The organism is Candidatus Symbiopectobacterium sp. NZEC127, from assembly GCF_025962675.1.
Lineage (GTDB): Bacteria > Pseudomonadota > Gammaproteobacteria > Enterobacterales > Enterobacteriaceae > Symbiopectobacterium.
The window spans coordinates 57,672-173,014 of sequence record NZ_JAGFPG010000006.1 but is presented as its reverse complement, the minus strand read 5'-3'; the positions used below and the strand labels follow the sequence as shown (position 1 = coordinate 173,014).

Genomic DNA, 115,343 nt, shown 5'->3' with positions numbered 1-115,343 from the left:
TCTTCATGCTCCGCATTCAGGTAGAGATCCTTAAGCATCGCCCGCTCCTCCATGTGCAAAGCGAACGGATCGTTGCGCGCAGCCGGTTGGTTATGGCAGCGGGAATAGAACTCGCTCACGCCGCGCCGCTCGGCATTTTCCTTACCGTAGAACCGCAGATCGCCCTGGGCGAAGACGAACTCCGGCACCGAGTCGAGCCAGAAATTGACTAAATCGAAATGGTGGGTGGATTTATGGACCAGCAGCCCGCCGCTGTTGCGCTTGTCGCGGTGCCAACGGCGGAAATAATCAGCGCCGTGTTGGGTATTAAGCAGCCACTCGAAATGCACCGAGAAGACGTCACCGACCGTACCGTTGAGAATGAGTTCACGCAGCTTGCTGTGATGCGGCGCATAGCGATAGTTGAACGTTACCCGCAGATCGCGACCGGTACGTTCTACCGCGTCAACGATCGCCAGACAGCGTTCTTCATCGATGGTCATTGGCTTTTCCGTGATGACATCACAGCCCAACTCCATGGCGCGGATGATGTAGCGATCGTGCGTGCGATCCACGCTGGTGACGATCACGATGTCAGGACGGTGCTGCGCGATCATCGTCTCGAAATCCGCCGCTTTCCAGGTCGCCACCTTCGCATGACCCCACTTCTCCAGATTGCGATTGGCATAATCCATACGCGTCTGGTTCGTATCACAGAGCGCCACCAGACGCGCTGACTGCCGATAGGTGGTCGCAATCGCCTCCAGATACATCCCCGAACGGCCACCGGTGCCAACCAGTGCATAAGTCTTCATCTTCATCTCCCTTTTCCTACCCTCATTGACTACACCGGGATGAACCCACCTGCGATTGACTCCCCCTCCCCCCCGTTCTACTATCCGCATGCTGGTATCAGCGAGCAGGACGCGTGCAGGAGATTCGCCATGGGTAACCCGGTACCGCTGTTATTTCTCGAGGTAAACACCCCTGCCATCTGGCAGTGGGAGACGTTTACCGACGTCATGCGCCATCTCAAAACGTTCCAGTTCAATGGGCTGATCCTGCATCAGCAAACGCTGTTCGCGCTGTTGGCCAAACCCTCACCGCGGTGCCCACCCGCCACGGTGGAACATTTGCTGCTCGCTCGCAGTAATGCCCTGCACTATCTGCAAAACGTGGCGCGGTATTGCGAACAGAACCATATTCAACTGTGGCTTCAGGGCGAGGCGACGCCAGACTGCCACGACCTGCACCGTAAATTTCCCGAGTTCTTTCTTTCCCAAGACCCACAAAACGACGCGGCGTTTCTTAACCTGTTTTTCGGCGAAACCCTGCCGGAAATCCTGAGCCATTTACCCACCGTGCGCGGCCTGCGCCTTTCGCTCACCACACCTACCGTGCACCAGACGGAGTGGGAATCAGCGCTGCAACGCCTCTACCAGGGCCTGCGTTTACGCGGCTGTCAGTTGGTACTGCGCGACTATCAGGACAAAGCGTGGCCCCGCCAGCAGTTAAAGATGGCGTTGGATGTGTTGCCTGATGATGTACGCGCTTCCGTAAAAGCGACGGAGCTGGACTATCGTCCCGGATTTGCCAACAATCCCACCCTTACTCGCCTGAGTGGCTCCCGTAAGTGGGTGGAATTCGATCTGTGGGGCATCGAATACGGCTGGACGCTGCTCCCCTGTTGCCTGTTAGACGAACTGCAAAAACGTCTTCACTGGGCCTCCCAAACGCTCGGCGACGAACTTGAGGCGATCACTGCACGCCTCAGTTGGGAATGGCTGCCAAACAATGCGCTACTGGGCTCAGTCAACGAGCTGAATCTGTACGGTCTCTCGCGTCTGATCCGCGCACCGTCGGTTGCACCGCAAGCGCTGTTTACCGAGTGGCTGGAAACCTACTCTCTGCGTCCTCTGTCACAGCAAGAGATTGACGATCTGTTTGCCATCTATACCTCCAGCCACGACTGGATGTGTAAAACGCCCAGCTTGCTGGGGCGACTGCTGCAACGTCATAGCCGCCCCCCGCATGACTTTGAGCAGGCGCTACAACTGCTGCATATGGACACCCGCAGCGCCAATTGGTCTCAGGCTTTTCAGCCACTGATGCCAGCGGATGATGAGGCCGTCGGTGAGCAGCAAATGCAGCTCATCATCCTGGAAAAACAGAAATCTCGTTTTCTGGCGGAATACCTGCGCGCTCAGGTGGACAAAAAATTACCCGCCATGCCGCTCACTGACGCCTTTAAACACACGCTCACCGCTAGCTGGGAACGCGCCTTCTGGTATACCCGCGCTTACAGCCACATTACCCATGCTTTTGCGCTCCGCTTGTGGATCCACAAATACGGCAATAATCCCGAAAAACACGAACAACTGCGGCAAGCGTTACACACGCTGCGTCACTTCATCACCGAGCTGGAAACCTGGTTTTCTTCGGCAGGCACACAGCACCCTTACACCTTTCACCTACTGCTCGACCCACAGCGCCTGCTTCATTTAGCAGCCAGTCTGGACTGCGACATCACCGCGCCTTGACCGTGAAATGAGCATAAGCAATTCCCTACCGGTAAAACACACAGGAACCCGACGCTCAGCATCAGGGGCGTGACTTATTGGGATAAAGTGTGCAATCACTCACATAATCAACGTTTTGTGTGTGATGACAGTCACAGGTGGGTAGCGTGGAAATGTGACAGCGGTCATTTGTTGACCAGCATGTAGTAACGAAAAAGAGCAAACGAAAAAGGGCACCCGTGGGTGCCCTTTTGAAGAGGAATACAACAATCAGTGCATTACTTGCTGTTCTTGTCCTGCAACTGTTCAAGGCCTTCCATTTGCGGCAAACCGGTCGCCGCCGAGGAGGAGAGCAGCCCGGTCTCAACGTAGTTGAACAGTTTTTCACGCGTATCAATGATATCCAGATTACGCATCGTCAACTGACCAATACGGTCATCCGGCGAGAACACGGAGTCGCCTTTTTCCATCGTCAGACGTTCCGGCTTGTAGGTCAGGTTATTCGACACCGTATTCAGGATGGAGTAGTCATTGCCGCGACGCAGTTCCAGCGTCACTTCACCCGTGACGGCACTGGCCACCCAGCGTTGCAACCCATCACGCAGCATTAGCGCTTGCGGATCGAACCAACGACCCTGATACAGCAGACGGCCCAACTGGCGACCGTGCGCATGGTATTGCTCAATGGTGTCTTCGTTGTGAATACCGGTAACCAAACGTTCGTAGGCAATGTGCAGCAGCGCCATGCCGGGGGCTTCATAAATGCCACGGCTCTTCGCTTCGATAATACGGTTTTCGATCTGGTCGCTCATGCCCAAACCGTGACGACCGCCAATGCGGTTGGCTTCCAGCATCAGTTCCACATCATCAGCAAAGGTTTTGCCGTTCAGCGCCACCGGATAGCCGCGTTCAAAACGTACCGTGATTTCTTCTGCCGCAATCTTGACGTTCTCATCCCAGAACTTGACGCCCATGATCGGGTTAACGATCTTCACGCTGGAGTTCAGGAATTCCAAATCTTTCGCTTCGTGCGTTGCGCCCAGCATGTTGGAGTCGGTTGAGTAGGCTTTTTCGGCGGACATCTTGTAGTTGAAGCCGGACTGCACCATAAACTCGGACATCTCCTGACGGCCGCCCAGTTCATCGATAAAATCCGTATCCAACCACGGCTTATAGATTTTCAGTTCAGCATTGGTCAGCAGGCCATAGCGATAGAAACGCTCGATATCGTTACCTTTATAAGTGCTGCCGTCACCCCAGATATTCACGCCATCTTCTTTCATGGCCGCGACCAGCATGGTGCCCGTTACCGCACGGCCCAGCGGGGTGGTGTTAAAGTAGGTCAGGCCGCCCGTGGTGTTATGGAAAGCGCCACACTGAATAGCGGCAATGCCTTCGGCAACCAGCTGCTTGCGGCAGTCGATAAGACGGGCATTTTCTGCGCCGTACTCCATGGCGCGACGAGGGATCTCTTCATAGTCATCCTCATCCGGTTGTCCCAGGTTTGCGGTGTAAGCATAAGGAACCGCCCCTTTTTTACGCATCCACAGCAGTGCTGCACTGGTATCCAGGCCTCCGGAGAACGCAATGCCAATACGTTGACCTGCCGGAAGGTGCTTGAGAATCGTCGTCATAAAATAAATCCCTGCTCGATAGACTTATGGAGAGAAGCTTAACAGCCACACCACGATATGTTACGCCATGCATTGATGAGAAAAAATCAGATCGTTATGCGCGTGGCGGCACGCTCATGTACCGATACTGTTCGTCATCCAACAAATGCATATTTATGCAAAATAAGTGAGTTATAATTTAAACATCTTTTTGCCGCGACAGGAAGAGCCGAGTGAGGATTTCTGCAAAAAACCGTCAATCTCGCTACGCTGCCCTCGAATGTAACGGTATCTATGGATTTCTACCACAAAGAATAGGCAATGAAGAACAGCTCGGAGAGGAAACAAACCCAGCAGGCAATTATACCGCCATTTCACTACCAATCCAGCGGCTAAAATCGATTTACGCGACGGGAAACCAAATAATAAAACAATGTTTCATTTGAAGGATAAATCTTTGTTATTCTCGGCGAACTATGGTTTCCCTTGCCTATTTGCTGGAGATGTTATGTCTAAGAAAGTCGCCGTCCTGCTGGCGCCAGGCTTTGAAGAAGCAGAGGCGGTTATGGTGATAGATATCCTACACCGTATGAAGATCGGCGTGAAAATGCTGTCCTGCCAAGACATGCTGGAACTGCGCAGCTACCACAATATCCGCATGTTTGCTGATGCACTGTTGGAAAGAAGCATGGACGAACTGTTCGATGCTGTAGTGATCCCTGGCGGCTTGCAAGGCACGCTGAGTCTGGCAGCGAACCCGCTGGTCACCGAATTTATTCGCCGTCATGACGACGCCGGAAAGCTGATCTGCCCGATTTGTTCTGCGGCAGCGCGCGTGCTGGGCGGCAACAAGCTGCTAAAAGGCCGACGCTATGTCTGCTCCGGCGATCTCTGGAAAGATGTCACGGACGGCGTCTATGTCGATCAAAATGTGGTGGAAGATGGCAACCTGATCAGCGGCAAAGGGTTGGGCGTTGCCTTTGATTTCGCGGGCACCATTGCCTGCCGTTTGACCGGTGATGTTGAAGACACCAACTTCCAGATCGAGCATATCTATTACGATCACTGGCGCGTACCGGCATAAAAACTGCTAGCCCGGCATAATGGATGAGGCCGGGCACTTCACCGATTCACATCTTCACCGAAGCGATCGCGATACTCTTTCGGCGTCAAATCATACTCTTTCCTGAATACCGCATAAAAATAGGGCAGCGACGGGTAACCGCACATCACCGAAATCTCGTTGATCGACAATGAGGTCGACACCAACAGGTTGCGTGCACGCTCGAGTTTTTCCGCATGAATAACACCGTGAATGGTCTGCCCCATTTCATCTTTAAAGCGCTTTTCCAGATTGGAGCGCGACATGCCAACAGCATCCAGCACCTGTTCGACTTTGATACCCTTACAGGCATAGCAACGAATATAGTGCATGGCCTGAATCACTGCCGGATCGTGCACCGAACGGTAATCGGTGGAACTGCGTCCTACCACCCGCACGGGAGGAACCAAAATGCGCTGAAGGGGAATCGCCACCGGATTGTGTAACAACTGATGCAGCAATTTGGCGGCGCGGTAGCCCATCTGCCGTGTACCTTGCGCGACAGAAGAGAGCGCCACCCGAGACAGATAACGCGTCAGCTCTTCATTATCGATACCGATAACACACAGTTTTTCCGGCACTGCGATGTTCAAATATTCGCACACCTGCAACAAATGGCGGGCTCGAGCATCTGTAACGGCGATAATGCCGGTTTGTGGCGGTAAGGCTTGCACCCAGTCGGCCAGGCGATTTTGCGCGTATTGCCAGTTATCCGGCGCGGTTTCCATCCCCTGATACACCACGCCCTGATACTGCTCTGATGCGACCAGTTGACGAAAAGCATACTCACGCTCCTGCGCCCACCCTTTGCCACCCGAAGGCGGCAATCCATAAAAGGCAAAGCGATTAAGCCCTTTCTCTTTCAGATGCATGAACGCACATTGCACCAAGGCATGATTATCGGTCGCGATGTAATGCACAGGCGGATAGTCATCAGGATCGTGATAAGAGCCGCCAACCCCCACCAGTGGCACGCCGACATTCTGCAACGACTGAACAATTTCCCGATCGTCAAAATCGGCAATCACACCATCGCCCAACCAGTCTTTCACATTATCAATACGGCAGCGGAAATCCTCTTCAATAAAAATATCCCAACCGCATTGAGAGGCCTGCAAGTACTCGCCTACGCCCTCCACCACTTGCCGGTCGTAGACTTTATTGGCATTGAACAACAGCGTAATACGGTAGCGCTTTTCAAACATATTCACTGCTCCAGCCGTGGAGATGCCCTTCTCAATAGCACACCCCCACAGTGAGCAAAAATATTTTGCTGATTAATGCGAGCCGCAGCCGGTTTCCTGAAACCCGCTGACATCATGTCATCAGCGACGATCAGCCCTTGCGCTTGGTGGCCGTATCCATCCATACCGCCAACAGCAAAATGCCGCCTTTGACGATGTACTGCCAAAAGGTCGGAACATCCAGCATGCTCATTCCGTTATCTAACGAGGCCATGATAAACGCCCCCATGACCGCTCCGGCCACGCTGCCCACGCCACCGGCCAAACTGGTGCCGCCAATCACGCACGCGGCGATGGCATCCAGCTCGGCAATATTGCCGGCAGACGGTGAGCCAGCCCCCAGACGCGAGCTTAAAATCAACCCGGCTACCGCCACCATCAGTCCGTTGATGGCAAAGACCGCCAGCTTGCTGCGTGCGACATTGATGCCCGACAAGCGAGCCGCCTCGATATTGCCGCCAATCGCATAAATGCGACGCCCAAACGCCGTGCGCGTTGCCATAAAAATCCCGCCCAGCATCAGCAGCGTCAAAATCAGCACCGGCGTTGGCACACCACGATAGTCATTCAGCAGATAAATGGCACCCAGCACCAGCACGGCCATCACTGCCTGACGCCCGATATCACTGGCCGGACGCGTTACGCCGAGCCCCAGATTGGCCCGCTTTTGCCGCCGACGCCATTGCCAGGCAACAAATGTCAGTAGCCCTGCCACCCCAAGCGTAAACCCCACGCCCGCTGGCAGATAGCTTTGACCAATCTGCGCCATGGCGCTACTGGTTGGAGAAACGGTGGTACCGTTGGTAATGCCGATGAGAATACCGCGAAACGCCAGCATTCCCGCCAAGGTGACAATAAAAGAGGGCACTTTACGGTACGCCACCCACCAGCCGTTCCAGGCACCCAACAGCAGCCCCAGAAACAGTGTCACCACAATCGTCAGCGGCAGAGGCCATCCGAACCACACGTCAAAGATGGCGGCCAACCCTCCCAGCAACCCCATCATGGAGCCCACCGAAAGATCAATCTCGGCCGAGACGATGACAAACACCATACCGACCGCCAGAATGCCGGTGATGGCCGTCTGGCGCAGCAGGTTAGAGACATTACGCGCGCTGAGATAAGAGCCATCGGTCATCAACGTGAAAAACAGCATAATCGCGATGATGGCGGCAATCATCACAAACACCTGAAGATTCACCTGCTTGAACCAGCGCACGGCCTCACCCGCTTGTGCCGGTTGTTTGGGTGCCAGAGTATCGGCAGAGGCATTAGACGGTGGCGTTTTCAACATGTTGTTCACTCCTCAGCGCGGCTTCCATAACCTGCTCTTGTGTCAAATCGCGATTAACCAAATCCGCTTTTATGCGACCTTCATGCATCACCAGGATACGATCGCTCAGCCCCAGCACCTCGGGCAGCTCGGATGAAATGACGATAATCGCCATTCCCTCTTTGGCTAACTGATTAATAAGTTTATATATTTCATATTTGGCACCGATATCGATACCGCGCGTAGGCTCATCGAGGATCAAAATATCGGGGTTTAGCAACAGGCATTTTGCCAACACCGCTTTTTGCTGATTCCCGCCGCTCAGGCGGGCAATGGCTAAATCCTGGCTGGCCGTTTTTACTTTCAGATGGGCAATCGAATGGCGAATCACATCCTGCTCGCGCGCGTCATCCAGTGAAGAAAACAGTCCGGAAAAACGATCGAGCGCTGCCAGCGTGATGTTTTGCGCCACGCTCATCACCGGAACAATGCCATCCTTTTTGCGATCCTCCGGCACCATCGCGATACCCAGCGCCATCGCCTGCTGACAGTCATTGATCACCACCGGCTGCCCCTTCAGCACAATCTCGCCCTGCCAGGGTCCACGGTAAGCACCAAACAGGCATTGCACCGTTTCGCTCCGGCCGGAGCCAACCAGTCCCGCCACGCCCAGAATTTCACCCCGACGCAGCGCGAAGGAAACATCATTGACGCGACGAATATGGCGATTAACCGGATGCCAGGCCGTCAGGTGCTCGACGCGCAGGATCTCCTCACCAATGTCATGGGCCTCAGAAGGGTAAAGTTCGGTTAGCTCACGCCCCACCATCATGGCGATGATCTGATCTTCGCTAAGCGAGCTGGCAGGGTGGGTGCCAATGTGCTTGCCATCGCGAATCACGCAGATGATGTCCGAAATGGCTTTGACTTCATTCAGCTTGTGGGAAATGTAGATACAGGCGATACCGTGATTGCGCAAATCACGAATGATATCCAGCAAAATCGCGGTTTCGCGCTCAGTCAGTGAGGCGGTGGGTTCATCCAACACCAGCAACCGCACCTGTTTGTTGAGCGCCTTGGCAATCTCCACCAGTTGTTGCTGGCCCAGGCCAAGTTCACCGACTCGGGTATGAGGATCGACTTCAAGTTTGACGCGCGCCAGCATGGTTTGGCAGCGTAAATACATCGCGTCACTGTCCAATACGCCGCGTGTCGTCCACTCATTGCCCAGGAAGACGTTCTCCAACACGCTCATCTCTTTGACCAGCGCCAGTTCCTGATGAATGATGGCGATACCCTTCTGCTCGGTCTCACGAATATGGTTGGCATGCAGCGGATCGCCAGCGAAGACGATATCTCCGTCATAGCTGCCGAAGGGATAAATGGCACACAGCACTTTCATCAGCGTCGATTTGCCCGAACCATTCTCGCCGCACAGCGATAATACTTGTCCGGCTTCGAGCGCCAGGCTGACGTTATCCACCGCCTTTACGCTGCCAAATACCTTGGTGATGTTTTTCATTTCCAACAAGAACGGCATTCTCGCCTCCATCGTTCACTCGCCGCACACCCGATAACGCAGCCAACCCAAGCCCCGGCGTCAGAAGACGCCGGGGCCAGTGACTCACTTCAGATCTGCGGCTTTATGGAACCCATCGGCAATCACGGTGGTTTCAATGTTGGATTTATCGACCGGCACCGGTTCTAACAAATACGACGGCACCGCTTTCAGTCCATTCTCCAGAGAAGCGTTGGATTTGGGGGCTTTACCTGCCCCTAATGCGACGGCAATATCAGCGGCTTCCGTCGCCAGTTTGGTGATCGGCTTGTACACTGTCATGGTTTGCGTGCCAGCAATAATGCGTTTTATCGCTGCCAAATCCGCATCCTGCCCGGAAATCGCCACCTTGCCCGCCAAACCTTGTGCGGCCAGTGCCTGAATCGCACCGCCCGCCGTGGCATCATTGGAGGCGACGACAGCCTGAATATTGTTATTGTTCGCCGTTAGCGCATTTTCCATAATTTTCAAGGCATTTTCTGGCAACCAGGCATCGACCCATTGATCGCCAACGACTTTTATTTTTCCGGCGTCAATCAAGGGTTTTAATATGTTCATTTGCCCTTTACGGAACAATTTTGCATTATTGTCCACCGGCGAACCGCCCATCAGGAAATAATTTCCTTGTGGCACTTTGTCAATCAGGTATTTTGCCTGTAACTCCCCTACTTTTTCATTATCAAACGAGATATAAAAATCCACATCCGCGTTGTTGATCATGCGGTCATAGGCTAACACCTTGATACCTTCGCGTTTTGCTTCTGCAATCACATTGCTAAGTACCTGACCGTTATATGGAATAATAACCAGGACATCAACACCACGATTTATCATGTTTTCTATTTGAGAAATCTGGGTTTCCTCATTGCCGTTCGAGGACTGAACGAACACCGTTGCCCCTTGCGCTTGCGCCTTGGCAACAAAGAGATCGCGATCTTTCTGCCAGCGTTCCAAACGCAAGTCATCGATTGCCATACCAATTTTTACCTCTTTGGCAAATCCGGCATGGCTTATTAACGCAAGTGCGGCACAGGCTGACAGTAAAAAGTGTTTAACTTTCATCATGAGTACCTTTCTTTTTTAACGTTTAACGTGCAGGAAAGAAACGCTACCAAGCAGAAAAAGTGTTGCTGGTAACTGGCGCAGCTTCAATTACAGATTTTCACCAAGCAATTATGTTTTTTGGTTTAATCGTAATTTTATGAAGCCGGTCATATTTTATTGTTATCGTCCTCAACCTTTCCTCATTATTCATGAATGCGCATTCAGAATATTTTTCTCCGTTATTTTTGCGATCGACTGCACACTTAATAATTATCTGAACGCAAGAGTGAAATAACATAATTGAGCAAACGGCTATCCCCTCCGAAGATGAATAAAAATGACCGCTTATCCGCTGAATGACTTTCTTGAGGAGTTCTCCATGCCAACCTATTTTGAACAAATTGAACGTGTTCGTTATGAAGGCCGCGGCACGACAAATCCCTTCGCTTTCCGCCATTACAACCCCGATCAGGAAATTTTGGGGAAACGGATGTCAGAGCATCTGCGTTTCGCCGTCGCCTACTGGCACACCTTCTGCTGGAACGGTGCCGATATGTTTGGCGTCGGCTCGTTTGAGCGCCCCTGGCAAGCGTCAGGGGATCCCCTGGGATTGGCAAAGCAAAAAGCGGATATTGCGTTTGAGTTCTTCCAAAAACTCAACGTGCCTTACTACTGCTTCCACGATGTGGATATCGCACCAGAAGGCAGCTCATTGAATGACTATCTCTATAATTTCCAAACTATTGTCGACAAATTTGCCGAAAAGCAGCAGCAAACGGGAGTAAAACTGCTCTGGGGAACCGCCAACTGCTTTACACACCCTCGCTATGCTGCCGGTGCCGCCACCAACCCGGACCCTGAAATTTTTGCCTGGGCCGCTACCCAGGTCTTTTCTGCCATGAATGCCACTCAGAAGCTCGGGGGAGAAAACTACGTGCTATGGGGCGGGCGCGAAGGGTATGAAACCTTGCTCAATACCGATTTGCGTCAGGAACGGGAACAGATCGGCCGCTTTATGCAGATGGTGGTCGAGCATAAGCATAAAATCGGTTTTCAGGGCACGCTGCTTATCGAACCGAAACCGCAGGAACCCACCAAGCATCAGTACGATTACGATGTGGCAACCGTGTATGGTTTCCTGAAACAGTTCGGTTTAGAGAAAGAGATCAAGGTTAATATTGAAGCAAATCACGCGACGCTGGCAGGGCACACGTTCCACCATGAAATCGCCACCGCCATCGCGCTGGGGATTTTTGGTTCGGTCGATGCCAACCGTGGCGACCCGCAGCTGGGTTGGGATACCGATCAGTTCCCGAACAGCGTGGAAGAGAATGCCTTGATCATGTATGAGATCCTCAAAGCGGGTGGTTTTACCACCGGTGGACTGAATTTTGACGCCAAAGTGCGTCGCCAAAGCACGGACCGCTACGATCTGTTCCACGCCCATATCGGTGCCATGGATACGCTGGCCTTGTCGCTAAAAGTCGCCGCCCGGATGCTGGAAGATGACAAACTGAACCAATGGGTTGCCAAACGCTATGCGGGCTGGAACGGCGAACTCGGACAGCAAATCCTGCAAGGTAAACTGTCCCTTGAACAACTGGCGAAACACGTTCACGCAAAACAGCTCGCCCCGAAACACCAAAGCGGGCATCAGGAGATGTTGGAGAATTTGATCAACGACTACCTCTATCAGTAACGGCCACAAGGCGCCTGTTCCCACGGGTATTGCGCGGGTTCGTGGGAACAGTGCGGTGGGAATTACAGCAGTATAGGCAGATATCTCAACAAGGAACTCACATTATGTATATGGGTATCGATCTCGGCACATCGGGCGTAAAGACCCTCCTGCTGAATGAGGAGGGCAGCGTCATTGCCGCGCAAAGCGCACCGTTAACGGTATCCCGCCCACATCTGCTGTGGTCTGAGCAATCTCCCGAAGCGTGGTGGGAGGCAACCGATGCCACGGTGCAGGCACTGGCAACACAGCACGATTTACATGCCGTTAAGGCTATCGGCCTGACAGGGCAAATGCATGGCGCTACCCTGCTGGATAAACAGCATCGGGTGTTGCGCCCCGCGATGCTGTGGAACGATGGACGCAGTGCCGCCCAGTGCAACACGTTGGAACAACAGGTGCCGGACTCGCGTCAGATTACCGGCAATCTGATGATGCCGGGCTTTACTGCCCCCAAACTGAAATGGGTTCAGGAACACGAGCCCGCGTGTTTTCGACAAATTGACAAGGTTCTGTTACCCAAAGACTACCTGCGCTGGCGTATGACGGGTGAATTTGCCAGCGACATGTCGGATGCCGCCGGTACCCTGTGGCTGGATGTCGGTAAACGGGACTGGAGTGATGCGTTGCTCGCCGCCTGTTCGCTCGATCGCACGGCAATGCCTGGCTTGTTTGAAGGCAATCAGATAACCGGCTACCTTTCTGACGCACTGGCACAGCGTTGGAACATGAATAGCGTCCCGGTGGTTGCCGGTGGCGGCGATAATGCAGCAGGCGCCGTCGGGGTAGGCCTGTGGCAAGCAGGGCAAGCCATGCTGTCACTGGGAACATCCGGCGTCTATTTTGCCGTCAGCGATGGTTTTCTCAGCAACCCGCAGCACGCGGTGCACAGTTTCTGTCATGCCTTGCCGGGCACCTGGCATTTGATGTCGGTGATGTTGAGCGCGGCATCGTGTCTGGATTGGGCCGCCCGGCTGACCCATGCCGAAAGCGTGCCGCAATTACTGGAAGAAGCGGCGCAGGCCGCCGTCAACGTACCGCCCGTCTGGTTCCTCCCCTACCTTTCAGGCGAGCGCACCCCGCACAATAACCCGCAGGCAAAAGGCGCATTTTGGGGGTTAACCCACCAGCATGGCCGGGCAGAGCTGGCGCGCGCCGTGCTGGAAGGCGTTGGGTTCGCGCTTGCCGATGGCATGGACGTGCTGCATATGACCGGACTGCGCCCCACCAGCATCACTTTGATTGGCGGTGGCGCACGCAGCGCGTACTGGCGTCAAATGCTGGCAGATATCAGCGGACAAACGCTGGAATACCGCACCGGCGGCGATGTCGGACCCGCATTGGGGGCGGCACGGCTGGCACAAAGCGCGGTGAATCCCGCTATCTCGCTGGCCGACCTGTTGCCACCGCTGCCCCTGGAACAGGTTCACCAGCCTGATGCCACGCAGCACGCCCGCTATGCGCAGCAACGAGAAACGTTTCGTATGCTCTACCAGCAGTTGCGCCCGTTGATGAGCGATACGAATTAACTGACCCAACGCCGGATGTCGCAACGCTGCACCAGCAGGGAGAGCAACATGCTGCACACCACCGCGCAGAGAAAAACGTAAAAGATATCCAGTATCGGCCAACCGTTCAGGGCCAGATCGCGGGTGCGAATAAAATGAATAATCAGGGCATGAAAGCCGTAAATAGCCAGAGAATGACGGGAGATAAACGAAAATCCGGGCAACGGCGCGCTCAGTACTGATGTTTTGAACAAGATCATCAGACATACCGCCGCAATAAACACCAACGGGTTGGCGTAGAGGTAAAAAGTTTGGGTAAAGTTGTCGTTGGCTAACGTCTGCTGCGAGGTGCCCATCGCAATCAGCAGCACGGAGACGACAAACAACGGTGCCGCTGCCAGGGTGACCCAACGCGCAGGCGTCAACGTCCCCAGTGCACGCCCCACCACCGCATACAGCAGGTAGTAAAACGTGTCGCCCACAATATACAGATTGACCGGTAACAACGGGGTATGCCCTATGGTCAGTTCAGGCGTATTGGGGTTGGCAACAACGGCCAGCATCAGCACCACTACGGCAAGATAACGCCCAGATACCGGGGGAACCCGTATCAGCGGCGATAGCAGATAGATAACCAGAATGGCATAGAAAAACCACAGGTGATAAAAAACCGGCTTTTGCCAGAACAACCGCAGCGCGTTGCCGGCATGAATCGGTGTCAGCAGCGCCATATACGCCAAGGCCACCGCGCTGTAAAACAGCAGACAGAAGCCAATACGCAGCAGGTGCTTTTTTTCTGCCCGGCGTTCGCCAAAAAACAGGTAGCCGGAAATCATAAAGAACAGCGGAACACCCACCCGGCAGGCAGAATTTAGCAGGTTTGCCACATCCCAATGGCGCTCGCCCGGCATGCCTGCCGCCGTAATGTAATAGGTGGTGCTGTGGATCAACACCACCATCAGGCAGGCGACGGCGCGTAGGTTATCCACCCAGCCTAACTTGTCCGACATGAGGCTCCCCTTTTGTTTTGAACAACCTAAGGGTAGCCCCCATCCGGGTATGCCTCAATGGCAGGGTTTCTGGAAATGCGGTTATGCCAGATGCCGCACTCATATCACAACGCTAATGAGTAAACGCGCGATGATTCACCCCACGGGTGATAGCCCTCCCCGGCATAGACGAATCCCGCTTGCTCATAGAATCCCACCAGATCGGTAGACAGATGCAGGTGGGCGAAACCGTGTCTTTTCGCTTCATCGGCGACATGACGAATCAATTGGCGAGCGAGACCACGAGAACGACAGTCAGGTTCTACATAAAGCGCACACAGCCACGGGTAAAGCTCCATTCGACTGATGAAATCATTGGTAATCAGCCCGGCACAGCCAATAATCCGCTCGTCTTCAACCAGCAGATACCATTGCGGCAGCGGATTCTGCGCCGTCAGCGAGCGTTCAATCGCATCCTGATACAACATCATCGTCTCTTCGGATGCCCACTGTTTCTGAAAATAGGCCGTAGCGTCTGCCGCCCAGCGCGGTGTTTCCCGCACAGAAATTATCTTCACACAACGTTCCTTCGTAATAGAACAAAATACAACGCCCGTCGTAGACGGGCGTTTATCCAAGGTAATAGCGGCGATCCGCTTACACGCAACCGCCAGGTTGATAACAACAAACTATCAGAACAACCCAAGCGGTTTGTCGGAGTAACTCACCAACAAGCACTTGGTTTGCTGGTAGTGCTCCAGCATCATCTTATGATTTTCACGGCCAATACCTGACTGTTTATAACCGCCAAAGGCCGCATGTGCCGGATAAGCATGGTAGCAGTTAGTCCATACGCGTCCCGCCTGAATACCGCGGCCCATACGATAGGCGATGTTGCTGTTACGGCTCCACACCCCGGCACCCAATCCATAGTTTGTATCGTTGGCGATCTCCAGCGCATCATCCATGGTTTTGAAGGTGGTGACGGCGAGCACCGGGCCAAAAATTTCCTCCTGGAACACGCGCATGCTGTTCTTACCGAACAACACGGTCGGCTCCAGATAGTAGCCCTGCGTCAATGCGTCCGGCAACGCTTTGCGCCGCCCACCGGTCAGGATCCGTGCGCCTTCCTGCTTACCCACCTCAATGTAATCAAGGATGGTTTTCAACTGGCCTTCCGATACCTGCGCACCCATCATGGTCTGGCTGTCCAATGGGTTACCAATGCGGATGGCTTCAACCCGTTTTATTGCCCGCTCCATAAAGCGGTCGTAGATGGATTCCTGAATCAGTGCCCGGCTTGGGCAGGTACAGACCTCCCCCTGGTTAAAGGCAAACAGCGTGAAGCCTTCCAACACTTTGTCGAAATAGCTGTCTTCTTTTTCCATCACATCAGCAAAAAAGATATTGGGGGATTTCCCACCCAATTCCAGCGTCACGGGCACCACATTGCGCGCCGCATAGCTCATGATTTGCTGCCCGACTTCGGTGGAGCCAGTAAACGCCACTTTCGCGATGCGCGGCGACGTCGCCAGATATTCACCAATCTCACTGCCAGAGCCGTTCACCACATTAACCACGCCCGGCGGCAATAAATCCTGAATCAGTTCCATCAGCATCAGAACCGAGAGCGGCGTCAATTTAGCCGGTTTAAGCACGATGCAGTTACCTGCCGCCAGCGCCGGAGCCATTTTCCAGCAGGCCATCAGCAGGGGGAAATTCCATGGAATAATCTGTCCCACCACGCCCAGCGGTTCGTGAAAATGGTAAGCGACCGTATCCTTGTCGATTTCACTGATCGCCCCTTCCTGCGCACGGGCACAGGCGGCAAAGTAGCGGAAATGGTCGATCGCCAGCGGCACGTCAGCGCCTAAGGTTTCACGAATCGGTTTCCCATTATCCCAGGTTTCCGCATACGCCAGCAGTTCCAGGTTCTCCTCCATGCGATCCGCAATGCGGTTGAGCAGCAAGGCGCGATCCTGCACCGACATCGCGCCCCACTCTGCCTTGGCGTTGTGGGCGGCATCCAGCGCATGATCGACATCACGCATACCGGAACTGGCGACTTCACACAGGGGTTGTCCAGTGACAGGCGTCAGGTTAACGAAATAGTCGCCACTGACCGGAGGCACCCAGGTGCCGCCAATAAAGTTGTCATAGCGTTTTTTCAGATTGAGAGGGTGAGCATAGGTGCCGGGCGCAACCCGGTCTTCAGCGGTGTGATGTGCCATTGCGGTCTCCTGTTCTTAGCCGTAGGGTTACGCGGCCAGGCCGCGATGAAAACAGAGCCAATATGCAAAAAATTGCTAACATCCAGGACGGTCTACCAAGCGTATACACAAATCGGCTTTCCTGCCGCGCTGTTTAGCGACTCTTCGAGGAAACGCACACTTTGCGGTGCCTATCCCCCCTTTTTGTGTCCTGCACCACAGGCAAAACAGCGCGTGCCACGATAAAACTCGCATCACACCCGGTGCGGTGAAATAATGGCTTTCTACTCCAGAATGAATACCTTATGGGGATAACACGTGGAACAAGCGATCCCGGCGCTCAAAGGCGCATGCCAGCGAACGGTACGCCATCAAGGCAGCCTGTCTCAGGCCAAAACTGACTGGCTGGCGGAAGAAGTGCCCGTCGCGTTGGTGTACAACGGCATTTCCCATGTGGTGATGATGGCCACGCCCAACGATCTGGAAGCCTTTGCGTTAGGTTTTTCCCTGTCGGAAGGCATTATCACGTCACCGCAAGAGATTTACGGCATGGACGTGCAGCCGGTCTGCAACGGTATTGAAGTCCAGATAGAGCTCTCCAGCCGCCGTTTTGCCGGGCTAAAAGAGCGCCGCCGCGCCATGAACGGCCGCACCGGCTGCGGCGTGTGCGGTGTCGAACAGTTGGAAGAGATCGGCAAACCGGTCACACCGCTGCCCTTCACGCAAACCTTCTCGCTCAATCACCTGGGTGATGCTCTAAAACAACTGACAGAGGTGCAGCACATCGGCCAGTTGACCGGCTCTACCCATGCGGCAGCCTGGCTTTCCAGCGAAGGGACTATTTTGGGTGGTTGCGAAGATGTTGGCCGCCACGTGGCGCTCGATAAACTGTTAGGCGTGCGCGCAACAAGCCCCTGGCAATCGGGGGCGGTGTTGGTTTCCAGCCGTGCCAGCTATGAGATGGTGCAAAAAGCCGCGATGTGCGGCGTCGAGATTCTGTTTGCCGTCTCGGCGGCCACGTCGCTCGCCATTGATGTCGCTGAGCGTTGCAACCTGACGCTGGCGGGATTTTGCCGCCCAGGTCGGGCAACCATTTATACCCATCCGCAGCGCCTGCACGACAGCACATGAGGCCTGTACGGATAGATTAATCTGTTTTTAGCTTAGGCAACAATGATATAACCGTTTGTTTTCCGGGGGTAAACGTGCGAACTCCGTGTGATGGCGACGCGAATAATCGTTTTCAAGATCATTTAATTAACTATAATGAACCTCATGATTACGCGACGCTAACAAACGGTTGTTTGTTAACCACTACCGCTTGAGGCGTGCCGTACCTGACTATCACGCGCGCGCCACAACCCAGACCAAGCACGCTCGCGATTATTTAGTAGTACAACTATGGAGATGATAAATATGAGTTATTCACTGCCATCCCTGCCTTACGCTTATGACGCGCTGGAACCGCATTTCGACAAACAAACGATGGAAATCCATCACTCCAAACACCACCAGGCTTACGTCAATAACGCTAACGCAGCGCTGGAAAGTCTGCCGGAATTCGCTAGCCTCTCCGCAGAAGAGCTGATCGCCAAACTGGATAAAGTACCCGCCGAGAAAAAAGCGGTACTGCGCAACAACGCCGGCGGCCACGCTAACCACAGCCTGTTCTGGAAAGGCCTGAAACTCGGCACCACGCTGGGTGGCTCCCTGAAAGCGGCTATCGAACGCGATTTCGGCAGCGTTGATACTTTCAAAGAAAAATTTGAGCAAGCGGCTGCAACCCGTTTCGGTTCAGGCTGGGCCTGGCTGGTATTGAAAGAAGACGGTAAACTGGCCGTGGTTTCTACCGCTAACCAGGATAGCCCGCTGATGGGTGAAGCCATTTCCGGCGCTTCCGGTCACCCGATCGTCGCGCTTGACGTGTGGGAACACGCTTACTACCTGAAATATCAAAACCGTCGCCCGGATTACATCAAAGCGTTCTGGAACGTGGTGAACTGGGATGAAGCGGCTGCGCGTTTTGCTGCGGCTAAATAATTTGTCCTGACGACATAAAAAGTGCATAAAACCGAAATAAGATTTTGTTATTTCGGTTTTTTTTGCTTTTTACCCGCTGACTCGATTCATCTTTCTTACATTTAAACAATTAAAAAATTTTTTAAAGGCGCGTTTTTCATTTATGCTGCCGGGGTTAACTCGTCGAAATCATGCTGTATTTTGTGCTGCCTCCTTTGCTGCACACGCTGCCTTGTACCCCGATGATGGCGATTAACACCGCATCAGACGGCAGTCCCTGCTGTCTGAAGTAGGCAGTCTATCCCATCCGGAATTTTACCATGGGAAGGTGAAACGGTTTGTACGGTGCAATACGGTACATAGCCACACGCTGACACGGAGCTTGTCTTTCTTTCCTGACGTGCCTTCAGCCTGACACCCCGGTGTCTGACACCCCACCGCACGGCGCGAGCCGGTGCGCTCCCCGGATAGACGCCATTGTTTGGCTTCACACACAGTGGAAAAATAGAATGGCTATCAAGTTTGAAAACATCACCGTCGGTAAAAAATTAGGGCTGGGGTTCTTTTTGGTGTTGCTGCTAACCGCGCTAATTGCCGGTGCAGGCATTAACTACATTGAGTCGTTACAAGAGAGTATTCAGAAAGTTAATTTAAGTAATCAGATTAATACCGAGGTTAATCAGGCCAAATATTATCGTGCCCGCTTTGGCGCCAACTACGACCTGAACGACATCAAACAAAACAGTATTCATATCGACAACATCAATACGCTGGTCGCCCAGGCCAAGACGCTAAGCTGGTCCACTCAGGACATCAAAACGCTCGATAACATCACGACCACGATAAACAGCTACAAGCAGCAGCGCCAAAACTATCTGGATGCCGTTACCACCAAAGATAAGGTCAGAAAAAGCTGGAGCCTGGACGGCACCGATCAGGCGATGAGCAAGCTTGACGATCAACTGCGCGCGACGGGCGATAGCCAATCACAGCAACTGCTGCTGGCCGATTTTAAAACCAAGCTAATGACAGTGCGTTTCCATCTGAACAATTTACTGCTGGAACGCACCAAGGCAGCAGAAGAAACGCTGACCGACGCCATCAATGACGCACAAACGGCATTGACCTTCCTGAGCCAGAGCCTTTCCGTTGAGCAACGGGAAACGCTGGATCCGGTTCTGAGCACCATGAACCATTATGAGGAGCAGGTGCTCTCTTACATGCCGGCTTACCAGAAGGAGATGGAGAGCGTCACGCAGATGAACGACATCGCCGTAGCGCTAAGCGATCGCATCACCGAACTGCTTAACGCACAGTTGCAGCAAACCGACCACAATGTACGTACCTCAGAAATCCAGTTGACCGTCACGGCCTTGATCACCCTGCTGGCTGGCTTGCTGATCGCCTGGTTTATTTCGCGACAAATCACCGCGCCGCTCACCCATACGCTCACCATCGCCGAACGCATTGCCACGGGGGATCTGACCATGAACATGTCGACCTCGCGCCGTGACGAACTGGGCCAGTTGTTGAACGCCATGGCAAAAATGAACGGCAATCTGCACCAAATGATTGACGATATCCGCGTTGGCGTCGGTCAAATCTCAACAGCCGCCAGCGAGATCGTCGCCGGTAACACCGATCTCTCTTCTCGCACCGAACAGCAGGCGGCAGCCGTGGAACAAACGGCGGCCAGCATGGAGCAACTGACCGCCACCGTGAAGCAAAATGCGGATAATGCCAGCCATGCCAACAAGTTAGTGGTGAATGCCTCGCAAACGGCCAAACAGGGCGGCGAACAGGTAGGCCACGTGGTGCAAACCATGGTGGATATCGAACAAAGCTCCAAGCGCATTGCCGAAATCACCTCGGTTATCAACAGCATTGCCTTCCAGACCAACATTCTGGCGCTGAACGCAGCCGTCGAAGCGGCGCGCGCCGGGGAGCAAGGGCGTGGTTTTGCCGTGGTCGCTGGCGAAGTGCGCAATCTGGCACAGCGCAGCTCGCAAGCCGCTAAAGAGATCGAAGGGCTGATCAGTGAGTCCGTCACGCAAATCAGTCAGGGGGCCAATTTGGTCACCAACGCGGGCAAAACCATGGATAACATCGTGAAATCAGTAACGCAGGTGCACGATATCATGGGCGAAATCGCCACCGCCTCGGAAGAGCAGAGCCGTGGTATTGCGCAGGTCAGCCAGGCGATTGCGGAAATGGATGGCACCACGCAGCAGAACGCCGCGCTGGTAGAGCAATCCGCCGCTGCCGCTAACTCACTGGAAGAACAAACGCAGGTGTTGACGGAAGCAGTATCGGTATTTCGCCTTACGCAAGCCGCAGACAGTGCCACTCCCGCCCTCGGCTATGGCGAACGCCCGGCACAGCTCGATTATCAACGGTAAATACCAGCGATAAGCATCAACCTGATTTCAGGCCGGTTGATGCTTATCGCGTCGTAAAAACAAAACGGGCGGTGCGCTATCACTAACGCACCGCCCGTTGACATTCTGAACCGCAACCCTAAAAGGCTTTCTTAAGACTAACCTGCGAAATTAACGCCGTCAGAGAAAGCACCAGCGTGGAACGCACCACCTGCTGATAACGTTGCTGCTGCATCGGAATCAGCAAAGGATCGGCAGGCTCACCGCCCGTTGGCCGTTCAGGAGGTTGCGGCAACGCGGTAACACAGTGCAACTCGGTAATCGGCCCGAGAATCTCATCATCGGTAAAGCGATAGTCGTTTTCGTCGTGGAATAACTCTTCCCCTAACGCCATCACCAACTCTGCATCTTCATACTCTTTACGGCTGATCATGCCCAGACCGTAAATCAGTTTCAAACGCACCGAGAGATCCCCTAACGGACCGCTGCCGGTCATCAGCGGTTCTACCGCGTATTTCACCGCATAATCGTCTTTACGGAAGATCTGCTGCATGAGAATACTCACGGCTTCCGCCAACAGCTCAACTGCTTTCAGCATAAAGCTGCGCACCGTCTTCGCCGCATTGAGGGATTCCAGCACGCGATTCTCAAAGGCTTGAGTTTCTTCCATCATAACGTCCCTGCCGAACGGCGCGAATTATTGCATGGCGTTATACACACTCACTGCTTGCTCCACAACCTTACTCTGCGCATCCAGACCAGAAATTTGCGCCAACGCAGCCTGAGGCCCCACCTTCTCCAGCAACGTCGCCAGTTCCTGCGCCTGCGGGTCCTGCGCGCTGCGGTAATGCATGGCCGCCGCGATACCGATAATCAGGTTGTCATTGGGCAGTTGGTATTCCAGCGTGCCCAGCAGCGGTTTGATCAGGCGATCGCCTGCGCTGAGTTTACGCAGCGGCTGACGCCCAACGCGCTCCACATCGTCATGCAAATAGGGGTTTTCGAAGCGGCTTAAAATCTTGTTGATGTACGCGGCATGCTTCTCGGCATCAAAACCGTAACGTTTGATCAGCACGGCCCCGCTCTCTTCCATCGCCCCGCGCACCACAGCGCGCACCTCGGTATCCAGAATGGCATCGCGGATCGTCTGATGACGGGCCTGCTGCCCCAGATACGCAGTAATCGCATGACCGGTATTGAGTGTAAACAGCTTACGTTCAACGAATGCCATCAGATTGTCAGTTAATTCCATGCCCGCGATCTGCGGTAAAGGCCCGACGAATTGGGTTTGATCGACAATCCATTCACTGAAGGTTTCTACCGTCACGGCCAAAGGATCGTCCTGGCTCGCTTCTACCGGCGGGACAATGCGGTCTACGGCCGAATCAACAAAACCGACATGCTCGTTGACCCACGCCTGCTCGTTCTCCGGCAGATGCTTCCACACGTGTTGCTTTAACTGCGTGGTGCCGCGCACCATATTTTCGCAAGCGATGATATTCAGTGGACGCGTATTGCCCTGCGCATGGCGCTTCACCAAACCTTGGGCAATGGCACCCGCGATTTTTTCCAGAATTTGCGGCCCGACTGCCGTCGTCACCACATCGGCCTCGGCAATCAGCGCCACAGCCTCCGGGCTTGCGCTGTGCACCGCGCTGACGTTGCTGACCGTTTCCAACTGCGTCTGCTCACCGACCACTTTCACCTGATACTGCTTACGGCTGTTGATGGCATCCAGCAGCGGCTGGTTCACATCGGCAAAGGTGAGTTCAATGTTGGCGTCTGCCAGCAGTTTTCCGATAAACCCGCGTCCGATATTTCCGGCACCAAAATGTAAAGCTTTCATCATGCGTTAACCTTTAAAAACAATGACAAAAAAAGAGGCCGCCCGAAGGCGGCGCTGCCGATGCATCAGGCACTCTTTTTCTCGGAGAGCAGGTCTAGCACGTCCTGCACATCCTGGGTCTGCGCCAAACGGGCAATCACCGTGTCGTCGTCCAGCGCATTGGTCAGGCGGGTGATCACCGCGATATGTTCGTTATTACGCGCCGCGATACCGATCACCAGTTTTGCGACGTCATCCTCATCATCACCGAAGCGCACCCCCTGCGGATATTGGCAGAAGACGATGCCGGTTTTCAGCACGCGATCTTTGGCTTCAATGGTGCCATGCGGCACGGCGACGGATTCGCCCAGATAGGTTGAGGTCAGCTTTTCACGCGCCAGCATCGCATCCACATATTCCGGCTCGACATAGCCACCTTTCACCAGTTGTTCACCGGCAAAGCGAATCGCCTGCTCTTTATCGCTCGCTTGCAGGTTCAGGAACACGTTGGTAGCGCCCAGTTGGAACACGCTTGCGGCTTGCGGCTCAGCCACCGGTGCAGCGGCAACGCTGCCACCCGCAGGCTGAGCGGCTGCCAGACGCGCCACCAGATCGCTGTACAAGTGGCTGTCGAGGAAGTTGGTCAGCGAGATATGCTGCGCTTGCGGCGCATGGCGCAGAGCGCGCTCGGTCAAATCCCGGTGCGTAATCACCAGATCGACATCCTCAGGCAAGCTGTTGATGGCGCTATTGGTAACGGATATTTGCGTCAGCCCGGCGTCCTGCACTTTCTTGCGCAATACCCCTGCGCCCATGGCGCTGGAGCCCATGCCTGCATCACAGGCCACAATGATTTTGCGCACGGTGCTCAGATCGCCACTGATGCCGGTGGGTACTGAACCGCCTTTGGAGGCCGCTTTCATTTCTTGCACACGGCGTGTGGCTTCGTCCAGATCGTCTCCCTCTTTTACCTTGGTGCTTTTCAGCAGGATCGCTGACAGCACAAAGGAGACGGCAAACGCGGCAGCAATCGCCACGATATTGGCAAAATAGGCCCCTTTCGGCGTCATTGCCAACACGGCCAGAATAGAGCCCGGAGAAGCCGGAGCAGCCAGACCGCCGCCCAGCACGGTCAGTGTGAACACCCCGGTCATGCCGCCCAGAATCACCGCAATCAGCAGGCGCGGGTTCATCAGCACGTACGGGAAATAGATTTCGTGGATACCACCCAGGAAGTGGATGATGGCCGCGCCCGGTGCGGACACTTTGGCATTACCGCGACCAAAGAACATGTACGCCATCAGCACACCCATCCCCGGACCGGGATTGGCTTCAATCAGGAAGAAAATCGATTTGCCTGCTTCCGTCGCCTGTTGGATACCCAGCGGCGAGAAGATACCGTGGTTGATGGCGTTGTTCAGGAACAGGATTTTTGCGGGTTCAACGAAGATAGAGGTGAGCGGCAGCAGGTTATTCTGCACCATCAAATCTACGCCCGCAGCCAGACCTTTGGATAAGAACTCCACCAACGGACCAATCGCCAAAAACGCCAGAATAGCCAACAACATGCCAATGATACCGGCAGAGAAGTTGTTCACCAGCATTTCAAAACCGCTTTTGATCTTGCCATCAACGATGCGGTCAAAGCGTTTAATGGTCCATCCGCCCAACGGGCCAACAATCATCGCGCCGAGGAACATCGGCATATCAACACCAACGATCACCCCCATCGTGGTGATGGCACCGACCACACCGCCGCGATCGCCCGCGACCAAACGGCCACCGGTATAACCGATAAGCAGCGGCAGCAGATAGGTGATCATCGGCCCCACCAGCTTGGCAAGCGTCGCATTCGGCAACCAACCGGTTGGGATGAACAACATGGTAATCAGGCCCCAAGCGATAAACGCCCCGATATTGGGCATTACCATGTTGCTCAGGAAGCGGCCAAAATTCTGAACTTTGACCTTGGTATCTGCTGTGAGCATAAAAACACACCCCTATTCAAACGCGCGATCGCAAGCGCGTGTGGTCATTATCGTGAGACGGTGTGACTGCCTTCCGTCGGTAGAGATCGTGCGGACTCTAGCACGTCGGTTTGATACCGCAACCTCACGGCCATATGTGACAGCTGTCACACATAATCCCCACATCATTGCTACATTTTAGTGACTGAGTTCACATAAAATCACTGAATGCGGTCAATTCGGCGCATCATCATCCGCATTAACGGCAGCACAATGTGACCTCAATCACATTACAATGCCGTGATTTTGTTTTGATTGTGTGACTCAAATCACTAAATATCATCACCGCCGTGCGTTATTGCCTTATAGCGATGGTTTCAACAACGGCAGTAGCGGTGGTAATCCGTTCATTAAATCGCGCTGCTGCGTCGCCAGAGGCGTAATCAACGCGTTGTAACGCGCCGCCTGCTGTGCCGTTTCAAACTGCACCTGATTCCCTACAAAAGTGACCTGCTTGCCCTGAGCCTGAAGAAAGTCGCCCACCTGCGCCAACTGCTGGGCCAGCGTGGCAGCGGTCGGCACCACGTTTGCCAATGCCGACGCCGGTTGGCTTACCACCTGCGAGTAAACGCGCTCATACAGCACTTGAATCTCTTGCGGCTGGCTCAGGTTACGCCGGGCTGAATCTGCCTGGGTTTTTGCCGCCTGTACCTGTTGCCCCAGCAGGTTTATCGCGCCGACAGCACTGCGTACGCCGTCACGTTGCGTCAAATAATCCTGCGGCACACGAATCTGAGAAACGTGCTCCAGTAACGGCTTCAAACTCACCGCCATGCTTTGCCGCAACTGCTGGGAAAAAGTGGTTAAAATGGCGTAATCGTTGGCAAAAGGGCCCAACCGTTTTTTCTGATCGTCACTGAGTGCTGGCGGCACGCTGCCCGGTTGCGATGGCACACTTTGCAGTACCGTCATAAACGCCTTGCGCTGATCCGCTTCGCTATCACCGCAGGCCGCCAGTTGCAACACCACCCCCAACGCCAGCACCGGCAATAGCCAGCGCGAGCGCCACCCCATTGTTATCGTCATGCCATACTCCTTATCGCACGTCTTATCCGGTATAGCGGCGGGCGCCATTGCTCCGCCTTATCCCTAAGCATAGTCGAATCAGCGCGATACCCTCGTTTTTCTGCCAAGCTACCGGGATACTCAGGATACGATAGCCAGATAACAGCGCACTGCTGCAACATTGAGCATCTCCCCCATAACGGTGCAACGCCACAGCGCAAAACGCGACTATGGTAGGAATCACTCTATTTCCCTCTGTTTTACGACGATATGCAGCAAAAACATCACTCACAGCTCAGAAATGCAGAGATAAAATCTGCCGTTTTTTGCTATTGCACTGGCGTGATTCTTGCTCAGTGGGTATATCCCATCACGACGCAGGAAAGACAGACGATGACACCCGCATTCCATCTTCGCGATCAAAACCATCTTGGCGATCAAAACGGTTTTCGTTGCGCCTCGCGCATTCAGGAACTGGCGCAACACAGTCAACTGCTGACCGATTGGGCATTGCGCTATGACCAAATCTCTCACGGGCGGTTTGAAGGCAGTCTGAAAGAGGCCTGGCTGGACGGCGTACAGTTCTATCAGGAACAGCTATCACAGTCGGTGTTTCAACGTGGACAGGGCCGAACGGGCACGCTCTGCCTCGGGGTGTTTAACGCGCTGTCGGGAGAAGCGCGCTGGATGGGAAACAGCCTGACGCAGCAGGATATTACCTGGTCCTATGACGGCGGCGAGTTGATGCTGCAAACGCCGGAAACCTCTTCACTATTGGTACTGAGCATTCCTTTGGCGCTGTTATCGGACATCACCGATGAACTGCCGCACCGGGTCTACGCCATCCATCACGATCTCCTTGCCAACCGACTGCGCGAGCATATTCTGGCCATGCTGCACAGCGTGATGGAACACCCGCTGCAATTTGCGCAACGACAGGCGCGGCTGCAATTTCTCAGCGATATCCGCGAACTGGCCTTTGCCTTTTTCACCGCCGTCGGCACGCAGACCATCAGCGTGCGCCCTTCCCTGCAAAAGGCGCAGCGCGTAGTCAGCAAAGCACAGGACGCCCTGATCGCCCATCGCGATCGGCCTCTGACCATGGATGAGCTGTGCCAACTGACCCACACCTCACGGCGCACCCTGCAAAATTGTTTCGAAACCGTCACCGGCCAAAGCCCGGCAGTATTCCTGAAAAACATGCGGCTCAACGGGGTGAAACGCATGCTGGTGATGGAGGGAGAGTACGCACAGATCAGCGAAATCGCTTCCAAGTGGGGCTTCTGGCACCTGTCGCAGTTTACCGCCGACTACAAACGCCTGTTTGGTGAACTGCCCTCGTACACGCGGCGAGCGGTCCATCATTTGATCTGAATGTGATGACTATTCGTCACATTCAGGTTTGCCAGATTTCGATAACGCACACGCCAGAGCCCTTCATAGACTGACCATGAACCATCACGCAGGGGAACGGAACATGGCACAGCACTCTTCATCAGCGCACGCGCTACCCCAGACGGCATTGCCGCAGGGGAACCAGCTCCAGAAAGGCAGCCTTGGCCTTTGGTCGATCATCTTTTTTGTTATTGCCGCCGCATCGCCCTTAACTGGCGTCGTCGGAGGCTTGCCCGTCGCCTTTATGGCAGGCAACGGCGCGGGCGTACCCGGTGTTTATGTCCTGGCGGGCGCACTGCTGCTTATTTTCAGCTTTGGCTTTATCGCCATGAGCCGTTATGTGGTGAACGCTGGCGCTTTCTACGCCTATATCGCACAAGGCCTGGGCACCCACAGCGGCATTGCCGGGCTCGGCATCGCACTGTTGGCCTACACCGCCATTCAGCTTGCCGTTACCGCTATGTTTGGCTTCTTCTTTGCGCAGTTCGTGCAGATGCACACTGGGATCGCAGCGCCCTGGTGGCTGTTCTCGCTGCTGATGCAAGCGGCCGTAGTAGCGCTCGGTATTGCCAAAGTGGAGCTCGGCGGCAAAGTGCTCGGGGTCTTGATGCTGCTGGAAGTGGGCATTGTGCTGCTGGTTGATGCTGCCATTATTAGCCAACCCATTGCCTTTGATATCAGCGCCTTTACCCCGTCTACCGTGTTTCATGGCGATGTGGGCATTGCGATGATCTTCGCCATTTGCTCTTTCGTCGGCTTTGAGGCGACCGCAATCTACTCGGAAGAGTGTCGGCAACCGGCCAAGATAATCCCACGCGCCACGCTGCTCGCCGTGGTGCTGATCACCAGCTTTTTCGCCCTCTCCGGCTGGGCATTTGTGCAATATGCAGGTGCCGCTCACGTTGCCGAACTCGCCGCCAACGATCCCGGGATGTTTGTGTTTACCGTCACCGAACAGGTGCTTGGCCCGTGGGCCATTCAGGTGATGTCGGTTTTACTGATCACCAGCCTGTTTGCCGCAACACAGGCGTTCCATAACACGCTGTCGCGCTATCTGTTCGCCATTAGCCGCGACGGTTTGCTGTGGTCGAAAATGGCAAAAACCCACCGCACGCACCAGACACCCTATATCGCCAGTCTGGTGCAAGGCGCGTTTATGCTGTGCGCTACCGCGCTGTTCGCCCTGGCGCAGTTAGACCCGATGGCGAACGTTTTCTCCTGGGCTTCTGCCTTGGGCAGCATGTCGATTCTGGTGCTGCAATTCAGCGTCTCGCTTGCCGTTCTTGCCTACTTCCAGCGTAACCCTTCGCTGCCGGTATCACGCTGGAGCCGCCTTATCGCGCCAGCGCTCTCCGCACTCGGCATGTTGGCGACGCTGGCGCTGGTGGTCAATAACCTCGACGTACTGAGCGGTTCCTCCTCGCCGGTGGTGTCATCGCTGCCCTATCTGGTGCTAATGGTGGCGTTTGCCGGGTTTATGAGTGCGCACTTCCTGCGCCGATTGAGCCCCGAGCGCTATTCACGCATCGGCCAGATGGTTGAAACCCTATAACGCCACGCGGATTCGTCCGTTGCGGCTGCGGCGGCAACGGCTCACTGTCATCTGATTTCATGGAGTACGCACAATGACAACACCCTATAACCACACGGATTACCGTTTTTGGCACCCGATGGCACACCCGAATGAGTGGGCTGAACGCGAACCGCTGCGCATTGTAAAAGGCGACGGCCTTTACATCTGGGATGATAAAGGGCGCAAAATGCTCGATGGCTTCGCCGGACTGTGGTGCGTAAACGTCGGTCACAATCGCCCGGAAGTAAAAGCCGCCATCGCCAAACAGATGGATGAACTGGCTTACTACCAACTGTTTGACGGCGTCAGCCACCCGATGGCAGAAGCGCTGTCTAATCGCCTTATCCAGATGACGCAGCAAGAAGATATGCGACGGGTGCTGTACGGCATGGGTGGTTCGGACGGTGTGGAAACCGCCCTCAAGGTGGCGCGCCAATACTGGATTTTGCAAGGCAAGCCGCAGCGCACGCGTTTTATCTCGTTAAAGAATGCCTATCATGGCGTACACATGGGTGGCACCTCGGTGTCTGGCCTGCCGATTTATCGCCTCAACTACGGCCCAATGCTGGAAGGCTGTACGCAGATCGAATCGCCCTGGCAGTATCGCAACCCGTGGAACTGCGACGATCCCGATACGTTAGGCAAATTGGTGGCCGAGCAGTTAGAGCGTGAAATTCTTTATTACGGCCCGGATACCGTCGCCGCCTTCATCGCCGAGCCGGTGCAGGGCGCAGGCGGTGTGATTGTGCCACCGGCTAACTTCTGGCCGCTGGTGCGCGAGATCTGTGATAAATACGGCGTGCTGCTGATCGCCGATGAAGTGGTCACCGGGTTTGGCCGCAGCGGGGCGATGTTTGGCTCACGCGGTTGGGGCGTAAAGCCCGACATCATGGTGTTTGCCAAGGCGCTCACCGCCGGATACGTGCCGCTGTCTGCGACCGTGCTGAATCAGCGTATCGAAGCCGCCTATCTGGACAACCGCGATGCGCGTGGGTTGCTGATGACCGGCTTTACCTACGGCGGCCATCCGTTAGCCTGCGCCGCCGGGCTGGCAGTGCTGGATATTGTGGAGCAGGAGAATTTGCCAGCCAATGCCGCACATCAGGGGGAATATTTGCTGGGTCAGTTGCTGCCGTTTGAATCACGCTTCCGCTCCGTGGGCAACGTGCGCGGTAAAGGGTTGATGCTGGCGCTGGATCTGGTGGAGGACAAAGCGAGCAAGCGCTCATTAGCGCCGGATAACGGCCTGGCATTCCGCATTGCAGAAGCGGCACGCGATGCCGGCGCGGTGGTACGTCCGGTCGGACCGAAACTGGTGTTGGCGCCACCGTTAACCATCGATAAAGCGGGCTGCGATACGCTGGTGATGGCACTGCAAACGGCGTTTGAGAAGGAAGACAGGTAACAAGACTCTAGTAGCAAAAAAAGGGCCGTTCCTGCATGAACGGCCCTTATTTATTTAAACGCTAAGCGTCGCGCTGTTCGATTATTGCAATACGGAAATATCCGCCACTTTCAGGAACAGATTACGTAACTGGTTGAGCAGCGTCAGACGGTTCAGGCGCACGCGTTCGTCTTCCGCGTTAACCATCACCTTATCGAAGAAGTTATCAACCGGTTCACGCAGTTCGGCCAGTTCCGCCAACGCTTCCTGATAGCGCCCTTCAGCGAACCAGGGTGCCAGCTTGCTTTCCAACGCGGTAACGTAGGTAGCCAGTTGAATTTCCTCTTTCTCTTTGAGCAGAGCAGCATCAATGTTGGCGTTCAGCGTATCGGTAGATTTCGCCAGAATGTTAGACACACGCTTGTTGGCCGCAGCCAGCGCAGTGGCGGCATCCAGCGAACGGAAATGGCTCACCGCTTTCACACGGGCATCAAAATCTGCCGGACGCGTCGGGCGACGGGCCAATACCGCCTGAATGGTGTCCACGCTATGACCTTCTTCCTGATACCAGGCGCGGAAACGGCCCAGCATGAATTCGATCACGTCATCGACCACGTTAGCGTTGGTCAGCTTGTCGCCATACAGGCGCACCGCTTCTTCCGTCAGCGTTTGCAGATCGAGCGGCAGCTGTTTCTCAACGATAATACGCAGCACACCCAGCGCAGCACGGCGCAGCGCGAACGGGTCTTTATCCCCTTTCGGGTGTTGACCGATGCCGAAAATACCCGCCAGCGTATCCATCTTATCGGCAATCGCCAATGCGCAGGCAACGCCAGATGCAGGCAGTGCATCCCCGGCAAAACGCGGCTGATATTGTTCGTTCAGGGCAACGGCAACGTCTTCGGCTTCACCGTCGTGACGCGCGTAGTGCATCCCCATGACGCCCTGAGTGTCGGTAAATTCGAACACCATGTTGGTCATCAGGTCGCACTTGGAGAGCAAACCGGCACGTTTCGCGTGAGAAACGTCGGCACCGATTTTCTCCGCCACCCAGCCCGCCAAAGCCTGAATGCGATCGGTCTTGTCGCGCAGCGTACCCAACTGCTGTTGGAACAGCACGGTTTGCAGACGCGGCAAATGGTCTTCCAGACGTTTTTTGCGGTCGGTGTTGAAGAAGAATTCGGCATCCGCCAGACGCGGGCGCACCACTTTCTCGTTACCCGAGATAATTTGCTGCGGATCTTTGGATTCAATGTTGGCAACAAAGATGAAATTCGGCAGCAGCTTTCCGGCGTTGTCATACACCGGGAAATACTTCTGATCGCCCTTCATGGTGTAAACCAGCGCTTCGGCAGGCACTGCCAGGAATTTTTCTTCAAAGCGCGCGGTCAGCACCACCGGCCATTCCACCAGTGAGGTCACTTCTTCCAGCAGGCTTTCGCTCAGATCGGCATTACCCCCAATCTGACGCGCAGCCGCTTGCGCATCGGCTTTGATCAACGCCTTGCGCGCTTCATAATCGGCGATAACCTTGCCGCGCTCCAGCAGAATGCTCGGGTATTGGTCAGCGTTATCAATGGTGAATTCGGGCTCGCCCATAAAGCGATGGCCGCGCACGGTGCGAGCGGATTCAATGCCCAACACCTGACCGGGGATCAGTTCATCACCCAGCAGCATCGTTACCGTATGCACCGGACGCACAAATTGGGTCTCTTTATCGCCCCAGTGCATCAGTTTCGGGATCGGCAGTTTCGCCAGCGCGTTAGCGACCATATCCGCCAACAGACCCTGTGCGCTGCCGCCCTTTACCAGCGCGCGATACAGCAACCACTCGCCTTTATCCGTCGTCAAACGTTCCGCCTGATCGACCGTGATACCGCAGCCGCGCGCCCAGCCTTCGGCCGCTTTGGTCGGTTTGCCCTCAGCGTCATACGCCTGAGCAATCGCCGGACCACGTTTTTCGACTTCACGATCCGGTTGTGCGGCGCTCAACTGCGCCACTTTCAGCGCCAAGCGACGCGGCGCGGCAAACCAGCTCACGTCGCCGTGTGTCAGCCCGGCATTATCCAGTTCAGTGGTGAAGTTGGCGGCAAAGGACTCCGCCAGAGAACGCAGCGCCTTCGGCGGCAGCTCTTCCGTGCCGATTTCCACCAGAAAAGTCTTGTCAGTCATCGCTGTTAGCTCTCTTTCTTGTTACACATCGGGAAGCCCAGCGCTTCACGGGAAGCGTAGTAGGCTTCGGCCACCGCTTTGGTCAGCGTGCGAATGCGCAGAATGTAGCGCTGACGTTCGGTAACGGAAATCGCTTTGCGCGCGTCCAGCAGGTTAAAGCTGTGCGCGGCTTTCAGAATGCGCTCGTAAGCAGGCAGAGGCAGCGGTTTTTCCAGCGCCAGCAGCTGTTGCGCTTCTTTCTCGTACTGCTCGAAGCAGGTAAACAGGAAATCGACGTCGGCGTATTCGAAGTTATAAGTGGACTGTTCCACTTCGTTCTGGTGGAACACGTCACCGTAGGTGGTTTTCCCCAACGGGCCATCGCTCCACACCAGGTCATAGACGCTGTCCACGCCCTGAATGTACATCGCCAGACGTTCCAGACCGTAAGTGATCTCACCGGTCACCGGCTTGCACTCAAGGCCGCCCACCTGCTGGAAGTAGGTAAACTGCGTGACTTCCATACCGTTCAACCACACTTCCCAGCCCAATCCCCAGGCACCCAGCGTCGGGTTCTCCCAGTTATCTTCCACGAAACGGATATCGTGAATGGTCGGGTCCAGCCCCAGCTCTTTCAGCGAACCGAGGTACAGCTCCTGAATGTTGTCCGGTGACGGCTTGATGATGACCTGAAACTGATAATAGTGTTGCAGGCGGTTCGGGTTTTCCCCGTAACGACCGTCGGTAGGACGACGCGACGGCTGCACATAGGCAGCGGCAATCGGCTCTGGCCCCAGCGCGCGCAGACAGGTCATCGGATGAGAAGTGCCAGCGCCGACTTCCATATCCAAAGGTTGGATAATGGTGCAGCCTTGGCGAGCCCAGTAATCCTGCAACGTCAGGATCAGGCCCTGAAAGGTCTTGGTATCAAACTTTTGCATGTCAGATTCACGCGATACATGTGGATTTATATGGAATGCGCCAGTATACCCTCTGAGTGCAAGATATACAGCCAGAATGCTGCAACAACTTCACTTCAGCGGCACTTTATTGCTGTTGAGGTTAGTTTCACACAGCGCAGCCCCACACTGGCCGCGCCCAGCGGATCACGCGGTGAACACCGTTTGCAGCATTTTCAGGCTCAGCACCAGCAACAGGGCGGCAAAGATTTTCTTCAGGGTAGCCACCGGCAAACGATGCGCCAAACGCGCACCATAAGGCGCGGTAAAGAAGCTCACCGCCGAGATCAGCAGCACCGCAGGCACCGAGACATAGCCCAATGTGTAAGCAGGCATTCCCGCCGTGGACCAGCCGTTAATCATATAGCCCAGCGCCCCCGCCAGCGCGATAGGCAGCCCCACCGCCGCCGACGTGCCGATCGCCTGCTGGATGCGCACATTACACCAGGTCAGAAACGGTACGGTGAGCGACCCCCCGCCAATCGCCACCAGTGCGGAAATGCCGCCGATGATCAACCCCGCCAGCGATACCCCAGCCACGCCCGGCAGTTGGCGCTGCGCCTTGGGTTTGATATTGAGCACCATCTGCAATGAAACATAGGCCATAAAGCAGGAGAAGAAGATGGCCAGCGCCCGAGTAGGCAGCAGTGTAGCCAACCAGGTGGCGGCGAAGGTGCCGATAAGGATAGCGGGTGTAATGCGCAGTACCACGGGCCATAGCACCGCTTGATGCTGGTGATGGGTGCGCAAGCTGGAGATCGCGGTAATAACAATCGCCGCCATCGAGGTGCCCAGCGCCAAATGCACCAGATGCTCGCCTTGCACGCCTTGAGCAGCAAACAGTGCCGTCAAAATCGGCACCATGATGCCGCCGCCGCCAATCCCCAACAGCCCCGCCACGAACCCGACAACGCCGCCCAACGCCAGATAGGCAACGATCCACTCAATAGCCATGTGCTTCCCCTTCCCCGCTTGCCATATGTAATAGTGTATAACCTGCGCCGTACCTCTCACGCGCCGATCTTATTGATTTCTTGTGAGCACGCACACAAACAGCTGGTTGCATATACAGCTAAATTTTGCCATGATCGTAATTGAATCATGCTTATACCCTAAATAATTCGCGTTGCAGTAAGGCGGCAAGTGAGGGAGTTCCGATGAGCTTACTCAGGTAAGTGATTCGGGTGAGCGAGCGTAGCCAACGCATCTGCAACTTGAATTATGACGGGTATATCTTTAGCAACATCATGATGAAATGACAACTTGATGAAACTGCAATAGCCTCCGCTTATTACAGAAGCGCCACACGCCACAGGAACGCGACCATGAACCGATGCGCATGGGTCACCCAAGACCCGCTTTACCTCGATTATCACGATACGGAATGGGGCAAACCGTGCAAAGAGAGCGTCAAACTGTTCGAACTGCTGTGTCTTGAAGGACAGCAGGCCGGTTTGTCATGGATAACGGTATTGAAGAAGCGGGAAAACTACCGGGCGAGCTTTCATCAGTTTGACCCGAAACAGGTGGCAAGCATGACGCAGGAAGACGTTGAGCGCTTGTTACAAGACAGTGGCATTATCCGTCATCGCGGCAAGATTGAAGCCATCATCACCAACGCGCGCATCTGGTGTGACATGGAAGCGCAGGGCGAATCGTTTTCCGATTTTATCTGGTCTTTTGTTAATCACACGCCGTTGGTCAACAGCCCCACCGCGCTGTCCGATGTGCCCGCTAAAACCGCCGTTTCCGATGCCATGTCTAAAGCGCTGAAGAAGCGCGGCTTCAAGTTTATCGGTTCCACTATCTGCTACGCCTTTATGCAAGCCGCCGGCTTGGTCAACGACCACACTACCGACTGCTTCTGCTATCAAGAGGCCAAGCGTGATTAGGGACTACCGGCCAGAAGATCTTGCTCTGTTACTCCGCTTGTGGCTGGAAAGCACTACACGCGCGCACCCGTTCATCAACCCAACCTATTGGCAGGAAAGCGAACCGCTGGTGCGCGAACAATATATCCCGAACGCGGAGACCTGGGTTTATGAGGTTGAAGGCGTAATCGTCGGTTTCATCAGCGTGATGGAACAACGTTTTGTCGGTGCACTGTTTGTCCATCATCGCTGGCATGGCAAAGGCGTTGGCGTCGCGCTGATGACCCATGTGCAGCAGCGCTTCCCTGTTCTAAGCCTGGAAGTGTATGAACAAAACCTGCGCGCCTGTGCCTTTTACCAGAAGCAGGGTTTCTCCCCGGTAAAACGCACGTTCCCCGCAGAAACCAATGCTCCTGCGCAGATTATGCAATGGGAAAAAATGGCCTGACGCTGTCAGGCTAGCCTGTGTCCCCCTCCCCCTCAATAACCTGCCCTACCCGCCAATAGGTTGTCGTGCCCACGCTCTGTTCAACGCGTAATTAGTGATAACGATCGCGTTTCATCAACCCTGTAGTTGAATCACTCACCCTTTGAGTGGTTTATTATATGGAACTCTTGTTCAATATAGTGAATAGAATGAAAGCAAATCGGATTAAGGGCGTTATCCCCCCCCTTCCCACGTTGACAGATGCCGAGGGGAACCTCGACAAGCAAGCAATGGGCAGGTTGCTCGATCGGGTGATTAACGCTGGCGTACACGGCGTGCTGGCGCTGGGCACCTGCGGCGAATTTTATGCCCTGCGCCGGGAAACTCGTCAGGAAACCGCCGAATTTGTGGTCGACTATGTTAATGGTCGCGTGCCAGTGATTCTCGGTATCGGCGGCACCTGCATCGATGATGTTCTGTATTTCGGGCAACATGCCGCGCGCTGCGGCGCAGATGCCGTATTGGTCATCAATCCTTATTACGCACCGCTCAGCGCAGAGAGCCTTTTTCGCTTTTACCAAACCGTGGCGGAAAATCTCGCGCTGCCGATCATGATTTATAACTTTCCGCAGCTGACAGGGCATACGATTTCTGCCGATATGGTGCGTCGTTTAGCACAGCAATTCCCGTCGATCATCGGCATTAAAGACACCATTAATAATATCAGCCACATTCGGGAATTGATGAATCAGGTTAAACCTCACCGCCCGGACTTCCTTATTTTCGCCGGTTACGACGAATACCTGTTAGACACGCTGATATTAGGAGGGGATGGCGGCTTTCCGGCGAGTGCTAATTTCGCCCCTGACGTTACCGTTAAACTCTACGAGCATTTTTGCGCAGAAAACTATTCAGCCGTATTTCAACAGCGACGTGAATTATCGCGGCTGGCGCAATTTTTTTCCATTAACGCTCCCTTGCCTGACTTACTCAAACATCTGTTAGCCATGACGGGAATGTATACGCCTGACGGCAACACCAATAAAACAAATAGGCTTTCACCGGAACATATTGCGGAATTAAAAGACCTTCTGCCATTACGTGAAGAAAAGGAATAAACCATGGGAAGTGAAAAGATCCAGGCCGCCATTATTGGTTCAGGAAATATTGGCACTGACTTGATGTTCAAAATAATGAAAAACAGCCAATACCTGAGTATGGGCGCGATGATCGGTATCGATCCAGCCTCAGACGGTTTAGCCCGCGCTGCACGGCTGGGCGTGCCGGTTTCTGCCGAGGGTATCGACGGACTGCTGGCATTGCCTAATTTCCAAGACATTAAAATCGTTTTCGACGCCACTTCAGCCAAATCACATCTGGTACACAACGAGAAGCTGCAACCGTTCGGCATTAAGGTCATCGACCTGACCCCGGCAGCCATCGGCCCGTATGTGGTCCCGTCCATTAATCTGGAACAAGAAAGTGATGCGGCCAACATCAACATGGTCACCTGCGGCGGGCAGGCAACCATTCCTATCGTCAATGCGGTGGCACAGGTCACTGACGTTTACTATGCCGAAATTGTTGCCAGTATCGCCAGCAAATCCGCAGGACCCGGCACCCGCGCTAATATTGACGAGTTTACCGAAACCACGTCTGCCGCCATCGTTAACGTGGGCAAAGCGCGCGCCGGGAAAGCCATTATTATTCTCAACCCGGCGTCCCCGCCTATCATGATGCGCGACACCGTCTTTACCTATTCCGCCACGGTCGAGCCCGAAAAAATTGAAGCCAGCATTCACAGCATGGTGCAAAAAGTCAGCCGCTATGTGCCGGGCTATCGCCTAAAACAGGCCGTGCAATTCGATATTATCAATGAAGAGAATCCGCTGTTTATCGACGGGGAAAAATACACGACAGGGTTAAAAACTTCGGTATTTATCGAAGTAGAAGGGGCCGCCCACTATTTACCCGCCTATGCCGGCAACCTGGATATTATGACCTCCGCCGCGTTAGCCTGCGGCGATCATTTTGCCAAGAACCTGAAAAATTAATCCTCAGCGATAAAAGAGAATGATGATGAATAATAAAAAAATCTACATCTCGGACGTAACATTACGCGACGGCTCCCATGCCGTTAAACACCAGTACACGCAACAACAGGTTCAACAGATCGCCAGCGTGCTGGACAAGGCGCATGTGGACTCCATTGAGATCGCCCACGGTGACGGGCTGGCAGGATCGAGTTTTAACTATGGTTTCAGCCGCTGCGCTGACACCGAAATGATCGCTGCCGCCGCTGAGGTTGTCACCCACAGTAAAATTGCCACCCTGCTGATCCCCGGCGTCGGCACCATTCATGACTTACACGCCGCCTATGATGCTGGCGCACGCGTAGTGCGTGTCGCAACCCACTGCACCGAGGCGGATATATCACGGCAGCATATTGAATTCGCGCGCAACCTCGGCATGGACACCGTCGGTTTTCTGATGATGAGCCACATGATTGCTCCGCAGGAACTGGCTGAGCAGGCGAAAAAAATGGAGAGCTATGGTGCAAATTGCATCTACGTGGTGGATTCCAGCGGTGCCATGCTGATGCAGGACATTCGCGATCGCTTCCGTGCACTGAAAGCCATCCTGAACAGCGATACCCAAACGGGCATGCACGCACACAACAACCTTTCCGTCAGTATCGCCAACTCACTGACCGCCATCGAAGAGGGCTGCGATCGGGTAGATACCAGCCTGGCGGGCATGGGGGCTGGCGCGGGAAATACCCCCACCGAAGTGTTTATCGGCTGTCTGGAAAAGCAAGGCTGGCAACACGGTTGTCAATTAGACACGTTGATCAACGGTGCTGACGATGTGGTGCGTCCGTTGCAACACCGTCCGGTACGCGTCGATCGCGAAACCCTATCGCTCGGACTCGCCGGGGTGTATTCCAGCTTTTTGCTGCACGCCGAACGTGCATCGCAAAAATACGGCATCAGCACCATGGATATATTAATGGAGCTCGGGAAAAGAAAAATGGTCGGCGGTCAGGAAGACATGATTGTCGATGTTGCATTGGATTTAAAAAACGCCAACACCAGGCAAGCACAATAATACTAATGATTATATGAGGTTTTAATAATGCGAAGCCAAAAAATATTAGGAAGCCTTGAGTGGGGTTTTAACCGTAGCGTATTTAAAAGTATCGGTTATTCTGATGAAGATCTGAAAAGACCTGTCATTGGTATCGCCAACTCCTGGAATGAACTGGTACCCGGCCATTTCAATTTGCGTCAGGTCGGTGAATCGGTGAAAAAAGGTATCCACATGGCGGGCGGCACCGCCGTGGAGTTTGGCCTGATTGCCGCCTGTGACGGCACGGCACAGGGCCATAAAGGCATGCACTATATCCTGCCTTCACGGGATATGATCGCCAACGATATCGAGATCATGGTAGAAGCCCATCAGTTGGATGCCATCGTGATGCTCGGCTCCTGCGACAAGATTGTTCCCGCGATGCTGATGGCCGCTGCACGTCTGGACATCCCCGCCATCATTCTGCCCGGCGGCCCAATGCTGGGCGGCGAAGTGTTCGACGGACGCAAATCGGACCTGACCACCATGTCCGAATCGTTGGGCATGCTAAAAGCAGGCAAAATCACCGAAGACGTTTGCCATCGGTTGGAAAACACGTGCGGCCCGACCTGCGGTTCCTGCTCATTCCTCGGCACCGCCAACACCATGTGCAGCCTGTCGGAAGCCATCGGCATGACATTACCCAATGGCGCACTGACGCCCGCAGTGTATTCCGAGCGCCTGCGGCTGGGTGAAAGCACCGGTTTTGCCATCATGAACATGGTGAAAAACAACGTTACCGCCCGCGACATTATTACCATCGATGCGATTAAAAACGCCATCAGGGTGTTGATGGCAATCGGTGGCTCCACCAATGCGGTTCTGCACCTCTCCGCATTGGCACATGAGCTTGATATCTCAGCTGAAACCATGATGGCTCTGTATGAAGAACTGAGCGACAGCACGCCGCAAATCGTCAAGGTGAACCCGGCGGCGAAGTTCGATATGGAGGATTTCCACCGTGCGGGCGGCATTCCACAAGTGATGCATGAAATCAGCGGATTGCTGGAGAAAGGCGCGCTCACCGTCACCGGGCAAACCGTCGGAGAAAACCTGGCGGCAATGAACCTGTTGTATCAGCCTAACCGTGACATCATCAAACCCATAGAAACACCCTTTGCCCCTCAGGGTGGGATTGCCATTCTCAAAGGCAATATCGCACCGAAAAGCGGGGTGACCAAACCGGCCGCCATTTTGCCAGAAATGCGCCATTTCACCGGGAAAGCCGTCTGTTTTGACAGTGAAGATGCCGCCGAGGAAGCCATTCTGGCCGGACATATCAAACCCGGAGACGTGCTGGTCATACGCTATGAAGGCCCCAAAGGCGGCCCCGGCATGCGCGAAATGTTCAAGGCGATGAAATACCTGTATGGCATGGGGCTGGCCAGTAACACCGCCATCATTACCGATGGCCGTTTCTCCGGCACCAATAATGGCTGCTTTGTTGGTCATATTTCGCCAGAGGCGGCGGAAGGCGGCCCGATTGCCGCACTGCGCGATGGCGACATGATCACTATTGATATTCCTAACAAAACGATTCACGCCCATTTAACCGATGAAGAAATCGCTCAGCGGTTACAACAATGGCAGGCACCCAAACGTAAATTCACCAAGGGTATTTTGGGCATCTACTCACAATTAGCCAGCTCGGCACATGAGGGTGCCGTTTTGAAATAACCAGATTGTCATTATTGATGACATTGCACCCGTAATAATTCGCGTGACAGGACGATGGCCTCACTTACCGTGAGGCCCAGGAATGGAATGAATAACGTACGCCGTTTTAATTATGCCGGGAATATACGCTGTACCTACCAATTAATAATAATAGCAGGGCTATAGTATGGAAAATACTAATCCAGCAGTAACTTACAATCAGGTTGATGCAACAATACCCAACGCCAGATGGTGGCATATTATTCCCGCCACCATATTAGTTTATATCGTCGCATTTATGGATCGCACCAATATCGGGATCGCCATTGCCGGCGGTATGGATAAAGATCTCGGTATTACCTCCTCGGTCGCCGGAGCCGCTGCGGGTATCTTCTTTTTCGGCTATCTCTTTTTGCAAATCCCTGGCGGCCATTTTGCAGAAAAGGCCAGCGCCAAGAAATTTATCGCCTGGACCATCGTGTTTTGGGGCGGTCTGGCCATGGTATCGGGCTTTGTACAAAATACCTGGCAACTGATGACGGTGCGCTTCTTCCTCGGCGTAGCGGAAGGTGGGGTTTATCCTGCCATTCTTGCGTTGATCGGCCACTGGTTCCCCAATAAAGAGCGAGCCCGCGCCATTGCATTTTTCCAGATGAACATGGCAATTGCGGTGATCATTACCAGCCCGATTTCCGGCTGGCTGATTCAAAACTATGACTGGCGCGTGATGTTTATCGTTGAGGGGCTGGTTTCCCTGGCGCTGCTGTTTATCTGGCTGCCGCTGGTCGCCGATCATCCCAAAGATGCCAAATGGCTTTCTGCGCAAGAGCGGGAATGGATCGAAACCGAATTGCGCAACGATGTGGAAGAAAATAAACGCAATCAGGGCGCACTCTCTCAAGGGGGTTACAAAGCCCTTTACCGTAGCCTGAACCTGTGGCGCATGGTGGCAATTTACTTCTTTATGTCCGCTGGCTTTTACGGTTTCTCACTGTGGATGCCCACACTTATCAGCGAGCTCACCAAATCCACCATGACGGTCGTCGGTTTACTGACCGCTGTGCCCTTTATCTTTACCATCATCGGCCAGTATATTTTCGCCAGACTGTGCGACGCCACCATGAACCGTCGGCTCTTTACCGCACTGTCATTCTTTGGCATTGCCATCTCACTGGCACTTTCTGTGGTACTGAAAGAAAACGTCTGGCTTTCCTACGGCATGCTGGTGTGCGGCGGGTTCTTCCTGAACGCCTGGGCAGGTCCGTACTGGTCAATGCCTACCCTGCTGTTCCCGGCGGAAGCGTTGGGTGGCGCGCGCGGCACTATCAATGCCATCGGCAGTCTGGGTGGATTCTGTGGACCCTATTTAGTCGGTCTGATTTCACTGTATTTAGGCAGCAAGATGGGCGTATTAATGCTGGTCGTCTCGCTGATTATTGCCGCATTGCTGACGTTATCGCTGCCAAAAGTGACAGCCAATAAATAATCAGTCTGAATAGGAAAAAGAGCGTTGCTGGCAGCGCTCTTTTTTATTTTTTTACTCATAGAGCTTGCGGCTGATTTTTTGGCAGGCTTCACGTAATTGATGAATGATTTCCTCATGCCGTGTTTCGGGTATTTGAAAAGTGACGCCCGTGACGCTCACACCGGCAATAATATCGTGATGCCCATCGAATATTGGCATGGCAATACAAAATATGCCCAAATCCCCTTCTTCGCGATCGAAGGCATAGCCTGTTTTTCTGATCTCTTGCAGCTCTTTTTTCAGGGCGGTTTTTGTTGGAATGGTCATCGGGGTGAAAATTTCCAGAGTCTCTTCCGGCAACAAGCGATCCAACTCTTCATCACTTAACTGAGAAATCAGCGCTTTACCCAACCCAGAACTGTGCAGCGATAACTTTTTACCCACCACGCTTTTAATGCTAATCAGTTGATTACTTTCTATTTTATCCAGGTAAATCGGGCTGTCGCCATCGAGTACGCCCAAATGACACGTCAAATTAAGTTGGTTCACCAGTTCGGACAATAGAGCATGAGCCACAGATTTAACATTAAAATTCTGAATGGCCGCACTGCCATATTCATACATTTTCAGGCCCAGGTGATATTTGTTTTTTTCAAATTTCACCAGACGGTGCGTAACCAGTGACGACAACATCAGGGAGAGGCTGCTTTTCGGCAAGGATAATGCATTGTGTATTTCGGTAAAGGTTGCCACATTCCGTGTTGAAAGATAATCAAGCAGCAAAATCATTTTATCGATAGCCGGCACTTTTGTTTTTGCATTATTCATGTTTGCTCCTGGTTTACACCCTGTTTAACCCCGACACCAATATTATAACTGATTGATATTTAATATGACATTATCTGTTCGTCAGATTTCATGCTGCAACAATTCTGCACCTATCCTAGCGTATTGTGTTAACAACACCACGCGACTCGACCGCACGAATGGTATCCTGTTACGCAGGATTTTTGTTCAAACAAAAAGCTAATGGTATTATATTGGTATTAGATTAGTGTCGTTTAAGCACCACCCGCGTTACCTATAACAACAATCAGAGTACAGCTTATGCCATCAAAATTAGAGAGTCATATCGCCGGGGCGTTATATGGGCAAATGCTAGGGGATGCGATGGGAATGCCATCGGAGCTGTGGCCGCGAGCACGCATCAAAGCGCATTTTGGATGGATAGACCGCTTTCTGCCGGGTCCTGCGGATAACATCGCCGCCTGCTATTTCACTGCTGCTCAATATACCGATGACACCTCCATGGCGCTGGCACTTGCCGATGCGCTGATCGAATGTGAGGGCGACGTCGTGCCTGACGTTATTGGTAACCACATCCTCAACTGGGCGCTACAGTTTGGTGCCTTTGAGAAGAATATTCTGGGCCCCAGTTCCAAAACGGCGCTTTTTGCCCTGAAACAGGGTGCGGATATCGATTCACTGGAAAATAACGGTATCACCAATGGCTCGGCGATGCGCATTTCTCCGCTGGGCTGTCTGCTTCCGCCCATGCCATTATCCGATTTCATTGATGCAGTGGCGCTCGCGTCTAGCCCAACGCACAAATCTGACATCGCGGTAGCTGGCGCGACCGTTATTGCCTGGGCGGTATCTCAGGGAATTGCGGAAAAAAGCTGGTCTGAGATTCGGACTGCATTACCCGCCGTGGCACAAGCCGCGCAGGAAAAACGCGTAACAACCTACAGCCCGGCCTTGTCCGCCCGTCTGCAATTGGCATTGGATACCGTGCAGAATGCGCCCGATGACGACACCGCGCTGGAGCAGATTTATCAACTGATTGGCACCGGGACGGAGATCATACAGTCCGTGCCCGCCGCCATTGCAATGGTAGAGCTGGCGCACACCGAGCCGAACCGCTGTGCCATTCTGTGCGCCAATCTGGGTGGCGATACCGACACCATCGGCGCCATGGCAACCGCTATCTGTGGTGCAATCCACGGTGTTGAAAGCATTGATTCGGATTTCAAACGGCAGTTGGATGAGGTTAACGCGCTGGATATCGATGCGTACAGTTCTGCGTTAGCGCGGTTACGTCAGCGCCGCATGGCCGTTTGAACAAAAGCGAATGTGATCATGGCGTCTGTCCCCTTAAGGCAGGCGCTAGTCCTCTGAATAGAAGACATACATATCGGCACGGCAATAGTTGATGCTGTAATCGAGCGGACGCTGATTGATATCAAACGCCAGCGATTTCACCACCAACACGGGGAGCGTTGCTGGCGTATTCACACACTGGATAAACTCGTGCGACGCCGATTGCGCCGATACCCAGTTGCGCGTTCGAACCGGTGCAATGCCCTGGCTGCGGAAATACGCATAGAGCGAAATATCGATCTGTTCAACGTCGGTAATCAAGTGCTGTGGCACATAGTTCTCTTCAATGGAGACAGGCTCGCCGTCAATATCACGCACGCGTTTAAGAAGATAGACGTCGCAGCCCGCTGAGAGCTGCAAATATTCCGCAATTTCCGCCCGGCAAGGGACTCGCGTTTTACTGATCCACAGCGTGCCCGGCGTTTTTCCTGTTGCCACCACCTGCTGGGAGAAACCCATTGCCGGTTTGAGGTGATATTCAAGTTGGTGGTTAACGTAAGTGCCGTAACCGCGACCGCGCACCACAATCTCCTGCTCGGCCAGCAGTTCCAGCGCCTTTCGCACCGTGATGCGGGAAATCCCCAGCGCCAGAACAAAATCACGCTCGCTGGGGAGAAAATCTCCGCGCTGAATCTCCCCGCTCCGCACCGCCAGTTGCACCACATCCGCGAACTTTACGTACAGCGGAAGTTTATCCGGCTCCGCCATGCGTGTGCGCAACCGCTCGACCAACCAGGTATTTACGCCCATTACGCTCCGTCCATGTCGTATCGAGGGAGCGGAAATCATAACTTTTTTCAGCTCAGGCATCTTTTTTTTCTCAATTTCATTTAACTTTCGATGAGCACTTGCAGTCTACAGCCGCCTACGCGATGATGCGGTGAGACCTTTTTTTCCTTTAACTTCCGGAGGTTGTGATGAAACCGAGTGTGATTTTGTACAAAAGTATCCCCGCCGATTTGTGCAAACGCCTGGAACAACATTTTACCGTCACCGAATTTGATGGGCTGCCCCCAGCGGGACACCCTGCACTGGCGCAGGCTGAAGGTATCATCGGTTCCGGCGGTAAAGTCGATCGCGCCTTTCTGGCACAGACGCCGCGTCTGCGTGCGGTATCAACCATTTCCGTCGGCTACGACACCTTTGACGTTGAAGCATTAACAGAAAAGGCCATTCCGCTCATGCACACGCCAACGGTACTGACCGAAACCGTGGCGGATACCGTTTTCGCATTGATCCTGTCAAGCGCCCGCCGCGTGGTAGAAGTGGCTGAACGCGTCAAAGCCGGCGAGTGGAAAAGCGGTATCGGCAGCGACTGGTTCGGTATTGACGTACACCATAAAACGATCGGGATTCTCGGTATGGGCCGTATTGGTCTGGCCGTAGCGCAACGTGCGCATTTCGGTTTCAGCATGGAAGTGTTGTACAACGCGCGACGCCATCATGCCGAAGCCGAAACGCGCTTTAACGCACGCTACTGCGATTTGGATACCTTACTGGCCGAGTCCGACTTTCTCTGCATTACCCTGCCGTTGACCGAAGAAACACGACATCTGATCAGCCATGAACAACTGGCGAAAATGAAATCCAGCGCCATTTTGATCAACATCGGTCGCGGCGCGGTGGTGGATGAGGCCGCATTAGTCGAAGCCCTCAGCAACGGTACTATCCATGCTGCCGGTCTGGATGTGTTCGTTCAGGAACCGTTGCCGGTTGACTCCCCGTTGCTGAAGCTGCCCAATGTCGTTGCGCTGCCGCATATCGGTTCTGCCACTCACGAAACACGTTACGGCATGGCCGCCTGTGCCGTTGACAATCTGATCGCCGCATTAACGGGCGACGTTAAAGAAAACTGCGTCAACCCACAGGTGCTTAAATAGCTTATTGCGCGCCAACGCTCTCTCGCTGGCGCGCTCATTACGCGTTAAGGTGCTGTTCCCCCTAGTCCGCGACCCGGCAATGTCTGGCAAAATTTACCGTTGACCGGCGGCGCTGCCGTCGGGAAAACATCATCTGGGGTCACGTAAACCCGACTGGTCGCAACAAACCCGTCCTTGAACGTGGCTTCCACGAATGTCGCTTGCCAGCCTGCATGCTGTGAATTCAGCGCCAGGTTTACCGGCCCGTGGTTGGGTAGCGTCACCTTGGTTCCCTGATAGTGAATATCACAGGCATAGCGGAAATCCCGTGCTTCAGGGTTGTTTGCCGTCCAGCGTTTTACCGTAACGGGTTTTTCAGAGAACGTGACACTAAGCGCATCGTCCTTGAGTGTGACACTGAGTTGCGGCAGTGGCTTATTTTTCAGAAAACGATTTACAAAAGTAATCAACGTGCGTTCAACGTGTTTTAAAATACTGTTATGGCTGGTGTTGGGGACCACGCGCAGAGATTTCGCTCCCGGCAGCGCGTCATAATAAAAACGTGCGTTATCGGGTGCATAGAAATCATCACCGCTGGCATTGACGATGTATTTTGCTTTATTGAGCTGTGCAGACTGGCCCGCGGCTAAATATTGCATGGGGTCTTCGATTTTCATCAACGCCTGGAATTCCGGGGTATTGATGGTTTTGTCTACACCCTGTTGATAGTAAGGGTAAAAGGCGATGGGCCAGTTTCCACCATAAGAGCGATACATATGCGTCAGCGCAACGCGTGTATCCAGCAAATCGATAACAAAGGGCACTACAGCATCGACATCGGGATCAGAAATAAAGGTCAGCCAGGACGTCCAGCCACGTTTGGATGCCCCCGTCACAATAAACCGAGTGATGCCCTGTGCTTTTAATTCCTGCTTCGCCACCCGGATCGCCTGAGACACGGCAGTCGCCATAGGAATATGTACGGAAGCTCGCGTTCTTAGCAACGGATTATCCATGAATAATGACCAACTGCGTGCGACATTGTCATCCTCTTTCAACGGTTTATTATCCGCATCGTAAGTAAGATATTGGTTCGGTATATTGCTTACCGAGATAACAACCGTTTTAGTCGCACGCGCAATGGAAGCCAACATGTCCGAGCTGAATTCGTTTTGCACGTTGGTTTTGATAATACCGTTAGGGTAGTTGGTGCCGTTGTTGACAACCATCAGCGCATGCTGTGATTTAACAGGGTGGGCAGGGAGATAGATATCAACATTGTGTTGCCACTGCGCGGGTTGCACCAATCCGCCGGGTGACCAGGATTGGGAGATCATGCGGTATTTCTTCACACTGACATCAGACTGAATGTCATCGCCATCGTAGTGATAATTCATCGGCATAGCCGCCAAATCTTCACGATAACACGATATTACCTGCGTTAAATCAGTGTCCTTATCATCATGGCATCCCATTTCCAATGCATTGGCTTGAGATAAAAAACCCATAAATAATAAGAAAAAAATAAAAGTGAGGTTATCAATCTTCATTTATTGTCCTGATTAATGAACTGAGGCTTGATAGTGTATCCGTACGTAATTAAATGAACGAGTAAGCAGAATGCGTATTTTCAATTTCCAGCAGTCTACTTCACCTTTGTATATAGATCTAACACCTGTTATTTTTTGTCTCGCTATTTGAAACTTTTCGGCAACGCGGTAGCATCACCCGTTATCTTTTCCCGTTAGCCGCCAGAAAACGGGTTACCATTGCAGCCACCGGCGGCAAGCGCTATGTTCTTTGTTAACATTGGCATTACTTTTAAGCGATACATGATGAACTTTTCTCTTTTCGGCAACAAATTCACCCGCCACGCTGGCATCACCCAATTGATGGATGACCTGAACGATGGGCTACGCACGCCAGGTGCCATCATGCTGGGCGGCGGTAACCCCGCACATATCCCGGCAATGGATGCCTACTTTCAGCAACTTTGTCAGGAGATGTTGAGTGCCGGTACATTGACCGAAGCACTGTGCAATTACGATGGCCCGCAAGGGAAAGACACGCTTCTCACCAACCTGTCTGCCTTACTCAAGCAGACGTTTGGTTGGGATATTGGGCCGCAAAACATTGCCCTGACTAACGGCAGCCAAAGCGCCTTCTTTTACTTGTTTAACCTGTTTGCAGGCCGTTATGAGGGGGGATCATCGCGCAAAGTGCTGTTTCCTCTCGCGCCAGAATATATCGGTTATGCCGATTCCGGGTTGGATGAGGACATGTTTGTCTCCGTGCGCCCACAGATAGAATTACTGCCCGAAGGCCAATTCAAATACCATGTCGATTTCGATAATTTAACCCTCGGTGACGACATCGGGATGATTTGTGTATCGCGCCCGACCAACCCTACCGGCAATGTGTTAACCGACGAAGAGCTGGTACGTCTCGACAAGCTGGCTCAACAACACGGCATTCCGTTGGTGATCGATAACGCCTACGGCGTACCGTTCCCCGGTATCATCTTCAGCGACGCCACGCCGCTGTGGAACGCCAACACCATTCTCTGCATGAGCCTGTCCAAACTCGGCCTGCCGGGATCGCGCTGCGGCATCATCGTTGGCAATGAACAGGTGATCTCCGCCATCAGCAATATGAACGGCATTGTCAGCCTGTCACCCGGCTCCATCGGCCCCGCAATGGCGAACGAAATGATTGTGCGCGGCGATTTGCTACGATTATCCAACGACGTGGTGCGTCCGTTTTATCAACAGCGCGTTACGGAAACCATCGCCACGATCCGCCGTTACCTGTCACCAGAACGTTGCCTGATCCATAAGCCTGAAGGGGCAATTTTCCTGTGGCTGTGGTTCAAGGATCTGCCCATCTCAACGGAAACGCTCTATCAACGGCTGAAAAAACGCGGCGTATTGATGGTGCCCGGCCACTATTTCTTCCCCGGATTGGCAGAAGACTGGCCCCATGCCCACCAGTGTTTGCGCATGAACTACGTGCCTGAACCCGAAAAAATCGAACAGGGTATTGCGATTCTGGCTCAGGAAGTGGAACTGGCGTTGAGCGAAAGCCACGCAGGTTAAAGAAAGACACAATAGCCAACAACCCCTCTGGCTATTGTGCTTAACGTAATCCAATCTTCTGTTTTGGTTAGCGCCCCTGTTAAGGCGCGCTAACTCTGCGAAGCAGTACGTTATTTTTTTTAGCAACATCACTGATTATCTGACTCACGGTATCGGGGTTATTGATCAACAAGATGCCTTTAAAGTAATCATCAATCTGAAATAGACGTTGCAGATTGCCTGGCTTCATTAAGCTTTCCAGTGAGAAATCCTTATAAACCGGGTTGCTCATAAAATATAAATTACAGAGATAACTAAATTTTTCATTGTCCATGATATCATTCGCAATGGCATATTTTATTTGAGCAAGAGATCGTTCAATACTGACAAACTCCCCCGTTTCTTTAACACTAAGATAGATATAGTCTTCTGGAAGACCGATAGCATGCACAGCCTCATGTAACATCGTACTTGTCGCCAGATTGATATATTTTTCTTTCTCCTGAAACCCCTGAAATTCATTCACCGATGGGTTAAACCCCTCCGGCAATATGGCGGTATTAATAAATATCCTGTCTAATGGGTCGCCGGTGTCTGACAGGCCGAGAACGGTACCCTTTTTTATGGTTTCAGGCTGTATAACACTCGCTTCCTTTGATTTGTTTTTTATTAACAAAATAATATTTTCATTGTTTTTTTCATCCAATATAAATGTCATTCGTTTTAATTTTTTTAGCAGGGAATCAATAAAGAATTTTGAGGCTTTTTTATCTTTTATCTGTATTCTATCAGAAACATAAGACTCAAAAAAATGTCGTTCATTTTTTATCACGGAAACAGCGTCATTGAGGTGTTTTACCGCATTATTGAACGATTCACTGTATATATCATAAATTATCGAAGATGACCTTTCCGCTGCAAGCTGAGGTAAGCTTTTAAAATCGAATTCACCCTCCTCACCAAAATAGCGATCTTTCATTTTTGGCAATACAGCATCCATTTCTTTTATTGACGTCAAGATTTTCTTACTACTGCGTGCAAAAATTTCATAGACATCATCCATATTATTATCCTGGCTGAGACGCTTCGGAATCTCCGCCAGTTTGTCAACATCGACATCATACTTCTCCCCGCCTATTTCCAGCCATTCCAACAGTTTTATCGATGATTTTTTATCAATTCCCAGGATGGTTTCCTGCGCTTCAACGGGAGTACTAACAATAATTTTCTTAGTATCAAAGTCCTTGATAATACTTACTGCGGTTATTTTCATTTTATCATCTATGCTACCATCCATATTTTTCCCATGCAGAGTAAAATACTCTGGAACGATAGCTCTGTTATTGTTCTTCTTTTCCTTCGCATGAAAAAAAAGGCCCTCTTTAGAGCGATAAAAAATTTCACCCCCACTGTTTTTATAAAAACCATTGACACCGACATAAGGCGTCATTGATTTATCGGGATGGTCAATGATTATGCCATGATCTTGGTTTCTTCTTAGTAGGGTACTGATATCCTTCGTTTCATAGAAATCCATATTGCATAAAGAAAGAATTTGTCTTTTAGCAATACAATGATATGCACGCAGCCTGTAATTTTTATTGTTCCCGCTATTCCCCCTCCGTTCAGGGAATAAAAAATACGTATTGCTTTTTTCGTTTTTATAAATAATCACATTACCAGCGTTACTGTTCGTCTCACCTAAGATGTAGGTATCATCTCCACGAGACGTGATTTTAAGCAGGCGATTTTTGTAGGGTAAAAAATTTTCATTATTAATATTTAATGCACCATCAATATCTCTCACACCAAGATGTTCATAAAGAAAATCAGCATCACTTAGAGAAATCGAATTTTTATACCACTGCGGGTTATTTTTAATAACATCAACGATGGTTTTATCAAGATAGTAAGCAGGTTCCGTTTCTCTGGTGGGCAATTCATCTAATTGTTCTTTGTAATTCGTATAAATACCGTCAGCATACTGAGATTGCAGATCGTATTCATCACCCGATTGTTTCACGGGGAGAACATCATATTCCCCTGATAGGTATTGATAGTTACTTAAATCTGATTTCAATAGATAATATTTATTATTAATCTTTATATATTGATTAAGATGCTTATCATATTGTGTTCCTCTAGACAACGTCATGGGTCCCACATCCTGATGATTGATGTCATCACTGACAAGTTTTTCTGTTAAGAAAGGTCGACCCGTCAACAAAGTGAGAATATTTTTACTGATACCCGGCGAGTTTTCATTTTCAAATACCCACTCACCTCCTCGAGTGACGATAGGGGTGAGATGGTTATCATGTTGTACCACATACCTATACACTTTTTTGGTCACCTCAGATTCGAGTACAGGAAATATTTCATTTCCAATCATCGCATAGATATCTGATTTATTTTTTATAAAAACACTATCACCATATATTTCTGGAGAATTATTTTGTAAGAAATAGGTGTTCTCTTTATCATTTAAAATTTTAGTCGATTTTTTCATGGTTGATTTAATCACATGATTAAGATTTATATCACCTTTCAAAACCCATTGTTTTTTAGCATTATAAAAAATATAACCTTTAGTTTCTACATCAGAGAAATGATTAAACGATTCTATAACTTCAACTTTCTTATCTTGATCTTTTATATTGATATAAAGTTTGTTTTTTTTAATCTCTATATCATTCATCATAGTGCTAATAGCGCCATTGCTAGTGTTATCAGCTAATTGCCTGGTTAACACCGAGGAGATGAGGTCTTTGGCCAAATTTCTGATGTATGACTCCAACTCTCCAGCATTGTCTAATGAAAGATCTTTCTTCTCCATAGCATCAGAGATCATGTCCAGAAACGATGACAGAATCAAAGAAACAAGACGCCCCCGGCCATACTGAGGAATCCATGAAAGTATACTGTCTATTACCGATTCGATTTTTTTGGCAAGATCGTCAAATTGATGATTACCCACACAGCCTATGCCATAAACATTATAATCAAGCACGATCTTTCCCTCATCAATCAAGGTAGAGACTGGGCTTCTCAATGTACGGCTTATCACTCTCATTATCTTAGCAGGTGTAAGAACATCCCGTTCATCACGACAGTCTACAAGGCTTGTTACTTTTACATCCTCAATATTTGAAGGCTCTGTATCGTTACGCTTAGGTAAAAAGACCCTTTTTCTGACATTGAGCAAAGTTGGGATCTGAAAGGTATCATTTTGTTCCGCTAAATCATTTCGTTGATGATAAAAAAGATTAACCGTACGTTTGTCATTACGAGAGAGACGGTTGACTATCTTAAACAGATTTTCCAGGTATATCTTCCCAAAATGATACGATTTATTATCAATAGCTTGTCTCTCATTCTCTTTAACAAAGGCGGCGGTCAATTGAAGACATTTGATAAGCAGTTTGACATTTCTTTCTCGTTTTTTTGGCGTGTTTTTTACATCAGGCGAATTTTCAGCCCGCCTAAAGATCAGATCAAACTCATTTCTTACGCGCCAATTTATTGATCTATCCTGCAATATTCTTAATATCTCATTAGGGATCTGTCTGTTCTTAATAGTGACGGCCCGATAACTCAGGGATCTTGTGTTTTTATTACTGAAATAATAACCCTCAATATCTGGAACCACGAGTTGATTAATAATATCCCGCTCGTGATTATATTCATCCAAAGAAATATCGCTTTCATTCGCAATAATGCGTGCTTCTGATTGCTGCATTCCCACGTTTTCTGAAGCATTAAATTTTTCGGCTGCCCACAGTCGGTAAAACGCCCCACCGGCTGCCCCCGCGAGTATTACTCCCCCGAGCCAAGCGGCTTGTTTTGGCGTCAAAGGTATCGCACGTTTTCCTTTTCCGGGCTGAACCTGTTGCAAGCATTGGCTCTTTTCATTCAGCATTCTCCCCTTTTCCAGTTGGCGGAGCATTCGGGGATGACTCTCTTTGGGCTCCACCAAACGCGCGAAAAAAACCTGCTTGATATAGGCTAACATACCGCTTTCACGCTGTATTTCTCGGTTGTTTACCACACCGTCGGGTGTAATTTCTTGCGTACAAGAAATGACTTTGATACGCCGTGGGAAAGTATCATCGCCGAGGCGATCCGTTAGCGGCGTCTCGTCGGTGAATACAGGTTGATATATCTTCGGCGTAGAATTCTGGCATTTCATCAGCAAGGCAACTTCCCTTTATTAAAGAATCAGGCAAGTCGATATGGTGAACAAAAAGAGAGGGCGGTGCTTTCAGGAAAACGCGCGTATTATCGACAAATATTGTTTTATACATCTATTCATAAAAAAGCGCTGACAACCTGGGAAGGGAATTGTCAGCGCAACGGGTAAGACATAAACATTATTATTAATGTACGGACGAGATACTCACTCTCTTCGGTTTCGGCGCAAACCAAATCACCAGTGCAGCAACAGCAAAAATAGCGGCAATCATCATAAAGATATGGTTAGTGGCAACCATCACGCTCTGTCCTTGTAACATCCACTCTATCGAGCCGCGAACGGCGTCCATATTCATGCCATCATTCAGCATGTTATGGGTGGCTACCGCTTCCCTGTCCGTCAAACCGGCCAGTTCCGCATGCACATAGCGGGTTTGGTTCTCCCATGATGTGTTGACCATGGAGGTAGCGAACGCTCCTGACAAGGTACGAATAAAGTTCATCAACCCTGCGGCAGAATCCATCTCTCGCTCAAGCACGCACCCGAGCGCAATGCCAGTCAGTGGAACAAAAAACAGCGGCATACCAATGCCCTGGAACAACATGGGCAGACTTATCTGGGAAAATGTCATGCTCATGTCCGCCTGGCTGCGAAACAGCGTCCACAGGCCGAGCCACAGCACCCCCGTGAACACCAGCGGACGCGGATCGATTTTCGTCGCCAGCGTAGCAATCAACGGAGCCAGAAATACCGCCAATACCCCCATCGTTGCCGTTGAGTAACCGGCAATCGTCGCGGTATAGCCCATGTAGATTTGCAGCCACAAGGGCGTCAGCACCGTAATGCCAAAGAATGCGCCAAACGCCAGGGAAAGCGTCACCATGCTGGTGGTAAAACCGCGATGGCGGAAGACTTTAAGGTCCACCACGGGATTGCGCTCGGTCAGTTCCCAAATCAGGAAGGAGATAAAGCCAATCAGTGCAATAATCGCCAGAATGACAATGCGCGTTGAAGCAAACCAGTCATGATCCTTGCCTTCATCGAGCATAATCTGCAAGGCGGACACCCAGACCACCAGCAACACCAGTCCCACGATGTCAATGCGCGATTTTGCCGTCTGCGTTTCATAACGTTGCAGCATCTTCCAGCACATGAAACCCGCCGCAATGGCGAAGGGAGTCTTACAGATAAAGATGTAGTGCCAGCTAAACTGATCGCAGATAACGCCACCGAGAATCGGCCCCATAATCGGGGCAACCAGGGTGGTCATACTCCAGATGCCGATGGCAACGTGGCCCTTGTCTTTCGGGAAAATACGCATCATCAACGTCTGAGACAGCGGCATCAGCGGCCCGCCAGAAAACCCCAGAAAGACGCGAAACAGCACCAACATGTTCATGCTGGTCGCCATCCCGCACAGCGTTGAAAAGACGCCGAACATCAGCAGACAAATCACGAAAACCCGCAGGGCACCAAAACGTGAAGCCAGCCAACCGGTCAGGGGAACCGAAATAGCCTCCGCTACCGCGTAGGATGTGATGACGTAGGTGCCCTGGCTGGTTGACGTCCCCAGACTCCCGGCAATATTCGACACAGAGACGTTGGCGATGGTGGTATCAAGAATGGCCAAAAAATTGGCCATCGCCAGACACAGGGTTCCGATGACAAGCGCCGCGCCGGTCAACGGCTGCGGAAAGGTATTCTGCGTAGTGTTGTGGCTCATGCTTTTGCGCCTTAATCCTGACGAGCCGTGGTCAGACCTTCATGACCCGATGCCGCCAGATCCAAGGTTTTATGGGTATCGATGGTAGCAATCATCGACAAGCCAACCTGAAGCGGATGTTTCGCCAGTTCCTGCTTGTCCAGCGTAATACGCAGCGGCAGACGTTGAACCACCTTAATCCAGTTGCCCGTTGCATTTTGCGCGGGGATCATGGAGAACGCCGAGCCCGTGCCGCCAGAGACACCGCTCACCACACCGTGATACACCACCTTGTCGCCATAGATATCAGCCGTAACTTCAACCGGTTGGCCGATTTTCACGTGGCGCAGTTCAACCTCTTTGAAGTTGGCGTCGATATGCACGTCGTGCAGCGGCACCACCGTCATCAAACGCTCGCCGTTCTGTACGCGTTTACCAATCTGCACCTGTCGTCTGGCGATGACGCCATCGACCGGCGCTTTGATAATGGTACGGGCCAAATCCACTTGCGCCTGTTCCACCTTGGCTTTCGCCAGCATCACCTCTGGGTTGGTTTCCACCGTGGCATCAATGGTCAACGCCGCATTGGCTTTTTTCGCACCGATGGTCGATAAACGATTAGCCACCGACTGCACCGCCGCCGCTTTGGCGACATTGAGGTTAGATTCAGCCTGCGCCATCGCATTACGCGCGTTAGTCAATTCCTCACCGGATACCGCGCCGGACTTTGCCAGCGCCTCGCGGCGCGTTAAATCCACCTGCGCTTTAGTGAAGTCAGCCTGTGACGCGACCAGCCGCGCTTGTGCCTGCGTTTCATCCGCTTCCCGCGCCTTGACTTGCGCCGCTAATCCCTCATCGGTTGCCATATAGCTGCTCACGCGCCGTCGCGACTGCCCCAGCATCGCCTCGGCTTGCGCCAATGCCAGGCGGGCATCGGTATCATCCAGTTGTACCAGCACCTCCCCCTGCTTCACCCACTGCGTATCTACCACATTCACCGCCTGCACAATGCCGGTTACCGAAGGCGTCACTTCTGCCACTTCCGCCGCACTGTAGGCATTATCAGTGGTGACATAGCGCGAGCCCACCACCGCATACCACACGCCGTAACCGCCCGCGGCGATAACCACCGCGGCAGCCAATCCTATAAACCCTTTTTTACGCGATGACGCCGCGCGCGATGCATGAAAATGTGTGTCCGCCGCAGGCGTGGCAGAGTCATTATTTCGCTGTGACATAGAAAAACTTCCTGCAAGTCGAGAGAGGATTAAGAAGCATCAAATCCGCCGCCTAACGCGTGGATTAATGAAACGTCGAGTGAGAACGCCTGTGATTGCAAATTCACTAATGCACGCTGGGTATCCAGCATGGCGTCCTCTGTTGTCAGGACATCGAGATAGGTTGCCAGCCCACCGCGATAGCGTTTATCCGCAATGAGATACGCCGCTTTGGCGTTTTCAAAGGCGTTTTCGCTTTTCGACAGGCGGGCTTTCAGGGCATTGGCGCGGGTAACCACATTGGCGATATCGTGCAACGCCAGTGTCAGCGTGTTGTTGTAGGTCGCTACGGACTCTTGGTAATTGGCCTCAGCAGAGGTTAATTGCCCGGATAAGCGCCCACCGGTGAAAATAGGCAGATACAGCGCAGGCCCAATGCTTCCGGCATCGTTGCCCGAGCGCGTCAGATTATTCAGGCCGAACGACTGATAGCCAATAAAGCCGGTAATGCTGACATCAGGATAGTATGCGGTTTTGGCAACATGAATGCGTTTTGCCGCAGCTTCAACCCGCCAACGTGCGGCGCTAATGTCTGGACGATGGCCCAGAATGTTGATGCCGGTTTTAGCTGGCAAGTTGAATGACTCATCCAAATGAATCGCCGGGCGCTGAAGGGATAGCCCACGGTCTGGCCCTTCTCCCAACAGGGCGGCAATGGCATTTTTCTGTAGCTGGATGGCCTCATCGGAAGCAATCAATTCAGCCTCAGCGCTCGCTTTCAGCGCCTGCACCTGTTTGACTACGCCGTCGGTTTCTAGCCCGTTGAGATTGCGCTCTGTCATCAATTCAACGGTTTTGCCACGGATTTCCAGCGCATTCTGCGTCGTATCATGGTTGAGATACAAACGCGCCAGTTCCGCATAAGCCTGAACCAAAGAGGCTTGCAGCAGTAATTTTGCCGACTGCATTTCCGCACCGGCTGCCGCATAATCTGACGTTGCGGCAGCGACTTCAGCGCGATTTTTGCCCCAAAAATCCAGGTTAAAACTCAGATTGGTGGTCACCGAACCGTAGTCATTCCAGCCGTGCGGCGGCATATAGGCCTGATAGGCATAGCTCACTTTGCTCTTGGAAGCCGATGCCGATGCACCGACTTGCACAGAACGAATCGAGCCAATCTGTTCGGCAATCCCGGCCGCATTCTTTAAGCGAGACTCGGCTATTTTCAAGGTTGGCGCAGAAGCCAGCGCCGTTTCCATCAGGCGATCCAACTGCCTGTCGTGGTAACGCAGCCACCACTGCGAGTCTGGCCAGCGGCCCTCTTTTTCCGTGGTCAGCGACTGTGAAGAGGCAAACTCATCGGCGCGTTTTATTTGGCTCAGTGTGTTGTCTGGCGCGGTTGAACAGCCTGCCAAAATGAGCACTGCGGCAAGCATTGGAAACCGCAAATCAGGAGGTAACAGGCTGCTATTTATTAACTTATTGATTTTCAAGATACACCCTTTTTAATACCGTACTGTACGGTTTTGTTATAACTTGACATAAACCGATAGTCAAGAGAAGCTTGCCCATTGGACTGAAAGAGAAGAGAAGCGTATGCGAGTTAAAAGTGAAACCAAGCGTCAAACCATTCTGGACATCGCGACGCGCGCGTTTATAGAGCAGGGGTTCAACAACACGTCGATGTCGGAGATCGCCAGCCGCGTAGGGGGCTCCAAGTCAACGCTCTATAACTATTTCAGTTCTAAAGAAGAGATCTTCTCAGCCGTCATGGCATCGTCAGCCAAAACAGACATCGCGGAAGCGTTCGAATCAGTAGACCCAAAGAAAGATATCGAAACGACGCTCAACAAATTTGGCCGCAATTACCTCTCCTCAGTGCTGAGCAGCGGCCTGATGGCGATTTGGCGCATGGCGATCAGTGAATCAGAACGTAGTGACATTGGCCGCTTGTTTTATGCCGAAGGACCACAGAAAGGCTGGAAAAGGCTAAGCCATTACCTCAGTAAAAAAAGCGACGAAGGCATTCTGCGCCACGCAGACAGTTGGGTATGCGCGATGCATTTGAAAGGGCTGATTGAAGCGGAGCTGTTTCTTGTCGCAGCACTGGGCGTCGACACCGCACCAGACGCGCAGCGCATCGAAGAAGCGGTCTCGCGCGCCATCACAGTATTTCTGCTCGCTTATCGGGCTGAGGCGTCGAGGCCGTAAAGCGTAGGGTGCTGTAGTCCCCCTGAATGTGGCCTTAGCGCTTAATAGCCTTCCCTGGCTAAACGACAACCACGGAAGGCCATCATGAAAAAGCGCGTTTCACTGAAACTCAGAGCCTGCGGGTTCTGAAGGACGTTGACGGTGGTCGACATGTTGAGGATGTTTGCCGTGCAGAAGACAATGATTTTCTTATTGGTCAACAATTCGTCTTAACGACTCCTTGCAAAGGCTCTATAACATCATACTCTTGACCAGCAATAACATCCTTTTCATGTTTAATGTAAATACTCTTGCTTTCTGCCCATGATATTTCACTATCATTTCGCTCCATCAATGCGTCCGGACAATTCCTGAGTAACGACTAAACACCTGATTATAATCTATAAGCTCATGACCTAAATTTTTGGCTAGCATTATTCCTTTTCCTCAATAGATAATAGGATTATCACAAACGCATGCAAAGGAACTGATGCGTGCTTGAGAACGCTATAAATGTCTTATATCTTTATTTAAAGGCATAGTAACAATACTCATAACTGAATTTATGTTTAAGAATAAAACCAAATAGATTTAGTCTCAACAAAAAAACAGAACAGGATAGTTCAATGAAAAAAGAGGGAAAGAAAATAAAAACGTTTCATTTACCGCAACAAAAAGGAACCTTATCCGATTATTGGATAGCGATCTGTGAAGGTGACGTCGCCGGAGCAGAAACAGAGCAGGAGGCTATAAAGAAAATTATTCAGAAACGAAAAGATTTACATTAATACAATGGCGTATAAACGCACATCCGATTTCTCAACGGACTGCTCCGAGATGATTTATTGTAAGGCATGTCAACATCAGCTTAAATACAATAATTCGATAATATTAACCAGATCCTGCTGTAAAAAAAACCACGTCTGTTACTTTGTTCACATACACATAAATTAATAACAAGTAAAAACCTTCACAAACCAGCGAATTGAATTTCGAATTGATTATTTTTTTTAACCTTCCAATGGGTTAAAAAATTCAATTTGAGGTCTCATTGGCCTATTTGAACAGCCACGGTTTTTAATATTGCGGTGTTGAAACCCGGTGACTTTTTCCATAGGTTTCTTGCCAGCGAAAAAAGGCGTAACTAGCGTTTTCAATGAACTCACAATCTTACGGATATTTGGCCGCCCTGTTGGTCTCGCTTCTGGGCAGTTCGCTCTCGATGCTGGCGCTCCCTTGGTTTCTGCTGGAGATAACCAACGATGTGAAATACACCGGGATAATCTTGGGCATTCGATTACTTCCCGTCTCGCTCAGCCTTTTTTTCGGGGTAAAACTCATTGATCAGTATAGCAAAAAGACCATATGTGTCCTATCTGATCTATTCTCTGCCATCCTGGTATTCGCCATACCGGCACTTTATTCCGTTAGCATGCTCAATATGGGTGTTCTGGTGTTGTTGATTTGTGCCCTGACCGCTGTTGAACAAGTCAATCACGCGGGCCTGGGTGCAATGGTTCCTGATCTCTTAAAAGATACGACCATGCCCAATGAGCGACTCAACGGCATTATCGGCAGTTTGCACAATGTTGGGGATCTTGTCGGCCCCCCACTGGCAGGCCTTATTATCGCCCTTGTGGGTAGTACCGTAGCACTCATCCTGGATGGCATCACTTTTGTTGCTTCATCATGCATTTTATTTGTCTTTATTAAATGTATTCCAGCTATGTCATACAGGAACAAGCAAGAATCCACCTTAGATAATTTAAAAGAGGGCTTTTTATTTATCTTTTGCCATCCCAAAATCCGTTTTATGGTCATTCCCAGCGTTTTGGTAAACTTTCATATTATTCCTTTGCTCTCTCTTATTCTGCCCTATCTGGCGAAAACCAGCTTCAGTAGTGCCATCGATTTAGGTTTTATGATTTCCGCTTTCGGTTGCGGTGCATTGTTGTCTTCATTGATATTTACCACTGTCGGAGAGCGATTTTCAAAATCGTGGTTATTGATTGTTTGCACGTTGACCCTGTCTGTTTGCTTTCTTCTCGCCATATTTGCCGGGAATGTCTACGTGGTCATGGTTCTTCTGTTTTTTGTTGGGCTTAGCGTGGGGTTAATGGGGCCTTTGGATGACACTATCTTGCAAACAAATGTACCTGAACGCATCCGTGGACGAGTTTTTCTGGTGTATTCCTCTTTGCGATTTGCCACCATTCCCTTGGCCATGGTGTTTTTCGGATTTTTGCTTGATGCCACGTCGATTGAAAATACATTTGCTTGTATGGCCGCTTCTTTAGGCATTTCTCTGATTTGGCTTTTGGCAAACCGTAAAGCTTGCGAGGCAGCGTAATTGAAATGGCATCTTGAATTTGGTCCCATCAAGGGCCTCTTATCGCTTACCACTAGAACGGCGATCGGCGCACACCAAGGCAGGATTGTCCCCATCATCTCTGATAAGGCGATCGATAAAGAAGCTCAGGATTGAGCTTCTTTAAAGGCATTGAATAGCCAGCACCCTTAGCGCATCGTCACAAACTCTTCCGATGCAGTTGGGTGAATCGCCACGGTATTGTCGAAGTCGCGTTTGGTCGCGCCCATTTTCACCGCTACGGCAAAGCCTTGCAGCATTTCATCCATGCCAAAGCCGATGCCATGGATGCCAACGATCTTCTCTTCCGGCCCGACACACACCAGCTTCATGCGGCACGGTTGGCGGTGCTGGGTGACTGCGGTGTACATCGCGGTGAAGGAAGAGGTGTAGACTTTAACCTGATCATCACCGAATTTTTCCCGCGCTTGCGGTTCGGTCAGCCCGACGGTGCCAATCGGCGGATGGCTAAACACCACGGTGGGTATATTGGTGTAATCCAGATGCTCTTCCGGCTTGTTGTTAAACAGCCGTTCTGAGAGACGACGCCCCGCCGCAACAGCCACTGGCGTCAGTTCAACGGCACCCGTGTTGTCGCCCACCGCATAAACACCGGGCACGTTAGTGTTCTGGTATTTATCCACCTTGATAAAACCGCGCTCATCTTTGATGACGCCCGCCGCTTCAATATTCAGGTTATCGGTTGCCGGTTCGCGGCCAATTGCCCAAATCAGGCAATCCACGGTATAGGATTCACCGTTGGTTAGATGCAGGGTCAGGCTGCCATCCGCGTTCTTTTCCACCGCCTGCGGCGTGGATTCGGTATGTAGCAACGGACCTTCTGCCTTCATCACTTCCACCAGCGTACTGAAGATCATCGGATCGAAGCTGCGCAACGGCGTGTGCTTACGCACAAACAGATGGGTTTCGGAACCGAGCGCGTTCACAACGCCTGCGATCTCAACCGCGATATAACCTGCACCGACAATTGCCGTGCGCTTTGGCAATCCGTTAAGCGCAAAAAAACCGTCGGAATCGATGCCGTACTCTGCACCGGGAATCGAAGGACGTGTCGGTCGCCCGCCCGTTGCAATCACGATATGGTCGGCAGTGATGGTTTCGCCATTCACTTCAACGGTGTGCGCATCGACAAAACGCGCAAAGCCGTGGATGACGTCCACCTGGTTTTTGCCCAGCACAGTGTTGTAGGACTGATGAATGCGATCGATATAGGCACTGCGGTTCTTCACCAGAACATCCCAGTTAAAAGCGTTAACCGTGGTATCAAAACCATAGTCCGGCCCATACTGGTGGATCGCTTCGGCAATCTGCGCCGCGTGCCACATGACCTTTTTCGGTACGCAGCCGACATTAACGCAGGTGCCGCCCAGGTACTTTGCTTCAATCAACGCACATTTTTGCCCATACATTGCCGCACGGTTAATGGACGCGATACCGCCACTGCCGCCACCGATGGCGAGATAGTCATAATGCTTTGTCATGAGAAGATCCATGGTTAAGTGAAGAGAATAAAACGCAGTGTAACCCCTGAACTCGGTCTGCGGCAAAACCGTTAACGTCGGTTTTGCCGATGGGTGCAACAGGCAAAACCTGTCAGCTTATTCCGGCACCACTTGTTCAATCAGCGTATGCCCAGTGCCGTTAGGCGCAAGCACACCGTGCAACCACGGCAGCAGCGCTTGCATTTGCGCGTGCAGTTTCCACGGCGGATTGATAACAATCATGCCCGAAGCCGTCATGCCATAGCGATCGCTGTCCGGCAGCATCGCCAGTTCAATTTGCAAAATATTACGGATACCGGTGGCTTCCAGGTCTTTGAGCATGCGTTTGATTTGCTGGCGTAATACCACCGGATACCACAGCGCGTACACGCCGGTGGCAAAACGTTTGTAACCTTCCTGAATCCCTTGCACCACTGCCTGATAGTCGGTTTTCAATTCGTAGGGGGGGTCTATCAGGATAAATCCCCGGCGAGAGGCGGGCGGCAACTGGGATTTCAACTGCCGATAGCCATCTTCACGCACCACTTTCGCTCGTGCGTCACGTTGAAACTCGCCGCGCAGCAACGGGAAGTCGCTAGGATGCAATTCCGTCAGGTGGATACTGTCCTGCTCGCGCAGCAGTTGGCGGGCAATCAGCGGCGAACCGGGGTAGAAACGTAGCGTACCGTTGCTGTTATAAGCTTTAACCGCATTCAGGTAAGGGGTCAACGCCTCGGGAATATCATCCCGCTGCCACAGTTTGGCAATACCTTCCAGATACTCCCCGGTGCGCTCCGCATGTTCACCACTGAGCTGATAACGCCCGGCCCCTGCATGGGTATCCAGATACAGAAACGGTTTCTCTTTCTCTTTGAGCGCAGTAATGATCAGGCTCTGAACGGTGTGCTTCAGTACGTCGGCATGGTTGCCGGCATGGAAACTGTGGCGATAACTTAGCATATTTCATATACCATATTGATTTTTAATGATTTTAACCTGTGATAAATATATGAAAATGCATTTATTACCCCACAGATTACCCCACAGCTTTTTGCTCAGACATGAAAGCATGGGAACGAATACGTAGAGTATACGGCAGAAAGAGGCGCATCAGAAATGAGGTGTATCTTTTGTTGCTTAACTTCTCCCACTCAACAGAAGCACACTACAGAGCACGGAGAGAAATAATTTATAAATCCAATTCTTCGAGTCGTCTGAAAGCAATATCCCAAGGCAAACGTCTTCCAGAATTTCTCATCTGAATGTAAGCTTGCTCCGCTGCATCAATCGTAATTAACCCGTGATGAATCATTTCTTCAACCACCCACAAAGTCCCTTTTACTTCAATCCCCTCCGTTTGCGCTAATTCACGAAGCGCTTTATCTCCGGTTAATAAAGGACATTGCTCCTGTTTTGCTAAACATAATGCAAAACAATCGTTTCGGCTTGGTCCATTTGCAATCTCTGAAAGTCTTAGAGCATATATTAATGTTTCCGCTGTTAGTTCACCTAAAATGAGACCTCTTTCGAGCAACACCTCATGTTGTTCCTCAAGCTCGTCATAATACAATATATCAGGAACTTTAAAACTATGCGGTAATGAGAAAAGGAGATTAATTAATCCCCCCTCCTCCATATCGATTATAATGTTCGCATCGCTAATTAAGATGATCATCTGACAGTTCCAACTTTCGGGTCTGATGGAAATTCACCAATGACATTCCTAAAAGCTCTGCTGCCTTGGATTCAGTGAGAATACCCTCACCTAACCCACGAAAAATTAACTGCTTAAACATACTCGTCTGCTCAACTGGGTAGGCCTGACCTGGTTCTTGGCTGCGCCATTTACGCATTGAGAAGAGCATAAAAAGGTCTTTGCTCTTAGCCTCAGTAATGATCTCAAGTTGCTTAGCTCGATAGATACAAGCCATCATACTCAGTCCATAATCCATTTTTAAAAGATAGAGTTCCTGAATCTCAAGATGATGACGTTTATTACCTAAATATTGATGAACAGCCACCTCAGGGAAAAGAAGTGCCCCAGCGAAACGATTACAAGCGGTTTCTTCATCCAGATGTTCAGCAAGCAAAACATGTAAAATTAAATGCCCCAGCTCATGAGCTAATGTAAACCGCTGTCGATCGCCAGGCCATTTTGAAGAAATCACCACTATCGGTTGTTTACCGATGGATGCCTGAAACCCATCGAATTTCTCGCTGGAATCCATATCCGTTACGATGACCAACACACCATGGCATTCTAATACGTCGATCATACTGGTAATGGGTTGGTTTCCTAAGGCCCATAGTTGTCGTAATTCATTCGCTATAGTTTCAATCTGACAATAATCATCAATAACCGAAATCGAGAACGTTGGTTTGGTAAACGGGGACAAGGGAAAGTTTGGCCACAAATTATATAGCTCTATCCACCGTTCAGCCTGATCAAGCACATCAGCCTTAATACGATTGAGTACTTTCTGGGGAACCGTGCTGCGTTTACGGTATTCGATTCCTTCTAATTCATACTTTGCGGGACGAAAAAAATACTCGTTACGAACTCCCAGAGCACGCGACATCTTCACCAACACACCAGAACTTGGCATGCTTTCGTTGTGTTCGTACTTCTTGATCATTGTGGCGCTGACGCCTGCCTGCAAAGACAACGCTTTCATAGACAGGCCAGCGGCTGCACGAGCACGTTTTAGACGTTCTCCGAACATACTGACCTCCAAGTGGTTTATAAAAACTAAAAATAATAATATTTTATAAACCAAAGTATGCCGCTTACCTTCTCGCTTATCAAGATCGCTGGTGCGTATTGTCTCGCAATAATCATTTATTTTTCGCTCATCAATCCAGAGAGATTAGGCAATTGTTCCTAATGAAAGGGTAAGCCTCTCGATCATCACATTTTATTGTTCTCAGTCCTTCATCAGGATTTCCTCAACGAGGGAACAAAACCATAACGCAATCCTCTCGCAATCCCCCTTGCCGAAAGGGTCGATCGATCGTTATATTATTAAGTATATAACGATAGTGAGTGGAGAACATCATGGCAAACCCCTTTGGCGATGGCGTTATGGACGGGCTTAAAGCCCAAACGCCCCAGCCATTATGCGAAATTCAGCATCATGGTATCGAATATCGACGCGGTTATATCTGTGGATACGCGTATAACCTGGCGGAAGCGGTGGGCGATCGGCAAAAAGCCGCGTTTGAGGCGGGCCTGCTGTCGCGGCGCTATGGGCTGGAGCGTGACCGTATCGCTGAGTTTTTTAGTGAATACGGCAACCCACAAACCGTGGTCTACTTTTATGCCGGTTATGATACGCCGGGAGGGAATGAGGCAGTACGTATGGCACGTTAAACACAATACCGCTCTCTTCACACTGCCCGCTACATCGCAGTGAAACATCTGCGCAGTACCCCATGCTGACGTGTGCAATACGCGCGGTTTTCACATGCTCAGGGAATTTTCCCCGGTTCATTGATTTTTGCCCTTTCTGGCCTCATGTTAATTAATAATTCGCCCTTTTTTGCCAGCGCCGCCGTTCGCGCGATGGCCCTTGCCGCTGGCTGACACATAACGATAGGACCGTGATATGACGAATCCATTATTGACCCCGTTCGTGCTGCCCCCGTTTTCTGCCATCAACGTCGATGACATCGTCCCCGCCATTCAGTCCGTTCTGGCGGACTGTCGCAATGAGATTGAGCGCGTGGTCGCGCAGGGTACGCCGTTCACCTGGGAAAATCTGTGTCAACCGTTGGCAGAAAGCGACAATCGTTTGGGCCGTGTGTTTTCCCCTATCAGCCATCTCAATGCTGTAAAAAATAGCCCTGAGCTGCGTGCTGCCTACGAGCAGTGCTTACCGCTGCTCTCGGATTACAGCACGTGGGTCGGGCAACACACCGGGTTGTATCAGGCCTATCGCGACCTGAAAGAAGGATCCCACTACGCCACATTGAACGTGGCGCAGAAAAAAGAGGTGGATAACGCGCTGCGCGACTTCGAACTTTCCGGCATCGGTTTGCCGCCGGAAAAACAGAAACGCTATGGCGAAATTGCCGCACGTCTGTCTGAACTGGGTGCGCAGTACAGCAATAACGTGCTCGACGCCACCATGGGTTGGAATAAGCACATCACTGACGTTGCCCAGCTTGAAGGGATGCCGGAAAGCGCACTGGCTGCCGCCGCCGCACAAGCCGAGGCCAAAGGGCTGGAAGGTTGGCTGCTGACGCTGGATATCCCCAGTTATCTGCCGGTTATGACCTACTGTGCCAATCAGGCGCTGCGTGAAGAGATGTATCGCGCCTATGCGACCCGCGCCTCCGATCAGGGGCCGAATGCGGGCAAGTGGGATAACAGCGAAGTGATGGCCGAGGCGCTGGCGCTGCGCCATGAACTGGCACAACTGTTGGGCTTTGACAGCTTTGCCGATAAATCCCTTGCCACCAAAATGGCAGAAAATCCGCAGCAGGTGCTGGATTTCCTGAACGATCTGGCGACGCGAGCCCGCCCACAAGGGGAAGCAGAGCTGGAGCAACTGCGCGCCTTCGCCAAAGCGCATCATAACGCTGGCGAACTGCAACCCTGGGACATCACTTACTACAGCGAATTGCAAAAGCAACACCTCTACACCATCAGTGACGAGCAACTGCGCCCTTATTTCCCTGAGCAACGCGCGGTTGAAGGGCTGTTTGAAGTGGTGAAACGCATATACGGTATCACAGCCAAAGAGCGTCACGACGTGGATGTGTGGCACCCGGAAGTGCGTTTCTTTGACCTGTTTGATGAAAGCGGCGAGCAGCGCGGCAGCTTCTATCTCGATCTGTATGCACGCGAGCACAAGCGCGGTGGTGCCTGGATGGGCGACTGTGTCGGGCGTCTGCGCAACAGCAACGGTGAACTGCAAAAACCGGTCGCCTATCTGGTGTGTAACTTCAACCGTCCGGTCAATGGCAAACCCGCACTGTTCACCCATGATGAAGTGATAACGCTGTTCCACGAATTTGGCCACGGTTTGCACCATATGCTGACGCAGATCGATACCGCCGGCGTCGCGGGTACTAACGGTGTACCGTGGGATGCCGTCGAACTGCCGAGCCAGTTTATGGAAAACTGGTGCTGGGAACCGGAAGCGCTGGCGTTTATCTCCGGTCACTACGAAACCGGCGAACCGCTGCCGCAAGCCATGCTGGACAAAATGCTGGCGGCCAAAAATTATCAGGCCGCGCTGTTTATCCTGCGTCAGCTCGAGTTTGGATTGTTCGATTTCCGCCTGCACGCGGAATACGATCCGGCAAAAGGGGCACAAATTCTGCCAACGCTGGTCGATGTCAAAGCCAAGGTTGCGGTGGTGCCAAGCCCAAGCTGGAATCGTTTCCCGCACGCCTTCAGCCACATCTTCGCAGGCGGTTACGCCGCAGGTTACTACAGCTACCTGTGGGCCGATGTTCTGGCGGCAGACGCCTACTCGCGCTTTGAAGAGGAAGGCATTTTCAACCGCGCCACCGGCCAGTCTTTCATGGATAACATCCTGTCGCGTGGCGGTTCCGAAGCGCCGATGGATCTGTTCAAGCGCTTCCGTGGCCGTGAGCCACAGCTTGATGCCATGCTGCAACACTATGGTATTAAAGGGTGAACATCAGCCTGCTGACAGAAGGGGGCGCCGATAGAGGCGCCCTTGATGCATTAGCGGCACGCTGGGGATTACAGGACGATCCCGCCGCGACGCTGGCGCTGGTGCTAACGCCAGAACGCCTGGAGTTGCGCAAACAGGATGAAGAGAAGCTTGGCGCTATCTATGTCGATTTCGTCTCCGGCGCAATGGCTCACCGCCGTCGCTTTGGCGGCGGGCGCGGCGAAGCGGTTGCCAAAGCGGTCGGTATCAAAAAGGATTATCTGCCGGACGTCGTGGATGCCACCGCCGGGCTGGGGCGTGACGCCTTTGTGCTGGCCTCGTTAGGCTGTCATGTCCGCATGCTGGAACGTAACCCGGTGGTTGCCGCGCTGCTCGACGATGGTTTACGCCGTGGCTATGAAGATGCCGAGATAGGCGCGTGGCTGCGCGAAAGATTGACGCTGATTCACGCTTCCAGCCACACGGCCCTGAGTGATATCACACCGCCACCGGATGTGGTCTACCTCGACCCCATGTTTCCCCATCGGCAAAAAAGTGCGCTGGTAAAGAAAGAGATGCGGGTGTTTCAATCGCTGGTGGGGGCGGACGACGATGCCGATGCTCTGCTGGCTCCCGCGCGGGCGTTAGCGAAAAAGCGCGTGGTGGTAAAACGCCCCGATTACGCCCCGCCGCTGGCGGGCATTGCCGCCCAATCGATGCTGACCACCAAAAGTCACCGCTTTGATTTTTATCTGCCGCTGTAGTGCGTACATAGGCAACTTACGGTAGTAGCAGCGCCACGAGCCAGACTATCCATAAAACACCAATGAGCCATAGGGTGCGTCGACATTGTGTCAACGCCCCCTGCTGACGCTCCACCAACGAAAGCGCCTGTAGCCTTTCACGTCGCCAGATGAAGCAAAGTATCGCACCAACCTGCGCGTTATTCTCTTGGTTGATTAACGTAAAATACTGCACGTCTAGCCAGAGTCGCCAACACCCCAACCACACCATCCCCGTCAGTAGTACGATGACGAAACAGACTGCACCGGGTGGTGTGGTAAAGATGGCCCACACCAGCGGCGGAACGGACAAAAGCAAGAAGAAACGCCAGCTGTTCAGCGTTTTTTCTACGAAGCGTGATTGCAGATCGCTCCTGTTTGTTATGCTGTTACTTGTTTCTTCCATCTCTCCAGCATCTCCATATGTTCGGGGGTAAACACCACCTGCGGACGCGCCTCACGTACCCGCATCACCGCGCCAGTGACAGACAATTCCGGATAACGCTGTAATAGCCACGCCGTAACCACCAGCGCGCTCCGAGAGAGCCCCAACGCACAGTGGACCAACACGCTGCCCTGCGTTAAGCGCAATTGCTCTAGTGCGTCCACGGCCACGCGCAGTGATGCCTCATCGGGATTGACCAGATCCAACATCGGCACACACTGGTAAACCCCGCCCTGAAGTGCACGGGAACCGGGGAACTCACTGGTCAGATCCAGTACGGCGCGCTGTGCGGGCGGGCGACGCGGATATGTCCCCAAAAATATGCCATCGATAACTGCATTCATCGCTGGCAAACGTCGAGTATAAAGGCGCATAGAGAACAGCATTCCCGTCCGCCAGGGCAACAGCAACCACCAGGCCGCAGGAGATAGCCGCCCTTGGTGGTCTTTTTGCAATGCATCAACGCCAAGAAAGCCATAGGCCAGAGCCACAATCAGCAGTGCCAGCGTTGGCCACCATAGCCAGAGCGTCAGAAAAGTTCCCGCCAGGCAAACTAACGCACCGCAAAAATAGCGCCCGGCAAGTTGCTGACGCTTACCGCTGGCACGTTGCCAGCGCCATCCGCCTTCATCAGGAATAAGCCAGTCGATCACCATGCCAAGCGCCAGACCTGTCAGCACATCAATAAAATGATGCTGCCAGGTGGTGAGCACTGAAATGGCAATCAGCAAAAACCACAAGGTATTCAATTTCTGCCAGATGCCTGTCAGGTGACGATGGAAATGCCGCCACAGCAGCCAGCACAGAATAATATGTAACGATGGCGATTGGTTGTACGGTAAGTCGAACTGCTCAAGCTGGCCGAACAGCCACCCTGCCAGACCGGTGATCTCCGGCCGGGTAAAGGTAAACTGTAAGGGGAACAACAAAAAACCAATGCAGGCCGTGAGCGATGCCAACACGAGTCGACAGACCAGCCGTCGCTGCATTTTTAGCGATGTGCAGGCAAACAGTGACAGACCATAGAGCAGATCCAGGCTCCAGTACGGAACAATGGTCAGCGGTATAAAAGGAATGTGCCGCTCCCAGTCAAACACCAGACTACCGATATTTTCTCGTCCGGCCGTAAACTGATTGACCTGCCCATAGGTTAAAAAGAAGAATGGCGCGAGCAGAGTCAGCCACCCCAACCCCTGCCAGTAGAGTGAACGCTGACTCGTCATGATGCGCGGCGCACCGCCATGGAAACAGTGAAAATACCCCATTCATCAATCAACTGGGCGCATTTATCGAAACCCGCTTCCCGCACCAGCGCGTCCATTTCACCCTGGGTACGGACACGCATCACCCACGCTTTACCATCCTTATGACTGGTCAGTGACCACGCGATAGTCTTAAGCTGTGGATGCCAAGGCTGCCCGGTATAGATCAGAATGCCTCCAGGCTCAATCGCCTCTGCCAGTCCGGCGAGGGAGTTGCGTACCAGCGCATTTTCAGGGAACAGCTCGTACAAACCAGAGACAATACCCAGCGTAGGGCGAGGTTCCAACGATGCCAGTTCTTCGCGGTTAAAGGCGTCGCCACGTTCAAATCTCGCATGCCCCCCCATACCACGAGAGGCGATCATCTCTTGTCCCTGCTTTACGTTCAGTTCGCTGTAGTCACGCAGCAAAATCTCGCTCACCGCAGCATCACCTTCCAGCGCATCAAGAACATAGCGCCCGTGCCCAGCGGCAACATCGACCACTCGGACCGTTTTTCCCTCTTCAACCAGTGCCGTAACCGCCTGCTGAATCAGCATCTGGAGGTGAATTTTGCGCTGACGGATCCCTCGCCACCCCACGCTGTTGAGATATTGTTTGTCGATCAGACGCCCCAACGCGCTGCTTCCCTGAGGCTGGTTACGGTATACATAGTCCAGCGTACTTCCGGAATCAAACCCGGTTTCAAACCCCAAACGGACGCCCGTGGACTGCGTGCCCAGCATCTTCATGCCATAACGCAAACCACGGTACGCGATATCGTCCAGCGAGTAAGGCTCCGGTCCGCCGCGTAGCATCTGCCAGCTATCAGCACCATGGCTCCAGCGATCTTCATTACTGTAGTCAAAACGCTGTGGCGGCATGGCATACAGCGTATCGATAAAGCCGCGCATCTTGTCGAAAGCCAGATGCCGCTCTTTTTCGCCCAGCGTGTCGTGATAAAAATCCGGCAATACATGCAGTTCTTTAATGGGATTACGCAGACGCTGATAAAAATCAATCTGCGGCTGTCGATGCACCACGTAATCGGCGCCGGAAACCAGCAGTTGCACAGGCAAGGTAATGGCACTGGCATCGCTGACGATGCGTTCCGCCGCGTTGTAGAGATCCAGCAGAATATTTACCGCAATGGGGCGGGTAATCAGTGGGTCTTGGTTAAAACTCTCCACACGTTGCGCATCGTGTGTCAGATATTTGCCTTTCACATAGGAGTTAACGAAAAACAGGCCCCGCAGGCGATGCATCAACGCCAGACCCGGGCGCGCAAACGGTACATACAATTTAACCTTGAATGCAGGCGATGCGAGCACCAGGCCGCGAATGGGCGGTGCGTAATCATGCGCCCAGGTGGCAACCAGCACCGCACCGACACTTTGCGCCACCACCACCACATCCTCCATTGAAACCCGGCTATCATCAGCGGCAAAACGGACGAACTCGTCAACATCCTGCACTGAACGAGACAATGAGGGACTATAGCCACGCTGACCGGGAGAACGTCCATGACCACGGGCATCCCAGGCATAAAATGCGGTATCCGGCATCGCCAGTTCATCAACAATGTGTTGCAGCCGCCCGGAATGCTCATGTCCTCGATGAAACAAGACCATCACCTTGGGCGTTGCGCCCACTGACATTGCAGGCCAGTGGCGATAAAACAGTTCGGTGTTATCACTGGTCAAAAAAAACCGCTCGTCCGCCGTCCGTAAATTGCTCATGAGAATAATGTCCTTATATTTGCCGGTGGGTTGTCCAACAGTATCAATTTACCCGCTCTTCGCCTAACACACTCCGACAGCGATTCACCACGGTCCACAGCAGCAGTAGGGTTGCAATACCCCACACGGCATTATTCCACACGGTAAGCTGCGGCCAGATAGCCAGCCCCAGCCCCCAGGCACCAAAAACCAGCGCCCTGTCGCTCTTGCCCAACGGGCCAGCATAGCTGCGTACCCCATTGATGGTTTGCGCTAGCACGCCACAAAACTCCGTCATCAGCGCACAAAGCAGCATCACCACAACCAGCAGCGCATGGCTGTTGGGAAGCAGCATAAACGGCAAATACAGCGCGATATCAGAGATAACATCACCGGTTTCATTAAGGATGGCGCCAAGCTTCGATTGTTGATGACACTCGCGTGCCAACATGCCATCCAGTGCGTTGAGTGCCATCCGCACAAATAACACCACGGGCAGAAGGGAGAACAGGGCAGGATCAGGAAATATAAAGAGCGCTGCACCGGTGATAATAGACAGTGCAACGGCTGAGATCGTGACGTGGTTGGCAGTAACGTGGTGTTTGTGCAACCAAAACATTAATGGGCGTAAACATGCCTGAAAGGCGGGCTTTACCTGATAAAGCGTCATTATGGTTCTCTGATAATGCGAACATTTTCATCATTGTGTATCAATCAACCAGATGAAGAGTAGTGATTTCCATTGTTTATCCGCAAAATCAGAATTTACGACGCCAAGCGTTGCTACAGCGACAACGCCTCAACCCGCTCAATGGCATCACGCAGGTTTTCAGCGCTCAGCGGCACAGGCAGCGCATGGATCGATTCGAACGGAGCCAGCGTGCGCGCAATGACTTTATCCACATCCGCGTGATTCTGGATATCCACATCCAGCGCTTTAAGGCTGGTGGGCAGGTTGAAACGCGCAAACGCCGCAATCAACTGCTCGGTCACGTCACGCTGCCCGAGCAATTCGCTTTGCACCAAAATGCCATAAGCCACTTTGGTGCCGTGCAGGAAACGCTCGGTTTGCGGTAAGGTGGTCAACCCGTTATGCACCGCATGTGCCGCAGCCACGCGGGTGTAGCGTTCGCCCAATCCGCCGACCATGCCACCGCCAGCGATAATCGCATCGACCACATCAAGGAAAGCCTGCGTCAGTTCGCCACGCCGTTGATCGGCCAACGCCTGTTCGCTGCTGTCGAGCAGCACATTACGAATAGAGAGCGCCGCTTCGATGCCCAAACGCACCGTCAGCGGCAGATTTTCCGGCTGCGGACTCAACACCACCGCCTCATACCATTTAGCCAAGGTATCGCCGATCCCAGCCAGCAGGTATTCCTGCGGCGCGCGCAGAATGATAGTGGGCTCCACCAGCACCAGATGGTTGGCATCGTTGAAAATTTCAAAACGCAGCGCCTGACCTTCATCGTTATACCAGACGGAAAGCGGCGTCCAAGCGGCACAGGTGGCGGCGATGGTGGGAATAGCCACCAGCGGTACGCCGAGACGGCGCGCCACCACTTTAGCCGTGTCCAACAGCGCGCCGCCGCCGACACCGATCACCACCTGACGATCGTCACCCGCTTGTGCACAAAGCTGCCCCACCGCGCTTTCGCTGCAATGGCCGCCAAAAGCAATGTGCTTCGCACCGGCTACGGTGAACGCTGCGGGCAAAAATGAGGTAGCCGCCGCAATCGCCCGTTCACCATAAATCCAGACCGCGTTTTCCAGCTGTGCCGGGGTATAAAGGTTCTCCAGCTCCTGCAACGCGCCGGGGTAGGAATAGTAGTTGGCGGGGCCGGTTACCACGCGAATTGCCGTGCTGGTCATGGTGCTAAATCCTATTGTGTGTTGACTGTCATCGGGTGAATAATCACTACCATATCATAAACAGACTTCTGGATGGCTATAAACATCGAGCGCATCATGATGCGTTTTTTTCATGTTGCGCTGTAAGCGCCTGTTTTATGAATTATCCTCATGTTACGTCTGGACATCTGGACGGCTAATAACATTTTGCTTTATCTTATGCGTTTTCGTTCATTGCCAGGCGTTATCACCCCGTGAAAGATCTGGCCGATCAGATGATTTTTTTCCTGGGATGACCGTCATGACGCACACACATCGGCCAACGCCACACAAACTGGAAATGCGGGGGATTTCCATCGCCTTTTCCGGCTTCGCTGCGCTGACGCAGGTCGATTTCACGCTGGAAGGCGGTTCTATCCACGCGCTGACCGGTGCCAATGGCGCAGGCAAATCAACGCTGATGGCGGTTCTGTCCGGTGCGCATGAGCACTATCAGGGCACCGTTGTTATTGACGGAGAACCGGTTGAGATTCGCACACCGCGTCAGGCCAAGCAGCTCGGCATCCACTTGGTACAGCAGGAAGTCGACGTCGCGTTAGTGCCAGGCCTGAGCGTGGCGGAAAACATTATGCTCGATCAGTTGGCAGAGCCGGGGCACAGCTATCGCTGGCGACACATCCGCCACAGTGCGCGCAACGCGCTGGCGCTGTTGGGTGTCGATCTGGACGTGCGTCGCCGCATCGAGCAATGCTCACTGGCCGAAAAGCAGCAGATTCTCTTGGCGCGCGCCCTTTCCCACCACTGCCGCTTCCTGATCCTTGATGAACCCACGGCACCGCTCGATCAGCATGAAAGTGAGCGCCTGTTCAGCGTGGTGCGCCGCTTACAGCACAGCGGTATCGGCGTGGTGTTTATCTCGCACCGTATTCATGAACTAAAAGCGATTTGCGATCGCATGACGGTATTGCGCGATGGCCGCCTGATTGAAAGCAGCCCAATGGCCGGGCTCAGCGGCGAAGCGATCGTCGAAAAGATGCTCGGCCATGCGTTGAACGATATCTATCCGCCACGCCGCCCGGCGGTAACCGGCAAGGCACTGTTGGCGATTGAGGGCCTGCATGACAATACCTTACTGCACGATATCTCGTTGCAGCTGCGCGGAGGCGAAATTCTTGGCATTGCCGGGCTGGCAGGCGCAGGAAAAACTGAATTGTGCAAAGCGCTGTTTGGTGCCAGCACCAGCCGCGTGCGAGCCGGTGAACTGCGCGGCAAGCCCTGGCAGCCGACCACGCCGGCGGATGCCGTCGCTGCAGGCATTGCTTTGGTGCCGGAAGAGCGTCGCAAAGAAGGCATTTTTATTGACGAGTCGGTGGCGATGAACCTGAGCATCAGCGCCGACGACAGTTTTTCCCGCTGGAGCCTTTTCAATCATCGGCGCGCATGGCGCTGGGCACAGGAGATTATTTCTCGTCTCGGGGTGCGAACCACCGGGCCAGCACAGACGCTGCGTCGCCTGTCAGGCGGCAATCAGCAAAAGGTCGCGATTGGCAAATGGCTGCGCAACGATGCCGACGTGCTGATCTTCGATGAGCCAACCAAAGGCGTTGATGTGAAAGCCAAAACCGATCTCTTTCTCTTGATCGATCAACTGGCTCGCGAAGGCAAAGGCGTGATTTACGCTTCCGGCGAATTCGCCGAGCTGGTCGGGCTGTGCGATCGCATTTGCGTGCTGTGGGATGGCCGCATTGTGGCGGAGCTGGATGGCCGCAAAGCCAGCGAAGAGACCCTTTTACTTTACTCCACCGGAGGAACCCCTGCGTGAGCAAAGCACTTTCCCTTAAGGCGACAGTTTCGGGCCGCCAACAGCTGTTTGATTTTCTCTACAAGTGGGGAATGCTGCTGACGGTTGTCGCGCTGATTGCACTGTTCGGTATTGCGTCCGACAATTTTCTCGATCCGTACAACATCATCAACATTTTGCGCTCGATTGCCATCGTCACGGTAATCGCCGTTGGCGTCTCTATCTCACTCACAGTGGGTGGGTTCGATCTGTCGGTGGGCTCCACCGCCTCGCTGGCAAACGCACTGGTGATTTCACTGTTTGTCTGGCACGGCTTTGGCACCACGGAAGCGATTCTGGTGACGCTGTTGCTGTGTACGCTGGTCGGCCTGTTTAATGCTTTTCTTATCGTAGTGCTGAAAATTCCCGACATGTTGGCAACACTTGCCAGCCTGTTCGTGATTCAGGGCGTAGCGATGACCTACAGCTACGGTGGCTCCATTACCCAGAACATGGTGCTGCCCAGCGGAGAGATGGCAGAGGGCGTAATACCTGACGCCTTCTCACTGCTCGGTCAGGTGCCGACCATCGTGATTATCATGCTGGCTGTCACGCTGGTGGCGCAGTTAGGCCTGTCACTGACTAAACACGGCCGCCGCATGTATGCCATCGGCGGCAACGCCGAAGCCGCACGGCTTTCCGGCATTCGTACCACCCGTTACCGCGTGGCGGCCTATATCCTCGCCTCATTGTTGGCGGGATTGGGCGGTATCTTGCTGGCATCGCGCATCGGTTCATCGCAGGTCAACGCCGGTGGCGGTTACCTGATGGATGCCGTAGCAGCAGCCTGGATCGGTTTTTCACTCGCTGGCTCGGGTAAACCCAATGCATTGGGTACGCTGGTCGGCGCCGTTATCCTCGGCGTATTACAAAACGGGCTGGTGATGCTTTCCGTTCCCTACTACGCCATGGACATTATTAAAGGGCTGGTGCTGGCCGCCGCTCTGGCAATCACTTACGTTCAACGCCGTTAATCCCGAAAGACAGGAAACTATAATGAAAAAATTGACGTTTTCACTGCTGGCGCTGAGCCTGCTGACCATCGCCCCCACCTATGCAGCCACGCCTACGCCGGTGCCGGACGCTATCGCCAAACATGACGGACCGATTCGCATCGCCGTCGTCCGCAATCTGGGCTCCGACGATAACACCACCCAGTTTATTGCGGGAGCCATCCAGCAAGGGAAAAAACTGGGGTTCACCGTTAATACCTTCCTGAGCAACGGCGACGATGCACGTTTTCAGGATTTCGTTAATCAGGCCATCAGCCAGAAGTACGACGGGATTATCCTGTCTCAGGGCCGCGACCCGTACTCTACTGCGCTGGTTCAGCGCATCGTTGACAGCGGCATTGCGGTGTCTACTTTCGATACCGCCGTTAATGGCACCATTCCCGGCGTGACCGTGACTCAGCAGGATGACGCGTCGCTGACTGAGCTCTCCTTCGGCCAACTGGTGAAGGATTTCAACGGTCAGGCCAACATCATCAAGCTGTGGGTAGCCGGGTTCCCGCCGATGGAGCGCCGTCAGGCGGCCTACCAAAATATCCTGAAAGATCACCCTGGCATCAAAGAGCTGGAATCCATTGGTGCGGTCTCTTCTGACGTACAGGGTGACACCGCCAACAAAGTGGGCGCCGTGCTGGCGAAATACCCGAAAGGCAAGATCGACGCCATCTGGGGCACCTGGGATGCCTTCAGCCAGGGGGCTTACAAGGCGCTGAAAGAGAATGGCCGCACCGAGATCAAACTCTACAGCATCGATATCTCCAATCAGGATGTGCAACTGATGCGCGAAGCCAACAGCCCGTGGAAAGTCAGCGTGGCAGTTGACCCGAAACTGATCGGTGCCACCAACGTGCGCCTGATTGCCAACAAGATTGCTGGCGAGACCACCCCGGCAACCTATGATTTCAAAGCCGCCACCATTCCACAGGCGCTGCTGGTAAGCCAACCGGGGCAGGTGAACGTCTCTTCACTCGGCAACATCATTCCCGGCTGGGGCCAGAGCGATGATTTCATTGCACCGTGGTTCGCGACGCTGGAAGCCAAACAGAAAAAATAAGGAACCACAGCATGGCAAAGCAGGAACTGCCGCATCCCGATTACAGCCGCAATATGCGGTTGATCGGGCATAGCGATCAGGGCGGTCGGCCGGACGGCGTACAGGTGATGGTCCATCGCGGCTACGCTTATATCGGGCACATGGTGTCACAGGGGTTCTCCATCGTCGATGTGCGCGATGCGAAAAACCCCAAGGCGGCGGGTTACGTGCCCGCCCCACCCGGCACCTGGAATGTGCATTTGCAGGCACATGACGATCTGCTGCTGGTGATTAACGCACGCGATCTGTTTGCCGACACCCGCTTTGCCGATGAAAAGGTCTATTACACGCGCTCCGTTGCCGATACGGTGAGTGACGTGCAAGACAGAGGCTGGAGCGCAGGACTGCGCGTGTTCGATATCTCAACGCCGGATAAGCCGCGAGAAATCGGCTTTCTGTCGCTGAACGGCATTGGTATTCACCGTATCTGGTACGTCGGCGGGCGTTGGGCCTACGTCTCTGCGCTGTTGGACGGTTTTAGTGATTATATCTTCCTGACCATCGATCTTGCCGATCCGCGTAAACCGGAAGTGGCCGGGCGCTGGTGGTTGCCGGGCATGCACAGCGCCGCAGGCGAAACGCCCAACTGGCCGGAAGGGAAACGCTATGCGTTGCACCACGCGATTATCAGCGGCGATACCGCGTACGCCAGTTGGCGTGACGGTGGTCTGACGCTGCTGGACGTGAGCGATCGCCATCAGCCGCAGTTGATCAGCCACCGCAACTGGAGCCCACCGTTCGGCGGCGGTACCCATACCGCGCTGCCGTTGCCGGATCGCGATCTGCTGGTGGTACTGGATGAGGCGGTGCTGGACAATCAGGAAGATGGCGAGAAGCTAATCTGGCTGTTCGACATTCGCGAACCGAGCAATCCGGTCAGCATTTCCACCTTTCCGCAGCCGGATGAAGTGGACTACGTTGCCAAAGGCGCGCACTTCGGGCCACATAACCTGCATGAGAACCGACCGGGCAGCTTCATCAGCTCGACGCTGATTTTCGCCACCTACCAGAACGCAGGGGTACGTGCTTACGATATCAGCAACCCGTATCGCCCGGTGGAAACCGGCGCACTGGTGCCTGCTGCGCCAGAGAAAATGATGGATACCCGTCCGGGCCGCCCGCGAGTGATTCAGTCCTGTGATGTGTTTGTGGATGCACAGGGCATTATCTACAGCACGGATTACAACGGTGGGCTCTCGATTATTGAGTATTTGGGCTGAGGCTATTTTCTCCGTTATGACGGAGAACGCCGGGGAAAAGAAGCGTCTCTCTGCAAGACCGTTGATGTTTCGTGTGCGTTAACCCGCGCGGTTATTTGCATCGCACGCGCACGAAACCTTCACGGCACTCACAGAAATCCCCGCCTAAATCTAAACGGGGATAGCCTCACGAGGCGATATCGTTACACCACGCCTTGCGCCAGCATCGCATCCGCCACTTTCACAAAACCCGCGATGTTCGCGCCGCGCACGTAGTTGGTGTGCTGGCCTTCGCCGCCGAAATCCACGCACGCATGGTGGATATCCAGCATGATGTGGTGCAGACGCGCATCTACTGTCTCCGCTTTCCAGCCCATACGCGCCGCATTCTGCGCCATTTCCAACCCAGAGGTCGCCACACCACCGGCGTTTGCCGCTTTGCCCGGCGCAAACAGCACGTTGGCTTCCAGGAAGGCGTCCGTCGCCTCAATGGTGGTCGGCATGTTAGCCCCTTCGGCCACGGCTTTCACACCGTTAGCAATCAGCGTCTTAGCACTGGTCAGGTCCAGCTCATTCTGCGTGGCGCACGGCAGCGCGATGTCCACCGGAACGTTCCACGGCGTTTGGCCCGGCAGATACGTGAGACCCGCTTCACGCGCATAATCTTCCACACGGCCATAGCGTTGGTTTTTGATATCCTCCAGCAGCGCCAATTTCTCCGGCGTAAAGCCCGCTTCATCCACCACCGTGCCGTTAGAATCCGAAGCGGTAATTACGCGCGCGCCCAGGGACAACGCTTTTTCAATGGCATACTGTGCCACATTGCCTGAACCCGATACCGCAACACGCATGCCCTCAAACCCAAGGCCGTGACGCTCCAGCATCGCCTGGGTGAAATACACCAGCCCATACCCTGTCGCTTCCGGGCGAATCAGACTGCCGCCAAAAGAGAGTCCTTTGCCGGTAAACACGCACGCGGTGTTGTTGGTCAGCTTTTTCATCATCCCGGTCATAAAGCCCACTTCACGACCGCCCACGCCGATATCTCCGGCAGGCACGTCGGTGTCCGGCCCCAGATGGCGATACAGTTCCGCGATCAGCGCCTGACAGAAACGCATTACTTCACCCTGGCTTTTGCCCTTGGGATCGAAATCGGAGCCGCCTTTACCGCCGCCCATCGGCAACGTGGTCAGCGAGTTTTTAAAGGTTTGCTCGAAACCGAGGAATTTAAGGATGGAGAGGTTCACCGAAGGGTGGAAACGCATCCCGCCTTTATACGGACCAATGGCGGAACTGAACTGCACGCGCCAGGCGCGGTTTACCTGCACCTGACCTTTGTCATCGGTCCAGGCAACGCGAAACTGAATAACACGCTCTGGCTCCACCAGACGTTCCAGCAGACTTTGCTCTGCATAGCGCGGATTCTGTTCCAGAAACGGCCACAGGGTAGAGAAAACTTCCCTGACCGCCTGAGCAAACTCCGGCTGATGCGGGTCGCGCTGTTGAACCTGATTGAGAAAACTTTCCAGAGAGACTAATTGAGCCATTACCAACTCCTGCAAAAAAGAGAAAGCGTCCGGTGGACTGTGCTTTTTTTATCCCGCACCCTTTCACGCGCAGCAAAATGCCTGGCCGCGTGAAAACGGTGAGAGTTATGCACGTTAAAAGCCTGTGGGATCGCGGTTGAATGATGTTGTGCCGCTTCGACTATAGCACTGCTGGTGGATATTCAAGCAAGCGTTTTTTAACGCCTTATATGCTTAAAAACCAATGAGATAGGCACTTAACTTCGCATAAAAAATGATAAAAGTTTGTCATAAGTTTCTGTTATATAACAAAAGAAAGTGCAATTCAGTGCACAAAAAGGCGATTAACAGAGGGAAGGTAAAAAAATGCGATCGACTAAAAAATCGGTCAATGTGCAAAAAAATGCACCTGCCAAAACTATCCCCGGCTTAAGGCCGGGGATAGGAAGAGAACGAAGAGGTTACTCTTCGTCATCACGCAGCGGAACGATCAACATGTCCACATGCACAGTGTTGATCAGTTGACGCGCAGAGGACATCAGCTTGCTCCAGAAGTCCTGATGGTGCCCGCATAACACCAGGTCCGCATCATATTTCTTGATGGCATCCACCAATACCTGCCCCAAATCGCCGCTGCCGCTCAGGGTTTCCGTAATCGGATAACCGGCGTTTTTAGAGAGATCGGTCAACGCGTTTTGCGTTTCTTCAGAAATACGCTGCTGCATGTCGCCCAGATTTACGTCGATCAGGCCGGTGTAGAGATCGGAGTAATTGACGTCGACATGAATCAACGAGACTTTGGCATTGTACGGCCTTGCCATCGAGACCGCCTTTTCCACTAACACTTTACTTTCTGGAGAAAGGTCAACAGCAATCAGGATATGTTTATAAGCCATAATAAGCTCCTTCCGTAAAGGCACATTAATGGTTCAGCAGATTTTTCCGCCTGCTAATCTGATACTTAACGGCTTGGCTATAGAATACCACCCCTGCCGATTTTCGTTATGTTCAGCAGATCACACCGCCACATATTTACCTCATTCTGCGAGATGCCCCGCACAGCGCTGGCGCGTTGACGGAATAGCAGCTCACATCAACGGCGATCTGACCGTAAAATTCTCGTACTCATTGATAAGTGTAGTAGAAACGGCTCCTTATCTCGCCCGGATTACCAACGATCCACTGCAAAACCGAGAAAAAGAGTAGAGAAAATTGTCAAAATTATTTGATATTGGTCACTCTGTGGCAAAAATCTGTTTTCCTCTTCTACAATAACAATGAGGGGGATATCAACGTGCCATTCGGTTGCTGAGCCTCTATAAAATCGCGTAATGAACGTGTGGCAAAACGATTCGCAGAAACGCCGTAGGATGTTCACCACATCCTCGTTCTGACGAATAACATTATCCGGGAGGGGAGCATGATCAGTACATTTGCGCTTTTCTGGGCCTTATGCATCGTCTGTGTCATCAACATGGCGCGCTATTATTCCTCTTTGCGCGTACTGCTGATGATCCTGCGCGATTGCGACCCGCTGTTGTACCAGTATGTGGATGGCGGGGGGTTTTTCACTTCCCACGGACAACCCAGTAAGCAGATTCGTCTGGTTCGCTACATTTACGCACAACGCTATCTGGAACACCACGATGAGGAGTTTATGCGCCGCTGTGAGCGAGTACGAGGCCAGTTTATGCTGACCTCCGCACTGTGCGGACTCATTCTGGTGAGTCTGGTGTCCATGTTGATGTGGTATTGATCGATTGGGTATTTAACAATGTGTAACCAACAAAGATAAAAGGCGATTCTCTCGAATCGCCTTTTTATTACGTGCGGTTTCAACCCTGACGGATTAAATCAGTTTCAGCGCCAACCAATAGAGCACGCCTGACATCACCAGAGAAACCGGCAGCGTAAACACCCAGGCCAGCAGGATGTTCTTAACCGTTTTGCCCTGTACGCCGCCGCCATCAACGATCATGGTGCCCGCGACCGCCGAGGAGAGAACGTGGGTGGTGGACACCGGCATACCGGTATAGCTCGCCACACCAATCGACAACGCCGCTGTTACCTGCGCAGACACCCCTTGCGCGTAGGTCATGCCACGTTTACCGATCTTCTCACCGATAGTCACCGCGACGCGACGCCAGCCCACCATGGTGCCCAGAGAGAGCGCCAATGCGACAGCAACGATAATCCATAACGGCGCGTACTCAACGGTTTTCAGCATATCTTGACGCAGATTGTTCAGATAGCGTCGGTCTTCCGACGTGGTTTCCGGCAGCTTCGCTACCTTGTCCATGGTATCCGCAATGCACATCAGCAAACGGCGCACGCGACCGCGATCCTCAGCATTCAACTGGTCATAACTCTTCAGGTTATTCAGCAGACCCAGTGAACGCTCAATGGCGATCATGACGCGAGAACTGTCGCAGTGGAACTCTTTCACGCCATTAGCAGGCAACACCGTTTCTGTCGCCGGTACCGGCGTAGAGAGGTCGATGACGTGTGTGAGCGCATCGCCGTGCTGTTGATAGAACTCCTGCAAGTTGACGACCGCATCACGCGTGCGACTGATCTCATAGCCGGAAGCGCTCATGTTGACGACAAAGCCGGCAGGCGCAACGCCAATCAGCACCAGCATGATCAGGCCGATACCTTTCTGACCGTCGTTAGCGCCGTGGGAGAAGCTAACGCCGATAGCGGAGATAATCAGCGCTGTACGCGTCCAGAACGGCGGCTTACGTTTGCCATCCAGCTTTTCACGATCGGCAGGCGTGAGGTGAACACGTTTACGTTTCTTGTTGCTATTCCAAAAGCGCAACAGCACAAACAACACCAAGCCTGCGACCACCATCCCCACAATCGGAGACAGAATCAGTGACAGGAAGATGCTGATCATTTTGGGAACGTTGAGCGCATCCACGACGGACGTGTCGGTGAGCAGGGCGTTGGTTAAACCAATCCCGATGATAGAACCAATCAAGGTGTGAGAGCTGGAGGCCGGTAAACCAAAGTACCAGGTGCCCAGGTTCCAGATAATCGCCGCCAGCAGCATGGAAAACACCATGGCCAGGCCGTGCGCAGAACTGACGTTAAGCAGCAAATCAGTAGGCAGCAAATGCACGATGGCATACGCCACGCTCAACCCGCCTAGCATCACGCCGAAAAAGTTAAACAGTCCGGCCATGACAACCGCATATTCCGCCCGCATTGCGCGCGTATATATAACGGTGGCAACAGCATTCGCCGTATCGTGAAAGCCGTTAATGGCTTCATAGAACAGAACAAATACCAGTGCCAAAATCAGCATCAGACCGGTATGAAAATCAACCCCGGTAAATAAATGTAGCATAAGCGTTAGGCCATTTGTGGTCATGAACGCGGCGCATTATCTGCGACAAGCCTAAACGGGAAAAGGAAAATATGACTTTTTTTTGACGAAAAGATGACCAATTCGGCTATTGGTCAGATTTATCTTAATAAAATCAAAAAAATACATATTCTTGTATAAATATACATTTTGTTACGCTGGCATCCATTCGCACCTGACACTACAATCAGCCGCCCGGTTATTATCGGGAAAATGCTTACTTTTTAGGTTGCCCTTGCTAGGAGAGCGCACTGTGGAATCGTTTGATGTTGTCATTGTGGGTGCAGGTGCTGCCGGTCTGTTTTGTGCCGCGCAGGCCGGACAACGCGGACTGCGCGTTCTGCTGGTGGATAACGGCAAAAAACCGGGTCGCAAGATATTGATGTCGGGCGGCGGCCGCTGCAACTTCACCAATATGTACGCCGAGCCAGCTGCTTATTTGTCTGAAAATCCGCATTTTTGCAAATCCGCACTGGCGCGTTACACCCAGTGGGATTTTATCGATCTGGTCAATCGACACAGTATTGCTTACCACGAGAAGACCCTTGGGCAGCTGTTCTGTGATGACAGCGCGCAGCAGATTGTGGATATGCTGATGCGCGAATGTGAACTCGGCAACGTACAGTTTCGTCTACGCAGTGAACTCCAGAGTATTGAACGGACGGGCTCAGCGTTCACCCTCACCTTTGCCAATGGCACAGTGATCGTTCCACAGGTGGTGATTGCCAGCGGCGGACTTTCCATGCCGGGGCTAGGCGCATCCCCCTTCGGTTATCAGGTCGCACAGCAGTTTGGCCTTAAGGTACTGCCCACACGCGCAGCGCTGGTACCGTTTACGCTGCATAAACCGCTGTTGGAGCAGATACAGACCCTGTCTGGCGTTTCCGTGCCCGTGGTGGTGACGGCGAAAAACGGTGTCAGCTTTAAAGAGAGCCTGCTGTTTACCCATCGCGGCCTTTCAGGCCCGGCCATCCTGCAACTCTCGAGCTATTGGCTACCGGGCGAAAGGGTGACGATCAATCTGTTGCCACAGCACGATCTTAACGCGCTGCTTGCCGAGCAACGTGCGGCGCACCCCAATCAGAGCCTGAAAAATACGCTGGCGCTGTGGCTGCCGAAACGCCTGGTCGAGTGTCTGCAAACGTTGGGATTGGTGCCCGAGGTGTCACTTAAGCAACTACAATCCCCCCAGACAGCCGCGCTCACGGAAAATCTGCACGCCTGGCAGGTGCAGCCCAACGGTACGGAAGGCTATCGCACCGCAGAAGTCACGATGGGCGGAGTGGATACGCGTGAGTTATCGTCAAAAACCCTTGAAGCCAGTAAAGTACCGGGCCTCTATTTTATCGGCGAAGTGGTGGACGTTACCGGCTGGCTGGGAGGCTATAACTTCCAGTGGGCATGGAGTTCCGCCTGGGCGTGCGCGCAGGCGTTAACACGCTGATTTGGGATAGTAAAGTGGACACAAGTTTTGCAAACACAATGAATCGCCCTATCCCATTTCCCAAAAGCCCGGCCTAAGGCCGGACGTATTGTTAACCCCGTTGATGCCGGAGATGCGCATTAACGGTATCGCACCGAGTGTGTCACCTCATGGACGAGAGGCTGTGCCGTCTGGCGTACGCGCCATCGTCCAGGATGGGATGCCCCCCTCACAGGGATATTTAGCGGCTTTATCTTCATCAATATCGATGCCCAAACCAGGCTTGTCGTTCAGGTAGGCGTAACCCTGATCGATCTCTGGACACCCAGAGAAGACCTCACGCAACGCATCATTCATTGGCGTATATTCTTGAATACCGAAATTCGGTGAGCTCAGATCAAGGTGCATATTGGCACAAACCCCGACTGGCGAGATGTCACCCGGTCCATGCCAGGCGGTACGCACGCCGTTCAGCTCACTGTAGACCGCCAGCTTCTTCGCTGGCGTGATGCCGCCAATCGTGCTGACATGGCATCGAATGTAATCGATTAACTTGTTATCAATTAATGGCTTCCATTCGTTCACGTTAACGAATAGCTCGCCCATCGAGATCGGTGTAGATGACTGCTGACGCAACATTTTCAGCCAGTCGATATTTTCTGGTGCAACCGGATCTTCAAGATAAAACAGCTGATACTGTTCGAGCGTTTTTGCCAGATTGATGGCCGTTACCGGCGTGACGCGTTCATGCACATCATGAATAAATTCAATGCCAAAACCCAGTTTGTTGCGCAGATGGTCGAACAAACGCGGAACGCTCTTCGCATAGGCATCAGGATCAAAATAAATACCGGGGGTTTTGCTTCTTGGTGAACGCTTCGGTTGAATATTTTTTGCGCGTGCCAGTTGTGTGGCAATTAACTTCAAATCGTCTGTTCCAGCACCACCATACATCCCCATCTGGCAGCGAACATATTGATAACCTTCTTCCATACGGGCGCGGATATTATCTTCCACCGCCACTTCATCGCCCCCGTCAGTGTGGCAATACAGTGGGATACCATCGCGACATTTTCCACCCAGCAAGTCATAAACCGGCATTCCGGCAAGTTTGCCTTTGATATCCCATAGCGCCATGTCCACGCCGGACAGCGCGTTGTTCATGATGGGGCCGTTACGCCAGTAACCGCTGACTGCACCGGATTGCCAGATATCTTCAATACGGGTGGGATCTTTACCGATCAGAAACGGTGCCATGTATTCATCAATCGCATTTTTCACGGCAAAAATTCGCTGTGTGAACGTCGCGCACCCAAGACCATAGAGCCCCGGCTCATTGGTCTCGACCTTGACGACGGCCAAATCAATGCCACCGGGTGCCGTAAGAATGGTTTTTACATTGGTAATCTTAAGGTTACTCACTTTAACTCCTCAATTCAGCAAATCAACGCCATGTCATACCGAGGAGGACAACACGGCGAAATATTTGTAGGTCGTCCTACAACTTCACGTGTTATATCACGCTTTACAATCCCACAGTTCCTTGAACGTTCATTTTGTGACAAAGGTCAAAAAACGTCAAATCGAAGATATAGTTATTCATTAAATACAATGAGTTATACAACTTCAGATAAAGAGAGATAAGCGTTATTTGTGATCCGTATTGCAAAATCATTTTTGTATTGTTGATTTTACAAAAGTGAAAATCCACTCTTAAATAAGACAGTCGTCATACAAATATCAAGCGTGAGGAAAATTACATGACTGCTTTATTTGATTTAACGGGGAAAACAGCACTGGTCACCGGTTCTGCACGGGGTTTGGGGTACGCCTATGCAGAGGGGCTGGCCGCCGAAGGCGCACACGTTATCCTCAATGATATACGTGACACGCTCCTGACTGAGTCCGTTGATAAACTGAGAGCCAAAGGCTACACCGCCTATGGCGTAGCCTTTGATGTTACTAAAGAAGACGCGATTGAAAACGCGTTCAACCAACTGGATGAACAGAATATTCATGTTGATATTTTGATCAACAACGCAGGTATTCAATATCGCAAACCGATGGTGGAACTGGAACTTGAGAACTGGCAAAAGGTTATCGACACCAACCTGACGAGCGCCTTCTTGGTCTCACGAGCCGCTGCCAAGCGAATGATTGCGCGCAACACCGGGGGAAAAATTATCAATATCGGTTCATTGACCAGCCAGGCAGCAAGACCGACCGTTGCACCTTACACCGCAGCGAAAGGTGGAATAAAAATGCTTACCTGTTCAATGGCTGCTGAATGGGCGCAATTTAATATCCAGTCCAACGCGATTGGACCAGGATATATTCTGACCGATATGAACACCGCATTGATTGAAGATGAAAAATTCGATAACTGGGTGAAAAGCAGTAATCCCTCCCAGCGCTGGGGCCGCCCGGAAGAACTGATTGGCACGGCGGTATTCTTATCGTCAAAAGCCTCTGACTACATTAATGGTCAAATCATTTATGTCGATGGTGGTTGGCTATCCGTTCTGTAATTGTTGCTTTATTTCCAAAAATACAGATTACAAAACAATAACATGGAATATGAATCATGATTCAAAGCATACAAGCAAAATTAGCGCCGATACGCTGGCGTAAATTAATTCCGCTCGCCTTCATTACTTATAGCCTTGCGTATCTGGATCGTGCGAATTACGGTTTTGGCGCAGCATCCGGTCTGGCAGAAGATCTTAATATAACACCGGGAATTTCATCCTTATTAGGTGCCTTATTTTTCTTGGGGTACTTCTTTTTCCAGGTTCCAGGTGGAATTTACGCTGAAAAGCGCAGCGCTAAAAACCTCATTTTCTGGAGCCTGATACTTTGGGGCATACTCGCCACTGCGACAGGAATGGTGCATGACGTCAAAGTGTTGGCGGTCATTCGCTTTCTTTTAGGCGTGGCGGAAAGCGTTGTGATGCCAGCCATGTTGGTATTTTTAAGCCACTGGTTTACAAAGAAAGAACGATCGAAAGCGAATACGTTTCTGTTTCTCGGCAACCCGATTACGGTGCTTTGGATGTCGGTACTTTCCGGCTACCTTGTTGAAGCATTTGGTTGGCGTGGGATGTTTATCATTGAGGGCGTACCCGCAATTATTTGGGCAGCCATCTGGTGGTTTGTTTTTGTAGATAGACCAGCTGATGCTAAATGGTTGACTGAAAAAGAGAAAAAAGATATTGAAGCTGCATTGGCAGCAGAACAAACCAATATCCAGGAAATTAAAAACTACAGTGAAGCATTTCGTTCCAGAAAAGTGTTGTCACTCTCCTTTATCCACTTCTTCTGGAATATCGGAATGTATGGCTTCATTATGTGGCTGCCTTCAATTCTGAAATCTGCGTCTGGACTGGGTATTGTCGCCACCGGTTGGTTATCAGCGGCACCTTATCTCCTCGCCGTTCCCATGATGCTGGGTGCGTCATGGTATTCCGATAAGTTTCTGAACCGAAAGATTATTGTTCTGCTCTTCTTAGGTCTTGGCGCCATCTGCTTTATTGGTTCCTTTACTGTTGGTGCATCCAATTTCTGGCTGTCTTATGTGCTTCTGATGGTTGCAGGTGGGGCAATGTATACCCCTTACGGTCCCTTCTTTGCCGCTATTCCTGAAATGATCCCTCGTAACGTGATGGCAGGCGCAATGGCCTTTATCGTCAGTTTCGGTGCGCTTGGCTCGTTTGTGGGTTCGTGGATTGTCGGCTATCTGAATGGCCTGACCGGGGGTCCCGGTGCGTCTTACATCTTTATGGGCGGAGCACTGGTGCTTGCTGTTTTCTTGACCTCGGTCACAGCGTTTACCAGCACAACCTCTTCTCTGAGCAAAGCACAGGCGTACTAATGCAAAGCGCCCTGATGGGCGCTTTGTTCTTAAAAGTGAAATGTTATACAATCGCTTTCTTCAAGACATCTATAGCGGGCCCCATCTTGAGCATAAAATCCATTCAAAAACACAATGTTGTAAATGAAATTTATGATCAGATCAGCGGAAAACTGCTAGACGGCAGTTGGTCCCCGGGGAGCCGTCTTCCCTCGGAAGCAGAACTCACGGCCGCCTTTAACGTCAGTCGCGTTAGCGTGCGCAGCGCAGTACAGCGTTTTCGAGACTTGGGTATCGTAGTCACACGCCATGGTAGCGGCAGCTTCGTGAGTGAAAACTTTACGCCGCAGATGCTCAGCAACGATCCCAGACCAATCATGCATCTGAGCCGCGAAGAATTCCACGATATGATGATTTTTCGCCAAACAGTGGAATTTAAATGCGTTGAGTTAGCGGTAACACATGCCACCGATGAGGATATGCGCCATCTCGAACAAGCCCTCAACAACATGCTCATCAACAAAAGCGATTATAAAAAATACTCGGAAGCAGATTACGAGTTTCATCTTGCCATCGTCAGGGCATCGCATAATAGTGTGTTCTACAACGTAATGAACTCGATTAAAGACATTTATTACTACTATCTTGAGGAGCTTAACCGCGCATTGGGTATTACTCTTGAGAGTGTCGAGGCACATATCAAAGTATACATGTCCATTAAAAACAGGGACGCGCGTACGGCTGTAGAAGTCCTTAATGAAGCGATGTCTGAAAATATTATCGCCATCGAAAAAATCAAATCATCGGCAAACGACACCGATCAGTCGATACGCTAATTAACGTCCCCGTTTCTTTTGGGTGCCAAACGCGCCAAAACCATCACAGCATCGTCCCTTATAGAGAATGACGACCAGCAGAAAATTTATTACTACCTTGTTAAATAACATAATATTTTACGGTCTCACCCTTTAGCCATTTTCCATAATGATATTGATCGACCGCATAGACGAAAACACCAGCCCTCGTTAAAACTAATCCACTTTTTTTGACAGTATAAACAGCATGAATTCTCTCTTAACCAACCGTTCATCTTTTCTGGATCTACCGGCAGGCTATTTCGGTATTGTTCTCGGCACCATAGGGGCAGGTTTCGGATGGCGCTATGCCGCCACAATCTGGTCAATAACCCCGGTCATCGGTGAAGGTCTGGTGATACTGGCAATCCTCATCTGGGCATTGTTAGCCATTGCTTTTATATACCGCCTGATCCGGTTCCCGAGCAGTGTTAAACACGAAATCGAGCACCCGCTCATGGGCAGCTATATCAGCTTATTCCCTGCAACGACCATGCTGGTGGCAATAGGCTTCGTTCCCTGGTGTCGACCGCTCAGCGTGGCGCTGTTTATCACCGGAGCGGTCATCCAACTGGCGTATGCAGCCTGGCAAAGTGCCGGAATATGGCGAGGAAAACATCCGCACGACGCAACCACACCGGGACTTTATCTGCCCACGGTTGCGAATAACTTCATCAGTTGTATGGCCTGCGGCGCACTGGGATACCACGATCTCGGCATTCTGTTCCTCGGAGCGGGTATTTTCTCATGGTTAAGTCTGGAACCGGCTATTCTGCACAGAATGCGTAGTCACGGGGAAATGCCAGCGCCGGTAAGACTTTCCCTTGGCATACAGCTTGCCCCTTCTCTGGTGGCATGCAATGCCTGGCTGGCAGTTAATGGCGGGCAGGCTGATACCTTTGCAAAACTGCTGTTTGGCTACGGCTTGCTACAGTTGCTATTTATGATCCGTCTGATCCCATGGTATCTGAAAGGGCCGTTCAACCCCTCATTCTGGAGTTTTTCATTCGGACTCTCTGCGCTTGCCTCTACCGCGCTCCATTTGGGATATGAAAGTTCAGAAGGTGTGTTGCCGGTGCTTGCACTCCCCCTGTTTGTTTTTAGCAATGCCCTGATTGCTCTGCTTATTATCCGAACGCTTCTGCTGCTGTTGCAAGGCAAGATGCTGAGGTATACCCCGTGTCCCTAGACAAATAACCACGAGAGAATAACGCGTGGTTAGGGTTTGCAATCATTGATGCAGCTTCCCCCTGGCATCCATGGCAATCAACAGCACGGATGAGAGAATAAGCAGCGTGCCAAGCCAGTCCGGCAGCGTGAAGGTAATGCCCAGTAGCAGCAAGGACAACACCGCACTGGTCAGCGGCTCCGCACAGCTGAGAATACTGGCCTTCTGGCCGCCAATCAGCGATGCGCCCTTGAGATACAGGCTAAACGTCACGGCGGTACCCACGATAATCAGGTAGAAGAAGGCAAACAGGCCCAGGCCGTTAACCGCAATATTCTCTTCCGGCAGCAGGAAGAACGGCATCATCGATACCCCGGCAATAAACATGCTCCACCCCACCACCAGCAACGTGCCGTGCCGGGATATCAGGCCCGAGGAGTAAGTGGAATAGAAGGCGGCAGCAAAGGCGGAAGCAATACCCCAAATCAGCGCCGCAGGCGAGATCGACAGCGATGTCGGATTACCGTGCGTCACCAGTAAAAAAGTGCCCGCCAGCGAGGTCAGTATCGCAGCGCACACGAACACACCCGGCAACTTTTTCCGCGTCAGCGCAAACCAGGTGACAATCACCGTCGGGGAGAGAAACTGGAGGATAGTCCCGGTTGCCGCGTTTGATTTTTCAATCGTGACCAAAAAGGTAAACTGCACCGTCAACGTACCGCACAGGCTGAAAATAAATAACTTGATGGCCTCTTTCTTCTCGCTGAACACGCTGAAAACCGGCTGGCCTTGCAAGAAACCGAGCATTAACAGAATGATGCCGGAAAACAGCAGACGCGACATTGTCAACCAACCGGCCGAAATGTGCAGATGTTCCATCAAGTATTGGGCGCAGACGCCGGAACTGCCCCACAGGATGGAGGCGATTAGCACGTACAACATGCCTTTTTTGGCAAGACTCATCACAACCTCATGGTGGAATAAAACGGAGTAAGGCGACACTTATCAATCACGCTCGCTGCACGCGACCAATACGCTATCGCCCTATGCCCTACACCATACTGAAGATAGACAGCCTTTTCGATGGAAAAGCCGAAAAAATCACAGCCATACACCAGGTTATAGCGCTTTTAGCAGCGCGAACGCCTCTTTCATCCGATCTTCACTCACCACAAAGGCGCGCAACGTGCCCTCCGCATCCATTCCCTGCGCCACCATGCCCTGCGGTGCAGTGGTAATCTGCCAGCGTAAGTCACTGCGGCCTGATTCTCCGGCCAGATGTAACGGCAGCGCCGGTGTTTTCACCTTCACCAGCATGGCGGGTAGCGCGAGAGCGGTGTTAACGCCAAGCAACGTTTTCGCCAGTGCGATAGCGCTTAGCTGGATCGGTTGCAGAAATGGCCGCACCTGCCCCGCAATTTCGGCGCAGTCGCCTAACGCATAGATATCCGCCTGGCTGGTTTGCAGCATGTTGTCTACCACCACGCCGCGTCGGGTGATAATCCCGGCACGCTGTGCCAGCGCCGTTTCCGGGCACAAGCCAGTCGCGGCCACCACCACATCCACGTCACACAGGCGATCGCCATCGAATCGGGCGCGAATGCCTTTCTCGGTCTGCTCCAGCGATTGCAGTTTTGCTTTCAGTAACAGGTGCGCCCCCATATCGACCAGGCAGTGTTGCAAGCGGCCACTCACTTCCGGCGGCAGCAATGTTGGCAACACGCTGGCAGCGCAATCTGCCAGCGTAACCGTCTTACCGGCACGGCAAAAGTCCATTGCCAGTTCAGTGCCAATCAGCCCGGCGCCTACCACCAACACCCGCCGCGCATCCTGCAACTGCGCTTCACACGCGCGGTATTCTTGCTGGCTGTTCAACGTCAGCATCAGTTCATGCCCCGGCACCGGTGGCACCGACGCGGAAGCCCCCGTTGCCAGCACCAGCTTGTCGTAACCCCACTCGCTGTCGTGACTTTTTATCCGGCGCTGTGCGACATCAATATCGGTAACCCGCGTGTTAGGGTAGAGCCGTAGCTGATATTGCTCCGCAAACGCCCCCATCGACTGACGCGTGAGATCGTCGGCGCGTTGCCCTTGGCTTATCACATGGCTGAGATCGGGTTTGTTATATTCATCCATGCTGTCAGCCGCAATCAGCGACAGCGGGATCACCGCATCCTGCTTGCGGATATTCTTCACCAATTGGCGCGCCGCGAAGCCTGAGCCGATAATAACGATACCCTGACTCATACAGCCTCCATCGCCAGTTCATCAAATACCGCCTTACCCAAAGAACATTCCGGGCACAGGAAACTGTCTGGCACCTGGCTCCACGGCGTTCCGGGTGCCACGTCCTGCATCGGCTCACCGCGTGCCGGGTCATACACCCACTGGCAGACGCTGCACTGCATCTGCGGCCCCAGATCGGCAGCGGCTTTCGCTGCACAGGCGCAGGCTTCTTGTTGCGGCGTTGCGCGCACTGCCTCCGGCAACGGGGAGAGCGCCCACTGACGGCCAATTTCACGCCCGTGCTCACGGCATATTTCCAGCGCATCGATATCAGGACGCCATTTGGCCTTCAGGGCAATGGTGGTTTCGAAACCGGCATCCATCAAACGGGTTTGCACGCGATCGACCGCACCGCCGTTCCAGCCATAGCTGCCGAAAGCAGACGCTTTCTTGTTGCGAAAACGCAGCCCCGTCAATTCCTCCAGCATGCCCGCCACTTTGGGCATCATGACGTTGTTCATGGTGGAAGAACCCACCAGAACTCCCTTGGAGCGGAACACATTCGTCAGAATCTCGTTCTTATCGCTGCGTGAGATATTGAAAATTTTCACCGCGACGCGCGGGTCGACGTCGTTGATGCCCTGCGCGATAGCATCCGCCATCATGCGCGTGTTGTTGGACATGGTGTCGTAGAAAATAGTGATGCGATCTTCCTGATAATCCGCCGCCCATTTCAGATACAGCTCAACGATTTGCGTTGGGTTATCTCGCCATACCACGCCGTGTGAAGTGGCGATCATATCGACCGGCAGATTAAAGCCGAGGATCTCCGTGATTTTAGGCGTCACCAGTCGGCTGAACGGCGTCAGGATGTTGGCGTAGTAGCGCTGGCACTGCTCAAACAGTTCAGTTTGGTCAACTTCGTCGTTAAACAAGCGCTCATCGCAGTAGTGCTGACCGAATGCGTCGTTACTGAACAGCACCGCATCGCCCGTCATGTAGGTCATCATGCTATCCGGCCAATGCAGCATCGGCGTTTCCACAAACACCAGCTGTTTGCCATTGCCAATATCCAGGGTGTCGCCGGTTTTCACCACGTGAAAGCGCCATTCCGGGTGATGGTGATGGCCGTTGATGGAGTCAATGGCATTGGCGGTGCAGTAGATAGGCGTATTGGGAATTTGCGACATCAGCTCGGTTAACGCGCCCGCATGGTCCTCTTCTGCATGGTTGATAATGATGTAATCGATCTGCGCCAGATCGATTTCTGCGCGCAGGTTCTGGACGAAATCGCGGCTGAACTTGTGGTCCACCGTATCGATGAGCACGTTTTTCCCTTCACGAATCAGGTAACTGTTATAGCTGCTGCCGCGCAACGTTTTGTATTCGGTGCCGTGAAAATCACGAACTTCCCAGTCACGTTGTCCTACCCAGTGGATGTTGTTCTTTACATGAATAGCCATATCAACCTCAAATTTATGCAGTGATGCGAATAAGATAGTCAGGCTATATCAATTGCCGTGCCATGTTTTTAACATGCTGTTTTTAATCTACTTGTTGTTTTTATCGAATAAATAAAATGTCATAATGACTATACTTATCACAGTCATTATGACATTCTTCATTGTCAATTTGACTGTCAGGGGTAGCCATGAGTTTTTCCGTTAACGTCTTGGCGAAGATTGCCATTGAACTGCAAAGCGGCATCGGCCATAAGGATCGGTTTCAGCGCCTTATTACCACCCTGCGCCAGGTATTGGATTGCGATGCCTCAGCCCTGTTGCGCTATGAAACGCGGCAATTTATCCCCCTGGCCATTGACGGTCTGGCATCGGACGTGTTGGGCCGACGCTTCGCGTTGGAAGCGCACCCACGGCTGGAGGCGATTGCGCGCGCGGGCGATGTGGTGCGTTTCCCCGCCGACAGCGATTTACCCGACCCCTACGATGGATTGATCCCCGGTCAGGAGACGTTGAAAGTGCATGCCTGTATCGGCCTGCCGCTGTTTGCCGGGCAGAATCTGATTGGCGCGCTCACCCTGGACGGGCTGGCTCCGGATCAATTCGATACCTTCAGTGATGAAGAGCTGCGTCTCATCGCCGCGCTAACGGCTGGGGCATTGAATAACGCACTGCTGATCGAGCAGTTGGAAAGCCAAAACATCCTGCCCGCTGCCGCTCCCGCCTTTGAAAAGGCCGCGCATACCGAGATGATCGGCCTTTCTGCGGGTATGACTCAGCTTAAAAAAGAGATTGAGATAGTCGCCGCGTCCGATCTCAACGTGTTGATTGGCGGAGAAACCGGCACCGGAAAGGAGTTGGTCGCTCAATCTATTCATCAGGGTTCAGCCCGTTGTGCAAACCCGCTTATCTATCTCAACTGTGCAGCCCTGCCGGAAAGCGTGGCGGAAAGCGAACTGTTCGGGCATGTTAAAGGGGCGTTTACCGGTGCTATCAGTCATCGCAGCGGCAAGTTTGAAATGGCTGATAAGGGCACGCTGTTCCTCGATGAAATCGGCGAACTCTCTCTCGCCTTGCAGGCCAAATTGCTGCGCGTTCTGCAATACGGTGACATACAGCGCGTGGGTGATGACCGCAGTCTGCGCGTTGATGTGCGCGTGCTGGCGGCAACCAATCGCGACTTACGCGAAGAGGTGCTGGCGGGACGTTTTCGTGCCGACTTGTACCACCGTCTGAGCGTATTCCCACTTCTGGTGCCTCCCCTGCGCGAACGCGGCGATGATGTGATTCTTCTGGCCGGGTATTTTTGCGAGCAGTGCCGGGTAAGGCTGGGGCTGACCCGTGTGGCACTCAGCCAACGTGCACACGCCCTACTGCTTACTTACGCCTGGCCGGGGAATGTACGGGAACTGGAGCATGCCATCCACCGTGCCATCATCCTTGCTCGCGCTGAGCGGGCCGGTGATCACGTCGTGCTGGAAGCGCACCACATTGCGCAGCAGGGTGCGCCCGAGCGCCCGGTGCAGGAGAGCCAAAACGTTGCACCAACGCCCAACTTACGCCATGCCACGGAGGATTTTCAGCGCAACGTGATTAGCCAGACGTTAGCCCAGAACGGACACAACTGGGCAGCCAGCGCCAGAGCGCTTGACATGGATGTTGCCAATCTTCATCGGTTGGCGAAACGCCTGGGGATCAAACCGTAATTCTGCACGGCCAGCGCCCTAACGCAGGGCGCTGCTTGATAATGCTGTGAGTAAAAGGAAAGCGTTATTTGTTGTTACGCACCATTATTTATTACACTGAAATAAAAACACCCGATTTAATTATTTATAACAACGACAGCCTCACACTGTCTCTTCTTTTATCATTCTCGATAAATTTGAAAAAAATGAGCACGCAAGATATCATTAAATAACATGTCCACCAGGATAAGAGTCTGCCTTTGAATATCAAACAACTGCGCTATTTTTGTAAAGTGGTTGAAACGGGAAGCGCCAGTCAAGCAGCAAAAATGCTCGATCTGGCACCTGCTGCAATCAGCATGCAAATTTCGTCACTTGAAAAAGAGCTTAACGGTGAGTTATTCAATCGTAGTTCTCGTCCAATGACCTTAACCCGTCTCGGGGAATTTATCTATCAACGAGCACCCGAGATCATCTTTAATATCGAGAAGCTTGAAAAAGATGCCTGGCAATACGTTAACAGCAAATCGATTACGTTAACGCTTGGGTTCGTTCGCTCCGTGATGTTTAACCTGATTCCAGAAACGATAAAATACTTCGCTGACACACACGGGCATATCGAAATAAATCTGAAAGAAGTGCTTTCCGAGTATCAGCCTGAGTTGCTATTGAACCATGAGCTTGATATCGGCTTCACACGAGAAATGGATAACGATAATTTTATTGGTCATGAACTCAATCATGAACTGATACTGATTGATCCGCTTATCGCTGCGATTCCTAAAAATCATTATTTAAGCAAGAAAAAATATATTACGCTGCGTGATTTTTGCAACTCCCCCTTTATCATTTTCCCCAGCGATCCCAAAAGCGGTTACTCATTGCGCGTATTTGAAAAATTTGATGAATACGGTATTCGCCCAGCCGTTTCACATCGCGTTGTTGAAATTCACACAGCATTGGCATTGGTGGGAGCCGGATTAGGCGTAACACTGGTGGGAAAAACCACCATTCCCAATAACCGGCAAGATATCATCTTCCTGCCAATTGAGGATTTTCGCTGCCTCAGCTATATCTACGCAGTTTATAACCCAAAAAACACCAACCCGAATATCCATGCCTTTATTGATACCATGAAAAAGATCGCTGAATAATAGGGTGAAAAAAGGGAAGCATACATTCCGCTTCCCCGGTACTGACGTTTATTATCTCAACCGCAAGGGTTAGGCGTCACAGTTTTCCATCGGTTCATCAATGGTTACCACGACTAAAAAGGTGAGTAGTGAAATGCCCGCCATAAACAGAAACACAGTATTCCAACCATAATGGTCAAGAATCAATCCGGCAATAAAGGGCGTCGCCGCACCGCCTAATTGCCCCCCCATGTTAACAATGGCATTGGCAACCGGGAATTTATCTTTGGCTACGAAAGACATGGGATAAACCATGTAGGCAGAGAAGCCAATGCTCAGCAACAAACCGGTCATAAACAACAGTAATGCACACAATACTGGATTAGCCGGCATATACAGCAGGCACAGCATCATTACCGATGTCGAAACGGCCGAGAGCAACATGCCCGGCTTTCTGCGTTTATCCAGCAGCGTATCAGAGAGGATACCGCCCAGCAGATTACCCAGCACCGCACCGACCCAAGGTGCCGCAGAGACAAACCCCATACCGACCACAGAAAGGTTTTTTTCTGACAGCAGATAGGTAGGGATCCAGGCCAGCAATAGGCTGGAAATCCCTAACTGACAGCAATAGCCCAGGCCGCAACCAAACACATTCCATGAGCGATACACTTGCTGGGTTGTGGTTACTTTAGGGGTATTGCGCACCCGAATAAACCGGTCCAGGTAAGGTATCCGTTTGTAGACTTTCTTCTCCTGAACCTGCGCCGCCGTCCGCTTTTCATTGATGATGTCAACTTCCTGTTGGTTGACGAAGCTGGACTCAGAGGGCTTGTCCTTCACAAACAGGAACCACATAACCGGCAGGAGCAGTCCCGGAAGGGCAAAGAACAAAAAAACCTCTTTCCATCCCCAATGCAGGATAATAAACGAACCGATGATCGGCGTTATCACGGGGCCAAGCTTGATAGAAGAAAGAAAAATGCCGGAGGCGATGCCTTTTTCTTTCGACGGAAACCAGTTGTTAATGGTGGAGGTTACGCCAATAGGCAGTGGGCCTTCAGCAATACCTAACAACACCCGGCACAATTTAAGTTGCAGAATAGACCCGGCAAATCCCGTCAGGGCCGTCGCGATGGAGGTCAGAACCATGGATGACGTGAAGACTTTCCTCACACCAAAACGCGTAATCAACCAGGCCGAAGGGATCTGGATAAAGGCATAGGCCAACAGAAACAGGCTGACAAGCGCACCGGCTTCCGCATTGGTCATGGTAAATTCTTTTCTGATAAACGGTAGTGCTACCCCCAGATTGGCCCTGTCTGCTGCTGCAATGGTATAAATCAGGAAAAATAAGAAGGCGACCCACCACCGATGATGGGTCGGTTTAACCCCTGATGCCGCCTGTTCTATATTCAGACTCATTTTCAAAACCTCATTTTAAATCGAGAGAATCAAAGACACGGTTCAGCTGCATCAATTCCGCTGTTGTCGCACCCTTGATAATTTTATTTTTATAGTTATTTTCTTTTTCCTCTCTCGCGTCGGAGAGTTTAATAACGTTATCAACCTGTTCGCGTTCAATGACGACCAGACCATCCGAATCGCCGACCACGATATCACCGGAACGGATAATACAGTCACCAATAATCAATGTTCCATTGAACGTGCCTGGTTGTTTTTTCTCCGTTCCTCGAATAGAGATCCCTCGGGCAAAGACAGGAAAACCAGATTCGATAATCGCATCACTGTCCCTTACCGCGCCATTAACTACCAGTCCCGCCAGACCAATATGCTGCGCTTGTGTTGTCAGCACATCCCCCCAAATACCAGCAGCCGTAAAACCATCACAATTAATAACCAGTACATCACCTTTCTTTGCATGCATTAAGGCGTAATGCACCATCAGGTTATCACCGGGACGCATGTGTAACGTTAAGGCCGGCCCCGCCATTTTCATGCCGCGAGCCAGGGGTTTTATGGCTTCAGACAATGCCCCAACAGCCCCTTGCGCTTCATAAACGGTTGCGCTTCCCAGTCGAATTAAATGTTCGACAACGGCGTCAGTCAGCGTATTTTCATTTTTCACGATATGGCCTTATTTATAAAGAGGGATTGCGTTGTAACAGGTGGTAATTATGCTTCTTTCTGGCGGCGGAAATAGACATTCCTGCCAGAGCATCCTGAACAATGCGCTCTTCGATGGCTTTCATTTCCAAAGCGCGATCAATTACCCGAGCAATATGTTTTTTACCAATCACTACCGCACCATCAATATCGGCCACCATCAGGTCTCCGTGATTCACTAATACACCACAGATATTAACGGCACCGGTTACTGCGGCAACCTGAACCCTGTCTTTGCCTGTACGCATATAATGACCGCAGGCATAGATCGGGTAATGTGCATTTATCGCCTCATCGGTATCGCGGCTTACACCATTAATAATGGTTCCGGCAATACCTTTAGCTGCCGCCACCTGACTTAAAATGCCGCCCCATACGGTACAATCCTGTCGGCCTGCATTATCAATAACAATGACATCGCCCTTCTCAACCTGATCGATATAATCTCCAACCGAGCCTGGATTATCAGGATCGACGGGAACATAACGGACTGTCCAGGCCCATCCTGCTATTTTTTGATTTCCCGTAATCGCCTTCAAACCCAGCAATGTCCCAGGCAAAGAAAAGAAATCAAGCGCATCAGCAAGTTCCGGAGTCGTCAGCGTTTTGGCCTTTGCTAAATATTCAACATCATTCATTGCGAACCTCTAAATAAAAAAACATTTCGCCATAAATATCCAAAATAGCCGCACAAGCCGCAACGGTGCATTGCTGAATCTAAGTTCAGAAAAAATGAATCTGGTTAATAAATAAATATCCTGCCCTCTGTAAAAACAAATTAAAACCATAAAATTCATAACATTAAAATAATTTGATTATATAAAAATAATTTAAATCCTCGATAGCGATAACCAAAATGTGATCCGCCGAAAAATCTTTATTATCGTCAGGCTCGACACCGCGTGATGAGGTCAGGTTAGGTTATAATTCGTTCATACGATCAGAGGCAGCAACCTTTCCCCCGTTATTCAGAGGCGATCATGACAGTGAATGAACCGGAATCATACACACTGCAAGCCATTCCTCAGCCGGAAACCTATGCCAGTGTGCAGAGCACTCCGCTTAGTGATGAAACTCAGCGAGAACGCCTACAGCGCGTCTTACGCGCCATGCGTCAGCAGGGTCTTGATGCATTGATTATCTATGCCGATAAAGAGCATGGGGGCAATTTCGAATATCTGAGTGGGTTTATTCCCCGCTTCGAAGAGGCGCTGCTGATCGTCGCAAATAATGGTGCCGCGACCTATATCATGGGGAATGAAAACCTCAAGCTGGTGCCTCACGCCCGACTGCCCGGCACCGTGTTGCACGCGCCCTGCTTCTCGCTGCCCGACCAGCCAATGCCACCCGATTTCGATCTCACCGCATTGCTTGCGCAATCAGGCATTCAGCTTTGCCAACGTGTCGGCATTGCTGGCTGGAAACACCTGAGGTTAAACGGGCCTTCAGGTAAGGCCATGTTTGATATTCCACATTTTATTTATCAAAGCATCCGGGATGCACTGCCCTCCGCCACCGCGTTGGTGAACGCCACCAGTATTTTTATTTCTCCCGACCGGGGCGTGCGCACCATCAACAACGCCAACGAACTGGCGCACTATGAATACGGGGCGAATCTGGCCTCCACCGCCATACTGAATGCGCTCAATGCAATAGAGATTGGGAAGACAGAAAAAGAGATTGCCGCCTTGCTGGCTGCCGAAGGGCAGCCCCATAGCGTGGTGACCATCGCAGCCACCGGCGATCGCTTCGAGCAAGCCCGGCTTTACCCCAGTGATAAAAAGATAGCGCTGGGTGATAAATTTTCCCTCACCACCGGTTTTAAAGGTGGGCTCACCAGCAGAGCGGCCTATGTGGTAAAACATCGCGAGATGCTGCCCACCAAAACCAATGACTATCTGGAACGTGTCGCCATTCCTTATTACCACGCCGTGGTAAGCTGGCTGACCGCGCTTCGCGTCGGGATTACGGGCGGGGAGATCTACGCGTTAATTGAGGATGTTCTGCCCAAAGAGCGGTTTCACTGGCACTTGAACCCTGGTCATTTGGTGGCTGATGAAGAGTGGCTTTGTTCACCCATCAGCCAGAATTCCCCCATCACACTCGCCAGCGGTATGCTGTTGCAGATCGATATTATCCCTTCGGTAGCGGGCTATGCGGGTGCCAGCATTGAAGATACGGTGGCACTGGCCGACGCAGAGCTGCGGGCCGAATTGGCCTGTGCGTACCCGGCGCTGTGGCAGCGTATTGTCACGCGCAGAACGTATCTGGAAGCGGTATTACACATCCCATTGCATGCCGATGTTCTGCCAATGTCCAATACCGTTGGTTATTTGCGCCCTTTTCTGCTGGATAAGCAAAAAGCATTGGTCTGCGGCAGATAATTACCCTGCCGTCTATGCCATCGTGGGTTCAGTCATTATGGGATAGCGTGTTTGCTATCCCGATTGTTGCCTAAGACTAATCGTTAATAAACACGCTCACGATGTCAAAATCATAAAATTGAATTTTGAAAGAAATCAAAGGGATTATGTCATTCAGTACAGGCTCGTTCTGCACTTTGCATAAGGATGCGCCATGTTTAGTCATATCCCGAGTCACAGCCCATCGCTGCCGCCCTCTTCCCCCCTGAAAACAGAGCAACATAATCCCCGAGATGGCCGATATACAGACAACAAACCGGGTTCCTCTTGCAGAAACGTCACGGAAAATCTCAATCTTATTGCAAACAATGCGGCAACGTTAACTCGGAGCCAAGAACAAGAAATAGCGGCCCCAACTTATAAGCCAGCAGGCTCAATGAGTTATATTTCCATTGCTGAAGGGCAACACTTAAGACATCTGAGAAATTTTGTAGATTCTTCTTACAAGATTTCAGGCGCTATTGATGATAAGGAACAGGTTATTCTGCAACTGAAAAACATCTACTCAGAAGAGTATCTCAATAAATCAATTGCTGGCCCTGATGAGGATATGGATGAATTAATCGATTCATTTAACAAGCAAAAACTGTATGTGAAATTTCATTTCATTGATCTGTTCTCAATTTATGACTACGGTAAGGATGGCTATGTAGATATCAATAAAACCTTATTAGCCCTTCCGCCAGGAGCCCTCAGACCGCCACACATTGCTCAACTGGCATTAACCCTACATCACTTGGCCATGAAGCAAGCCAATGATGATGAGTATTTCAGCAACGCCGTTCCCTTGTTCAGAGGGGAAGTAAGGAAAAGTGAGGATTTCGAGGATATTGAAGAGGGTGACATTTTTTCCTCACCCATCTTCTTCAGTACTTCCGACGATCAAGATGTTGCTGAATCTTTCCTCGGTGATAAGGATGCGCTAGAGCAGGGAGAAATAAATGTGCTTTATACTATAGAGAAAATTACACCTTATTCTGGCGCACACTTATCAGACATCATGGATGATAGAGAAAATGAATTTTTATTCCTCCCTAATATAAAATTCATCATTACAGAAAAAGAATTTAACGAAGAGGATAGCACACTCAACGTGACGATGAGCCAATTACCTATCAGCAAAAACGTTTTTTTCGAACAGCTAAACACATTGATAAAACAAGCCGTGTTCGCCGGTGATTTTACAAAAAAAATGAGCGACATGACATTAACCTCCCCTGGAATAAACCACCGAAACATTGAAGAATATCTGGCAACAGTAAAAACGCCTGACCAAGCTATGATGATGCTGCACCAAATAGATAAAGAGGCATCGATACGCGCTAAAAACGCAGTTAAACACACGCTGGATAATATCAGTCATGAAGCAACAACAAGTAAGAAAATGAAAATAGAGGAAGCCATAAAGCCGCCTGGGGCGTCACCGGTTACAGAGCAAGATAAAAACAGGGAAATAGAGTACAGGTTGAAAAAAATAAAAGCCTTCAGGGCAGCATTAAACATGGAGAAATTAGAACAACGGCTCAGTGTTATCCGACAGTTTAATCTTGACAGCTATGCTGATGAGCAAGGCCGAGGAGATCGTAGCGAACAGGGCACCGCAATGCGTTCTCCTCACGACCACGGGAGTAAATAGGGGGAGCGATAAGACTCGGGCAGAGAAAGGCTGCACCACCCAGGGGATATGGCAATTTACATGCCTATCCCCAGCAGGTTTTCGGGGGGAATTAACACAACGTTAAACAAGCTGATACGCTTTAATTTTACGCCAGAGCGTGGTTTGACTAATGCCTAGCATGACAGAGGCCTTCACTCTGTCGCCCTCAGTCAGGGTAATAACGTCGGAAATCAGCCTTTTTTCTTGTTTTTTCAGCAAATCAACATCATCGCTCTTCACGCTAGAGGGTTGCACAGGGTTTCCATCCCCCTGCCAGGGCGCTGTAATTTTACAGACGCTGTGGATGTCTTCCTTATCGACAACATCCTTATCAAATAGCACAATCAATCGGTGAATCGCCGCATGAAGTTCCCGCACGTTACCCGGCCAGGAATAGTGGTTTAAAAAGGCTACGGCGCGATCGGTAAACGCCATTTCTCGTCCATAACGAAATAACAGATCCTTGATAATTAGCATGACATCGCCAGTCCGTTCCCGTAACGCAGGAAGCGCCAGATCCAACACATTGATGCGATAATAGAGATCTTGCCGAAAATCGCCCGACGTCACCAAATCAGCCAAGGGTTTATTGCTGGCAGTGATCAGTCGGAAATCCACCGCGAGTAGCGTGTCGCCACCCAGTCGCGAAAATTGTTTCTCTTGCAATATTCTGAGCAATTTAATCTGAACCGATAAAGGCGCTTCGCTGATTTCATCAATAAAAACCGTGCCGTTCATCGCCATTTCAAATATACCCGCCTTTCCTCCACGGCGTGCATTGGTGAATGCCCCTTCAGCATAGCCAAACAGTTCGCTTTCCAGGATCCCTTCAGGAATGGCGGCACAGTTTATGGCAATGAACGGGGCATTTTTGCGTTCACTGGCATTATGAATACTTTGAGCAAACAGCTCTTTCCCCGTACCCGTTGCGCCAAAAATAAACACAGGGAGATCGTGGCTGGCATACACTTTCGCGCGGTTAATCGCCTCACGTATCGCTGCTGACTCGCCCACAATATCGGAGAACGAGTAAGCCGCACAAAACCCCTTCACCTCTGATTTTTTCCCACCCCGGGCAGACGCGGCCAGAGCACTATCTTGTTTGAATCCGCTGATAATGGTGTAAACATATTGCTTGTGCGTCACGTGCTTGATGCTGGCGTGAATCACGTCACCATCAATGTCTAACAGCTGTTCCTTGACGTTAATTTCATTAATAATGCTACCAAAAATGCCTTTATAGGCCTCTTTTTGGAAAATTTTATCACCGATGCTACAACGAAATAACCCCATGCCTTTTGCGTTGATATTAATGACTTCCCCGGACTGGTCGATACACATGATACCTTCACGGGATTGATTCAGCGCAGCATAGGACATAGAGAGCTTCATGCTCTCCTTATTAATATACTTAAGCAAGCTGAATGCTTCGTTAAGGGCTTGTTCAATGGAGATATTATCGGTGTCTCCCATGATGACCTTGAGACCGTATTTTTTTGCCATTTCGGCCACGGTCAGGCCACCAATTACCAGTTTATAATCATTTGCAGCCAGATTTTTAATCACATGCTCAATATCATTATGATTATAAACCTGGCAAATTTTAAACTCTTCACCAGTCATTGTCTGATAATGACGTAAAACGTTACAGAACTGAGGGAACCCGACTACCGCAATTTTTTCCGTTCTGTCTTTTGCTTCCTGTAAGCTGCGATAAATACCGTGAAAATCATGAGCAATTTCAATAACAGGAATAGTCACGCTGCTTCTTAACAGTGCCGCAGTACCACCACGACTAATAATGATTTTAGTGCCGCCGTTGATCAACCCCTGTGCTTTATCAACGACATCTGAGTAATGAAACTCATAGACCGGAATCTCAATATTTCGCTCAATTAATACATTTGAAATTCGCTGTGTAATGGTATTCGACACTGAAAATATGACGATATCGTTATTTGGCATATCCGGCCTGTGGGTTGTAGAATATTACCGGTAATTATATCGTTACGCACTTGCAAATCAATCTATTAAAGAGCGACTGCGGACAGCAAAAGCCCCAGTACATTCTTGTTATGTACCGGGGCTTATCAGCATTGATGGCATCTCACTCAGAAAGTGTGACGGCGATAAACAATCTGCCCTTTACATATCGTTGCACAATTATCGATATAGCGGTCGCCTTCTACTTTAATTCCACGCGTATCTTCAAATGTGATTGCCTGCTTACGTAATTTAACGATAGCAATATCCGCAAATGCACCTGGTTGTAATGTCCCAATGTCTCCCGACATTTTCATCAGCCGGGCAGGCGTTTGTGTCACCGCGCGGAGTACATCGAAGAAAGACATGCCCATATTCAGATATTTCGACATAATAAATAACAAGCTAAACACTTTATCCGTGCGCAGACTATTTCGCTGTGTCAAATCGGTACTGATGATATCAGGATAGAAACCTTGCTCCATGGCATTACTGGCAACGGCAAAATCGAAATGGGCGACGCCATTTGAACAGTCAAAAATGACGCCTCTGGTTTGCGCTTCTTTTATCGAGGCATACACCTCGCCATGTGCGTCGAGAATAGAGTTACCGGTTCCGTGGAAACAGTGGGCGTAGATATCGTCTTTTCTAAAGTGCCCAATAAGCTCATCGGCTGCCAGCAGTGAGTCGGTAACATGCACACACAGCGTAGTCTCTAACTTTCTGACCAGATCTACCGTGGTCAGAAAGGGATCGGCGCTGTAATTTTTTCCGCGAGCGATATCCTGACTGTAGCGTAGCTTCAGGCCAAGAATATTATCTTTATACTCCGCCAGCGTCTGTGCGATTCGCTCGATGTTGTAATTCGCCGGGTTGGTATTCTCAAGGTAACCGGTCGGCCCCCCGCCCAACGTCGCCAGACCAACGTTAACCACGTTGAGGTAACTTTTGATTTTTACCATCGACGGATTGATAACCGTTTGGCGAAAATTGGCGTAATTCACCCAGCCACTGCTTCCGGCATCAACCACGCTGGTGACACCATTAGGTAAGCAAATAACATCCGGGTTAACGCTGATTGCCGTGCCCCCCTGATAGACATGAGCGTGAAAATCAATCAGCCCGGGCAAAACCATACAGCCTGCGGCATCAATCACCGTCTCCGTATGCGCTGCATCAGCATCCTCTATATCGACGATACGGTTGCCAACAATGCCAATATTACGGTTAACATAGTTATTGTTGTCGAGGTCAACGACTAAACCGTTTTTAATTAAAACATCGAGTTTCATTTTCGCCTCACGCATTAGATACCGATAAATTTCCAGTAAGGAATACCAATCAGGAAAAACACCAGCACGTTGACCAGAACCATGATGGTGCCTAGTAGCCAGAAGGTTTTTTGTGGAACATAGCCGCTTGAAAAGGTGAATACGCCTGCACCGTTACCATAATGCGTCAGCAATGCGCCATAACCGGCAGAGAACGCCAGTGAAAGCGCCACATACATCGGATGCGCTTGCGTCGTCATGCCAAGCGTAAACAGCACCGGATAGAAGGACACCACAAAGGCACTGTTGGAGACGAAAAAGTAGCGTACCGCGAGGCTGATAAACACCAGCGTCGCCAGCGCGCCGATTTCACTCAACTGAGAGAGATCGAGGTAATTCTTTATGACATCAACCAGATACACATAGAAACCGCCTTTTGACAGCGCCACCGCACAGCCATAGAAGGCACCGTACCAGACAAAGGTTTGCCAGGCAGACTTCTCGCTGACAACGTCATTCCACGTCAGCACACGAAACAGCAGCAAACACGCCAAAAAGGCCAGGCCGACCGGGATAAAATCAATACCGGTCACCGATCCCGTCATCCATCCCAGTACCCCCAGAATAAAGAAGACAATCAGCAGCTTTTCTTCACGTTTTACCGGGCCTAACTCCGCCAATCCTTTTTCAGCAATCTCATTAACGTTGGCAATGATCTTTAATTCTGGTGCATAAATCTTATAGAGAATCCAGGGTGCCAATACCAGCACCAGACCGGCAGGAACTACCGCCGCTTTGAACCACACCATCCATTCGAGATTGACCTTCATGATCTCATTGGCAAGAGACACGGTAATGGAGTTAGTCGCCATACCGGTTAAAAACAGGCTCGAGGTTCCCATGGAAACCACGTACATCAGAATGGTCAGGTAGGCACCAATTTTACGACTTCCGGCTTCAGGTGTTGAACCCAGCGCTTCGGCAATGTTTCTGAAAATAGGGTAGGTGATCCCCCCTGAGCGGGACATATTCGAGCCGGTAGCTGGCGCAAGAATGGTATCCGTTACCATCATCAAATAGCCGAGTGTCAGGGTATTTTTGCCATATCGCTTTAATAACATATAGGCAATACGTTTACCTAGCCCGGTAATAACGAATGCCTTGCAGATAATAAAGGCGCTGATAATAAACCACACCATTGGGCTGCCGAACCCGGCAAACAGCGGGCCAGGGGAAATAACCAATGATGCAAAGCCAAGAATAATCAGCATAATGACGGAATCGGTAAATGGGCGTAGTACCAATCCACACAGCATGGCCAAATAAATACCCACCATATGCCAGGTGTCTGCTGAGACGCCGGTTGGGTGTGGTATTACCCAAAACAAGACGGGGAAAAATATAATGGGCAAGAGTTTAAGATAAAGCATAGTAACAATACCTTTACTTATAAAGCCACGCGGCCAGATACCCCGTCCGTGTGGCTTTTATTTATTAGAAGGAATTAACGAAATATGTCGTTGATAAACTCAACGCCTTTGGCTTCCAACGATTTTTTCACCCATGCGCGATTCGCCGTGCCATTTTTGGCGGCATCCACTTTGCTCGCATCGAATTTTGAGTACTCTTTGGCTTTATCCAACAGGGTGGCAGCATCTTTCAGCGGAATAACAATGACGCCATCGGCATCACCCACGATAAGATCGCCAGGACACACCGCCACGCCACCCACCGCAATCGGGGTATTCACTTCGCCCGGTCCTTCTTTGAAAGGCCCGGCGGGGTTAGAACCGGTAGCAAACAGAGGAAAGTCGAGCACGGAAAGCGCGTCAACATCACGGATCGGCCCATCGAGCACGATACCGGCGATTTTCTTGGTGCAGTGCGCATAAGCCACCATGATCTCTCCCATCAGCGCGCGCGAGCGGTCGCCTTCATTGGAGACAACAATCACATCATGCTCTGAGGCCATATCCAGCGCGGCATGCAGCATTAAGTTATCGCCAGCGCGCACCTTCACGGTGATGGCATAACCCGCCATAATCGGCTTTTTCGGCGAAGAAATACGTTTGATGCCATTACCCAGCACCGCAATTCTATTCATGGTATCAGCGATATTTGCCGCAGGCAGTTGTTCGTAATGTTGCAGCAGTTCAATATCGAAAGCAGGGCGTTGGGTAAAAATACGATTACCAATAGACACGTTATTCTCCTTAAAATCCCGGTACCGGCCAGGATGGTTTTTTGCCAGACAGCACTTCATCCACACCGATGGCGGAATGCAGCGATGCGCGATCGGTTGCTTCTTTTGTTGCAGCACCAATATGTGGAGCAATAACGATATTGCTTAATGTAAAAATCGGGTCTTCGGGATCGAACGGCTCTTTCTTTAATACATCAACCCCCGCACCCGCAATACGCTGAGTGGATAACGCGTGGTATAGCGCTTTTTCATCAACCAATTTTCCGCGTGCGGTGTTAATGAAATACGCGGTAGGTTTCATCATTGAGAACTGTTTTTCACCAACAAAATCGAACGTTTCTGCGGTTGCCGGACAATGCAGTGAAACAAAATCGCTCTCTTGGAAAATACGATCGAAGTCATTGGTCAATTCAACGCCTTCCGGCATTTGTTCCTGTGTTTTATACGGATCGTAGGCAATAACGTTCATGTTGAAGCCATGTAATGCCTTCAGGGCAACGCGAGAACCAATATTACCGACACCGACCAGGCCCAGCGTTTTACCATCAAGTTCGACTTTCGGCGTACGCAATTTTGCCCAGTAATATTCACTGAGCATTTTTTCTTCAACCAGTTTAAAATTACGCGAGCAGTGCAGCATATAAAATATCGCTAATTCAGCGACCGACATGCTATTCGCCACTGGCGCATTCAGTACGGTGACACCGTGGCGTTTTGCGGATTCTAAATCGACAGTGTCATAGCCAGCGCCATGTCGTGCGACAACTTTCAGTTTTTTGGCAGCGTCAAATACGCGATCCGACATTTTAGACAAGCGAACAATAATGCCATCGCAATCAGCAATATCGCGGATGATATCCGCTTCTTCCATCCCTGAACCATCAATAAGTTGATAGCCGCGGCTTTCGAGATATTCTCTTCCTTCCCGCATGATTTCTTGCGGAAGTAAAATCTTATACGACATGTAACAATCTCCTGTGTGGGTTTCCCCTTTAAGAGCACATGCCATGCCAGAAACAGAACATCATAAAAATCAAAATTCAATTCATTGAAAAATATAACTTTATATTTTTATCTGTTTTTACAGCGTCCACGACAAAGTGATGTTATTCACATTTTCATCGGGTATAAAACACGTCAATATTTCAAATTGAAAATCATGAATTTCATTTTTAAACATAATATCATTGCTGCATCACAGTATTTTTCGCGTGCTGCACATTCAAAAAAACCTGACGGGTTGGCTAGGCGCTATTTATTTTCAGCGGGAGGATACAACGAGATGCAAAACAGGACGATTCACGACGAAAGCGAGAGAAAGGGAAAAAGAGATAACCCGCCCAGGATCAGGCGGGTCGAAAATCACTGGCTATCAGCACTTGATCACGGCACGGCCCCGCACTTTGCCCGCTAACAGCGCTTCGGCAACATCAATGGCCTGCGTCAGCGGATACTCCGTGGTTAACGCAGCCAGTTTTGCCATCGGCAGGTATTTGCAGGCTTTTTCCCACAGCGCCGGGCGTTTCTCCGTACTGACCATCACGCTGTCGATACCTTGCAAGGCGACGTTGCGCAGGATAAACGGCGCAACGCTTGCCGGGAGATCCAGCCCTTGCGCCATGCCACAGGCGGCAACGATACCGCCGTACTGAATGCTGGCACACACGTTCGCCAGCGTATGGCTGCCCACGGTATCCACCGCCGCCACCCAGCGCTCTTTTTGCAGCGGTTTACCCGGTGCACTCAACTCGGCACGATCGATAACCTCACTCACGCCCACCTCGTTGCGCAGCCAGTCAGCCTCTGCCGGGCGGCCCGTAGAGGCCACCACCTGATAACCCAACTGCGCCAGAATCAATGCCGCACAGCTGCCTACGCCGCCGCTGGCACCGGTCACCAGCACCGGACCGTCCTCCGGTTTCACCCCGTGGTGTAACACCGCCTCGACGCAGAGCATCGCGGTAAACCCAGCCGTGCCAATCGCCATCACATGCCTGGCGTCTGAACCCTGTGGCAACGGTGCCAACCACTCAGCGCTCACCCGCGCCTTACCCGCCAGGCCGCCCCAGTGTTTTTCCCCAACGCCCCATCCGGTCAACAGCACCTTGTCACCGGCTTTGTACGCTGGGTTAACGCTTTCTATCACTGTGCCAGCAAAATCAATGCCGGGCACCATCGGGAATTTACGCACGATAGGACCGCGCCCCGTGATGGCCAGCGCATCCTTGTAATTGATGGAGGAGTAGTCGATAGCGACCGTTACATCACCTTCCGGCAATGCACTTTCCTCTTGTGCCACCAGCGCCGCATGATAATTGCCTTCAACCTTGTCGATCACGATTGCATTGAACATATAAACCTCGTCTCCGTATCGTTCGCCCGCCGGGGGAACGCAGCCGTAAAATTCACCACATTAATTATTGACCGATCGTCTATAAATTAATACCACGGTAACTGTCATCACATTGCGTTTCAAGCGAAGCGCCGCAACCGGCATTGAAGAGTGAGAAAAGTTTGTTATTTATCAATTTCACGGCGGTGAAAAGCACGCGGCTGTCAGCGCGATATTTCATCATCCGAGTGATAACCGAGGGCATGGGAAAAGAAGTACCAGAATTCATTCAGCGGTTGCGTGGATTGGTACAACTTGGCTCTCATCACCGCCCCTTCCCAACCGCTCCAGAACATCTCCGCCACCTGCTCGGGTGGCGTCGTCGTGCGGATTTCGCCCGCGATCAGTGCCGCCCGCAAACAGGTTTCCACCAGCCCTTGCCATGCATTGAGAATCTGCTGCAACTGCCCTCTGAACGCATCGGGCAATCCGGGCGTTTCCTGCATCAGATTCCCCACCAGACAACCCCGGGTGAAGGCGTATTTCTGCATGCCTTGGCCTGCATCCGCCACAAAATGACTGAGGCGTTTCATCGGCATTACGGAGGCATCCGACAGGAATTTATTCAGCTTATGTTGAAAGAAGCTGTCATAGGACGCGAGCACCGTGCGCCCATAATCCTCTTTATTTTCAAAATAGTAATAAAAAGAACCCTTGGGAACACCGCCGTTTTTCACGATGGCATCAATGCCAGTGGAGAGAAAGCCGTTTTGCGTCAGCAATGCCAACCCGCTGCGAATCAGCACTTCGCGCGTGTCTTTATAGCTCGCATCGGTTTTTGGCGGCCGACCTCTGCCGCGTGGCGCAATATCCGTACTCACATCAGCCTCCTGAGATCCAACGGCTAAAATCATACACCCATGACCATCATTTCACTATGGCAGGGCGCAGCGGGACTCTGTCTGATACGGCAAGGTTTAACCAAGTATGACATAAAGCAAGAAATCGATAATATAAGATAATATTTCTCATTCTCATCAATATTCCTGCGATAAACTACGCCTCTGTTTCCACTCTGGTTTCTCTGGCCCGATGATCGTTTCACACGCAACGACACAAAAAAGCGCAGCCTGCCTGGCATTACTGGCGGTGTTACTGCTGTTTGTCGCTCCGGTGATATCCAAGGGGCGCGCCGAGCGGATGCCGTTACCGCAAACCCACGAAATGGCGATGAATCATCACAGCACAGCGCCTGCGGCACACGATCACGCCGTCATGATGCAGCAAGAAGGGTTCGCCTGCGGCTACTGTGAACTGCTGGTGCATGTGCCCTTTGTCGTCGGCCTATTCATCCCAATGGTGTGGCTAACGGTGCTGTTAGCACGGGCACCGCCGCTACCCCGCGTTCTGCCTCCGCGTTGTCCCCCGCTTGATACCACGCATCTTCCGCGCGCACCGCCACGCCTTCATCTGTCACTCACAGCGTAAATTTCCCTTTCCACAGTAACCGGTTATCGGATTAACACCGTGGACACGTCGTGCCCGTAACGCTCGCGCTGATGGGCCGGGGAGATGTCATCTCGTTCGAAATGCGCATCCGCCTTTCGCAACGACATACCCTTTTTATCCACCGGGATCAGGTGGCTCCCGATCGTGGCGTTTTTCATCCGCACGATCGAAGACAGGTGAAAGTAATGAAAAAAACTAAAATGTTAACCACATCACTGGCGGTGTTTTGCACCTTACCGCTTCAGGCAACGGCCAGCGAAAAAAGCACACACCAGCATGATGAAGGTGATGTGATGACGGTGACGGCCCCAGTCTATTCGCCGTTAACCATTGTGACCTCCCCCAAAACGCCGCGCCAGCCCGTCCCCGCCAGCGATGGGTCGGATTACCTGAAAACCATCCCCGGCTTTAGCCAAATTCGCAATGGTGGCACCAACGGTGACCCGGTGTTTCGCGGCATGTTCGGATCGCGTTTGCGACTGCTTACCAACGATGGCGAAATGCTCGGCGCCTGCCCGGCGCGTATGGACGCCCCCAGCTCTTATATCTCGCCGGAAAGTTACGATCTGCTCACGCTGATCAAGGGGCCACAGAGCGTGCTGTGGGGACCGGGTAACTCTGCGGGCACGCTGCGCTTCGAGCGGCTCCCCCCTCGGTTCACGCAGGCGGGCGCCAGAGGAAATGTCAGCCTGCTGGCCGCCTCCAACCGCCGCTGGGATCAAAATGCGGATATCAGCGTTGGCAACGAGCAGGGCTATCTCCGGTTGACGGGAAACACATCCCGCGCCAACGACTACAAGGACGGAGACAACCGCCGCGTGCCCTCAAAGTGGGATAAGTGGAACAGCGATATCGCGCTGGGATGGACACCGGATAAAGATACGCTGCTGGAACTCTCCGCTGGCAAAGGCGATGGTGAAGCACGCTACGCGGGGCGCGGCATGGATGGCTCGCAGTTCAAACGCGAAAGCCTGGGCCTGCGATTTGAAAAGAGCAACATTGGTACCCTGCTCGATAAGTTCGAAGCCAGCGCCTATTACAACTATGCCGACCATGTGATGGATAACTTCAGTTTGCGTACGCCGGGCAGCATGTCGATGGGCGGCATGGGGATGTCTATGCCGATGGCAATGGCGATGCGTCTGGATCGTCGCACCGTCGGCGGCAGGATGATGACCACCTGGCTGTGGCAGGATTACCAGTTGCAAACCGGTGTCGATACCCAGTTGAATACCCACCGCAGTTTGGACAACGGCCGTTGGGATAAAGATGCCCGTTTCCACAATTATGGCCTGTTCGGTGAACTGACCTGGGAGGCCAGCGCACAAAACAAGGTTATTGTCGGTACCCGACTGGATCGAGCGCAGGTCGATAACTTCACCACAGCAGAACAACCCAGCCGCAGTGCCACGCTGCCCGCCGGCTTCCTGCGCGTGGAGCATTCCGTCGCCTCGCTGCCGTTGATGGTCTATGCCGGCGTAGGCTACACCACGCGTTTCCCTGATTACTGGGAGCTTTTCTCGCCTAAACGCGGCCCCGGAGGCAGCGCCAGCGCCTTCGATAACCTGAAAACGGAGAAAACCACCCAGTTGGATATCGGCGCGCAATACAAAGGAGAGCGCCTGACCAGTTGGGTCTCTGCCTATGCGGGTCGGGTGAATGATTTTATTCTGTTTCGTTACGATGCCAACAATGCCCGTATAAGCCAGGCGGATAACGTCAATGCGCTCACCCTGGGCGGCGAAACCGGCTTGAGCTATCAGTTGACCGACCATTGGAAAACCGATGCCAGTCTGGCGTATTCCTGGGCCGAAAACCGTTCAAACGGTCGTCCACTGCCGCAAATCCCGCCGCTGGAAACACGCTTGGGGCTCTCCTGGGAATCCGGCAACTGGAGCAGCGGCGGCTTGCTGCGGCTGGTCAGCAGCCAGAACCGGTTAGCGGCTAATGAAGGCAACGTGGTCGGTAAAGATTTTGGCAGCAGCAGCGGTTTCGCCATTTTCTCTGCCAATCTGGCGTATAAGGTGACGGA

91 protein-coding genes (2 of these 91 cut by a window edge) are annotated in these 115,343 nt (G+C 52.0%); 42 read left to right on the top strand and 49 right to left on the bottom strand.

Going from position 1 to position 115,343, the window contains the following annotated elements; translation table 11 throughout:
- A protein-coding gene (locus J5069_RS19565; RefSeq protein WP_264645434.1) for a Gfo/Idh/MocA family protein crosses the window boundary here: on the bottom strand, nt 1-794 show its 5' portion. It extends 517 nt beyond the left edge of the window; 794 of the gene's 1,311 nt are visible here — the first part of the coding sequence; it begins with the start codon at nt 792-794; its stop codon lies beyond the left edge, outside the window.
- A gap of 129 nt (nt 795-923) precedes the next feature.
- On the opposite strand from J5069_RS19565, the gene J5069_RS19560 reads away from it, so the two are divergent.
- Nucleotides 924-2,519: a hypothetical protein gene (locus tag J5069_RS19560; protein WP_264645433.1), complete on the top strand. Its 1,596-nt coding sequence runs from the start codon at nt 924-926 to the stop codon at nt 2,517-2,519.
- A 257-nt stretch (nt 2,520-2,776) separates the two neighbouring features.
- Here J5069_RS19560 and argG read toward each other — a convergent pair whose 3' ends face one another.
- Nucleotides 2,777-4,132, bottom strand: a complete 1,356-nt coding sequence (gene argG / locus J5069_RS19555; protein ID WP_264645432.1) for an argininosuccinate synthase — start codon at nt 4,130-4,132, stop codon at nt 2,777-2,779.
- 487 nt (nt 4,133-4,619) lie between these two features.
- Here argG and J5069_RS19550 point away from each other — a divergent pair, with 487 nt between their 5' ends.
- Nucleotides 4,620-5,195 (top strand): DJ-1/PfpI family protein, encoded by a 576-nt coding sequence (locus J5069_RS19550; RefSeq protein ID WP_264645431.1) that lies wholly within the window; start codon nt 4,620-4,622, stop codon nt 5,193-5,195.
- A gap of 38 nt (nt 5,196-5,233) precedes the next feature.
- Here J5069_RS19550 and xylR read toward each other — a convergent pair whose 3' ends face one another.
- The 4 genes from xylR to xylF all read right to left on the bottom strand — a co-directional run bounded on the left by xylR (nt 5,234) and on the right by xylF (nt 10,350).
- Complete coding sequence (gene xylR / locus J5069_RS19545) at nt 5,234-6,418, bottom strand: D-xylose utilization transcriptional activator XylR (RefSeq protein WP_264645430.1); 1,185 nt, start codon at nt 6,416-6,418, stop codon at nt 5,234-5,236.
- Nucleotides 6,419-6,548: 130 nt separating this feature from the next.
- Nucleotides 6,549-7,751 (bottom strand): xylose ABC transporter permease XylH, encoded by a 1,203-nt coding sequence (gene xylH / locus J5069_RS19540; protein ID WP_264645429.1) that lies wholly within the window; start codon nt 7,749-7,751, stop codon nt 6,549-6,551.
- Nucleotides 7,729-9,270 (bottom strand): xylose ABC transporter ATP-binding protein, encoded by a 1,542-nt coding sequence (locus tag J5069_RS19535; RefSeq protein ID WP_264645428.1) that lies wholly within the window; start codon nt 9,268-9,270, stop codon nt 7,729-7,731. The genes xylH and J5069_RS19535 overlap by 23 nt, the downstream gene beginning before the upstream one ends.
- Nucleotides 9,271-9,354: 84 nt before the next feature.
- Nucleotides 9,355-10,350, bottom strand: coding sequence for a D-xylose ABC transporter substrate-binding protein (gene xylF, locus J5069_RS19530; protein ID WP_264645520.1), 996 nt, complete (start codon nt 10,348-10,350; stop codon nt 9,355-9,357).
- Nucleotides 10,351-10,711: 361 nt separating this feature from the next.
- Here xylF and xylA point away from each other — a divergent pair, with 361 nt between their 5' ends.
- Together xylA and xylB are read left to right on the top strand one after the other, a co-directional pair.
- Nucleotides 10,712-12,031, top strand: a complete 1,320-nt coding sequence (xylA, locus tag J5069_RS19525) for a xylose isomerase (RefSeq protein WP_264645519.1) — start codon at nt 10,712-10,714, stop codon at nt 12,029-12,031.
- Between the two features lie 104 nt (nt 12,032-12,135).
- On the top strand, nt 12,136-13,599 hold the full coding sequence (xylB, locus tag J5069_RS19520; protein WP_264645427.1) for a xylulokinase: 1,464 nt from the start codon (nt 12,136-12,138) through the stop codon (nt 13,597-13,599).
- On the opposite strand, the gene J5069_RS19515 is transcribed toward xylB, so the two are convergent.
- The 3 genes from J5069_RS19515 to J5069_RS19505 form a co-directional block, all read right to left on the bottom strand.
- A complete protein-coding gene (locus tag J5069_RS19515; protein ID WP_264645426.1) occupies nt 13,596-14,588 on the bottom strand; it encodes an acyltransferase in 993 nt (330 codons plus the stop codon). The two genes, xylB and J5069_RS19515, sit on opposite strands and share 4 nt — an antisense overlap.
- 104 nt (nt 14,589-14,692) lie before the next feature.
- On the bottom strand, nt 14,693-15,145 hold the full coding sequence (locus tag J5069_RS19510) for a GNAT family N-acetyltransferase (RefSeq protein WP_264645425.1): 453 nt from the start codon (nt 15,143-15,145) through the stop codon (nt 14,693-14,695).
- Nucleotides 15,146-15,259: 114 nt separating this feature from the next.
- Nucleotides 15,260-16,798 carry an aldehyde dehydrogenase family protein gene (locus tag J5069_RS19505; RefSeq protein WP_264645424.1) on the bottom strand — a complete coding sequence of 513 codons (1,539 nt, stop codon included), beginning with the start codon at nt 16,796-16,798 and terminating at the stop codon, nt 15,260-15,262.
- A gap of 297 nt (nt 16,799-17,095) precedes the next feature.
- Between J5069_RS19505 and fdhD the strand changes: the two genes are divergently transcribed.
- The 3 genes from fdhD to J5069_RS19490 all read left to right on the top strand — a co-directional run bounded on the left by fdhD (nt 17,096) and on the right by J5069_RS19490 (nt 21,195).
- Nucleotides 17,096-17,908 carry a formate dehydrogenase accessory sulfurtransferase FdhD gene (fdhD, locus tag J5069_RS19500; protein ID WP_413542263.1) on the top strand — a complete coding sequence of 271 codons (813 nt, stop codon included), beginning with the start codon at nt 17,096-17,098 and terminating at the stop codon, nt 17,906-17,908.
- 285 nt (nt 17,909-18,193) lie between these two features.
- The gene (gene sodA, locus J5069_RS19495; protein WP_264645423.1) at nt 18,194-18,817 is read left to right on the top strand and encodes a superoxide dismutase [Mn]; all 624 of its coding nucleotides are present in this window, start codon (nt 18,194-18,196) and stop codon (nt 18,815-18,817) included.
- A 488-nt stretch (nt 18,818-19,305) separates the two neighbouring features.
- Nucleotides 19,306-21,195: a methyl-accepting chemotaxis protein gene (locus J5069_RS19490; RefSeq protein ID WP_264645422.1), complete on the top strand. Its 1,890-nt coding sequence runs from the start codon at nt 19,306-19,308 to the stop codon at nt 21,193-21,195.
- A 118-nt stretch (nt 21,196-21,313) separates the two neighbouring features.
- Here J5069_RS19490 and J5069_RS19485 read toward each other — a convergent pair whose 3' ends face one another.
- The 4 genes from J5069_RS19485 to J5069_RS19470 all read right to left on the bottom strand — a co-directional run bounded on the left by J5069_RS19485 (nt 21,314) and on the right by J5069_RS19470 (nt 26,052).
- Nucleotides 21,314-21,847 (bottom strand): MltR family transcriptional regulator, encoded by a 534-nt coding sequence (locus tag J5069_RS19485; RefSeq protein WP_264645421.1) that lies wholly within the window; start codon nt 21,845-21,847, stop codon nt 21,314-21,316.
- Nucleotides 21,848-21,871: 24 nt separating this feature from the next.
- The gene (locus tag J5069_RS19480) at nt 21,872-23,020 is read right to left on the bottom strand and encodes a mannitol-1-phosphate 5-dehydrogenase (protein WP_264645517.1); all 1,149 of its coding nucleotides are present in this window, start codon (nt 23,018-23,020) and stop codon (nt 21,872-21,874) included.
- A 65-nt stretch (nt 23,021-23,085) separates the two neighbouring features.
- Nucleotides 23,086-24,987, bottom strand: a complete 1,902-nt coding sequence (locus J5069_RS19475; protein WP_264645420.1) for a PTS mannitol transporter subunit IICBA — start codon at nt 24,985-24,987, stop codon at nt 23,086-23,088.
- A 342-nt stretch (nt 24,988-25,329) separates the two neighbouring features.
- Entirely contained in the window at nt 25,330-26,052 is a 723-nt protein-coding gene (locus tag J5069_RS19470) for a DUF3053 domain-containing protein (protein WP_264645419.1), read from the bottom strand.
- A 372-nt stretch (nt 26,053-26,424) separates the two neighbouring features.
- On the opposite strand from J5069_RS19470, the gene J5069_RS19465 reads away from it, so the two are divergent.
- The 3 genes from J5069_RS19465 to J5069_RS19455 all read left to right on the top strand — a co-directional run bounded on the left by J5069_RS19465 (nt 26,425) and on the right by J5069_RS19455 (nt 30,404).
- Nucleotides 26,425-27,405: a helix-turn-helix domain-containing protein gene (locus tag J5069_RS19465; RefSeq protein WP_264645418.1), complete on the top strand. Its 981-nt coding sequence runs from the start codon at nt 26,425-26,427 to the stop codon at nt 27,403-27,405.
- 103 nt (nt 27,406-27,508) lie between these two features.
- Entirely contained in the window at nt 27,509-28,978 is a 1,470-nt protein-coding gene (locus tag J5069_RS19460) for an APC family permease (protein WP_264645417.1), read from the top strand.
- A gap of 73 nt (nt 28,979-29,051) precedes the next feature.
- Nucleotides 29,052-30,404, top strand: coding sequence for an aminotransferase class III-fold pyridoxal phosphate-dependent enzyme (locus tag J5069_RS19455; protein ID WP_264645416.1), 1,353 nt, complete (start codon nt 29,052-29,054; stop codon nt 30,402-30,404).
- Between the two features lie 81 nt (nt 30,405-30,485).
- Here J5069_RS19455 and glyS read toward each other — a convergent pair whose 3' ends face one another.
- The 3 genes from glyS to J5069_RS19440 form a co-directional block, all read right to left on the bottom strand.
- Nucleotides 30,486-32,555 carry a glycine--tRNA ligase subunit beta gene (gene glyS, locus J5069_RS19450; protein ID WP_264645415.1) on the bottom strand — a complete coding sequence of 690 codons (2,070 nt, stop codon included), beginning with the start codon at nt 32,553-32,555 and terminating at the stop codon, nt 30,486-30,488.
- 5 nt (nt 32,556-32,560) lie between these two features.
- Complete coding sequence (gene glyQ / locus J5069_RS19445) at nt 32,561-33,475, bottom strand: glycine--tRNA ligase subunit alpha (protein WP_264645414.1); 915 nt, start codon at nt 33,473-33,475, stop codon at nt 32,561-32,563.
- Between the two features lie 165 nt (nt 33,476-33,640).
- On the bottom strand, nt 33,641-34,447 hold the full coding sequence (locus tag J5069_RS19440; RefSeq protein WP_264645413.1) for a sulfite exporter TauE/SafE family protein: 807 nt from the start codon (nt 34,445-34,447) through the stop codon (nt 33,641-33,643).
- Between the two features lie 371 nt (nt 34,448-34,818).
- On the opposite strand from J5069_RS19440, the gene J5069_RS19435 reads away from it, so the two are divergent.
- From J5069_RS19435 to J5069_RS19405, 7 genes are all read left to right on the top strand, one after another.
- On the top strand, nt 34,819-35,385 hold the full coding sequence (locus J5069_RS19435; RefSeq protein WP_264645412.1) for a DNA-3-methyladenine glycosylase I: 567 nt from the start codon (nt 34,819-34,821) through the stop codon (nt 35,383-35,385).
- Entirely contained in the window at nt 35,378-35,812 is a 435-nt protein-coding gene (locus tag J5069_RS19430; protein ID WP_264645411.1) for an N-acetyltransferase, read from the top strand. The genes J5069_RS19435 and J5069_RS19430 overlap by 8 nt, the downstream gene beginning before the upstream one ends.
- Nucleotides 35,813-36,000: 188 nt before the next feature.
- The gene (locus J5069_RS19425; RefSeq protein ID WP_264645410.1) at nt 36,001-36,909 is read left to right on the top strand and encodes a dihydrodipicolinate synthase family protein; all 909 of its coding nucleotides are present in this window, start codon (nt 36,001-36,003) and stop codon (nt 36,907-36,909) included.
- A gap of 3 nt (nt 36,910-36,912) precedes the next feature.
- Nucleotides 36,913-37,845 (top strand): acetaldehyde dehydrogenase (acetylating), encoded by a 933-nt coding sequence (locus tag J5069_RS19420; protein ID WP_264627703.1) that lies wholly within the window; start codon nt 36,913-36,915, stop codon nt 37,843-37,845.
- A 25-nt stretch (nt 37,846-37,870) separates the two neighbouring features.
- Nucleotides 37,871-38,899: a 4-hydroxy-2-oxovalerate aldolase gene (gene dmpG, locus J5069_RS19415; protein ID WP_264645409.1), complete on the top strand. Its 1,029-nt coding sequence runs from the start codon at nt 37,871-37,873 to the stop codon at nt 38,897-38,899.
- A 27-nt stretch (nt 38,900-38,926) separates the two neighbouring features.
- Nucleotides 38,927-40,597 (top strand): dihydroxy-acid dehydratase, encoded by a 1,671-nt coding sequence (gene ilvD, locus J5069_RS19410; RefSeq protein WP_264645408.1) that lies wholly within the window; start codon nt 38,927-38,929, stop codon nt 40,595-40,597.
- Nucleotides 40,598-40,763: 166 nt separating this feature from the next.
- The gene (locus J5069_RS19405; protein WP_264627768.1) at nt 40,764-42,062 is read left to right on the top strand and encodes an MFS transporter; all 1,299 of its coding nucleotides are present in this window, start codon (nt 40,764-40,766) and stop codon (nt 42,060-42,062) included.
- Between the two features lie 51 nt (nt 42,063-42,113).
- On the opposite strand, the gene J5069_RS19400 is transcribed toward J5069_RS19405, so the two are convergent.
- A complete protein-coding gene (locus J5069_RS19400) occupies nt 42,114-42,869 on the bottom strand; it encodes an IclR family transcriptional regulator (RefSeq protein WP_264645407.1) in 756 nt (251 codons plus the stop codon).
- A gap of 279 nt (nt 42,870-43,148) precedes the next feature.
- Here J5069_RS19400 and J5069_RS19395 point away from each other — a divergent pair, with 279 nt between their 5' ends.
- Complete coding sequence (locus J5069_RS19395; protein ID WP_264645406.1) at nt 43,149-44,162, top strand: ADP-ribosylglycohydrolase family protein; 1,014 nt, start codon at nt 43,149-43,151, stop codon at nt 44,160-44,162.
- A 45-nt stretch (nt 44,163-44,207) separates the two neighbouring features.
- Here the strand turns inward: J5069_RS19395 and J5069_RS19390 are convergent, their stop codons facing one another.
- Entirely contained in the window at nt 44,208-44,951 is a 744-nt protein-coding gene (locus J5069_RS19390) for a GntR family transcriptional regulator (RefSeq protein ID WP_413542262.1), read from the bottom strand.
- Between the two features lie 167 nt (nt 44,952-45,118).
- On the opposite strand from J5069_RS19390, the gene ghrB reads away from it, so the two are divergent.
- Nucleotides 45,119-46,081, top strand: a complete 963-nt coding sequence (gene ghrB, locus J5069_RS19385; protein ID WP_264645405.1) for a glyoxylate/hydroxypyruvate reductase GhrB — start codon at nt 45,119-45,121, stop codon at nt 46,079-46,081.
- A gap of 44 nt (nt 46,082-46,125) precedes the next feature.
- Here ghrB and J5069_RS19380 read toward each other — a convergent pair whose 3' ends face one another.
- Nucleotides 46,126-47,610, bottom strand: a complete 1,485-nt coding sequence (locus tag J5069_RS19380) for a PhoPQ-activated pathogenicity-related family protein (protein WP_264645404.1) — start codon at nt 47,608-47,610, stop codon at nt 46,126-46,128.
- 285 nt (nt 47,611-47,895) lie between these two features.
- Between J5069_RS19380 and J5069_RS19375 the strand changes: the two genes are divergently transcribed.
- A complete protein-coding gene (locus tag J5069_RS19375) occupies nt 47,896-49,155 on the top strand; it encodes a valine--pyruvate transaminase (RefSeq protein ID WP_264645515.1) in 1,260 nt (419 codons plus the stop codon).
- Between the two features lie 79 nt (nt 49,156-49,234).
- On the opposite strand, the gene J5069_RS19370 is transcribed toward J5069_RS19375, so the two are convergent.
- From J5069_RS19370 to J5069_RS19355, 4 genes are all read right to left on the bottom strand, one after another.
- Nucleotides 49,235-53,323: a hypothetical protein gene (locus J5069_RS19370; protein WP_264645403.1), complete on the bottom strand. Its 4,089-nt coding sequence runs from the start codon at nt 53,321-53,323 to the stop codon at nt 49,235-49,237.
- 187 nt (nt 53,324-53,510) lie between these two features.
- Nucleotides 53,511-55,049: a DHA2 family efflux MFS transporter permease subunit gene (locus J5069_RS19365; RefSeq protein WP_264645402.1), complete on the bottom strand. Its 1,539-nt coding sequence runs from the start codon at nt 55,047-55,049 to the stop codon at nt 53,511-53,513.
- A gap of 11 nt (nt 55,050-55,060) precedes the next feature.
- On the bottom strand, nt 55,061-56,266 hold the full coding sequence (locus J5069_RS19360) for an HlyD family efflux transporter periplasmic adaptor subunit (RefSeq protein ID WP_319801688.1): 1,206 nt from the start codon (nt 56,264-56,266) through the stop codon (nt 55,061-55,063).
- Between the two features lie 29 nt (nt 56,267-56,295).
- The gene (locus J5069_RS19355) at nt 56,296-57,681 is read right to left on the bottom strand and encodes an efflux transporter outer membrane subunit (RefSeq protein WP_264645401.1); all 1,386 of its coding nucleotides are present in this window, start codon (nt 57,679-57,681) and stop codon (nt 56,296-56,298) included.
- Nucleotides 57,682-57,841: 160 nt separating this feature from the next.
- On the opposite strand from J5069_RS19355, the gene J5069_RS19350 reads away from it, so the two are divergent.
- The 3 genes from J5069_RS19350 (at nt 57,842) to J5069_RS19340 (ending at nt 60,785) form a co-directional block, all read left to right on the top strand.
- Nucleotides 57,842-58,456: a TetR/AcrR family transcriptional regulator gene (locus J5069_RS19350; RefSeq protein WP_264645400.1), complete on the top strand. Its 615-nt coding sequence runs from the start codon at nt 57,842-57,844 to the stop codon at nt 58,454-58,456.
- Between the two features lie 605 nt (nt 58,457-59,061).
- Nucleotides 59,062-59,223 (top strand): hypothetical protein, encoded by a 162-nt coding sequence (locus J5069_RS19345; RefSeq protein WP_264645399.1) that lies wholly within the window; start codon nt 59,062-59,064, stop codon nt 59,221-59,223.
- 368 nt (nt 59,224-59,591) lie between these two features.
- Nucleotides 59,592-60,785, top strand: a complete 1,194-nt coding sequence (locus J5069_RS19340; protein ID WP_264645398.1) for an MFS transporter — start codon at nt 59,592-59,594, stop codon at nt 60,783-60,785.
- Nucleotides 60,786-60,952: 167 nt separating this feature from the next.
- On the opposite strand, the gene gorA is transcribed toward J5069_RS19340, so the two are convergent.
- The 4 genes from gorA to J5069_RS19320 form a co-directional block, all read right to left on the bottom strand.
- Complete coding sequence (gene gorA / locus J5069_RS19335) at nt 60,953-62,305, bottom strand: glutathione-disulfide reductase (RefSeq protein WP_264645397.1); 1,353 nt, start codon at nt 62,303-62,305, stop codon at nt 60,953-60,955.
- Between the two features lie 117 nt (nt 62,306-62,422).
- The gene (locus J5069_RS19330; protein WP_264645396.1) at nt 62,423-63,265 is read right to left on the bottom strand and encodes a 23S rRNA (adenine(2030)-N(6))-methyltransferase RlmJ; all 843 of its coding nucleotides are present in this window, start codon (nt 63,263-63,265) and stop codon (nt 62,423-62,425) included.
- 229 nt (nt 63,266-63,494) lie between these two features.
- The gene (locus J5069_RS19325) at nt 63,495-63,980 is read right to left on the bottom strand and encodes a PIN domain-containing protein (RefSeq protein ID WP_264645395.1); all 486 of its coding nucleotides are present in this window, start codon (nt 63,978-63,980) and stop codon (nt 63,495-63,497) included.
- Nucleotides 63,964-65,028 (bottom strand): helix-turn-helix domain-containing protein, encoded by a 1,065-nt coding sequence (locus J5069_RS19320; RefSeq protein WP_264645394.1) that lies wholly within the window; start codon nt 65,026-65,028, stop codon nt 63,964-63,966. The genes J5069_RS19325 and J5069_RS19320 overlap by 17 nt, the downstream gene beginning before the upstream one ends.
- A gap of 332 nt (nt 65,029-65,360) precedes the next feature.
- Here J5069_RS19320 and J5069_RS19315 point away from each other — a divergent pair, with 332 nt between their 5' ends.
- The 3 genes from J5069_RS19315 (at nt 65,361) to rsmJ (ending at nt 68,696) form a co-directional block, all read left to right on the top strand.
- A complete protein-coding gene (locus J5069_RS19315; protein ID WP_264628823.1) occupies nt 65,361-65,675 on the top strand; it encodes a DUF2623 domain-containing protein in 315 nt (104 codons plus the stop codon).
- A 235-nt stretch (nt 65,676-65,910) separates the two neighbouring features.
- On the top strand, nt 65,911-67,953 hold the full coding sequence (prlC, locus tag J5069_RS19310; protein WP_264645393.1) for an oligopeptidase A: 2,043 nt from the start codon (nt 65,911-65,913) through the stop codon (nt 67,951-67,953).
- A complete protein-coding gene (rsmJ, locus tag J5069_RS19305) occupies nt 67,950-68,696 on the top strand; it encodes a 16S rRNA (guanine(1516)-N(2))-methyltransferase RsmJ (protein ID WP_264645392.1) in 747 nt (248 codons plus the stop codon). The genes prlC and rsmJ overlap by 4 nt, the downstream gene beginning before the upstream one ends.
- Nucleotides 68,697-68,712: 16 nt before the next feature.
- On the opposite strand, the gene J5069_RS19300 is transcribed toward rsmJ, so the two are convergent.
- The 5 genes from J5069_RS19300 to J5069_RS19280 all read right to left on the bottom strand — a co-directional run bounded on the left by J5069_RS19300 (nt 68,713) and on the right by J5069_RS19280 (nt 73,990).
- On the bottom strand, nt 68,713-69,120 hold the full coding sequence (locus J5069_RS19300; protein ID WP_264628041.1) for a hypothetical protein: 408 nt from the start codon (nt 69,118-69,120) through the stop codon (nt 68,713-68,715).
- The gene (locus J5069_RS19295; protein ID WP_264645391.1) at nt 69,096-70,382 is read right to left on the bottom strand and encodes a phosphatase PAP2/dual specificity phosphatase family protein; all 1,287 of its coding nucleotides are present in this window, start codon (nt 70,380-70,382) and stop codon (nt 69,096-69,098) included. Before J5069_RS19295 ends, J5069_RS19300 begins: the two co-directional genes overlap by 25 nt.
- Nucleotides 70,379-72,139 (bottom strand): bifunctional alpha/beta hydrolase/class I SAM-dependent methyltransferase, encoded by a 1,761-nt coding sequence (locus tag J5069_RS19290; RefSeq protein WP_264645390.1) that lies wholly within the window; start codon nt 72,137-72,139, stop codon nt 70,379-70,381. Before J5069_RS19290 ends, J5069_RS19295 begins: the two co-directional genes overlap by 4 nt.
- A 43-nt stretch (nt 72,140-72,182) precedes the next feature.
- The gene (locus J5069_RS19285) at nt 72,183-72,788 is read right to left on the bottom strand and encodes a CDP-alcohol phosphatidyltransferase family protein (protein ID WP_264645389.1); all 606 of its coding nucleotides are present in this window, start codon (nt 72,786-72,788) and stop codon (nt 72,183-72,185) included.
- A gap of 113 nt (nt 72,789-72,901) precedes the next feature.
- Nucleotides 72,902-73,990: an oxidoreductase gene (locus J5069_RS19280; protein ID WP_264645388.1), complete on the bottom strand. Its 1,089-nt coding sequence runs from the start codon at nt 73,988-73,990 to the stop codon at nt 72,902-72,904.
- Nucleotides 73,991-74,270: 280 nt separating this feature from the next.
- Here J5069_RS19280 and J5069_RS19275 point away from each other — a divergent pair, with 280 nt between their 5' ends.
- From J5069_RS19275 to J5069_RS19260, 4 genes are read left to right on the top strand one after another with little or no spacing between them, the layout of a single operon-like run.
- The gene (locus J5069_RS19275) at nt 74,271-75,791 is read left to right on the top strand and encodes a sugar ABC transporter ATP-binding protein (protein ID WP_264645387.1); all 1,521 of its coding nucleotides are present in this window, start codon (nt 74,271-74,273) and stop codon (nt 75,789-75,791) included.
- A complete protein-coding gene (locus tag J5069_RS19270) occupies nt 75,788-76,783 on the top strand; it encodes an ABC transporter permease (protein ID WP_264645386.1) in 996 nt (331 codons plus the stop codon). The genes J5069_RS19275 and J5069_RS19270 overlap by 4 nt, the downstream gene beginning before the upstream one ends.
- 22 nt (nt 76,784-76,805) lie before the next feature.
- Nucleotides 76,806-77,873, top strand: coding sequence for a sugar ABC transporter substrate-binding protein (locus tag J5069_RS19265; RefSeq protein ID WP_264645385.1), 1,068 nt, complete (start codon nt 76,806-76,808; stop codon nt 77,871-77,873).
- 11 nt (nt 77,874-77,884) lie between these two features.
- Nucleotides 77,885-79,132, top strand: coding sequence for an LVIVD repeat-containing protein (locus tag J5069_RS19260; RefSeq protein WP_264645384.1), 1,248 nt, complete (start codon nt 77,885-77,887; stop codon nt 79,130-79,132).
- A gap of 182 nt (nt 79,133-79,314) precedes the next feature.
- Here J5069_RS19260 and gdhA read toward each other — a convergent pair whose 3' ends face one another.
- Complete coding sequence (gene gdhA, locus J5069_RS19255; RefSeq protein ID WP_264645383.1) at nt 79,315-80,658, bottom strand: NADP-specific glutamate dehydrogenase; 1,344 nt, start codon at nt 80,656-80,658, stop codon at nt 79,315-79,317.
- 440 nt (nt 80,659-81,098) lie between these two features.
- Nucleotides 81,099-81,533, bottom strand: a complete 435-nt coding sequence (gene uspA / locus J5069_RS19250; protein ID WP_252317672.1) for a universal stress protein UspA — start codon at nt 81,531-81,533, stop codon at nt 81,099-81,101.
- 524 nt (nt 81,534-82,057) lie between these two features.
- Here uspA and uspB point away from each other — a divergent pair.
- Entirely contained in the window at nt 82,058-82,393 is a 336-nt protein-coding gene (gene uspB / locus J5069_RS19245) for a universal stress protein UspB (RefSeq protein ID WP_264645382.1), read from the top strand.
- 93 nt (nt 82,394-82,486) lie between these two features.
- Here the strand turns inward: uspB and pitA are convergent, their stop codons facing one another.
- Nucleotides 82,487-83,989 carry an inorganic phosphate transporter PitA gene (gene pitA, locus J5069_RS19240; protein ID WP_264645381.1) on the bottom strand — a complete coding sequence of 501 codons (1,503 nt, stop codon included), beginning with the start codon at nt 83,987-83,989 and terminating at the stop codon, nt 82,487-82,489.
- 271 nt (nt 83,990-84,260) lie between these two features.
- On the opposite strand from pitA, the gene J5069_RS19235 reads away from it, so the two are divergent.
- Nucleotides 84,261-85,451 carry an NAD(P)/FAD-dependent oxidoreductase gene (locus tag J5069_RS19235; RefSeq protein WP_264645380.1) on the top strand — a complete coding sequence of 397 codons (1,191 nt, stop codon included), beginning with the start codon at nt 84,261-84,263 and terminating at the stop codon, nt 85,449-85,451.
- A 147-nt stretch (nt 85,452-85,598) separates the two neighbouring features.
- Here the strand turns inward: J5069_RS19235 and J5069_RS19230 are convergent, their stop codons facing one another.
- Entirely contained in the window at nt 85,599-86,852 is a 1,254-nt protein-coding gene (locus J5069_RS19230) for an enolase C-terminal domain-like protein (protein WP_264645379.1), read from the bottom strand.
- Nucleotides 86,853-87,190: 338 nt separating this feature from the next.
- Here J5069_RS19230 and J5069_RS19225 point away from each other — a divergent pair, with 338 nt between their 5' ends.
- From J5069_RS19225 to tehA, 4 genes are all read left to right on the top strand, one after another.
- Entirely contained in the window at nt 87,191-87,958 is a 768-nt protein-coding gene (locus J5069_RS19225; RefSeq protein WP_264645378.1) for an SDR family oxidoreductase, read from the top strand.
- A gap of 56 nt (nt 87,959-88,014) precedes the next feature.
- Nucleotides 88,015-89,301 (top strand): MFS transporter, encoded by a 1,287-nt coding sequence (locus tag J5069_RS19220; RefSeq protein WP_264645377.1) that lies wholly within the window; start codon nt 88,015-88,017, stop codon nt 89,299-89,301.
- An 86-nt stretch (nt 89,302-89,387) separates the two neighbouring features.
- Entirely contained in the window at nt 89,388-90,116 is a 729-nt protein-coding gene (locus J5069_RS19215) for a FadR/GntR family transcriptional regulator (RefSeq protein WP_264645514.1), read from the top strand.
- A 226-nt stretch (nt 90,117-90,342) separates the two neighbouring features.
- Nucleotides 90,343-91,323 carry a dicarboxylate transporter/tellurite-resistance protein TehA gene (gene tehA / locus J5069_RS19210; RefSeq protein WP_264645376.1) on the top strand — a complete coding sequence of 327 codons (981 nt, stop codon included), beginning with the start codon at nt 90,343-90,345 and terminating at the stop codon, nt 91,321-91,323.
- Between the two features lie 42 nt (nt 91,324-91,365).
- Here tehA and J5069_RS19205 read toward each other — a convergent pair whose 3' ends face one another.
- The 3 genes from J5069_RS19205 to norV all read right to left on the bottom strand — a co-directional run bounded on the left by J5069_RS19205 (nt 91,366) and on the right by norV (nt 94,991).
- Entirely contained in the window at nt 91,366-92,265 is a 900-nt protein-coding gene (locus tag J5069_RS19205) for an EamA family transporter (RefSeq protein ID WP_264645375.1), read from the bottom strand.
- 156 nt (nt 92,266-92,421) lie between these two features.
- The gene (norW, locus tag J5069_RS19200) at nt 92,422-93,549 is read right to left on the bottom strand and encodes an NADH:flavorubredoxin reductase NorW (protein ID WP_264645374.1); all 1,128 of its coding nucleotides are present in this window, start codon (nt 93,547-93,549) and stop codon (nt 92,422-92,424) included.
- Entirely contained in the window at nt 93,546-94,991 is a 1,446-nt protein-coding gene (gene norV, locus J5069_RS19195; RefSeq protein ID WP_264645373.1) for an anaerobic nitric oxide reductase flavorubredoxin, read from the bottom strand. Before norV ends, norW begins: the two co-directional genes overlap by 4 nt.
- Nucleotides 94,992-95,179: 188 nt before the next feature.
- Between norV and norR the strand changes: the two genes are divergently transcribed.
- A complete protein-coding gene (gene norR, locus J5069_RS19190) occupies nt 95,180-96,694 on the top strand; it encodes a nitric oxide reductase transcriptional regulator NorR (RefSeq protein WP_264645372.1) in 1,515 nt (504 codons plus the stop codon).
- Nucleotides 96,695-96,933: 239 nt separating this feature from the next.
- Complete coding sequence (locus tag J5069_RS19185; RefSeq protein WP_264628070.1) at nt 96,934-97,827, top strand: LysR family transcriptional regulator; 894 nt, start codon at nt 96,934-96,936, stop codon at nt 97,825-97,827.
- A gap of 69 nt (nt 97,828-97,896) precedes the next feature.
- Here J5069_RS19185 and J5069_RS19180 read toward each other — a convergent pair whose 3' ends face one another.
- Genes J5069_RS19180 through J5069_RS19170 form a run of 3 tightly spaced genes read right to left on the bottom strand, consistent with a single transcriptional unit; the run spans nt 97,897 to nt 100,571 of the window.
- A complete protein-coding gene (locus tag J5069_RS19180; protein ID WP_264645371.1) occupies nt 97,897-99,231 on the bottom strand; it encodes an MFS transporter in 1,335 nt (444 codons plus the stop codon).
- A gap of 10 nt (nt 99,232-99,241) precedes the next feature.
- Nucleotides 99,242-99,895, bottom strand: a complete 654-nt coding sequence (locus J5069_RS19175) for a 4-carboxy-4-hydroxy-2-oxoadipate aldolase/oxaloacetate decarboxylase (RefSeq protein ID WP_264627845.1) — start codon at nt 99,893-99,895, stop codon at nt 99,242-99,244.
- Between the two features lie 13 nt (nt 99,896-99,908).
- Nucleotides 99,909-100,571 carry an RraA family protein gene (locus J5069_RS19170; RefSeq protein WP_264627844.1) on the bottom strand — a complete coding sequence of 221 codons (663 nt, stop codon included), beginning with the start codon at nt 100,569-100,571 and terminating at the stop codon, nt 99,909-99,911.
- A 342-nt stretch (nt 100,572-100,913) separates the two neighbouring features.
- Here J5069_RS19170 and J5069_RS19165 point away from each other — a divergent pair, with 342 nt between their 5' ends.
- Both J5069_RS19165 and J5069_RS19160 read left to right on the top strand, forming a co-directional pair.
- Nucleotides 100,914-102,317, top strand: a complete 1,404-nt coding sequence (locus J5069_RS19165) for a M24 family metallopeptidase (protein ID WP_264645370.1) — start codon at nt 100,914-100,916, stop codon at nt 102,315-102,317.
- A gap of 193 nt (nt 102,318-102,510) precedes the next feature.
- Nucleotides 102,511-103,992, top strand: coding sequence for a hypothetical protein (locus tag J5069_RS19160; RefSeq protein WP_264645369.1), 1,482 nt, complete (start codon nt 102,511-102,513; stop codon nt 103,990-103,992).
- A gap of 102 nt (nt 103,993-104,094) precedes the next feature.
- On the opposite strand, the gene J5069_RS19155 is transcribed toward J5069_RS19160, so the two are convergent.
- The 7 genes from J5069_RS19155 to J5069_RS19125 all read right to left on the bottom strand — a co-directional run bounded on the left by J5069_RS19155 (nt 104,095) and on the right by J5069_RS19125 (nt 112,716).
- Nucleotides 104,095-105,978 (bottom strand): sigma 54-interacting transcriptional regulator, encoded by a 1,884-nt coding sequence (locus J5069_RS19155; protein WP_264645368.1) that lies wholly within the window; start codon nt 105,976-105,978, stop codon nt 104,095-104,097.
- A gap of 146 nt (nt 105,979-106,124) precedes the next feature.
- Nucleotides 106,125-107,288: a metallo-dependent hydrolase gene (locus tag J5069_RS19150; protein ID WP_264645367.1), complete on the bottom strand. Its 1,164-nt coding sequence runs from the start codon at nt 107,286-107,288 to the stop codon at nt 106,125-106,127.
- 14 nt (nt 107,289-107,302) lie between these two features.
- The gene (locus J5069_RS19145) at nt 107,303-108,697 is read right to left on the bottom strand and encodes an anion permease (RefSeq protein WP_264645366.1); all 1,395 of its coding nucleotides are present in this window, start codon (nt 108,695-108,697) and stop codon (nt 107,303-107,305) included.
- A 74-nt stretch (nt 108,698-108,771) separates the two neighbouring features.
- Entirely contained in the window at nt 108,772-109,470 is a 699-nt protein-coding gene (locus J5069_RS19140; RefSeq protein WP_264645365.1) for an RraA family protein, read from the bottom strand.
- Nucleotides 109,471-109,480: 10 nt separating this feature from the next.
- Nucleotides 109,481-110,434 carry a hydroxyacid dehydrogenase gene (locus J5069_RS19135; protein WP_264627735.1) on the bottom strand — a complete coding sequence of 318 codons (954 nt, stop codon included), beginning with the start codon at nt 110,432-110,434 and terminating at the stop codon, nt 109,481-109,483.
- Between the two features lie 408 nt (nt 110,435-110,842).
- Nucleotides 110,843-111,823 (bottom strand): MDR family oxidoreductase, encoded by a 981-nt coding sequence (locus J5069_RS19130; protein ID WP_264645364.1) that lies wholly within the window; start codon nt 111,821-111,823, stop codon nt 110,843-110,845.
- 203 nt (nt 111,824-112,026) lie between these two features.
- A complete protein-coding gene (locus J5069_RS19125; RefSeq protein WP_264645363.1) occupies nt 112,027-112,716 on the bottom strand; it encodes a TetR/AcrR family transcriptional regulator in 690 nt (229 codons plus the stop codon).
- A gap of 178 nt (nt 112,717-112,894) precedes the next feature.
- Between J5069_RS19125 and J5069_RS19120 the strand changes: the two genes are divergently transcribed.
- Both J5069_RS19120 and J5069_RS19115 read left to right on the top strand, forming a co-directional pair.
- Complete coding sequence (locus tag J5069_RS19120) at nt 112,895-113,290, top strand: DUF2946 family protein (protein ID WP_264645362.1); 396 nt, start codon at nt 112,895-112,897, stop codon at nt 113,288-113,290.
- 206 nt (nt 113,291-113,496) lie between these two features.
- On the top strand, nt 113,497-115,343 hold the 5' portion of the coding sequence (locus tag J5069_RS19115; protein ID WP_264645361.1) for a TonB-dependent copper receptor. 157 nt of this gene lie beyond the right edge of the window; 1,847 of the gene's 2,004 nt are visible here — the first part of the coding sequence; its start codon is at nt 113,497-113,499; its stop codon lies off the right edge, out of view.

Bases quoted from the DNA above. Each gene is read 5' to 3' on its own strand.
- J5069_RS19560 (WP_264645433.1), top strand. From the start codon at position 924: ATGGGTAACCCGGTACCGCTGTTATTTCTCGAGGTAAACACCCCTGCC.
- argG (WP_264645432.1), bottom strand. From the start codon at position 4,132: ATGACGACGATTCTCAAGCACCTTCCGGCAGGTCAACGTATTGGCATT.
- J5069_RS19550 (WP_264645431.1), top strand. From the start codon at position 4,620: ATGTCTAAGAAAGTCGCCGTCCTGCTGGCGCCAGGCTTTGAAGAAGCA.
- xylR (WP_264645430.1), bottom strand. From the start codon at position 6,418: ATGTTTGAAAAGCGCTACCGTATTACGCTGTTGTTCAATGCCAATAAA.
- xylH (WP_264645429.1), bottom strand. From the start codon at position 7,751: ATGTTGAAAACGCCACCGTCTAATGCCTCTGCCGATACTCTGGCACCC.
- J5069_RS19535 (WP_264645428.1), bottom strand. From the start codon at position 9,270: ATGCCGTTCTTGTTGGAAATGAAAAACATCACCAAGGTATTTGGCAGC.
- xylF (WP_264645520.1), bottom strand. From the start codon at position 10,350: ATGAAAGTTAAACACTTTTTACTGTCAGCCTGTGCCGCACTTGCGTTA.
- xylA (WP_264645519.1), top strand. From the start codon at position 10,712: ATGCCAACCTATTTTGAACAAATTGAACGTGTTCGTTATGAAGGCCGC.
- xylB (WP_264645427.1), top strand. From the start codon at position 12,136: ATGTATATGGGTATCGATCTCGGCACATCGGGCGTAAAGACCCTCCTG.
- J5069_RS19515 (WP_264645426.1), bottom strand. From the start codon at position 14,588: ATGTCGGACAAGTTAGGCTGGGTGGATAACCTACGCGCCGTCGCCTGC.
- J5069_RS19505 (WP_264645424.1), bottom strand. From the start codon at position 16,798: ATGGCACATCACACCGCTGAAGACCGGGTTGCGCCCGGCACCTATGCT.
- sodA (WP_264645423.1), top strand. From the start codon at position 18,194: ATGAGTTATTCACTGCCATCCCTGCCTTACGCTTATGACGCGCTGGAA.
- J5069_RS19490 (WP_264645422.1), top strand. From the start codon at position 19,306: ATGGCTATCAAGTTTGAAAACATCACCGTCGGTAAAAAATTAGGGCTG.
- J5069_RS19485 (WP_264645421.1), bottom strand. From the start codon at position 21,847: ATGATGGAAGAAACTCAAGCCTTTGAGAATCGCGTGCTGGAATCCCTC.
- J5069_RS19480 (WP_264645517.1), bottom strand. From the start codon at position 23,020: ATGAAAGCTTTACATTTTGGTGCCGGAAATATCGGACGCGGGTTTATC.
- J5069_RS19475 (WP_264645420.1), bottom strand. From the start codon at position 24,987: ATGCTCACAGCAGATACCAAGGTCAAAGTTCAGAATTTTGGCCGCTTC.
- J5069_RS19470 (WP_264645419.1), bottom strand. From the start codon at position 26,052: ATGACGATAACAATGGGGTGGCGCTCGCGCTGGCTATTGCCGGTGCTG.
- J5069_RS19465 (WP_264645418.1), top strand. From the start codon at position 26,425: ATGACACCCGCATTCCATCTTCGCGATCAAAACCATCTTGGCGATCAA.
- J5069_RS19460 (WP_264645417.1), top strand. From the start codon at position 27,509: ATGGCACAGCACTCTTCATCAGCGCACGCGCTACCCCAGACGGCATTG.
- J5069_RS19455 (WP_264645416.1), top strand. From the start codon at position 29,052: ATGACAACACCCTATAACCACACGGATTACCGTTTTTGGCACCCGATG.
- glyS (WP_264645415.1), bottom strand. From the start codon at position 32,555: ATGACTGACAAGACTTTTCTGGTGGAAATCGGCACGGAAGAGCTGCCG.
- glyQ (WP_264645414.1), bottom strand. From the start codon at position 33,475: ATGCAAAAGTTTGATACCAAGACCTTTCAGGGCCTGATCCTGACGTTG.
- J5069_RS19440 (WP_264645413.1), bottom strand. From the start codon at position 34,447: ATGGCTATTGAGTGGATCGTTGCCTATCTGGCGTTGGGCGGCGTTGTC.
- J5069_RS19435 (WP_264645412.1), top strand. From the start codon at position 34,819: ATGAACCGATGCGCATGGGTCACCCAAGACCCGCTTTACCTCGATTAT.
- J5069_RS19425 (WP_264645410.1), top strand. From the start codon at position 36,001: ATGAAAGCAAATCGGATTAAGGGCGTTATCCCCCCCCTTCCCACGTTG.
- J5069_RS19420 (WP_264627703.1), top strand. From the start codon at position 36,913: ATGGGAAGTGAAAAGATCCAGGCCGCCATTATTGGTTCAGGAAATATT.
- dmpG (WP_264645409.1), top strand. From the start codon at position 37,871: ATGAATAATAAAAAAATCTACATCTCGGACGTAACATTACGCGACGGC.
- ilvD (WP_264645408.1), top strand. From the start codon at position 38,927: ATGCGAAGCCAAAAAATATTAGGAAGCCTTGAGTGGGGTTTTAACCGT.
- J5069_RS19405 (WP_264627768.1), top strand. From the start codon at position 40,764: ATGGAAAATACTAATCCAGCAGTAACTTACAATCAGGTTGATGCAACA.
- J5069_RS19400 (WP_264645407.1), bottom strand. From the start codon at position 42,869: ATGAATAATGCAAAAACAAAAGTGCCGGCTATCGATAAAATGATTTTG.
- J5069_RS19395 (WP_264645406.1), top strand. From the start codon at position 43,149: ATGCCATCAAAATTAGAGAGTCATATCGCCGGGGCGTTATATGGGCAA.
- J5069_RS19390 (WP_413542262.1), bottom strand. From the start codon at position 44,951: ATGGGCGTAAATACCTGGTTGGTCGAGCGGTTGCGCACACGCATGGCG.
- ghrB (WP_264645405.1), top strand. From the start codon at position 45,119: ATGAAACCGAGTGTGATTTTGTACAAAAGTATCCCCGCCGATTTGTGC.
- J5069_RS19380 (WP_264645404.1), bottom strand. From the start codon at position 47,610: ATGAAGATTGATAACCTCACTTTTATTTTTTTCTTATTATTTATGGGT.
- J5069_RS19375 (WP_264645515.1), top strand. From the start codon at position 47,896: ATGAACTTTTCTCTTTTCGGCAACAAATTCACCCGCCACGCTGGCATC.
- J5069_RS19370 (WP_264645403.1), bottom strand. From the start codon at position 53,323: ATGAAATGCCAGAATTCTACGCCGAAGATATATCAACCTGTATTCACC.
- J5069_RS19365 (WP_264645402.1), bottom strand. From the start codon at position 55,049: ATGAGCCACAACACTACGCAGAATACCTTTCCGCAGCCGTTGACCGGC.
- J5069_RS19360 (WP_319801688.1), bottom strand. From the start codon at position 56,266: ATGTCACAGCGAAATAATGACTCTGCCACGCCTGCGGCGGACACACAT.
- J5069_RS19355 (WP_264645401.1), bottom strand. From the start codon at position 57,681: ATGCTTGCCGCAGTGCTCATTTTGGCAGGCTGTTCAACCGCGCCAGAC.
- J5069_RS19350 (WP_264645400.1), top strand. From the start codon at position 57,842: ATGCGAGTTAAAAGTGAAACCAAGCGTCAAACCATTCTGGACATCGCG.
- J5069_RS19345 (WP_264645399.1), top strand. From the start codon at position 59,062: ATGAAAAAAGAGGGAAAGAAAATAAAAACGTTTCATTTACCGCAACAA.
- J5069_RS19340 (WP_264645398.1), top strand. From the start codon at position 59,592: ATGAACTCACAATCTTACGGATATTTGGCCGCCCTGTTGGTCTCGCTT.
- gorA (WP_264645397.1), bottom strand. From the start codon at position 62,305: ATGACAAAGCATTATGACTATCTCGCCATCGGTGGCGGCAGTGGCGGT.
- J5069_RS19330 (WP_264645396.1), bottom strand. From the start codon at position 63,265: ATGCTAAGTTATCGCCACAGTTTCCATGCCGGCAACCATGCCGACGTA.
- J5069_RS19325 (WP_264645395.1), bottom strand. From the start codon at position 63,980: ATGATCATCTTAATTAGCGATGCGAACATTATAATCGATATGGAGGAG.
- J5069_RS19320 (WP_264645394.1), bottom strand. From the start codon at position 65,028: ATGTTCGGAGAACGTCTAAAACGTGCTCGTGCAGCCGCTGGCCTGTCT.
- J5069_RS19315 (WP_264628823.1), top strand. From the start codon at position 65,361: ATGGCAAACCCCTTTGGCGATGGCGTTATGGACGGGCTTAAAGCCCAA.
- prlC (WP_264645393.1), top strand. From the start codon at position 65,911: ATGACGAATCCATTATTGACCCCGTTCGTGCTGCCCCCGTTTTCTGCC.
- J5069_RS19300 (WP_264628041.1), bottom strand. From the start codon at position 69,120: ATGGAAGAAACAAGTAACAGCATAACAAACAGGAGCGATCTGCAATCA.
- J5069_RS19295 (WP_264645391.1), bottom strand. From the start codon at position 70,382: ATGACGAGTCAGCGTTCACTCTACTGGCAGGGGTTGGGGTGGCTGACT.
- J5069_RS19290 (WP_264645390.1), bottom strand. From the start codon at position 72,139: ATGAGCAATTTACGGACGGCGGACGAGCGGTTTTTTTTGACCAGTGAT.
- J5069_RS19285 (WP_264645389.1), bottom strand. From the start codon at position 72,788: ATGACGCTTTATCAGGTAAAGCCCGCCTTTCAGGCATGTTTACGCCCA.
- J5069_RS19280 (WP_264645388.1), bottom strand. From the start codon at position 73,990: ATGACCAGCACGGCAATTCGCGTGGTAACCGGCCCCGCCAACTACTAT.
- J5069_RS19275 (WP_264645387.1), top strand. From the start codon at position 74,271: ATGACGCACACACATCGGCCAACGCCACACAAACTGGAAATGCGGGGG.
- J5069_RS19265 (WP_264645385.1), top strand. From the start codon at position 76,806: ATGAAAAAATTGACGTTTTCACTGCTGGCGCTGAGCCTGCTGACCATC.
- J5069_RS19260 (WP_264645384.1), top strand. From the start codon at position 77,885: ATGGCAAAGCAGGAACTGCCGCATCCCGATTACAGCCGCAATATGCGG.
- gdhA (WP_264645383.1), bottom strand. From the start codon at position 80,658: ATGGCTCAATTAGTCTCTCTGGAAAGTTTTCTCAATCAGGTTCAACAG.
- uspA (WP_252317672.1), bottom strand. From the start codon at position 81,533: ATGGCTTATAAACATATCCTGATTGCTGTTGACCTTTCTCCAGAAAGT.
- uspB (WP_264645382.1), top strand. From the start codon at position 82,058: ATGATCAGTACATTTGCGCTTTTCTGGGCCTTATGCATCGTCTGTGTC.
- pitA (WP_264645381.1), bottom strand. From the start codon at position 83,989: ATGCTACATTTATTTACCGGGGTTGATTTTCATACCGGTCTGATGCTG.
- J5069_RS19225 (WP_264645378.1), top strand. From the start codon at position 87,191: ATGACTGCTTTATTTGATTTAACGGGGAAAACAGCACTGGTCACCGGT.
- J5069_RS19220 (WP_264645377.1), top strand. From the start codon at position 88,015: ATGATTCAAAGCATACAAGCAAAATTAGCGCCGATACGCTGGCGTAAA.
- tehA (WP_264645376.1), top strand. From the start codon at position 90,343: ATGAATTCTCTCTTAACCAACCGTTCATCTTTTCTGGATCTACCGGCA.
- J5069_RS19205 (WP_264645375.1), bottom strand. From the start codon at position 92,265: ATGAGTCTTGCCAAAAAAGGCATGTTGTACGTGCTAATCGCCTCCATC.
- norW (WP_264645374.1), bottom strand. From the start codon at position 93,549: ATGAGTCAGGGTATCGTTATTATCGGCTCAGGCTTCGCGGCGCGCCAA.
- norV (WP_264645373.1), bottom strand. From the start codon at position 94,991: ATGGCTATTCATGTAAAGAACAACATCCACTGGGTAGGACAACGTGAC.
- norR (WP_264645372.1), top strand. From the start codon at position 95,180: ATGAGTTTTTCCGTTAACGTCTTGGCGAAGATTGCCATTGAACTGCAA.
- J5069_RS19180 (WP_264645371.1), bottom strand. From the start codon at position 99,231: ATGAGTCTGAATATAGAACAGGCGGCATCAGGGGTTAAACCGACCCAT.
- J5069_RS19170 (WP_264627844.1), bottom strand. From the start codon at position 100,571: ATGAATGATGTTGAATATTTAGCAAAGGCCAAAACGCTGACGACTCCG.
- J5069_RS19165 (WP_264645370.1), top strand. From the start codon at position 100,914: ATGACAGTGAATGAACCGGAATCATACACACTGCAAGCCATTCCTCAG.
- J5069_RS19160 (WP_264645369.1), top strand. From the start codon at position 102,511: ATGTTTAGTCATATCCCGAGTCACAGCCCATCGCTGCCGCCCTCTTCC.
- J5069_RS19155 (WP_264645368.1), bottom strand. From the start codon at position 105,978: ATGCCAAATAACGATATCGTCATATTTTCAGTGTCGAATACCATTACA.
- J5069_RS19150 (WP_264645367.1), bottom strand. From the start codon at position 107,288: ATGAAACTCGATGTTTTAATTAAAAACGGTTTAGTCGTTGACCTCGAC.
- J5069_RS19145 (WP_264645366.1), bottom strand. From the start codon at position 108,697: ATGCTTTATCTTAAACTCTTGCCCATTATATTTTTCCCCGTCTTGTTT.
- J5069_RS19135 (WP_264627735.1), bottom strand. From the start codon at position 110,434: ATGTCGTATAAGATTTTACTTCCGCAAGAAATCATGCGGGAAGGAAGA.
- J5069_RS19130 (WP_264645364.1), bottom strand. From the start codon at position 111,823: ATGTTCAATGCAATCGTGATCGACAAGGTTGAAGGCAATTATCATGCG.
- J5069_RS19125 (WP_264645363.1), bottom strand. From the start codon at position 112,716: ATGATTTTAGCCGTTGGATCTCAGGAGGCTGATGTGAGTACGGATATT.
- J5069_RS19120 (WP_264645362.1), top strand. From the start codon at position 112,895: ATGATCGTTTCACACGCAACGACACAAAAAAGCGCAGCCTGCCTGGCA.